This is a genomic window from Pseudonocardia hispaniensis (genome assembly GCF_042658695.1).
GTDB classification, from domain to species: Bacteria; Actinomycetota; Actinomycetes; order Mycobacteriales; family Pseudonocardiaceae; genus Pseudonocardia; species Pseudonocardia hispaniensis.
Genome location: NZ_JBHSQW010000009.1, coordinates 73,904 through 189,246 on the forward strand (window position 1 = coordinate 73,904; position 115,343 = coordinate 189,246).

Annotated in this window: 107 protein-coding genes and 1 pseudogene (1 of these 108 cut by a window edge); 28 read left to right on the forward strand and 80 right to left on the reverse strand. The window is 73.3% G+C overall.

Annotated features, from left to right (window positions below; genetic code table 11):
• Both ACFQE5_RS03555 and ACFQE5_RS03560 read right to left on the reverse strand, forming a co-directional pair.
• Positions 1–212, reverse strand: a pseudogene (locus tag ACFQE5_RS03555) (hypothetical protein); the annotation flags it as partial.
• Positions 213–351: 139 nt separating this feature from the next.
• Complete coding sequence (locus ACFQE5_RS03560) at positions 352–918, reverse strand: hypothetical protein (protein ID WP_379582701.1); 567 nt, start codon at positions 916–918, stop codon at positions 352–354.
• A gap of 142 nt (positions 919–1,060) precedes the next feature.
• On the opposite strand from ACFQE5_RS03560, the gene ACFQE5_RS03565 reads away from it, so the two are divergent.
• The 5 genes from ACFQE5_RS03565 (at position 1,061) to ACFQE5_RS03585 (ending at position 5,261) form a co-directional block, all read left to right on the forward strand.
• Positions 1,061–1,474 carry a hypothetical protein gene (locus ACFQE5_RS03565; RefSeq protein ID WP_379582703.1) on the forward strand — a complete coding sequence of 138 codons (414 nt, stop codon included), beginning with the start codon at positions 1,061–1,063 and terminating at the stop codon, positions 1,472–1,474.
• A gap of 67 nt (positions 1,475–1,541) precedes the next feature.
• A complete protein-coding gene (locus ACFQE5_RS03570; RefSeq protein ID WP_379583231.1) occupies positions 1,542–2,168 on the forward strand; it encodes a DUF305 domain-containing protein in 627 nt (208 codons plus the stop codon).
• 97 nt (positions 2,169–2,265) lie between these two features.
• Positions 2,266–3,144, forward strand: a complete 879-nt coding sequence (locus ACFQE5_RS03575; RefSeq protein WP_379582705.1) for a F510_1955 family glycosylhydrolase — start codon at positions 2,266–2,268, stop codon at positions 3,142–3,144.
• 262 nt (positions 3,145–3,406) lie between these two features.
• Positions 3,407–3,658 carry an SHOCT domain-containing protein gene (locus ACFQE5_RS03580; RefSeq protein WP_379582707.1) on the forward strand — a complete coding sequence of 84 codons (252 nt, stop codon included), beginning with the start codon at positions 3,407–3,409 and terminating at the stop codon, positions 3,656–3,658.
• A 154-nt stretch (positions 3,659–3,812) separates the two neighbouring features.
• Positions 3,813–5,261, forward strand: coding sequence for a multicopper oxidase family protein (locus ACFQE5_RS03585; RefSeq protein WP_379582709.1), 1,449 nt, complete (start codon positions 3,813–3,815; stop codon positions 5,259–5,261).
• A gap of 219 nt (positions 5,262–5,480) precedes the next feature.
• Here the strand turns inward: ACFQE5_RS03585 and ACFQE5_RS03590 are convergent, their stop codons facing one another.
• The 4 genes from ACFQE5_RS03590 to ACFQE5_RS03605 form a co-directional block, all read right to left on the reverse strand.
• Positions 5,481–6,761: a sensor domain-containing diguanylate cyclase gene (locus tag ACFQE5_RS03590; RefSeq protein WP_379582710.1), complete on the reverse strand. Its 1,281-nt coding sequence runs from the start codon at positions 6,759–6,761 to the stop codon at positions 5,481–5,483.
• 817 nt (positions 6,762–7,578) lie between these two features.
• A complete protein-coding gene (locus tag ACFQE5_RS03595) occupies positions 7,579–8,796 on the reverse strand; it encodes an MFS transporter (RefSeq protein ID WP_379582712.1) in 1,218 nt (405 codons plus the stop codon).
• A gap of 281 nt (positions 8,797–9,077) precedes the next feature.
• On the reverse strand, positions 9,078–9,704 hold the full coding sequence (locus ACFQE5_RS03600) for a histidine phosphatase family protein (RefSeq protein WP_379582714.1): 627 nt from the start codon (positions 9,702–9,704) through the stop codon (positions 9,078–9,080).
• A gap of 4 nt (positions 9,705–9,708) precedes the next feature.
• A complete protein-coding gene (locus ACFQE5_RS03605; RefSeq protein WP_379582716.1) occupies positions 9,709–10,152 on the reverse strand; it encodes an HIT family protein in 444 nt (147 codons plus the stop codon).
• A 57-nt stretch (positions 10,153–10,209) separates the two neighbouring features.
• Here ACFQE5_RS03605 and ACFQE5_RS03610 point away from each other — a divergent pair, with 57 nt between their 5' ends.
• Positions 10,210–10,710 (forward strand): DUF1648 domain-containing protein, encoded by a 501-nt coding sequence (locus ACFQE5_RS03610; RefSeq protein ID WP_379582718.1) that lies wholly within the window; start codon positions 10,210–10,212, stop codon positions 10,708–10,710.
• 7 nt (positions 10,711–10,717) lie between these two features.
• Here ACFQE5_RS03610 and ACFQE5_RS03615 read toward each other — a convergent pair whose 3' ends face one another.
• The gene (locus ACFQE5_RS03615; RefSeq protein WP_379582720.1) at positions 10,718–11,662 is read right to left on the reverse strand and encodes a hypothetical protein; all 945 of its coding nucleotides are present in this window, start codon (positions 11,660–11,662) and stop codon (positions 10,718–10,720) included.
• A gap of 163 nt (positions 11,663–11,825) precedes the next feature.
• Here ACFQE5_RS03615 and glgX point away from each other — a divergent pair, with 163 nt between their 5' ends.
• From glgX to treZ, 3 genes are all read left to right on the forward strand, one after another.
• The gene (glgX, locus tag ACFQE5_RS03620; RefSeq protein WP_379582722.1) at positions 11,826–13,988 is read left to right on the forward strand and encodes a glycogen debranching protein GlgX; all 2,163 of its coding nucleotides are present in this window, start codon (positions 11,826–11,828) and stop codon (positions 13,986–13,988) included.
• A gap of 229 nt (positions 13,989–14,217) precedes the next feature.
• Positions 14,218–16,587 (forward strand): malto-oligosyltrehalose synthase, encoded by a 2,370-nt coding sequence (treY, locus tag ACFQE5_RS03625; protein ID WP_379582724.1) that lies wholly within the window; start codon positions 14,218–14,220, stop codon positions 16,585–16,587.
• A 105-nt stretch (positions 16,588–16,692) separates the two neighbouring features.
• On the forward strand, positions 16,693–18,432 hold the full coding sequence (treZ, locus tag ACFQE5_RS03630) for a malto-oligosyltrehalose trehalohydrolase (RefSeq protein ID WP_379582726.1): 1,740 nt from the start codon (positions 16,693–16,695) through the stop codon (positions 18,430–18,432).
• 164 nt (positions 18,433–18,596) lie between these two features.
• Here treZ and ACFQE5_RS03635 read toward each other — a convergent pair whose 3' ends face one another.
• The gene (locus tag ACFQE5_RS03635) at positions 18,597–18,974 is read right to left on the reverse strand and encodes a carboxymuconolactone decarboxylase family protein (protein ID WP_379582728.1); all 378 of its coding nucleotides are present in this window, start codon (positions 18,972–18,974) and stop codon (positions 18,597–18,599) included.
• 246 nt (positions 18,975–19,220) lie between these two features.
• Here ACFQE5_RS03635 and ACFQE5_RS03640 point away from each other — a divergent pair, with 246 nt between their 5' ends.
• Positions 19,221–20,309: a methyltransferase domain-containing protein gene (locus tag ACFQE5_RS03640; protein WP_379582730.1), complete on the forward strand. Its 1,089-nt coding sequence runs from the start codon at positions 19,221–19,223 to the stop codon at positions 20,307–20,309.
• 72 nt (positions 20,310–20,381) lie between these two features.
• On the opposite strand, the gene ACFQE5_RS03645 is transcribed toward ACFQE5_RS03640, so the two are convergent.
• From ACFQE5_RS03645 to ACFQE5_RS03700, 12 genes are all read right to left on the reverse strand, one after another.
• A complete protein-coding gene (locus tag ACFQE5_RS03645; RefSeq protein WP_379582732.1) occupies positions 20,382–21,374 on the reverse strand; it encodes a malate dehydrogenase in 993 nt (330 codons plus the stop codon).
• Between the two features lie 62 nt (positions 21,375–21,436).
• On the reverse strand, positions 21,437–22,552 hold the full coding sequence (gene metX / locus ACFQE5_RS03650; RefSeq protein ID WP_379582734.1) for a homoserine O-acetyltransferase MetX: 1,116 nt from the start codon (positions 22,550–22,552) through the stop codon (positions 21,437–21,439).
• Entirely contained in the window at positions 22,549–23,034 is a 486-nt protein-coding gene (locus tag ACFQE5_RS03655) for a CoA-binding protein (RefSeq protein WP_379582736.1), read from the reverse strand. The genes metX and ACFQE5_RS03655 overlap by 4 nt, the downstream gene beginning before the upstream one ends.
• Positions 23,035–23,071: 37 nt before the next feature.
• On the reverse strand, positions 23,072–23,971 hold the full coding sequence (locus ACFQE5_RS03660; protein WP_379582738.1) for an acyl-CoA thioesterase: 900 nt from the start codon (positions 23,969–23,971) through the stop codon (positions 23,072–23,074).
• 26 nt (positions 23,972–23,997) lie between these two features.
• Entirely contained in the window at positions 23,998–25,419 is a 1,422-nt protein-coding gene (pyk, locus tag ACFQE5_RS03665) for a pyruvate kinase (protein ID WP_379582740.1), read from the reverse strand.
• Between the two features lie 60 nt (positions 25,420–25,479).
• Positions 25,480–26,127, reverse strand: coding sequence for a DUF2461 domain-containing protein (locus tag ACFQE5_RS03670; RefSeq protein ID WP_379582743.1), 648 nt, complete (start codon positions 26,125–26,127; stop codon positions 25,480–25,482).
• Positions 26,124–27,089: a prolipoprotein diacylglyceryl transferase gene (lgt, locus tag ACFQE5_RS03675; protein WP_379582745.1), complete on the reverse strand. Its 966-nt coding sequence runs from the start codon at positions 27,087–27,089 to the stop codon at positions 26,124–26,126. Before lgt ends, ACFQE5_RS03670 begins: the two co-directional genes overlap by 4 nt.
• A 143-nt stretch (positions 27,090–27,232) precedes the next feature.
• On the reverse strand, positions 27,233–28,039 hold the full coding sequence (gene trpA / locus ACFQE5_RS03680) for a tryptophan synthase subunit alpha (RefSeq protein ID WP_379582747.1): 807 nt from the start codon (positions 28,037–28,039) through the stop codon (positions 27,233–27,235).
• Positions 28,036–29,349, reverse strand: coding sequence for a tryptophan synthase subunit beta (trpB, locus tag ACFQE5_RS03685; RefSeq protein ID WP_379582749.1), 1,314 nt, complete (start codon positions 29,347–29,349; stop codon positions 28,036–28,038). Before trpB ends, trpA begins: the two co-directional genes overlap by 4 nt.
• The gene (trpC, locus tag ACFQE5_RS03690) at positions 29,328–30,155 is read right to left on the reverse strand and encodes an indole-3-glycerol phosphate synthase TrpC (protein ID WP_379583233.1); all 828 of its coding nucleotides are present in this window, start codon (positions 30,153–30,155) and stop codon (positions 29,328–29,330) included. Before trpC ends, trpB begins: the two co-directional genes overlap by 22 nt.
• Positions 30,156–30,217: 62 nt before the next feature.
• Entirely contained in the window at positions 30,218–30,895 is a 678-nt protein-coding gene (locus tag ACFQE5_RS03695; RefSeq protein WP_379582751.1) for a Trp biosynthesis-associated membrane protein, read from the reverse strand.
• A complete protein-coding gene (locus ACFQE5_RS03700; protein ID WP_379582753.1) occupies positions 30,892–32,511 on the reverse strand; it encodes an anthranilate synthase component I in 1,620 nt (539 codons plus the stop codon). Before ACFQE5_RS03700 ends, ACFQE5_RS03695 begins: the two co-directional genes overlap by 4 nt.
• 82 nt (positions 32,512–32,593) lie before the next feature.
• On the opposite strand from ACFQE5_RS03700, the gene ACFQE5_RS03705 reads away from it, so the two are divergent.
• On the forward strand, positions 32,594–33,232 hold the full coding sequence (locus ACFQE5_RS03705; RefSeq protein ID WP_379582755.1) for a TetR/AcrR family transcriptional regulator: 639 nt from the start codon (positions 32,594–32,596) through the stop codon (positions 33,230–33,232).
• Between the two features lie 69 nt (positions 33,233–33,301).
• On the opposite strand, the gene ACFQE5_RS03710 is transcribed toward ACFQE5_RS03705, so the two are convergent.
• The 9 genes from ACFQE5_RS03710 to ACFQE5_RS03750 form a co-directional block, all read right to left on the reverse strand.
• Positions 33,302–33,865 (reverse strand): DUF7676 family protein, encoded by a 564-nt coding sequence (locus ACFQE5_RS03710; protein ID WP_379582757.1) that lies wholly within the window; start codon positions 33,863–33,865, stop codon positions 33,302–33,304.
• A 32-nt stretch (positions 33,866–33,897) separates the two neighbouring features.
• Positions 33,898–35,718 carry an ATP-binding cassette domain-containing protein gene (locus ACFQE5_RS03715; protein WP_379582759.1) on the reverse strand — a complete coding sequence of 607 codons (1,821 nt, stop codon included), beginning with the start codon at positions 35,716–35,718 and terminating at the stop codon, positions 33,898–33,900.
• Entirely contained in the window at positions 35,715–36,815 is a 1,101-nt protein-coding gene (locus ACFQE5_RS03720) for a FecCD family ABC transporter permease (RefSeq protein WP_379582761.1), read from the reverse strand. Before ACFQE5_RS03720 ends, ACFQE5_RS03715 begins: the two co-directional genes overlap by 4 nt.
• Positions 36,815–38,014, reverse strand: coding sequence for an ABC transporter substrate-binding protein (locus tag ACFQE5_RS03725; protein ID WP_379582763.1), 1,200 nt, complete (start codon positions 38,012–38,014; stop codon positions 36,815–36,817). The genes ACFQE5_RS03720 and ACFQE5_RS03725 overlap by 1 nt, the downstream gene beginning before the upstream one ends.
• A gap of 88 nt (positions 38,015–38,102) precedes the next feature.
• The gene (locus ACFQE5_RS03730) at positions 38,103–39,059 is read right to left on the reverse strand and encodes a hypothetical protein (RefSeq protein ID WP_379582765.1); all 957 of its coding nucleotides are present in this window, start codon (positions 39,057–39,059) and stop codon (positions 38,103–38,105) included.
• Positions 39,056–39,949 carry an ATP-binding cassette domain-containing protein gene (locus tag ACFQE5_RS03735; RefSeq protein ID WP_379582767.1) on the reverse strand — a complete coding sequence of 298 codons (894 nt, stop codon included), beginning with the start codon at positions 39,947–39,949 and terminating at the stop codon, positions 39,056–39,058. Before ACFQE5_RS03735 ends, ACFQE5_RS03730 begins: the two co-directional genes overlap by 4 nt.
• Positions 39,946–40,338, reverse strand: coding sequence for a GntR family transcriptional regulator (locus ACFQE5_RS03740; protein WP_379583235.1), 393 nt, complete (start codon positions 40,336–40,338; stop codon positions 39,946–39,948). The genes ACFQE5_RS03735 and ACFQE5_RS03740 overlap by 4 nt, the downstream gene beginning before the upstream one ends.
• 75 nt (positions 40,339–40,413) lie before the next feature.
• Positions 40,414–41,082 carry a response regulator transcription factor gene (locus ACFQE5_RS03745; protein ID WP_379582769.1) on the reverse strand — a complete coding sequence of 223 codons (669 nt, stop codon included), beginning with the start codon at positions 41,080–41,082 and terminating at the stop codon, positions 40,414–40,416.
• Positions 41,083–41,092: 10 nt separating this feature from the next.
• Complete coding sequence (locus ACFQE5_RS03750; RefSeq protein ID WP_379582771.1) at positions 41,093–42,322, reverse strand: sensor histidine kinase; 1,230 nt, start codon at positions 42,320–42,322, stop codon at positions 41,093–41,095.
• Positions 42,323–42,430: 108 nt separating this feature from the next.
• Here ACFQE5_RS03750 and ACFQE5_RS03755 point away from each other — a divergent pair, with 108 nt between their 5' ends.
• Positions 42,431–43,366, forward strand: coding sequence for a hypothetical protein (locus ACFQE5_RS03755; RefSeq protein WP_379582773.1), 936 nt, complete (start codon positions 42,431–42,433; stop codon positions 43,364–43,366).
• Between the two features lie 9 nt (positions 43,367–43,375).
• Here ACFQE5_RS03755 and hisI read toward each other — a convergent pair whose 3' ends face one another.
• Genes hisI through hisH form a run of 4 tightly spaced genes read right to left on the reverse strand, consistent with a single transcriptional unit; the run spans position 43,376 to position 45,964 of the window.
• A complete protein-coding gene (hisI, locus tag ACFQE5_RS03760; protein ID WP_379582775.1) occupies positions 43,376–43,762 on the reverse strand; it encodes a phosphoribosyl-AMP cyclohydrolase in 387 nt (128 codons plus the stop codon).
• Positions 43,759–44,529, reverse strand: a complete 771-nt coding sequence (gene hisF, locus ACFQE5_RS03765) for an imidazole glycerol phosphate synthase subunit HisF (protein WP_379582777.1) — start codon at positions 44,527–44,529, stop codon at positions 43,759–43,761. Before hisF ends, hisI begins: the two co-directional genes overlap by 4 nt.
• A gap of 1 nt (position 44,530) precedes the next feature.
• Complete coding sequence (gene priA / locus ACFQE5_RS03770) at positions 44,531–45,298, reverse strand: bifunctional 1-(5-phosphoribosyl)-5-((5-phosphoribosylamino)methylideneamino)imidazole-4-carboxamide isomerase/phosphoribosylanthranilate isomerase PriA (RefSeq protein ID WP_379582779.1); 768 nt, start codon at positions 45,296–45,298, stop codon at positions 44,531–44,533.
• A 30-nt stretch (positions 45,299–45,328) separates the two neighbouring features.
• Positions 45,329–45,964 carry an imidazole glycerol phosphate synthase subunit HisH gene (gene hisH / locus ACFQE5_RS03775; protein ID WP_379582783.1) on the reverse strand — a complete coding sequence of 212 codons (636 nt, stop codon included), beginning with the start codon at positions 45,962–45,964 and terminating at the stop codon, positions 45,329–45,331.
• Between the two features lie 70 nt (positions 45,965–46,034).
• Here hisH and ACFQE5_RS03780 point away from each other — a divergent pair, with 70 nt between their 5' ends.
• Together ACFQE5_RS03780 and ACFQE5_RS03785 are read left to right on the forward strand one after the other, a co-directional pair.
• The gene (locus ACFQE5_RS03780) at positions 46,035–46,448 is read left to right on the forward strand and encodes a PE domain-containing protein (RefSeq protein ID WP_379582786.1); all 414 of its coding nucleotides are present in this window, start codon (positions 46,035–46,037) and stop codon (positions 46,446–46,448) included.
• Positions 46,445–47,032 (forward strand): DUF3558 domain-containing protein, encoded by a 588-nt coding sequence (locus ACFQE5_RS03785; RefSeq protein ID WP_379582788.1) that lies wholly within the window; start codon positions 46,445–46,447, stop codon positions 47,030–47,032. The genes ACFQE5_RS03780 and ACFQE5_RS03785 overlap by 4 nt, the downstream gene beginning before the upstream one ends.
• A gap of 89 nt (positions 47,033–47,121) precedes the next feature.
• On the opposite strand, the gene hisB is transcribed toward ACFQE5_RS03785, so the two are convergent.
• The 6 genes from hisB to nadA all read right to left on the reverse strand — a co-directional run bounded on the left by hisB (position 47,122) and on the right by nadA (position 53,756).
• Positions 47,122–47,721, reverse strand: a complete 600-nt coding sequence (hisB, locus tag ACFQE5_RS03790; RefSeq protein WP_379582790.1) for an imidazoleglycerol-phosphate dehydratase HisB — start codon at positions 47,719–47,721, stop codon at positions 47,122–47,124.
• On the reverse strand, positions 47,718–48,845 hold the full coding sequence (locus ACFQE5_RS03795; RefSeq protein WP_379582792.1) for a histidinol-phosphate transaminase: 1,128 nt from the start codon (positions 48,843–48,845) through the stop codon (positions 47,718–47,720). The genes hisB and ACFQE5_RS03795 overlap by 4 nt, the downstream gene beginning before the upstream one ends.
• A complete protein-coding gene (hisD, locus tag ACFQE5_RS03800) occupies positions 48,842–50,161 on the reverse strand; it encodes a histidinol dehydrogenase (protein WP_379582794.1) in 1,320 nt (439 codons plus the stop codon). Before hisD ends, ACFQE5_RS03795 begins: the two co-directional genes overlap by 4 nt.
• A gap of 102 nt (positions 50,162–50,263) precedes the next feature.
• Positions 50,264–51,121 carry a carboxylating nicotinate-nucleotide diphosphorylase gene (gene nadC, locus ACFQE5_RS03805; RefSeq protein ID WP_379582796.1) on the reverse strand — a complete coding sequence of 286 codons (858 nt, stop codon included), beginning with the start codon at positions 51,119–51,121 and terminating at the stop codon, positions 50,264–50,266.
• Positions 51,118–52,758 carry an L-aspartate oxidase gene (locus ACFQE5_RS03810; RefSeq protein WP_379582798.1) on the reverse strand — a complete coding sequence of 547 codons (1,641 nt, stop codon included), beginning with the start codon at positions 52,756–52,758 and terminating at the stop codon, positions 51,118–51,120. Before ACFQE5_RS03810 ends, nadC begins: the two co-directional genes overlap by 4 nt.
• The gene (nadA, locus tag ACFQE5_RS03815; RefSeq protein WP_379582800.1) at positions 52,755–53,756 is read right to left on the reverse strand and encodes a quinolinate synthase NadA; all 1,002 of its coding nucleotides are present in this window, start codon (positions 53,754–53,756) and stop codon (positions 52,755–52,757) included. Before nadA ends, ACFQE5_RS03810 begins: the two co-directional genes overlap by 4 nt.
• Positions 53,757–53,972: 216 nt before the next feature.
• Between nadA and ACFQE5_RS03820 the strand changes: the two genes are divergently transcribed.
• Positions 53,973–54,686 (forward strand): NUDIX hydrolase, encoded by a 714-nt coding sequence (locus ACFQE5_RS03820; RefSeq protein ID WP_379582802.1) that lies wholly within the window; start codon positions 53,973–53,975, stop codon positions 54,684–54,686.
• Positions 54,687–54,691: 5 nt separating this feature from the next.
• Positions 54,692–55,372, forward strand: coding sequence for an LON peptidase substrate-binding domain-containing protein (locus tag ACFQE5_RS03825; RefSeq protein WP_379582804.1), 681 nt, complete (start codon positions 54,692–54,694; stop codon positions 55,370–55,372).
• A 65-nt stretch (positions 55,373–55,437) separates the two neighbouring features.
• Here the strand turns inward: ACFQE5_RS03825 and ACFQE5_RS03830 are convergent, their stop codons facing one another.
• From ACFQE5_RS03830 to ACFQE5_RS03855, 6 genes are read right to left on the reverse strand one after another with little or no spacing between them, the layout of a single operon-like run.
• The gene (locus tag ACFQE5_RS03830; protein WP_379582806.1) at positions 55,438–55,974 is read right to left on the reverse strand and encodes a type II toxin-antitoxin system PemK/MazF family toxin; all 537 of its coding nucleotides are present in this window, start codon (positions 55,972–55,974) and stop codon (positions 55,438–55,440) included.
• 37 nt (positions 55,975–56,011) lie between these two features.
• Positions 56,012–56,224, reverse strand: coding sequence for a biotin synthase auxiliary protein BsaP (gene bsaP / locus ACFQE5_RS03835; RefSeq protein ID WP_379582808.1), 213 nt, complete (start codon positions 56,222–56,224; stop codon positions 56,012–56,014).
• On the reverse strand, positions 56,221–57,255 hold the full coding sequence (gene bioB / locus ACFQE5_RS03840; protein WP_379582810.1) for a biotin synthase BioB: 1,035 nt from the start codon (positions 57,253–57,255) through the stop codon (positions 56,221–56,223). The genes bsaP and bioB overlap by 4 nt, the downstream gene beginning before the upstream one ends.
• Positions 57,234–57,926, reverse strand: coding sequence for a dethiobiotin synthase (gene bioD / locus ACFQE5_RS03845; protein WP_379582812.1), 693 nt, complete (start codon positions 57,924–57,926; stop codon positions 57,234–57,236). The genes bioB and bioD overlap by 22 nt, the downstream gene beginning before the upstream one ends.
• Positions 57,923–59,035 (reverse strand): 8-amino-7-oxononanoate synthase, encoded by a 1,113-nt coding sequence (locus ACFQE5_RS03850; RefSeq protein ID WP_379583237.1) that lies wholly within the window; start codon positions 59,033–59,035, stop codon positions 57,923–57,925. Before ACFQE5_RS03850 ends, bioD begins: the two co-directional genes overlap by 4 nt.
• Positions 59,036–59,073: 38 nt before the next feature.
• The gene (locus ACFQE5_RS03855; protein WP_379582815.1) at positions 59,074–60,411 is read right to left on the reverse strand and encodes an adenosylmethionine--8-amino-7-oxononanoate transaminase; all 1,338 of its coding nucleotides are present in this window, start codon (positions 60,409–60,411) and stop codon (positions 59,074–59,076) included.
• A gap of 212 nt (positions 60,412–60,623) precedes the next feature.
• On the opposite strand from ACFQE5_RS03855, the gene ACFQE5_RS03860 reads away from it, so the two are divergent.
• Complete coding sequence (locus tag ACFQE5_RS03860) at positions 60,624–61,496, forward strand: PaaX family transcriptional regulator (protein ID WP_379582818.1); 873 nt, start codon at positions 60,624–60,626, stop codon at positions 61,494–61,496.
• Positions 61,497–61,589: 93 nt separating this feature from the next.
• On the opposite strand, the gene dnaE is transcribed toward ACFQE5_RS03860, so the two are convergent.
• The 9 genes from dnaE to ACFQE5_RS03905 form a co-directional block, all read right to left on the reverse strand.
• Entirely contained in the window at positions 61,590–65,141 is a 3,552-nt protein-coding gene (dnaE, locus tag ACFQE5_RS03865) for a DNA polymerase III subunit alpha (protein WP_379582819.1), read from the reverse strand.
• A 219-nt stretch (positions 65,142–65,360) separates the two neighbouring features.
• A complete protein-coding gene (locus ACFQE5_RS03870; RefSeq protein ID WP_379582820.1) occupies positions 65,361–66,533 on the reverse strand; it encodes a glycosyltransferase in 1,173 nt (390 codons plus the stop codon).
• Between the two features lie 10 nt (positions 66,534–66,543).
• Complete coding sequence (locus ACFQE5_RS03875) at positions 66,544–67,506, reverse strand: hypothetical protein (protein WP_379582822.1); 963 nt, start codon at positions 67,504–67,506, stop codon at positions 66,544–66,546.
• A complete protein-coding gene (locus tag ACFQE5_RS03880) occupies positions 67,499–68,155 on the reverse strand; it encodes a DUF998 domain-containing protein (RefSeq protein WP_379582824.1) in 657 nt (218 codons plus the stop codon). Before ACFQE5_RS03880 ends, ACFQE5_RS03875 begins: the two co-directional genes overlap by 8 nt.
• A gap of 96 nt (positions 68,156–68,251) precedes the next feature.
• Entirely contained in the window at positions 68,252–68,923 is a 672-nt protein-coding gene (locus tag ACFQE5_RS03885) for a hypothetical protein (protein ID WP_379582826.1), read from the reverse strand.
• A 33-nt stretch (positions 68,924–68,956) separates the two neighbouring features.
• Complete coding sequence (locus ACFQE5_RS03890) at positions 68,957–69,889, reverse strand: RluA family pseudouridine synthase (protein WP_379582828.1); 933 nt, start codon at positions 69,887–69,889, stop codon at positions 68,957–68,959.
• Entirely contained in the window at positions 69,882–70,436 is a 555-nt protein-coding gene (lspA, locus tag ACFQE5_RS03895; protein WP_379582830.1) for a signal peptidase II, read from the reverse strand. The genes ACFQE5_RS03890 and lspA overlap by 8 nt, the downstream gene beginning before the upstream one ends.
• A gap of 21 nt (positions 70,437–70,457) precedes the next feature.
• Positions 70,458–71,948, reverse strand: a complete 1,491-nt coding sequence (locus ACFQE5_RS03900; RefSeq protein ID WP_379582832.1) for a potassium/proton antiporter — start codon at positions 71,946–71,948, stop codon at positions 70,458–70,460.
• A gap of 67 nt (positions 71,949–72,015) precedes the next feature.
• On the reverse strand, positions 72,016–73,185 hold the full coding sequence (locus tag ACFQE5_RS03905) for an acyltransferase family protein (RefSeq protein WP_379582834.1): 1,170 nt from the start codon (positions 73,183–73,185) through the stop codon (positions 72,016–72,018).
• 51 nt (positions 73,186–73,236) lie between these two features.
• On the opposite strand from ACFQE5_RS03905, the gene ACFQE5_RS03910 reads away from it, so the two are divergent.
• The gene (locus tag ACFQE5_RS03910) at positions 73,237–73,971 is read left to right on the forward strand and encodes a CPBP family intramembrane glutamic endopeptidase (RefSeq protein WP_379582836.1); all 735 of its coding nucleotides are present in this window, start codon (positions 73,237–73,239) and stop codon (positions 73,969–73,971) included.
• A gap of 84 nt (positions 73,972–74,055) precedes the next feature.
• On the opposite strand, the gene ACFQE5_RS03915 is transcribed toward ACFQE5_RS03910, so the two are convergent.
• The 21 genes from ACFQE5_RS03915 to mraZ form a co-directional block, all read right to left on the reverse strand.
• On the reverse strand, positions 74,056–74,817 hold the full coding sequence (locus tag ACFQE5_RS03915) for a class I SAM-dependent methyltransferase (protein ID WP_379582838.1): 762 nt from the start codon (positions 74,815–74,817) through the stop codon (positions 74,056–74,058).
• Positions 74,818–74,924: 107 nt separating this feature from the next.
• Entirely contained in the window at positions 74,925–78,107 is a 3,183-nt protein-coding gene (ileS, locus tag ACFQE5_RS03920) for an isoleucine--tRNA ligase (protein ID WP_379582840.1), read from the reverse strand.
• A gap of 302 nt (positions 78,108–78,409) precedes the next feature.
• A complete protein-coding gene (locus tag ACFQE5_RS03925; RefSeq protein ID WP_379582842.1) occupies positions 78,410–79,630 on the reverse strand; it encodes a hypothetical protein in 1,221 nt (406 codons plus the stop codon).
• A 70-nt stretch (positions 79,631–79,700) separates the two neighbouring features.
• Positions 79,701–80,579 carry a DivIVA-like cell division protein Wag31 gene (wag31, locus tag ACFQE5_RS03930; protein WP_379582844.1) on the reverse strand — a complete coding sequence of 293 codons (879 nt, stop codon included), beginning with the start codon at positions 80,577–80,579 and terminating at the stop codon, positions 79,701–79,703.
• A 56-nt stretch (positions 80,580–80,635) separates the two neighbouring features.
• Positions 80,636–80,920, reverse strand: coding sequence for a YggT family protein (locus ACFQE5_RS03935; RefSeq protein WP_379582846.1), 285 nt, complete (start codon positions 80,918–80,920; stop codon positions 80,636–80,638).
• 4 nt (positions 80,921–80,924) lie between these two features.
• Positions 80,925–81,704, reverse strand: a complete 780-nt coding sequence (locus ACFQE5_RS03940) for a cell division protein SepF (RefSeq protein WP_379582848.1) — start codon at positions 81,702–81,704, stop codon at positions 80,925–80,927.
• A gap of 53 nt (positions 81,705–81,757) precedes the next feature.
• A complete protein-coding gene (locus tag ACFQE5_RS03945) occupies positions 81,758–82,498 on the reverse strand; it encodes a YggS family pyridoxal phosphate-dependent enzyme (RefSeq protein ID WP_379582850.1) in 741 nt (246 codons plus the stop codon).
• Positions 82,499–82,584: 86 nt separating this feature from the next.
• Positions 82,585–83,307, reverse strand: a complete 723-nt coding sequence (gene pgeF / locus ACFQE5_RS03950; protein ID WP_379582852.1) for a peptidoglycan editing factor PgeF — start codon at positions 83,305–83,307, stop codon at positions 82,585–82,587.
• A gap of 37 nt (positions 83,308–83,344) precedes the next feature.
• Positions 83,345–84,712 (reverse strand): cell division protein FtsZ, encoded by a 1,368-nt coding sequence (gene ftsZ, locus ACFQE5_RS03955; RefSeq protein ID WP_379582854.1) that lies wholly within the window; start codon positions 84,710–84,712, stop codon positions 83,345–83,347.
• Between the two features lie 189 nt (positions 84,713–84,901).
• Complete coding sequence (locus ACFQE5_RS03960) at positions 84,902–85,570, reverse strand: cell division protein FtsQ/DivIB (protein WP_379582856.1); 669 nt, start codon at positions 85,568–85,570, stop codon at positions 84,902–84,904.
• A gap of 215 nt (positions 85,571–85,785) precedes the next feature.
• The gene (gene murC / locus ACFQE5_RS03965; protein WP_379582858.1) at positions 85,786–87,210 is read right to left on the reverse strand and encodes a UDP-N-acetylmuramate--L-alanine ligase; all 1,425 of its coding nucleotides are present in this window, start codon (positions 87,208–87,210) and stop codon (positions 85,786–85,788) included.
• A gap of 79 nt (positions 87,211–87,289) precedes the next feature.
• Positions 87,290–88,375, reverse strand: coding sequence for an undecaprenyldiphospho-muramoylpentapeptide beta-N-acetylglucosaminyltransferase (gene murG, locus ACFQE5_RS03970; RefSeq protein ID WP_379582860.1), 1,086 nt, complete (start codon positions 88,373–88,375; stop codon positions 87,290–87,292).
• Positions 88,372–89,709, reverse strand: coding sequence for a putative lipid II flippase FtsW (gene ftsW / locus ACFQE5_RS03975; RefSeq protein WP_379582862.1), 1,338 nt, complete (start codon positions 89,707–89,709; stop codon positions 88,372–88,374). The genes murG and ftsW overlap by 4 nt, the downstream gene beginning before the upstream one ends.
• Positions 89,706–91,085: a UDP-N-acetylmuramoyl-L-alanine--D-glutamate ligase gene (gene murD / locus ACFQE5_RS03980; protein WP_379582864.1), complete on the reverse strand. Its 1,380-nt coding sequence runs from the start codon at positions 91,083–91,085 to the stop codon at positions 89,706–89,708. Before murD ends, ftsW begins: the two co-directional genes overlap by 4 nt.
• 65 nt (positions 91,086–91,150) lie before the next feature.
• Positions 91,151–92,221 carry a phospho-N-acetylmuramoyl-pentapeptide-transferase gene (gene mraY, locus ACFQE5_RS03985; RefSeq protein ID WP_379582866.1) on the reverse strand — a complete coding sequence of 357 codons (1,071 nt, stop codon included), beginning with the start codon at positions 92,219–92,221 and terminating at the stop codon, positions 91,151–91,153.
• A complete protein-coding gene (locus ACFQE5_RS03990) occupies positions 92,218–93,663 on the reverse strand; it encodes a UDP-N-acetylmuramoyl-tripeptide--D-alanyl-D-alanine ligase (protein ID WP_379582868.1) in 1,446 nt (481 codons plus the stop codon). The genes mraY and ACFQE5_RS03990 overlap by 4 nt, the downstream gene beginning before the upstream one ends.
• Positions 93,660–95,225, reverse strand: a complete 1,566-nt coding sequence (locus ACFQE5_RS03995; RefSeq protein ID WP_379582870.1) for a UDP-N-acetylmuramoyl-L-alanyl-D-glutamate--2,6-diaminopimelate ligase — start codon at positions 95,223–95,225, stop codon at positions 93,660–93,662. Before ACFQE5_RS03995 ends, ACFQE5_RS03990 begins: the two co-directional genes overlap by 4 nt.
• Positions 95,226–95,514: 289 nt before the next feature.
• Entirely contained in the window at positions 95,515–97,251 is a 1,737-nt protein-coding gene (locus ACFQE5_RS04000) for a peptidoglycan D,D-transpeptidase FtsI family protein (RefSeq protein WP_379582872.1), read from the reverse strand.
• Positions 97,252–97,364: 113 nt separating this feature from the next.
• Positions 97,365–98,123 carry a hypothetical protein gene (locus tag ACFQE5_RS04005; RefSeq protein WP_379582874.1) on the reverse strand — a complete coding sequence of 253 codons (759 nt, stop codon included), beginning with the start codon at positions 98,121–98,123 and terminating at the stop codon, positions 97,365–97,367.
• Positions 98,124–98,190: 67 nt separating this feature from the next.
• Positions 98,191–99,150 (reverse strand): 16S rRNA (cytosine(1402)-N(4))-methyltransferase RsmH, encoded by a 960-nt coding sequence (gene rsmH / locus ACFQE5_RS04010; RefSeq protein WP_379583239.1) that lies wholly within the window; start codon positions 99,148–99,150, stop codon positions 98,191–98,193.
• Positions 99,151–99,439: 289 nt separating this feature from the next.
• Complete coding sequence (gene mraZ / locus ACFQE5_RS04015) at positions 99,440–99,871, reverse strand: division/cell wall cluster transcriptional repressor MraZ (protein WP_379582876.1); 432 nt, start codon at positions 99,869–99,871, stop codon at positions 99,440–99,442.
• A gap of 339 nt (positions 99,872–100,210) precedes the next feature.
• Here mraZ and ACFQE5_RS04020 point away from each other — a divergent pair, with 339 nt between their 5' ends.
• From ACFQE5_RS04020 to ACFQE5_RS04030, 3 genes are read left to right on the forward strand one after another with little or no spacing between them, the layout of a single operon-like run.
• A complete protein-coding gene (locus tag ACFQE5_RS04020) occupies positions 100,211–101,218 on the forward strand; it encodes an AAA family ATPase (protein ID WP_379582878.1) in 1,008 nt (335 codons plus the stop codon).
• Positions 101,219–101,223: 5 nt separating this feature from the next.
• Complete coding sequence (locus ACFQE5_RS04025; RefSeq protein WP_379582880.1) at positions 101,224–102,447, forward strand: DUF58 domain-containing protein; 1,224 nt, start codon at positions 101,224–101,226, stop codon at positions 102,445–102,447.
• Complete coding sequence (locus tag ACFQE5_RS04030; RefSeq protein ID WP_379582882.1) at positions 102,444–104,696, forward strand: transglutaminase TgpA family protein; 2,253 nt, start codon at positions 102,444–102,446, stop codon at positions 104,694–104,696. Before ACFQE5_RS04025 ends, ACFQE5_RS04030 begins: the two co-directional genes overlap by 4 nt.
• A gap of 61 nt (positions 104,697–104,757) precedes the next feature.
• Here ACFQE5_RS04030 and ACFQE5_RS04035 read toward each other — a convergent pair whose 3' ends face one another.
• Positions 104,758–105,138, reverse strand: a complete 381-nt coding sequence (locus ACFQE5_RS04035) for a DUF3040 domain-containing protein (RefSeq protein WP_379582884.1) — start codon at positions 105,136–105,138, stop codon at positions 104,758–104,760.
• Positions 105,139–105,343: 205 nt separating this feature from the next.
• Complete coding sequence (locus ACFQE5_RS04040) at positions 105,344–106,102, reverse strand: class I SAM-dependent methyltransferase (protein ID WP_379582886.1); 759 nt, start codon at positions 106,100–106,102, stop codon at positions 105,344–105,346.
• Positions 106,103–106,145: 43 nt separating this feature from the next.
• Here ACFQE5_RS04040 and ACFQE5_RS04045 point away from each other — a divergent pair, with 43 nt between their 5' ends.
• Positions 106,146–107,033 (forward strand): ParA family protein, encoded by an 888-nt coding sequence (locus tag ACFQE5_RS04045; RefSeq protein ID WP_379582888.1) that lies wholly within the window; start codon positions 106,146–106,148, stop codon positions 107,031–107,033.
• A gap of 26 nt (positions 107,034–107,059) precedes the next feature.
• Here the strand turns inward: ACFQE5_RS04045 and ACFQE5_RS04050 are convergent, their stop codons facing one another.
• Both ACFQE5_RS04050 and ACFQE5_RS04055 read right to left on the reverse strand, forming a co-directional pair.
• Positions 107,060–107,548 (reverse strand): SAV_6107 family HEPN domain-containing protein, encoded by a 489-nt coding sequence (locus ACFQE5_RS04050; RefSeq protein ID WP_379582890.1) that lies wholly within the window; start codon positions 107,546–107,548, stop codon positions 107,060–107,062.
• Between the two features lie 22 nt (positions 107,549–107,570).
• On the reverse strand, positions 107,571–107,888 hold the full coding sequence (locus tag ACFQE5_RS04055) for a hypothetical protein (protein WP_379582892.1): 318 nt from the start codon (positions 107,886–107,888) through the stop codon (positions 107,571–107,573).
• Positions 107,889–108,258: 370 nt separating this feature from the next.
• Here ACFQE5_RS04055 and ACFQE5_RS04060 point away from each other — a divergent pair, with 370 nt between their 5' ends.
• Positions 108,259–108,846: a GNAT family N-acetyltransferase gene (locus tag ACFQE5_RS04060; protein ID WP_379583241.1), complete on the forward strand. Its 588-nt coding sequence runs from the start codon at positions 108,259–108,261 to the stop codon at positions 108,844–108,846.
• Positions 108,847–108,924: 78 nt separating this feature from the next.
• Entirely contained in the window at positions 108,925–109,641 is a 717-nt protein-coding gene (locus tag ACFQE5_RS04065; protein WP_379582894.1) for an LppM family (lipo)protein, read from the forward strand.
• On the opposite strand, the gene ACFQE5_RS04070 is transcribed toward ACFQE5_RS04065, so the two are convergent.
• Positions 109,642–110,571: a methylenetetrahydrofolate reductase gene (locus tag ACFQE5_RS04070; protein WP_379582896.1), complete on the reverse strand. Its 930-nt coding sequence runs from the start codon at positions 110,569–110,571 to the stop codon at positions 109,642–109,644.
• A gap of 97 nt (positions 110,572–110,668) precedes the next feature.
• Here ACFQE5_RS04070 and ACFQE5_RS04075 point away from each other — a divergent pair, with 97 nt between their 5' ends.
• The 4 genes in view from ACFQE5_RS04075 to ACFQE5_RS04090 are tightly spaced (at most 1 nt apart) and all read left to right on the forward strand, a layout consistent with a single transcriptional unit that may run on beyond the window.
• Positions 110,669–111,835 carry a polyprenyl synthetase family protein gene (locus ACFQE5_RS04075; RefSeq protein WP_379582898.1) on the forward strand — a complete coding sequence of 389 codons (1,167 nt, stop codon included), beginning with the start codon at positions 110,669–110,671 and terminating at the stop codon, positions 111,833–111,835.
• 1 nt (position 111,836) lies between these two features.
• Positions 111,837–113,429: a phytoene desaturase family protein gene (gene crtI / locus ACFQE5_RS04080; protein WP_379582900.1), complete on the forward strand. Its 1,593-nt coding sequence runs from the start codon at positions 111,837–111,839 to the stop codon at positions 113,427–113,429.
• Entirely contained in the window at positions 113,426–115,063 is a 1,638-nt protein-coding gene (gene mptB / locus ACFQE5_RS04085; protein ID WP_379582902.1) for a polyprenol phosphomannose-dependent alpha 1,6 mannosyltransferase MptB, read from the forward strand. Before crtI ends, mptB begins: the two co-directional genes overlap by 4 nt.
• A protein-coding gene (locus tag ACFQE5_RS04090) for a phytoene/squalene synthase family protein (RefSeq protein WP_379582904.1) crosses the window boundary here: on the forward strand, positions 115,008–115,343 show its beginning. The gene runs 678 nt beyond the window's last position; the window shows 336 of its 1,014 coding nt (coding positions 1–336); it begins with the start codon at positions 115,008–115,010; its stop codon lies beyond the right edge, outside the window. Before mptB ends, ACFQE5_RS04090 begins: the two co-directional genes overlap by 56 nt.

The window sequence follows — 115,343 nt, forward strand, 5'->3', positions numbered from 1 at the left end:
AGCTCGGCCCACAGATCGTTCCCGTCGAAGATGTCCGCATCGCGCCAGTGCGAATCGCCCTGCCAGAGGGCCTGCTCGGTGTCGTTCCAGTACCGCCGGGAGTCGGCGATGATCTTCTTCTCGGAGTGTCCGGCTCCCAGGGTGGCCAGCAGCCGGTGCACGGCGGCCTTCGCGTGCGTGCGCAGCCGGGTGGGCAGGGGATTCGACGTCATGGGGTGCTCCGCTGGTGAGGGCGCAGCCCGCTCGCCTGCAGGGGCGCGGTGCGGGTGCGGCAGGTGTGCTGGATGGGCATGAAGCCCTCGCCACCCGGCCCGCCTCGGCCCCGGGGGTCGGAGCGCGCGAAATCGGGGATCAGGCGGCGGGCGCCGGTCCGAGCGGCGGTCCGCGCCGTGCGGCGCGGATCGCCCAACCACACCGGCGCAGCATCGCGCCACGGTCAAGCGAGCCGACCGCCGCGAGGAGGCGGCACGGCGCCTCGGGGGGCGGGCCGGCGAGCAGCCGCAGCGGTCGGCGCAGGGCGCCGAGCGCGGTGGCCCCGACGCGCGCGCCGAGCGCGACCGCGAGCACGATGAGCGCGGGCGCGAGGACCTGCATCGCGGTGACGGGGCCGTCGCTCGTGATCACGTGCAGCAGGGCGCCGTGGTCGTGGGGGCCGGCCGGGACGGCCGGGCCGGCCAGTGCCGAGGTCGCGTGCAGCGCGGGCTGCGCGGCCAGGGCGCCGCTCACGGCGGGGAGGCGGCCCGCACCGCGGGCGGCGAGCCCGACCCGCAGTACGGCCACGACGACGGCGACCGTTCCGAGTGCGACGGTGTGCGAGGGGTGCTCGCCGGCGAACACGTCCATCGCCACCGCGGCGAGGACCGTGGCCACGGCGGCGAGCGAGAGCAGGCCCGGCGGGTGAGCCATGCGGTGTGCCACCGGCCTCCCCTCCACTCGGTCGACACTCGATGCAGCGCGCCACCATGACGGCCGGTTCACCATGACAGCGGGTCACTGTGGGCCCGCTGAGAGCCGGTGAACCGAGGGCGGCCGTGGTCGGCGGGGCGGCTATCGTGGCGGCGTGGACGATGCGGGCCGGTGGCGCCTCGAGCGGTTGCTCGTGGTGGCCGCGCTCGCCCTGGGGGTGCTGATCATGCACTCCACCCCGGCCCCGGTCGAGGATGCGGCCCCGCATGTGATGGCGGCGGCTGCACCCGGCGCGGGGTCCACCCCGACGCTGCCCGTCGCCGCCCCGGCCGATCATCCGGGACACTCGGGTCACGGGCCGGATCCGGCCACCCATCACGTGCTGGACGTGTGTCTGGCGGTGCTCGGCGCGGCCGTCGTGCTGGCGGCCGCGGCCGCGCTGGTACGGGCGCGGCGGCGAGCCGCCGCGGCCGGGGCGCCACCGCAGGCCACGGCGCTTCCGTATGCGCCGCGTCCACCTCCGCCCCTGGTCATCCGGCTGGTCCAGCTCTGTGTGCTGCGGCAGTGATCGGATTCGGCTCCCACCGATCCCGATCACCGTTTGCCATGCAGAGGACTACCCACACGTGAAGACCATGCGTTTCATCGGCCTGCTCGCGGCCGCGGCCGTCGTCGCCGGTTGCGGCGGTACCGCCGTCTCGGACCCCGCGAACACCGCGCCACCGCCCGGCGCGGCCGGCTCCACCGAGGTCTCGGCCTCGTACAACGACGCCGACGCCGCGTTCGTGCAGGGCATGATCCCGCATCACGCCCAGGCCGTTCAGATGTCCCGGCTGGCTGCCGACCACGCCTCGTCCCCCCAGGTCACCGAGCTCGCCTCGACGATCGAGGCGGCACAGGACCCGGAGATCGCGCAGCTGCAGGACCTGCTGCGCGCCTGGGGTCTGTCGGCCGTCCCGACCACCGCCGCGGGCGAGATGGCCGGGATGGACCACGGCGGCATGCCCGGCGGCGCCGGCCACGGCGGGATGTCGGGGATGATGACCCAGGACCAGATGCGGCAGCTCGGACAGGCCCGGGGCCCCGGGTTCGATCGAATGTTCCTGCAGATGATGATCGAACACCACGACGGCGCCGTCGCGATGGCCCGCACGGAGCTCGCCGACGGTCAGAACGCCGAGGCCAGAGCGCTGGCCCAGAAGATCATCGACGCGCAGCAGGCCGAGATCGCCACGATGCGCGACCTGCTCGCGGCGCCCTGACCGCGCCGGGCCCCGCGGCCCACCGCTGCTCGTTCCCGGCCGGGAGGAGCACCCTCCTCCCGGCCGGGGCTCACCCCGTCGTCAAGGAGCATCTCCCGTGCGCCAGCCGCTGCGGCTCGCGATCCTGACCGCCGTCCTGCTCACCGGCCTCCCAGCCACCGCCTGCGGCTCCGCCGCACCAGAACCACCGCCGTCCGCGACCGGAGCCGACCCGAGTCCGCGAGTGAGCCACGTCCACGCCGTGGATCTCAACCCGGCCGACGGCATGATCTACGTCGCCGCCCACGAGGGCCTCTACCGCGTCGGCGCCGCCGGTGGGCTCGAACGGGTCGGCGCGACAGGGCGGGATCTGATGGGGTTCGCCATCGCCGCCCCGGACACGTTCCTGTCCAGCGGTCACCCCGGACCCACCGAGAATGCGCCCGACCCGCTCGGGCTGGTGCGCAGCACCGATGCCGGCGCCACCTGGCAGCCGGTGAGCCTCGCCGGCGAGGTCGACTTCCACGCCCTGCAGCTCAGCTCCGGCACCCTCTACGGCCTGGATGCCGGGCGCCGGACGCTGCGGGTCAGCAGCGACGGCGGCACCACCTGGCAGCTTCGGGCCACCGTGGCCGCCCTGGACATCGCGGTCGACCCCACCGATCCCGCGACCGTGCTGGCCACCACCGCCGACGGCGTGGTGGCCAGCCGTGACGGCGGGGCCAGTTTCGGCGCGCCGACCGGCCCACAGCTGGCGTTCCTGTCCTGGGCGCCCGACGCCACGCTCTACGGGCTCGCCCCGGACGGGGCGCTCCACACCAGCGTCGACGCCGGTGCGAACTGGCGGCGGGTCGGTGTCGTTCCCGGCGGCCACGCGCAGGCCGTCACCGGCCTGGCCGACGGGCGGGTGCTCGCCGCCACCACGGGGGGCCTGTTCGACTCCCGCGACGGCGGGCGCACCTTCGTTCCGCTCGGCCGCCCCCCGCAGGGTTCGTGACGGACGTCGGTCCCGCCACGCCCGGGACCTACGGCGGGTCGGGAAATGCCCATCGGCCGCTGCCCCGGCCCCGGTGCCCCCGGGACGATCGGTGTGGTCGGGCGGAGAAACTCGTCCGAGGCCGCACCGCCGGCGCCGGTCGGCGTAGCGGCGCCGCTCCGCGAGCCGAGCCCCACGCCCGGGAGCATGTCCGCTCCCGGACGGCCCGGTGCGACGTTCTGACGAGGAGGTCTGGAACATGATGTGGTGGTACGGCCCCGGTATGAGCGGTTGGGGTTATGCGCTCATGACCGTCAGCATGGTGCTGTTCTGGGCGCTGATCATCCTCGGGGTGATCGCCCTGGTGCGCTACCTGGCCCGCGGCGACCGGAGCGGTGAGCAGGCGGCGGCCCCGCAGGCCACCCCGGAGCAGGTACTGGCCGAGCGGTTCGCCCGCGGTGAGATCGACGAGCAGGAGTACCACCGGCGCCTCGCGGTGCTGCACGACCGGTCCCGGCCGCTGCTGAAGCCATGACCTCGTCCGGTCGCGCCGAAGACCCCGGCCGCGGCGCCGCGCACCGTCGTCGTGCCGCCGCCGGCCCATGCCGACGACACGTGGGTCCGGACACGGGTAGCCGGTTCTGGGTCTGGCCCGAGCCGGGGTACCGCCGCCGCCGCGACGAGCTGCGATGAGCCCGAAGCCGATCAGCCGCCGCCGGGCGCTGGTCCTGGGCGGCCTCGGGGTGGCCGGCCTCGCGGCCGGGGCCGCCGGGTGGCTGAGCATCGCGCAGACCGGCGGCGGGTTCGCACCCGATGCCAGCGGGGCGCCGCTGCGGCAACCCTCGATCCTCGACAGCCACGGCGGACGCCTGCAGGTCGAGCTCACCGCCGCGTCCGGGGTGCGCCTGGCCGGGCGCGCCTCCGCCGCCCTGGGCTTCAACGGGACCTCGCCCGGGCCCACGCTGCGGGTGCGGCCCGGTGACGAGCTGGCCGTGCGGCTGACCAACCGGCTGGATCAGCCGACCAACCTGCACACCCACGGGCTGCGGGTCTCCCCGCAGGATGACGGCGACAATCCGTTCCGCCGCATCGACCCCGGCGCCTGGTTCGACTACCGCTACCGCATTCCGCCCGAGCATCCGGCCGGGACGTTCTGGTATCACCCGCACCATCACGGGACGGTGGCCGATCAGCTGTTCGGTGGGCTGGCCGGGGCACTGCTGGTGGACCACGGCCCCGACCTACCCGTCACCGACGATCGGGTGCTGCTGATCACCGACACCACCCTCGACGCCGACGGCCGGGTCGTTGCGCCCGGCCCGATGGAGCGGATGATGGGCCGCCAGGGCACGCTGGTGCTGGTCAACGGCCAGCACCAGCCCGTCATCCCGGCTACCCCCGGCGCCACGCAGCGCTGGCGGCTGATCAACGGTTGTGTCTCCCGGGTGCTGGCGATCCGGCTCGACGGCCATTCACTCACCCAGGTCGCCCTGGACGGTGCGTTCCTGCCCGCCCCCCTCCCCCGGGACCGGGTGCAGTTGGCCCCCGGCAACCGGGTCGACGTCATCGTGCGCCCCACCGGCCCCGGCGACTACCGGCTGCTCACGGACGCGGTCGACCGCGGCGGCCTGAGGGGACGCCGGGGCGGCGAGGCGATCAGCGAGCCGACCACCCTGGCCACGATGACCAGCGCCGGAACGCCGGTCAGCGCGCCGCCGCTGCCCGCCGCGCTGCCCGCGGACATCCCGCCCGCCGGGCCGGTGACCCGCAGCCGCCGGACCGGGTTTCAGATGGGCATGGGCGCGGGCGGCATGCGCTTCACCATCGACGGCCGCGGCTTCGACCCCGACCGCGACGACCAGATCGTGCGCCTCGGCGCCACCGAGGACTGGACCATCACCAATCCCGGCCCGCTGGACCATCCGTTCCACCTGCACATCTGGCCGTTCACCGTGCTGGCCAGCAGCGACGATGCCGCCCCCACCGGCACCACCCAGGACGTGGTGCCGGTCCCCGCGGGCGGCTGGGTGCGGATACGCATACCGTTCGACGCCCATCCCGGACGCACCGTCTACCACTGCCACAACCTCGACCACGAGGACCTCGGCATGATGGCCACGATCAACGTCCAGGAATAGCTCCGCGGCGTCGACCCGAGCATGTCGGCCGGTTTCGGCGCCGGTGCCGGGTGATGCCGGTCCGCGCGGTGCCGCTGGTGGGTTCTCGGGATGGTCGCGGCGCTGCTGGGCCACCACCCTGCCGGATGGCTGAGCGGGACCCCGCCGATCCTCGGCCCGGTGATCGACGCCCAGGACGCACGGCCGTCCCGACCGGTCGCCGTCGCGGTGCAGCCAGGCTCAGGGCACGCCGTTCGACGCCGCCGGGGGTTCGTCGGCATGGGCGCTCGGTCGATGCCGCGGGAGATGCAGACTCATCCGCACGACATTGCGGCCCGCGCGCTTGGCCGCGTAGAGCGCGGCGTCGGCGACCGAGAGCACCTGCCGCAGGTCGGCCCCGTCGTGCGGGTACGTGGCTCCGCCGATCGAGACGCTGAGGTCGCGCACCGTCAGCGGCCCGTCGGCGGTATCGATCATCACGGTGAGATCGGCGACGCGGCGGCGGATCCGCTCGGCGACCGCCCGCAGCTCCGAATGCTCACCGTCGCGGCCGTCGAGACCCGGCAGCAGGATGACGAACTCCTCACCACCGAACCGGCCGACCAGATCGTTGTCGCGGACCTCGCCGCGCAGCACCGAAGCCAGTTCCGTGAGCACCTCGTCGCCCGCGAGGTGGCCGTGGTGATCGTTGACCGCCTTGAAATGGTCGAGGTCCAGGATCAGCACCGCCGCGCTTCCGCCGGCCCGCCTCGCACGGCGCAGCTCCCGCTCGGCCGCCGAATGCCAGGCCGCCGCGTTGAGCAGGCCGGTCTTGCCGTCGGTGCTGGCCGCCTCCTCCAGGTGACGCACGAGCACCGCGCGGTGCAGGACGAGCAGCGCGGGCAGCGCCAGCACGATCAGCCACGGGTTGGTCGCGAGCGCGACGGCGGCGAGCCCCCCGAGGCACAGCGTCGCGATCTCGAGCATGTTCTCGTCCCAGTGGCCGAGCACCTGCGCGGTGGTGGCCTGCGGGGTACTGACCGCGATCGCGCCGGCGATCAGACCGCCGTTGACGGTGGTGTAGACCAGCAGCGCCACCCCGACCGCGACCAGCCCCATCGGCCCGTCCATGAGGGTCCCGCGGAGGTCGCCCGACCCGATGGCGCCGACGACGGTGGACGCCGCGATACAGGCGAGGACGACCGTCGCCGTGCTGAACAGCTGGCGGTAGGCCGGCACCCGCGGCCGCCAGGCCCGCCACCACAGGTGGCCGTGCACGACGATTGCCGTGAGTACGGCGTATCCGGTCGGCAGCAGCAGCGCACCGGCGAAGGTCCACACGGAGCTGAGGTCGACGTGCGGCGCCTCGGTGACCCGGCGCCGCATCCGTTCCACCCCGACAGCGATCTCGGTATGTGCCACGCCGAGCAGGCACAGCACCGCCAGCCCGAGGCTGCCCTCGGCCCACGACGGGGTCCGGGCAACGTGCAGCACGACCAACGCCAGGGCGGTGACCTCGACGAGCAGCACAGGGTTACGCACCCGCGGGGGAAGCGCCCAAACCGCCCAACGGGTGACAGGACACAGCCGAATCGGTGAACGTCTGGCTTCGCTGTGTTCACCTTGTTCCGAAGACATCCATACTCTCAGTCATTCGAGCGTCACCTGCTGTGAAGCCTAGTCGAACCGCCCCGCAGTGTCACCCACTCGGGACGAACTTCCGCAGACCGGGCCGCGCTCGATGAACCACGGATTGCAGAATTCACGTATGCCGGCACGAGTGCCACACAGGCCCGGAGCGAGGAGGTGAGATCCGTGCGCAACAAGAACTGGTGACCGCATGGCGGCCCACCGGCCACAATTGATCACCACGTCCGAAATGGGAGGCAGCATGCGCAACAAGAACTGGTGACCGCCGTCCGACCCCCCACGCAGATCACCTGAGAGGAGCAGCCATGCGCAACAAGAACTGGTGATCGACTCGTCCGCGACATGACACGAGAAGGAAGGAGCTTTCGTGCGCAACAAGAACTGGTGAGCACGAGACCGATCCCGACGGACAGGAAGGACATTCACGGTGCGCAACAAGAACTGGTGATCAACTCGTCCGCGACATGACGCGAGAAGGAAGGAGCTTCCGTGCGCAACAAGAACTGGTGAGCACGAGACCGATCCCGACGGACAGGAAGGACATTCACGGTGCACAACAAGAACTGGTGAGCAACTCGCCCGCGACGGGACACGAGAAGGAAGGAGCTTCCGTGCGCAACAAGAACTGGTGACCCGAGGTCGATCCCGACGGACAGGAAGGACATTCACGGTGCGTAACAAGAACTGGTGAGAAGGTGACTACGGAGAGTCAGCTCGCGTCGGCAGCGGGAGAATCCGCGGCGGCCCCGTCCCCCGAACGGCGGGCAGCCCGCCACGCGAGGCCGGAAGCGGTGGCGACCACCATGCCCGCGGCGCCGGCGATGGCGACCGCCATCGCCGGTCCGAGTCGGTCGGCGAGCAGACCGCCGAGGAACACGGCCGCCCCCTGGGTGGCCACGAGACCGGCCGCAGCGACGCCGACGACGCGGCCTCGCTGGGCGTCGGGGGTGAGGCGCACGAAAACGGCCTGCGCCTGAATCAGGTACGCCGTCGACAGCGCCCCCGACAGACCCCACAACAGAATCGATCCGACCAGGCCAGGTTCGACCAGACACAGCGCCAGCGGCAGCCCAGCGAGAACGGCGACCACCCCGATGAGCCGCGTGCGCTGCCCGGCGGGGACGAGGCGGTGGAACAGGAAGGCACCGACCACGCTTCCCGCCGGATCGGCCGCCATCAGCAGTCCGACCGCGAGCGAGCCCTGGCCGAGGTGGGCCGCGTAGGGGGCCGCCAGCGCCTCCGGCACGACATAGCAGCTGACCAGCCAGACCAGACACAACAGCGCTCGGCGCGGAGGGTCGGCGAGGATCTCCCGGATGGCCTCGACGCCGTCGTGCGCGACGGATCGCGATCGTTCCTCGCCACCCGGCACCGGACGGTGACCGACCCCGAGGCGCAGTACCACCGCCGACACCACGAACGTCGCCGCATCGAGCGCGAGGGCGACGTTCGGGGTGACGGCCACCAGCAGCAGGCCGCCGCCCGCGAAGGCCACCAGCTGGACGGCTTGGCTGGTGATCTGCCGGACGGCCAGCCCGCGCTCGAACAGGTCATCGGGCAGCACCGCCGGAAGCAGCGCCGCCTGCGCCGCGCTGTGCACGGCCGAGAGCAGCACCACCACGACGAGCAGCGCACACAGCAGCCAGAGCGAGAGCCCGGGCAGGGCCATCAGCGCGACGAGCACCGCGCGGACGAGGTCCGCGACGACCATGACCTCCCGCCTGCGATGCCGGTCGGCGAGGCCGCCGAGCAACACGCCGCCGAGCATCGCCGGGAGGAAGGTGAGCGCGTAGACCGCAGCCGCCCAGCCGGCCGAGCCGGTGCGCCCGTAGACGAGGACGGCCAGCGCGACGCGGGCGAGCTGGTCGCCCGCGAGCGAGATCAGCTCGGCACCCCAGAGCGCCCGGAACTCGCCCCTCCGGAACACCTCGGAAAGCCTGCTCGTCTGCCTCCACCGGCCACCCATGACCGTCGCGATCCCTCCGTTCGGCGGACCGATGCCGCCGTCGCCCCCCTGAGATCGGACACTGAGACCGAGCGTAGGCAGACGTGCGCGCCTGGTCACGAAGGGGGCCCGGATCTCCCCCGAACGACGGATCGGTGCAGCACGTGAGCAGGGACGCCGCTTCGGCGGGCAGGGCCACCGGGCCGCACCGGGCGCGCAGCGGCGCGTACTGCGCACCCGGGGACGAGTCACTCAGGGGTACATCACTCGGGGGCGAGCTCGGGGGCAAGAAGGTCGCAGACGTGCGCGGTCTCGTTCACGCTGCGCACCGTACGGCGACCGTCGCGACCGGCCAGCACCCGAGTGATCCCGGCATAGTCCAGCGGGAAGACCAGCGGTCGCGGGATGCCGAGCAGGTGGGCGAGGTAGACGTTGATCACTCCGGCGTGTGCCACGAGCACGGCCGTCTCCCGGCCGGCGTGCCTCACCACGATCGACTCGACCGCGCCGACAACGCGCGACCGGAAGGCCTCGGCGTCGATATGCGAGGGCAGCAGCCCCGACGTCAACCGCTGCCAGGCCTCCGGCGCCAAGCGCTCCATCTTGTGCACGGGGATGTAGTGCCGGTCGTTGACGTCGTACTCGGCCAACTCGGCGACCCGATGCAGCCGTTGGTCCAGCGCGGTGGCCAGCGGCGCGGCGGTGCCGACCGCGCGTGCCATCGTGCTGCTGTACAGCGCGGTGACCTCCTCCCCGGCCAGCGCGCCGACCAGGCGGGCCGCCTGGCGTTCCCCCAGCTCGGTCAGCCCCGGGTCGGCCGCCGCGGTCGCGGCGAGCTCGGCGGCACTCACTCGGTGCGGCAGCGCGTGCCGCACGAAGATGAGCTGCACGGCCTCAGGGACGGCCGGTCGCGCCCGCGGGTACGCGGTCCGCGTGCCCGGCCGCGCGCAGCGCGCCGCGCAGGGCCTCGGCGTGTGCCTCCTGCTCGTCCGCCTCGACGGACTTGGCCGCATTGGCGAAGTTGAAGGCTCTCAGGTCCCACGCCGGGAACACGTGGACATGCAGGTGCGGCACCTCGAACCCGGCCACCATCAGGCCGATCCGCGGCGGTTGCCAGACCGCGCGCACGGCCTGCCCGATGATGTGCGCGACCGAGGTCAAGTGGGCGAGGAGCCCGGCGTCCGCGTCGATCCAGTGGTCGATCTCGGCGCGCGGCACCACCAGCGTGTGCCCCGGGCCGAGCGGGTTGATCGACAGGAAGCCGACGGCGCGGTCGTCGGACCAGACGAAACGCCCGGGCAGCTCACCATCAATGATCTTCGTGAAGAGGGTGCTCATCGAGACCAGACCATACCGGGAGAATGGGACCGGGCATTGCGGACAGAGGAGGACTGGGTGCGGCGAGCCTGGCTGATGCTGGCCCTGTCCGGGCTGGTCTATGCGGCGACGCTGGTCTGGGCCGCGGCTGCGCTTCCCCCGGGCGAGATACCGGTGCACTTCGGCGCCGACGGCCGGGCCGACCGGCTCGGCTCCCGCGGCGAGCTGCTGGGGGTTTTCGGCGGGGTCGGCGCGCTGGTGCTCGCGCTGTTCGGGGGAACCCTTGCTGCGGGGGCTCACGGCCGGACGGAGTGGCTGAACATCCCGCACAAGGACTACTGGAGCGCCCCGGAGAACCGGGCGCGGCTGCGCCGGCTGCTCGCCGGCGACATCGCCGTCCTCGGGGGCGCCACGATGCTGCTGCTCACCGCGCTCGTCGTGATCACCGTGCGGGCGATCGGCACGCAGCCGGCGCGGCTGCCGCCGGCGCTCTGGGTCGTGCTCGGGGTCTATCTCGCGCTCGTCGTGGGCGCCACGCTGCTCGGCAGGCGACGCTACCGACCGCCCCCCCAGCGGTGACGCCGGCTCAGTCGCTGTTGTGGACGGCGATCACGTGGTCCCACACCGTGTCCGACCGCCGGGGCCGGTCGATCACGGCTCGCAGCAGGTACTCGACGACGTACCCCTCGGTATCCACCGAGGGCGATGCGTCGGCCGGGACCACGAGCGAGAACGCGAAGTCGCGCGGCTGTCGCGGCCGTAGCCCGAGAGCGTCGGACGCGGTCGCGGTGGCGATGACGTCCCAGGTCAGCACGTCGTCGGCGGGATCGGAACGGGCGACTCGGACCAGGTCGACCCGCACCCCGCGCGCGTCGATCTCCTGGTGGGCGACCAGCCGCAGGCGCCCGCCCACGCTCGAACCCACCCGCACGCTGCCCGCGGGCAGGCCGGAGAAGGTGATCGTGCAGGCGGGTTCGCCCTCGCCGCGATGCCGTGCGGGCGGTGGGGCCACCGCCAGGGGCGGCGCAAGCACGACGACCGGCTGCTCCTGCTGCTGGCGGTCCTTGCCTTCGCCCACCTCGCACCGCACGGCCCAGCGGACATGCACACCACGGCCGAGGCTGGTCGGCGGGCCCCACCGTTCCTGCGGCTCGATCCAGGCGTCGTAGCTGCCCTCGGCCGCGGCGTCCCCCGACGGCGGGTAGCGCTCGTCGGCGCAGTCGTCCGGCTCCGCGGGCGGGGTCGTGCGCCGGGGAACCGGCAGCTCGACGGTCCACTCCCGCTCGCCCGCGGCGAGGGTCTCACCGTCCAGCAGGTACCGCCCGGCGACCGCGGCGCGGTCGCACGCCCCGTTGCCCGGCACCTCGACGATGCGTTCCAGCGACAGCTCGACGACCGCGTCGTCCATGTCCTTCGACGATGTCACCCGCACCCGCGCGGACACCGTGTCGCCCGGCCGGTACGTCGGGCGGTCGGTGGTGACCTCGATCGTCACGGCGGGATCCCGCCGGCGGAACCAGCCGAAAACCATGTCGTCCCCCTCTCGCTGCGACGGTCATCCTGCCGGAGCCGGGAAACCGTCGTTATCCGGCGGCCCGCAGCGTCGCCCGGTAGCGTTGACTCCCGCGGCGAGGCACGCTGCCGCTGGCGAGAGAGCCGCTCGGGACGGCGCGGCCGGGAAGTGGGGATCTCTGATGCGGCCGTGGCCGGGAAACGCCTATCCCCTCGGAGCCACCTACGACGGCGCCGGCACCAACTTCGCGATCTTCTCCGAGGTCGCCGAGCGGGTGGACCTGTGCCTGTTCTCCGCCGACGACGAGGAGACGCGGATCCAGCTGACCGAGGTCGACGGCTTCGTCTGGCACTGCTACCTGCCCGGGATCGAGCCGGGCCAGCACTACGGATACCGCGTCCACGGCCCCTACGAGCCGGACAAGGGGCTGCGCTGCAACCCGAGCAAGCTGCTCATCGACCCCTATGCCAAGGCCGTCGACGGTCCCGTCCGATGGGACGAGGCGGTGTTCGGATACAACTTCGGCGACCCGGGCAGCCGCAACGACGCCGACTCGGCGCCGTTCGTGCCGAAGTCGGTGGTGATCAACCCCTACTTCGACTGGGGCGCCGACCGGCCGCCGCGAACCCCCTACCACGAGTCGGTCATCTACGAGGCCCACGTCAGGGGCCTGACGATCCGGCATCCGGGGATTCCTGAGCAGCTGCGTGGCAGCTACGCGGGGCTCGCGCACCCGGTGATGATCGAACACCTGCAGCGGCTCGGCGTCACCGCGGTCGAACTGATGCCGGTCCACGAGTTCATCACCGACCACCACCTGCACGAGCGGGGCCTTTCGAACTACTGGGGCTACAACACGGTCGCCTTCCTGGCCCCGCACCACGCGTACACCATGCGCGCCAGCCGTCCCGGCGGGCAGGTGCAGGAGTTCAAGGCGATGGTGCGTGACCTGCACGCGGCGGGGATCGAGGTCATCCTCGACGTCGTCTACAACCACACCGCCGAGGGCTCGGACATGGGCCCGACGCTGTCGATGCGCGGCATCGACAACCACGCCTACTACCGGCTGGTCGAGGGCGATCCCCGCTACTACATGGACTACACCGGGACCGGCAACTCGCTGAACGTGCGCAACCCGCACACCCTTCAGCTGATCATGGACTCCCTGCGCTACTGGGTGCTGGAGATGCGCGTCGACGGTTTCCGCTTCGACCTCGCATCCACCCTGGCCCGCGAGTTCTACGACGTCGACCGGCTGTCGGTGTTCTTCGACCTGGTCCAGCAGGACCCGGTGATCAGCCAGGTCAAGCTCATCGCCGAACCGTGGGACGTCGGCCCCGGCGGCTACCAGGTCGGCAACTTCCCGTCGCTGTGGACCGAGTGGAACGGCAAGTTCCGCGACACCGTGCGCGACTTCTGGCGCGGCGAGCCCGGCACCCTCGGCGAGCTGGCGTCCCGGCTGACCGGCAGCTCCGATCTCTACCAGGACGACGGTCGCAGGCCGTACGCGTCGATCAACTTCGTGACCGCGCACGACGGTTTCACCCTCGCCGACCTCGTCTCCTACAACGAGAAGCACAACGAGGACAACGGCGAGGACAACGCCGACGGCGAGAGCCACAACCGGTCGTGGAACTGCGGGGTGGAGGGGCCGACCGACGCCCCGGAGGTGCTCGCGCTGCGCGCCCGCCAGCAGCGCAACCTGATCGCCACACTTCTGCTGTCCCAGGGTGTGCCGATGTTGCTGCACGGCGACGAGCTCGGCCGGACCCAGGGGGGCAACAACAACGCCTACTGCCAGAACAACGAGATCGCGTGGGTGGACTGGTCGCTCGCCGAGCCGAACGCCGACCTGCTCGGCTTCACCGCGGCCATGACCGCCCTGCGCCGGGCGCATCCGGTGTTCCGCCGCCGCCGGTTCTTCGCCGGTCGCCCGATCAAGCCGCGGCGCCGGTCGGCGACCCGGGCGGCGCTACCGGACATCGCCTGGTTCACACCGTCGGGCGAGGAGATGACCGAACAGGACTGGGACTCGGGCTTCGGTAAATGCGTCACCGTGTTCTTCAACGGCGAGGGCATCACCGAGCCCGACCCGCGCGGTGATCGGGTCACCGACGACTCGTTCCTGGTGTGCTTCAACGCGCACTGGGAGGACATCGACGTGACCGTGCCCGCGGCCGAGTACGGCGCCGAGTGGGCGGTCGTCGCGGACACCGCGACGGGGACGGTGACCTCGTTGTCCGCCGCGCCCGGAGCGGTGGCGGCAGCGCCGCCGACGGTCCCGGCCGGTGCCCCCCATCGGGTGGCCGCCCGCTCGCTGGTGGTGCTGCAGCGGACGGGGTGATCAGCCGCGCCCCGGGCGAGCGTCATGATCGACGATTGGGAGCCCGGCGCCGCGGTGGTCGCGGCCGTCGCTGCCCGAACACCGATCACGACGACCGATGCCGCTGCACCGCAAGCGCCGCGTCCCCGCCGGGCGGGGACGGGTGCCGGGCAACCCGCGGCCTCCTCGGCTAGCGTTGGCCCGACCTGGGGCGACGCACCCGCAGAACAGGAGAGCTCCCACCGTGGCCGTGGACCCGACCAGTTCCGTTCCGAGCTCGACCTACCGGCTGCAGTTCTCCAAGGATCTGACGTTCGGCGACGCCGTCGAGCTGGTCGGCTATCTCGACGCACTCGGGGTCGGGGCGCTCTACGCCTCGCCGCTGCTGGAGTCCGGTAGCGGCTCCAACCACGGCTACGACGTGGTCGACCCGGCCCGGGTCTCGGCCGAACGCGGTGGCGAGGAAGGCCGCCGGGCCCTGACCGCGGCGCTGCGCTCGCACCGGCTGGGGATGCTGATCGACATCGTGCCCAACCATGTCGGCGTCGAGAACGCCAAGGTCAACCCGTGGTGGTGGGACGTTCTGGCCAACGGCCGCGCGTCGCGCTACGCCCGCTACTTCGACATCGACTGGGCCGCGGGCCCGCTGCTCGTTCCCGTGCTCGACGCCGACGAGCAGCAGGCGCTCGCCGAGCTGACGTTCTCGGCGGAGGGCACCGAGCTGCGCTACCACGAGCACGTGTATCCGGTCGCCGAGGGCACCGGTGGAGGCACGCCGCAGGAGGTGCACGAGCGCCAGCACTACCGCCTGGTGTCGTGGAAGCGCGGCGCTGCGGAGCTGACCTACCGGCGCTTCTTCGACGTCTCCACGCTCGCCGCGGTCCGGGTCGAGGATCCCGAGGTGTTCGAGGCGACACACCGCGAGGTGCTTCGCTGGGTCGACGAGGACGACGTCGTCATCGGCGTGCGCGTCGACCATCCCGACGGCCTCTCCGATCCCGGCGCCTACCTGCACCGGCTGCGTGCGGCCCTCGGGCCGCGCCGCTGGCTGCTGGTGGAGAAGATCCTCGGCGTCGGCGAGGAGCTGCCCGCCTCCTGGCCGGTCGACGGGACCACCGGCTACGACGCCCTGCGTCAGGTCGGCGGTGTGTTCATCGACCCCAACGGCGCCGGGCTGCTCACCCAGTTCGCCGCGGAGCTCACCGGGGTCAAGGAGTCGGCGTCGGCCGTCGGGCACCGCGCCCGGCGTGAGGTCGCCTCGACGATCCTCTCCTCCGAGGTGCTCCGCGCCGCCCGTGAGTGCGTAACAGTGTTAGAACACTGTTACGCACTCACGGTCCCCATTGACCAGGCTGTTTCGGCCGTCACCGAACTGCTCTGCGGGTTTCCGGTGTACCGCAGCTACCTGCCCGAGGGTCGCGACGCCCTGGACACCGCCGTCACTGTCGCCCGGGCGCATCGGCCCGACCTCGCGGAGATCCTCGCGGCCACGCGAGCCGCGCTGCTCGCCGACCCACACGGCGCGCTGGCCACCCGGCTGCAACAGACCTCGGGCATGGTCATGGCGAAGGGCGTCGAGGACACCGCGTTCTACCGCTGGAACCGGTTCGTCGCGCTGAACGAGGTCGGCGGCGACCCAACCCGGTTCGGGGTCCCCCCCGCCGAGTTCCATGTCACCGCGCTCGCCCGCGAGGCCGCCCGGCCCGCCACGATGACCACCCTGTCCACCCACGACACCAAGCGCTCCGAGGACGTGCGGGCGCGGCTGGCCGTGCTGTCGGAGGTTCCCGGCGAATGGGTCGACCGGATGCGTCGCTGGGCGGCACGCCACCCGCTGCCCGAACGGTCCCTCGAGCTGCTGGCCTGGCAGAACCTGGTCGGGGCCTGGCCGATCAGCGCCGAGCGAATGGCCGCCTACCTGACCAAGGCTTCGAAGGAAGCCAAGCTCGTGACCAGCCACGTCGAACCGGTCGCCGAGGTCGACAACGCGATCGCGGCGTGGCCGGGGCAGGTACTCGGCGACGCCGACCTCGTCGCCGAGATCAGCGCGTTCGTCGACCGAATCGCCGGGCCCGGCTGGTCGAACTCCCTCGGGCAGAAGATCCTGCAGCTCGCCGGGCCGGGAGTGCCGGACATCTATCAAGGAACCGAGCTGTTCGAGTACTCGCTGGTCGACCCGGACAACCGCCGGCCAGTCGACTTCGCCGCCCGGCGCACGCTGCTGCGCAGGCTCGACGAAGGATGGCTACCCCCGGTCGATGCCGAGGGCGCGGCCAAGCTGCTGGTCACCGCGAGCGTGGCCCGGCTGCGCCGCTACCGTCCCGAGCTGTTCGTCGGTTATCGCCCGGTGGTCGCCCAGGGTGTCGCCGCCCACCACGCGGTGGCCTTCGCGCGCGGGTCCGGATCGAGCGACCGGGTCTCGAAGCTGGTGGCCGTGGCCACCCGGTTGCCGGTCGGGCTCGCGGCGCGTGGCGGCTGGGGCGACACGGTCCTGGCACTGCCCGGCGCGGCGACCGACTGGCACGAGATCATCACCGACACCCCGGTCGAAGGTTCGACCCCGCAGCTGTCGCGGTTGCTGGCTCGCTATCCGGTGGCACTGCTCGTCCGCCCGGCCTGACCGCGCCGGACGCCGGTCGCGGAAATACCGCGACTCGCGCTCGGAAATACCGCGACTCGCGCTCGGAAATACCGCGACTCGCGGGGGCGGGGGAAGATCTCCGGCGTGAGTGAGTACGCGGTGTGGGCGCCGCTTCATGACCGGGTCCGGGTGCTGGCCGACGGCACCACCTTTCCCCTGACGCGAGCCACGGGAGGCTGGTGGCGTTCCGAGATCGACGACAACGGCCCGGGCACGGCGTATGCGTTCCTGCTCGGCGACGACGAGACGCCGCTTCCTGATCCGCGCTCACTGTGGCAGCCCAACGGGGTCCACGCGGCGTCGCGGCGCTACGACCACGACGCGTTCTGGTGGACCGACCAGGCCTGGACCGGCCGCCAGCTGCCCGGCAGCGTGCTCTACGAGCTGCACATCGGCACGTTCACCGAAGCGGGCACCTTCGACGCCGCGATCGACAAGCTCGACCATCTCGTCGCGCTCGGGGTCGACCTGGTCGAGGTGATGCCGGTCAACGCGGTCGACGGCCCCCACAACTGGGGCTACGACGGCGTCGGCTGGTACGCGGTCACGGAGAACTACGGCGGCCCGGACGGGTTCAAACGCTTCGTCGATGCCGCGCACGCGCGGGGGCTGGGCGTGGTGCTCGACGTCGTCTACAACCACATCGGCCCCTCGGGCGCCTACCTCGACCGGTTCGGTCCCTACTTCGCGGGCCGCAACATCTGGGGTCCGTCGCTCAACCTCGACGGGCCGTGGTCGGACGGAGTTCGCCGGTTCGTGATCGACAACGCGCTGATGTGGCTGCGCGACTTCCACGTCGACGGGCTGCGCCTCGACGCGGTGCACGCCCTGCCGGACAGCCGGGCCACCCCCCTGCTGGAGCAGCTGGCCGTCGAGGTGGAGGCGCTCTCGGCCCACGTGGGCCGGCCGCTCTCGCTCATCGCCGAGTCCGACCTCAACGACCCGCGGCTGATCACGGCCCGCGAGGGCGGCGGTTACGGCCTGCACGCCCAATGGGCCGACGACATCCACCACAGCCTGCACACCGTGCTCACCGGCGAATCGCAGGGCTACTACGCCGACTTCGCGGCCGCGGGCCTCACCGGGCTGGGCCACGTCCTGTGCCGGGCGTTCCTGCACGAGGGCACCTGGTCGAGCTTTCGCCGGCGTAACCACGGCGCCCCCGTGGACACCCGGCGCATCCCCGGCCACCGGTTCCTGGCCTACCTGCAGAACCACGACCAGATCGGCAACCGGGCGGCCGGTGACCGGCTCACCCAGACCCTCTCCCCCGGCCTGCTGGCCTGCGGCGCGGCGCTGCTGTTCACCTCGCCGTTCACCCCGATGCTGTTCATGGGCGAGGAGTGGGGGGCCCGCACACCGTGGCAGTTCTTCTCCAGCTTCCCCGACGAGGCGCTGCGCGACACGGTGCGGCAGGGACGACTCGCGGAGTTCGCCGACCACGGCTGGGGCGAGGCGGACGTCCCCGACCCCAACGCCGAGTCCACCTTCCTCGACTCCAAGCTGGACTGGGACGAGCTCGCCCAGGAACCGCACGCGACGCTGCTGGAGCTGCACCGGGAGTTGATCGCGTTGCGCAAGGCCTGGCCGCAGCTGTCGGCCCCGTGGCTGGAGGAGGTCGAGGTCGAGGTCGACGAACAGGCACGCACCGTGGTGGTGCACCGCGGATCGCTGCGGGTCGTGGTCAACCTCGGCGCCGATGAGACGACCTTCGCCCTGGACCGGACGGTGTCGCGGATCCTGCTCGCCTCGGAACCGGCGGCGGCCGAGCAGAACGCGCTCATCCTGCCGCCGGAGGCGTTCGCGGTCGCCGTCGTCGTCTGACCCGGCGCCGGCCCGCACTGCGCGATCCGCGTCCCGGGCGCGTGATAGAGCCATGATGCGCGGGTGGCCGCGCCCACGGCACGTCATGGCTCCATGACGCAGTGGTGGACGGCGATGCCCGGACGGTGATCGTGGCCGCGCAGGAGGAGGCCCGGGACGCCCGATCAGGGATGGTCGTGCCCCCCGTCCAGCGCGTCGAGGGCGAGCGCGGCGTGCGCGTACGCGCCCCCGGCCCGCATCTCGGCCGCGACCCAGATCGCCTCCATGATCTGCTCGTCCGTGGCGCCCTTCCGATGCGCCAGCCGGGTGTGCCCGCGGATGCAGTAGGGACACTGGGTGGTGTGCGCGACCGCCACGGCGATCAGCTGCTTGGTCACCTCCGGCAACGTCCCTTCGGCGAAGACCTTGCGGCTGAACTCGGTGAACGCGTCGTGGATGTCCGGCGCCAGCTCCTTGCGCCGGGCGCTCATCTGCGGGGTCGCCTTCGGGAAGATGCCGTGATCCATTCCGTCATGCTCGTCGCAGGTGGGCGGATTGTCCACCGGCGGGACTCCTCCTGACCCGCCACCGAGCACGTGCGTCGGCAGTGGTCGACCCGAGGGCTCCGGTTGCCCGACAAGTCCTCACCTGCCGGGCGCCGCTCGGGCATACTGCTGTGCCGGGTCCGCCGCGCGGCCGCGCGGCGCCGAAGGTCGGCCGTGAGCGACGAAGCGACACCCGACGACGTGCCGGAGCTGCTGCGGGCCGAGCGTCCGGAACGACCCGACAGTCGAGCGGAGGAGGCTCCCATGGACACCGCTGCGACGACCGCCACGACCGGCATCGACGAGCAGGAGGTCGGGCGGTTCGCCCAGAAGATCTTCAGCATCTACACCGACGGCTTCGTCGGCCTGATGCTCGACCTGGCCCATCGCACCGGGCTGCTGGAGACGCTGGCCGCGGGACCCGGCACCAGCCAGGAGCTCGCCGAGCGGGCCGGGCTGGTCGAGCGCTACGTCCGGGAGTGCCTCGGCGCCCTGGTCACCGCGGGGATCGTCGACTACGCCCCCGCCGGGCGCCGCTACATGCTCCCGCCCGAGCGTGCGGTCTGCCTCAGCGGGCCGGGCTCGCTGAACCTGGCGCCGTTCGCGCGGGCCGGCACCCTGCTGGCCGGGCACCTCGACGCCGTGGCCCGCGCGTTCCGGGAGGGCGGCGGGGTGCCCTACGACGCGTTCCGGCCCGAGTTCACCACCGTGATGGACGGGCTGTCCCGGGGTCTGCTGGACGGGCAGCTGATCGACGGGATCCTGCCGCTGACCGGCGAGCTGCCCACCCGGCTGGCCGAGGGGGTGCGGGTGGCCGACATCGGCTGCGGTACCGGGCACGCGATCAACCTGATGGCCCGCGAGTTCCCGCGCTCGACGTTCGTCGGCTACGACATCGCATCCGACGCGATCGAGGCCGCCCGCGCCGAGACCACGGCGTGGGGGCTGCGCAACGCCGCGTTCGAGGTCCTCGACGTCACCCGGCTGCCCGTCGAGCCGCCGTTCGCCGCCGTGTTCGCCTTCGACGCGATCCACGACCAGGTCGACCCGGCCGGGGTGCTGGCCCGGGTGCGCGCCGCGCTCGGCCCCGGCGGGGTGTTCGTGATGATGGACGTCAAGGCCGCGAGCGCGCTGGAGGACAACGTCGGCAACCCGCTCGCACCGATGCTCTACGGCGTGAGCACCCTGCACTGCATGACGGTCTCGCTCGCCCAGGGTGGCGCCGGGTTGGGCACGGTGTGGGGCGAACAGCTCGCGCTGCGGATGCTCGCCGACGCCGGGTTCGGCGACGTCGTGGTGCACGACGTGCCGGACGACCCGCTCGACGTGCTCTACGTCGCGCACCTCGGGTAGCCGGCCGGACGGCGGAACCGTCCGCGGCGATCTCGCCGGGACGAACGGTTCCGCCGGTCCGCGCTTCCCGAGCTAGCCCGCGAGCAGGCCCAGCGCCGTGACGGCCTCGCGCTCCTCGGCGAGCTCGGCGACCGAGGCGTCGATCCGCTCCCGGGAGAACGCGTCGATCTCCAGGCCCTGGACGATCTCCCACCGGCCGTTCACCGAGGTCACCGGGAACGAGGAGATGAGACCCTCGGGAACGCCGTAGGAACCGTCCGACGGAATGGCGGCCGAGGTCCAGTCCCCTTCGGGGGTGCCGTTGACCCAGTCGAAGACGTGGTCGATCGCCGCGTTGGCCGCCGACGCCGCCGAGGACGCACCGCGCGCCTCGATGATGGCCGCGCCCCGCTTGGCGACGGTCGGGATGAACTCCTCGCGCAGCCAGGCCTGCTCGACCTGTGCCGCGGCGAGCTTGCCCGACACCTCGGCGTGGTGGAGGTCCGGGTACTGGGTGGCCGAGTGGTTACCCCAGATCGTCATCTTCCTGACCTCGACCAGCGGCACCGACAGCTTCTTGGCCAGCTGAGCGACGGCCCGGTTGTGGTCGAGCCGGGTCATGGCGGTGAACCGCTCGGCCGGCACGTCCGGGGCCGCGGCCTGCGCGATGAGGGCGTTGGTGTTGGCCGGGTTGCCGACGACGAGGACGCGGATGTCGTCCGCCGCACCCGCGTTGATCGCGCGGCCCTGCGGCGCGAAGATGCCGCCGTTGGCCTCGAGCAGGTCACCCCGCTCCATGCCCTTGGTGCGCGGGCGGGCGCCGACCAGCAGCGCGACGTTGGCCCCGTCGAAGGCGGCGGTGGTGTCGTCGGTGATGTCGATGCCCGTCAGCAGCGGGAAGGCGCAGTCGTCGAGCTCCATCGCGGTGCCCTCGGCGGCCTTCACGGCCTGCGGAATCTCCAGCAGGCGGAGCCGGACCGGGGTGTCCGGCCCCAGCAGCTGCCCGGAGGCGATCCGGAAGAGCAGTGCGTAACCGATCTGGCCAGCGGCTCCGGTGACAGTGACGGTGACAGGTGGGGTAGACACGTCGGGAAGGCTAGCCCTCGCCGCCGCGCCGCGCCGCGACGGGGATCACCCGCCGCGGCCGGTCAGCCCAGTGCGCGGGACAGCACCGCGGCGACCTGGTCGGTCTCCACCAGGAACCCGTCGTGCCCACGCCGGGAGGTCACGATGTCCAGCTCGATCCCGAGCCGCGCGGCCAGCTCGACCTGCTGATGCAGGGGGTAGAGCCGGTCGGTGTCGACGCCCACCACCGTGGGGCGCGCGGTGATGGCGGTGAGCGCGGCGGCGACGCCGCCCCGGTCGCGGCCGATCTCGTGGCTGTTCATGGCCAGGTTCAGCGCGACGTAGCTGCCGGCGTCGAACCGAGCGCGCAGCCCCTCCGCCGCGTGGTCCAGATAGGACTCGACGGCGAACTGTCCGCCCCGCAGCGGATCGGTCCCGTGCTGGGCGGCCCGGCCGAAGCGGGTGTCCATCTCGCCCGCGGTGCGGTAGCTCAGGTGGGCGATGCGCCGGGCGATCCCGAGTCCGGTGTCGGGGCCGCGGAACTGGTCGTGGTAGTCGCCCTCGCACCAGTAGGGGTCGGCGCGGATGGCGTCGATCTGGATGCGGCACAGGCCCACCTGGTCGGCGCTGGCCGCCGCCGCGGCGGCGAGGACGACGACGTTGCGCACCCGATGCGGCTGCATGATCGCCCATTCCAGCGCCCGCATCCCACCCATCGACCCGCCGACGACTCCGTGCCACGCCTCGATGCCGAGCGCGTCGGCCAGCGGGATCTCGGCCGCGACCTGGTCCCGAATCGTGGTGCGGGGCCAGCGGCTGCCCCACGGCCGCCCGTCCGGCGCCACCGAGGACGGCCCCGTCGTGCCCTGGCAGCCGCCGATCACGTTGGCGCACACCACGAAGAACCGGTCGGTATCGATCCCGAGCCCGGGCCCGACCACGTCGTTCCACCAGCCCGCGGTGGGATGGCCCGGCCCGGCCTCGCCCACGACGTGGCTGTCCCCGGTCAGCGCGTGCAGGACCAGAACAGCGTTGTCGCGGGCCGGCGAGAGCCGCCCCCAGGTCTCGTAGGCCAGCCGGTAGCCCGGCAGCGTGCCCCCCAGCTCGAGCGCCAGCGGCCCGGGCACGTGCAGGAACCGCCGTTCCCCGGGCGGATCACCCTCGCGCCATGCCCCGCTGACCCGCAGGACCGCCGTCACCGGGCCGGTCCCCGGCTGCTGAGCACACCGTGGTCGACACCCGCGGGGGTCGGCCCACCGTGGAGGCGGGTGTGCTCGACCTTCAGGCAGTGGTCCATCACCACCTGCAGACCCGCGGTCTCGGCGCGCCGGGCCACCCCCTCGTCGAACAGTCCGACCTGCAACCAGAGCGTGCGCACCCGCGGCGGCAGGGCCAGGACCTCCTCCAGCAGCGCCGGCAGGTCCGCGGGGCGGCGGAACACATCGACGAGGTCCGGGACGACCGGAAGGTCGGCGAGGCTGCGGTGCACCGGCCTGCCGAGGATCTCCTCGGCGTTCGGGTTGATGAAGTAGACCTCGTAGTCGGTGTGCGACAGCAGGTAGGTCGCCACCGACAAGCTGGCCCGGTCCGGCTTTGCGGACGCACCGACGAGCGCGACGGTCCGCGTCGCGTGCAGGATCTGTCGCCGGCGCACCGGCGGCGGGTTGGCCCAACCCGTCATCGCGATCGTTTCGGCATCGCGACCGGCGCCCGCGCGCTCACGAGCTCGTCCTGGGCAACCGCACGAGGCCCTCCTGCATCGTGCTCGCGATCAGCCGCCCGTCGGCCGCGTAGAACCGGCCCTCGGCCAGGCCACGCCCGCCGGAGGCCGCGGGCGAGTAGCACTCGTAGAGGAACCACTCGTCGGCCCGGAACGGCTGGTGGAACCACATGGCGTGGTCGAGGCTGGCCATCTGCACCTGCGTGGAGTTCATGTCGTGGCGGGCCACGACCGCCCCGAGCAGGGTGAGATCGCTGGCGTAGGTGAGCAGGCAGACGTGCAGCAGCTGGTCGTCGGGCAGCCGGCCGTCGGCGCGCATCCACGCCCGCAGCGGCTCGTGCGACGCGACCCGTTCGGCCGCCCAGACCGGCTCGTCGACGAACCGCACGTCGAGCGGCCGCGGGAGGTTGACCAGCCAACCGCCGCCCTTACCGGCCACCGCGCGGCCGCCGAGGTCCGGCAACGACTCCGGATCGGGAATCCCGGGCGGCATCGGCTCGCTGTGCTCCAGCCCGTCCTGCGCGAGCTGGAACGACGCCGCCAACGAGAAGATCGCCTCGCCGTGCTGGATGGCGAGCACCCGCCGGGTGGTGAACGAACGGCCGTCACGGACCCGCTCGGTCTCGTAGATGATCGGCACTCGCGGATCGCCCGGCCGGATGAAGTACCCGTGCAGCGAATGCACCGGACGGTCCTCGGGCACGGTCCGGCCCGCGGCCACCAGCGCCTGGCCGGCGACCTGACCGCCGAACACCCGGGTCGGCGAGAGCGGCGGACTGATCCCGCGGAACAGGTTCACCTCGAGCTGTTCGAGTGTGAGCAGCTCAACCAGCTCGTCGAGGACGGCCTGTCCACGAGGGACGCCGTCGGCCGCGAACTCCGGATCGGTTGTCGTCACGCAGGGATACTGTCAGACGGCCGGGATCACGCGTGATCCTCCTCGCCGAGGCGGTGTACCCGGATCAGGTTCGTCGAGCCCACGGTCCCCGGCGGGGAGCCCGCGACGATCACCACGAGGTCGCCCGGCTGGAACCGTTCGATCGACAGCATCGCCTGGTCGACCTGGCGGACCATGGCATCGGTGCTGTCCACGGGGTCGACCAGGAAGGTCTCCACGCCCCACGTCATGGCGAGCTGGCTGCGGACCGCGGGGGTCGGGGTGAACGCCAGCAGCGGCAGCCGGGTGTGCAGCCGGGCGAGCCTGCGCACGGTCTCGCCGGACTGGGTGAACGCCACCAGCGCCCGGGCCGACAGCCGCTCCCCGATGTCGCGGGCCGCGTACGACAGCACACCGCGCTTGGTGCGGGGCACGTGGTTCAGCGGCGGCACGGTGGCCGGGCCCGCCTCCACCGCCTCGACGATCTGCGACATCGTGCGGACCGCCCGGATCGGGTAGCGGCCGACGCTGGTCTCACCCGAGAGCATCACCGCATCCGCCCCGTCGAGCACCGCGTTGGCCACGTCGGAGGCCTCGGCCCTGGTCGGACGCGAGTTGGTGATCATCGAGTCGAGCATCTGAGTCGCGACGATGACCGGCTTGGCGTTCTCCCGGGCGATCTGGATGGCCCGCTTCTGCACGAGCGGCACGTTCTCCAGGGGCAGCTCGACGCCGAGGTCGCCGCGGGCGACCATGATTCCGTCGAAGGCGAGCACGATGGCCTCGAGGTTGTCGACGGCCTCGGGCTTCTCCAACTTGGCGATCACGGGGAGCCGGGCGTGCTTCTCGTCCATGATCTTGTGCACATGGTCGATATCGGCCGGGCTGCGCACGAACGACAGGGCCACCACATCGACCCGCAGGTCGAGCGCGAACCGCAGGTCGGCGGCGTCCTTCTCGCTGACGGCAGGCACCGAGACGTTCATCCCGGGCAGCGACAGCCCCTTGTTGTCGCTCACCGGACCGCCCTCGGTGACCCGGCAGACGACGTCGAGACCCTCGACGGCGACGACGGTCAGCGCGACCTTGCCATCGTCGATGAGCAGCCGGTCGCCGGGGCGGGCGTCGTCGGCGAGACCGACGTAGGTGGTGGAGACCCGGTCGTGGGTGCCCGGCACGTCCTCAACCGTGATGCGCACCTCCTCGCCGGTGTGCCACTCGGTGGGACCACCGGCGAACCGGCCGAGGCGGATCTTGGGACCCTGCAGGTCGGCGAGGAGACCCACGGCGCGACCTTCGGCGTCGGCCGCCTCGCGCACCATCTCGTAGACGGCCTTGTGGTCGTCGCGGTTGCCGTGGCTGAAGTTCAGCCGCGCGACGTCCATTCCGGTCGCGACGAGTTCCCGGATTCGCTCCGGCGTCGCGGTCGCCGGTCCTATGGTGCATACGATCTTGGTGCGGCGGCTCACAACAGTAGGGTAGCGCCCCCGCTTGAACGATAAGGATCGACCGCGTGTCCGTCCGGAAGCTCACCGTTGCGGCTGTTCACCGGGGCCCACGTGGTCGGCCAGCCACTCCGCGACCGGGCGCCCCGCCCGCCACGTCGCCGCCACCCGGTCCAGGCAGCCGCGCTCGTGCAGCACATCGTCGGGCGGCCACCGCCGTGACACGTACAGGCTCTTGTGCCGCAACAGGTCCAGCCGTGGATGCGCCGGATCGACACCGCGAGGCCTGCGCTTGAGCAGCTCTCCCGCCACCGTCAGCCCGGCCGACTCGACGGCGGCCAGCCGGTTCGCGAGGTCCGCACCGCGGCGCTCGTCGGCGACGGCGGCGCGAAAACGCGCCAGCTGGTCGGACGTCATCCGGTAGTAGCCCGCCGCGGCGAGCAGCCCCTCGGCGGACACCTCGACGTAGTACGGCGCCGCGAACCCCCCGCACTGCGTCTTGTAGGGCGTCTTGTCGTGGGAGAACCGAACGTCCCGGTACGGGCGGAAGACCTTGCCCGCCCCGAACTCGTGCTCCAGCGCCGCGAGCAGGGCCAGCATCGGGTGGCGCACGTCGCGTTCGTAGACCTGTCTGTGGTCGGCCCAATAAGCCTTGGAGTTGTCCGCCAGAAGCCCGTCGTAGAACTCGACCGCGCCCTCCCCGAACCCGTCGAACACCGGGTCCGTCGTCACGGCGCGCGGTCTCTCGCGCCGCCCGAGACAGGCTGATCGTCGTCCGTCGTCCCGGCGTCGGCGCTCGCCTGCTCACCCGACGTTGCCGGGGCCGGCGCGGCGAGGATCTCGCGGGGCTTGCGCACGATCACCAGGTAGGCGAGAGCACCGACGAACACCGCGGCGGCGACGACCACATTGATCCGGATGTCGCCGAAGACCCTGGTGGCCGGGTCGGTGCGCATGAGCTCGATGAAGAAACGACCCAGTGTGTAGCCGGCGACGTAGAGCGCGAACGCCCGGCCGTGCCCGAGCCGGAACCGTCGGTCCGCCCACACGATGGTCGCCGCGACGAGCAGGTTCCAGATCAGCTCGTAGGCGAAGGTGGGGTGCACGATCGCGATCGGTGTGGGGTCGAGGGCGACCCCGCCCAGCGGATCGGGCGCCCCGGTGGCCGGATCGACCCGGTTGTAGATCTCCAGACCCCACGGCAGGGTGGTCGGCCCGCCGTAGAGCTCCTGGTTGAAGTAGTTGCCGAGCCTGCCGATCGCCTGCGCGACGACAATGCCGGGCGCAACGGCGTCGGCGAAGAACGGCAGCGGCACCCCGCGGCGGCGGCACCCGATCCAGGCCCCGACCGCCCCGAGCGCGATCGCCCCCCAGATCCCGAGGCCGCCCTGCCAGATCTTCACCGCGTCGACCGGGTTCCCGCCGGGACCGAAGTAGGTCGGCCAGTCGGTGGCCACGTGGTAGAGCCGCCCGCCCACCAGCCCGAACGGCACCGCGAACACGGCGATGTCGAGGACCGTGCCCGGCTCCCCGCCCCGGGCGACGAACCGCCGCTCGCCCCAGTACACCGCGACGATGATGCCCGCGATGATGCACAGGGCGTACGCCCGCAGCGGGATCGGGCCGAGGTACCAGACCCCGCGGTCGGGGCTCGGCAGATATGCCAGCAGGGTCGTGGAAACGCCGGTGCTCACGACGCCACGTTAGCGCCCGGTGCCGATGGCACGGCGGCCCGCCGCGTCCCCCATCGAGTCATGGCGCCGCACCGTCGCACCGCGGGGCCACCCGAGCGCGTCATGGACCCACAACGCGCTGGGCACGGCCCTTCCGAGGGCGTTTATGGAGCCAGGACGTCGGCGTGCCGCGAGCCGCGACCGACCCCGGCGGCCAGCTCGGCAGCCAGTGCCCGCACGCCGTCCGGGCCGTCCCGCTGGGCCTCGGCGACGAACGCCGACCCGACGATGACCCCGTCGGCGAACCCCGCCACCTCGGCGGCCTGCTCGCCCGACCGCACACCCAGCCCGACACAGATCGGCAACGAGGTGTGCGGCCGGGTCCGGGCGACGAGCTGTGGAGCGGCCGCGGCCACGCTGTCCCGCGCCCCGGTCACGCCCATGATCGAGGCCGCGTAGACGAACCCGCTGCTCGCCGCGACGGTGCTGGCGATGCGTTCCGGCGTGGACGAGGGCGCGACCAGGAAGATCCGGTCCAGCCCGTGCGCGGTGGACGCGGCCAGCCATTCGTCCGCCTCGTCGGGGATCAGGTCCGGGGTGATCACGCCGAGCCCGCCCGCGGCGGCCAGGTCCCGAGCGAAGGCTTCGACGCCGTAGCGCAGCATCGGGTTGTAGTAGGTCATGACGACCGCCGAGCCGCCCGCCGCCGAAACCCGCTCGACCACCGACAGCACATCGCGGATCCGGGTACCGCCGCGCAGTGCGGTCTCGGCGGCGGCCTGGATCGTCGGGCCGTCCAGCACGGGGTCGGAGTACGGGATACCGACCTCCAGCAGGTCGCAGCCGCCCTCGACCATGGCGTTCATCAGCTCCACCGACCCGTCGACGGTGGGGTACCCCGCGGGGAAGTAACCGATCAGCGCACCGCGGCCCGCGGCGGCGCAGCGGGCGAAGACGTCGGCGACGGTCACTGGGTGCCCTCCTCGGTGTCGATACCCGGACCCGCCGACGGCCCGTCGTGGAGCATGCCGAACCAGCGGGCCGCGGTGTCGACGTCCTTGTCCCCGCGACCGGACAGGTTGACCAGCACGATCGCGTCCGGCCCGAGCTCGCGGCCCAGTCGCAGCGCGCCGGCGACCGCGTGCGCCGACTCGATCGCCGGGATGATCCCCTCGGTGCGCGACAGCAACGCGAACGCCGCCATCGCCTCGGCGTCGGTCACCGGCTCGTACCGGGCGCGGCCGAGGTCCTTGAGCAGTGCGTGCTCCGGGCCGACACCCGGGTAGTCCAGCCCGGCCGAGATCGAATGCGACTCGCTGGTCTGACCGTCGTCGTCCTGCAACAGGTACGACATCGCCCCGTGCAGCGCGCCCGGCGCGCCCTCCGACAGGGTCGCCCCGTGCCGCCCGGTCTCGATGCCGTCGCCACCGGGTTCGAATCCGACCAGCCGCACGCCCGGGTCGTCGAGGAACGCGTGGAAGATGCCGATCGCGTTCGATCCGCCGCCGACGCAGGCGGCGACGGCGTCGGGCAGCCGCCCGGTGCGCTCGAGCACCTGTTCGCGCGCCTCCAGCCCGATCACCCGGTGGAAGTCGCGGACCATCACCGGAAACGGGTGCGGCCCGGCGACCGTGCCGAGCAGGTAATGCGTGGTCTCGACGTTGGTCACCCAGTCCCGCAACGCCTCGTTGATCGCATCCTTGAGCGTGCGGGAACCGAGCGTGACGGGCACGACCTCGGCGCCGAGCAGCCGCATCCGGGCGACGTTCAGGGCCTGCCGCCGGGTATCGACCTCGCCCATGTAGACGACGCAGTCCAGACCGAGCAGCGCGCAGGCGGTGGCCGTCGCGACGCCGTGCTGTCCCGCCCCGGTCTCGGCGATCACCCGGGACTTGCCCATCCGCTTGGTGAGCAGCGCCTGACCCAGCACATTATTGATCTTGTGCGAGCCGGTGTGGTTGAGGTCCTCGCGCTTGAGCAGGACCCGTGCCCCGCCCGCATGCTCGGCCAGCCTCGGCGCCTCGGTCAACGGGGAGGGGCGGCCGGTGTAGTCGCGGTGCAGCCGGTCGAGCTCGGCGAGGAACTCCGGATCGTGCCGGGCCTTGTCGTACGCCGCCGTCAGCTCGTCGAGCGCGGCGACCAGCGCCTCCGGGACGAACCGCCCACCGTAGCGGCCGAAATGGCCACGTTCGTCGGGCTCGTGCCCGGACGGCCGGGCGATCCCGTCGCTGGCCTGTGCTCTGGTCGTCACGGGGTTGGTCACCGCACCATCCTGGAGCATGACGGGTGGAAGCCCGCAGCCACCAGGTTACGCACCGCCGCCAGCGGGTCCCCGCTGGTCACGAGCCCCTCCCCGACCAGCACCGCGTCGGCGCCCCAGCCGGCGTAGGTGAGCAGATCCCCCGGGCCACGCACGCCGGACTCGGCCACCCGCAGCACGTCGTTGGGCAGCCCGGGCGCGATCTGCCCGAAGATCGACCGATTGACCTCGAGCGTGTGCAGGTTGCGGGCGTTCACCCCGATCAGGCTCGCACCCGCCTCCAGCGCCCGGTCGGCCTCCTCCTCGGTGTGCACCTCGACCAGCGCGGTCATCCCGAGGGACTCGACCCGGTCCAGCAGCGCGACCAACACGTTCTGCTCCAGTGCGGCCACGATCAGCAGCACCAGGTCCGCCCCGTGCGCCCGCGCCTCGTGTACCTGGTACGGGCTGACGATGAAGTCCTTGCGCAGGACCGGCACGTCCACGACGGCGCGCACCAGGTCCAGGTCGGCGAGCGAGCCGCCGAAGCGGCGCTGCTCGGTGAGGACGCTGATCACCCTGGCCCCACCCTCGGCGTACGTCGCCGCGAGCTCGGCCGGGTCGCTGATCGTGGCCAGCTTGCCCTTGGACGGGCTGCGGCGCTTGACCTCGGCGATCACGCCGATTCCGGGCCTGCGCAGCACGGCCATGACATCACGGGCCGGCGGGGCCTGGGCCGCCCGCCGCTTGATCTCGGCGAAGTCGATCGCGGCCTCGCGGACGGCGAGATCCTCCCGGACCCCGTCCACGATGGACTCGAGGACGCTCGGTCCGGCGGTCTGCTTCATGGTTTCGCCCACGGGGCTGGGTCCCCCTTCGGGTTCAGGCCTTTAAGGCGTTGTTCTCAATGCTAGACAGCGCGGGTCGGCGGCTCGTCGCCAGGCCCGGCCCGGCCCGGGGGACCGTCGGCCCCGGCCTCCTCGCCGGGATCCACCGTCGGGTCGCGGCCCGCGTCCAGCTCCTGCCACGCCGCCCGCTCCGGGGCGACCTCGGACCCGCGGGCGCCGGGCGCGGAGTACCGGCTCCCGAGCCGCGGAAGGCGTCCCGCCCGAAGGACCAGGACGACCCCCGCGACCAGCACCACGATCGCACCCAACAGCCCCAGCCACGGCGCCGCGGTCGCCTCGGCGGGCGGATGGGTCGCGGCCACCGGCACCGTCACCCCGGAGAGCGCGGCTAGTCGCTCGATCGACGGCGCCGCCGCGACGGTGGTGAGCACCGCGGCCCCCGCGGCCAGCCCGCCGAGCGCGACGACCAGCCCGAGCACCCGGCGCGCCGCGCCGGACACCGCCACCGCCGCGGCGACCGCCGCCAGCGCCAGCACGGCAACCCCGGTCAGCGCAGGCTGCAGCTGCTCGCCGGTCGCCGACACCGTGACGCCCGCGCGGGCCGGGACGAAGGCCACGCCGGTGAACCACGTCAGCTGCCCGGATCCCCACAGCGCGAGCGCGCCACCCGCGAGCTGAGCACACACCACGAGCAGCAGGCGGCGCCCCCGCGCCGTGGTGGTCGACCCCGGCGCGGTCACGGCTCCGCGAGCGTCGCCGCGGTACCGAGGCGCGGCTCCGCAAGCGTCGCCGCGGTACCGAGGCGCGGCTCCGCAAGCGTCGCCGCGGTCGCCACCGCCGACAGCACGGCGCGCGCCTTGTTCAGGCACTCGGTGTCCTCGGCGACCGGATCGGAGTCGGCGACGATCCCCCCACCCGCCTGCACATACGCGGTCCCGCCGCGGATCAGCGCGGTGCGGATCGCGATGGCGGTGTCGGCGTTGCCCGCGAAGTCCAGGTAACCCACGATGCCGCCGTAGAGCCCGCGCCGCGTCGGCTCCAGCTCGTCGATCAGCTGCATCGCCCGCACCTTCGGCGCCCCGGACAACGTCCCGGCCGGGAAGCACGCCAGCACCGCGTCGTAGGCGTTGCACTCGGCGCGCAGGGCGCCGGTCACCGTCGAGACCAGATGCATCACATGGCTGTACCGCTCGACGGAGAAGAAGTTGTGCACCCGCACCGTCCCCGGCTCGCAGACCCGGCCCAGGTCGTTGCGCCCCAGGTCGACGAGCATGACGTGCTCGGCGCGCTCCTTGGCGTCGGTGCGCAGGTCCTTCTCCAGCAGGACGTCCTCCTCCTCGGTCGCACCCCGCCAGCGGGTGCCGGCGATCGGGTGCGTCGTGGCCTGCCCGTCACGCACCGTGACCAGCGCCTCCGGGCTCGATCCGACGATCGCGAACGGCGGCCCGCCGCCGGCGTCCTCCAGATGCAGCAGGTACATGTACGGGCTGGGGTTCGTCGCCCGAAGCACCCGGTAGACATCGAGCGGGTCGGCCGCGCACTCCATCTCGAACCGCTGCGAGACGACGACCTGGAACGCCTCGCCGGCCCGAATCTGCTCCTTGGCCACCTCGACGGCCGCGTGGTGCTCGGCGTGGCTGCGCCTGCGCACGAACTGCGGCTCCGCGGGTCGGTAGACCGCCACCGTCGACGAGGCGGGTGCGGCCAGCTCGGCCGTCATCCGGTCCAGCCGCGCCACCGCGTCGTCGTAGGCCTCCTCGACCCGCTCGTCCGAGGCGTCCCAGTTGATCGCGTTGGCGATGAGCGTGACCGTGCCCTCGTGATGGTCGAGCGCGGCCAGGTCCGTCGCCAGCAACATGACCAGCTCGGGCAGCCCCAGGTCGTCGGCCGCGCGTTCGCCGATCCGTTCCAGCCTGCGCACCACGTCGTAGCCGAGGTAGCCGACCATCCCCCCGGTCAGCGGCGGCAGCCCGGGCAGCGGTTCGCTGCGCAACTCCTCCACGACGACCCGCAACGCCGACAGCGGATCACCCTCGGTCGGCATGCCGACCGGCACCTCGCCGGTCCAGCGCAGCACACCGTCCACCGCGGTGAGCGCCGCGGCGCTGCGGGCACCGATGAACGACCATCGCGACCAGGACCGCCCGTTCTCCGCCGACTCGAACAGGAAGGTGCCGGGGCGCGAGCCCGCGAGCTTGCGGTACACCCCCACCGGAGTCTCGTCGTCGGCGAGCAACCTGCGCGCGACCGGGATCACCCGGTGCGCGGCGGCGAGCTCACGGAACTCCTCACGGCTCGGGGTGACCGAACCGAGCGCCCCGGCCGCGGGGCCGGGCGCAGTCGTGCGGACGGACATCGGCCCATTCTCGCAGGCGGCCGGGAGACCGTGCGTCGCACCGCGACCACCCGGCTGCCGCCCGAACGGGGATGATGGCCGGGTGGCTGAACCCGGAACCGAAACCGCCGCCCGCCGCCGCGGCCGTCGTCGAGCGGGCGAGGACACCCGGGCGGCGCTGCTCGCCGCCGCCCGCGTGGAGTTCGTCGAGCGCGGCTTCGACGGCGCCACGGTCCGCCGGATCGCCGAACGCGCCGGGGTGGACCCCGCCATGGTCAACCACTGGTTCGGCGGTAAGGAGCAGCTGTTCGTCTCCTCGCTGGAGATCCCGGTCGACGTGGAGACGATCCAGCGCGAGCTGCTGTCCGGTGACCGCGACGAGCTCGGCACCCGGATCGTGACGATGTTCCTGCGGATCTGGGACCGCACCGGTGGCGGCCCGCTCGCCGCGCTGATCCGCAGCGTCGCCGGGCACGAGGCGGCGGCGCGGATGATGCGGGAGTTCGTCGGCAAGCTGATCATCGGCCGGATCGTGGCCAGGGTCGCCCCCGACCAGGTGGAGCTGCGCGCGGCGCTCGTGGGCAGTCAGGTGATCGGACTCGGCATGGTCCGCTACGTCCTGGAGCTGGAACCCCTCGCCTCCGCCGACCACCCGACCGTCATCGCGGCGGTCGCCCCCAACCTGCAGCGCTACCTCACCGGCCCCCTGGACGCCGCCGGCCCGCGCGTCATGGAGCCATGACGCGATCCGGAGCCCGCCCTTGCGCGCGTCATGGAGCCATGACGCGGGAGAGTCGGCGGCGGGTCGCGGTCAGCCGTGGGCGAAGCCCGTGCCGGTGCGGTCCAGCGGGTCGGGCCCGATCCCGAGGAACTTCTGGCGCAGCGCGTCCCAGGCCGCGAGCCTGCCGAAGTCGGGTTCGGGCAGGATCTGCTGCAGGTCGTCAAGGAACGGGTTGGGCAGCATGACGGTCATCTGCTGGTCGCCGACGCCGTTGAACAGCCGGATCCCCCAGGACGTCGGCGCCTGCCCCGAGATCCGGCGGTAGAACTCGGCGCGCGCACAGCGGCGCTGCCTACCCAGCTCGGGTCCGCTCGCGGTGTGCTCACCGATGCACAGATGGAAGTGCCAGCGTCCGAAGTCGACGGTCACGTAGCCGTCGTACATGCTGATCCGCTTCGGCGCGTTGGGGGCGGCCACCTCCAACGCCGAGCCCGGGATCAGGACCCCGAAGAAGATGTGTGCCCAGTGCTCGGTGAACACGTCGGTGAGCAGCGCGAGCAGGGTCTTCTCGTCGGTGGGCAGCGGCCAGACGTGCAGCAGGCCGTTTCCCGGTTCGTCGACGATCTGCGGTTCCGTGATGGGCGAGGCGGTCATGGTTCCTCCGTTTCTCCGGTTCCGGTCGGGGACTACGGGCGTGGCTCGGTGACCCGGGACGGGCGCGGCGCCTCGGGGTGCCGGGCCTCGGGGTGCCGGGCCTCGGGACGAAGGGCACAGTCGGCGCAGTGTCCACCGGCGGCGGTGCGGTAGTACAGGCAGCAGGACCGGCGCCGGAACGCCGGGCTCGCCCCGGGACCGGCGAGAGTTCCGGCGCCGGCCAGGGGTGGCCGGTCCAGCAGCTGCTCGACCACGGTGCGCACCCGCCGCGCGGCGGTCGCACCGAGGTGGGTTTCGAGCATCCGCAGCGCCCCGGCCAGCGCTGAGGCCGCGTTGCCCCACAGCAGCCGCGGCGCGACCGGGCTGATCCGGCGCAGCGCCGCGACCATCGGCGCGAGGTGGGCATCGACCAGCCGCGCGGCGAGCAGGTCGGCCTGCTCCGGACCCGACTGCCCATCGGTTCCGGCCCAGCCGCCGGGCCGTCCGCAGCGCAGCCCGGGCGCCTCGCCGAACCGGCTCTGGACCGCGACGTCGGCCGGGTCGAGATCGAGCACGATCCCGCGGGCCAACCCGGCCAGCAGCGGGGAGGCCAACCGGGCCGCGAGGCCCAGCTGGAGCACTGACACCGCGACCCGCGGCTCATCGGTGCCCAGCCGCCGTCGGACGGTCTCGACCAGCTCGGCCAGCGCCTCGTCACCGTCGCGGTAGAGCTGGGCCAGCGGCCACCAGTCGGCCGGATCGGCGTCGACCCAGCCGCTCTCCACCGCGAAATAGGCCCCGATCGACGCCGCGGCGCGCAGACAGTCCGCCAGCTGCGCAGGCGTGGCCCGGCGAAGCGCCCACCCCTGCGGCGGGCGCCGGTCGTGCTGGTCGCGGGCCCAGCCCGCCAGCTCGGCCCAGCCCGGCAGGCGGATGGAACGACCGTCGGCGCGAGCCAGGAACCCGGTTTCGGTCGCGGTGACGGCGATGTCGGCGGGCTCGTCGGCCACGACCGTCCAGCCCTGGCGGCTCAGGGCCCGCGTCAGCAGCGGGACGTGCTGCGCCGGTCCGTGCACATGGGCGGTGCCGGTCGTGGGCCCGGTGAGGATGAAGCCACCGGAGTGGGGGTCGAACGTCAGCTCGGGGGTGTCGAACACCGCCGCCACCATCCCCTCGGCGACGAGCTGTTCGGGCGTACCGGCGCGCAGTCGCCGGTCCCGGTCGACCAGCCAGACGTGGTCGGCCAGGCGCAGCGCGAGCTCCAGGTCGTGCGTGGAGACCAGCACGCACAGGTTCTGCTCCCGGGCCAGCCGGCGCAGCAGTCCGAGCAGCTCCACCCGCGAGGTGGCATCGAGGAACGCACCGGGCTCGTCGAGCAGCAGCGCCGAGGGCTGCTGGGCCAGCGCGCGAGCGGTGAGCACCCGCTGGCGTTCGCCGTCGGACAGCTCGGCGACCCGCCGCCCGGCCAGATGCCCGGCTCCCACCGCAACGATCGCCGCGTCCACCGCGGCATGGTCGCCACGGCGCAGTGTCCCGCCCGAGCCGGTGTGCGGGTGCCGTCCGAACTCGACCAGCTCCCGCGCCGAGAGCAGCCCGGCGTCGATCCGATCGGTGAGCACCACCGCGAGCCGCCGCGCGCGGTACGTCGCGGACATTCGCGGCAGGTCCGCCCCGTCGAGGGTGACGGTTCCGGCCAGCGGGGGCTGCAACCCGGCGGCCGTGCGCAGCAGGGTGGACTTGCCCGCGCCGTTCGGCCCGAGCAGCACGGTCAGCTCGCCGCGGGCCGCGCCCGCCGTGAGCCCGCCGAGGACCGGCGTGACGCGGCGGCCGGTACGGTACCCGGCCGTCAGCTCGTGCAGGCGCAACCCGCTCACGTCACCACCCCCGCCGCCAGCCGCCGGGCCCGCAGCAACACCGCGATCACGACCGGCGCCCCGACCAGCGAGGTCACCACGTTGAGCGGGATCACCGTCTCGGTCCCCACCGGGTGGCTCACGATCGTGCAGGCCAACGCGGTCACCGCGCCGACGAGCAGGGTGGCGGGCAGCAGGACGCGGTGGTCCGAGGTGCCCAGCAGAATCCGGGCCAGGTGCGGGATCGCGATACCGATGAACCCGATCGGGCCGCAGAACGCGGTGACCGCTCCGGCCAGCGCCGCCGCGCTCACCATGATCAGCATTCGAACCCGCCGCACGTTCACGCCCATGCTGCGCGCGTAGCCGTCGCCGAGCAGCATCGCGTTGAGCGACTTGACCAGCGTCACCGCCACCGCCAGCCCCGCCGCTACGCACGGGGCGAAAATCGTCAGGTCGGCCCAGCTGGTCGCGTCGAAGCTGCCAAGGCCCCAGATGAGGAACTGCTGGGCGATCCGCGGATCGGTCCACACCAGCACCAGGCTGACCACCGCGGTGGTCACCGAACCGACCATCACCCCGACGATCAGCAGGGTCACCGCGGAGCGCACCCACCGCGACAGCACCAGCACCAGCACCAGTACCCCGGCGGCGCCGGCCGCCGCCGCACCCACCGCGCCGACCCGCCCGAGGCCCACCAGACCCGCGCCGAACGAGCCGCCGAACGCCGCCGCGGTGGTGGCCGCGACGAAGATCGCCACGCCGAGGCTGGCCCCCGAGCTCACGCCCAGCACGTAGGGATCGGCCAGCGGGTTGCGGAACAGGGTCTGCATCATCAGTCCGGCGACACCGAGCGCGGCCCCGGCCAGCGCCGCGGTCAGCGCCCGCGGGAACCGGACGGTGCCGATGACCACCTCCCAGCGGGGATCGGTCGGTTCGACGCCCGCCATGACCCGCACGGTGTCGGCCAGTGGCACGGTGACCGGCCCGAGCGCCACCGCGAGGACCAGCCCGGCCAGGCCGGCCGCGATCAGCACCGGCCACAGCAGCCGGCCGCGTCCGCGGTCCGGCTCCGCGGTCCGCGGCGCGGCGGGGTCGCGATCGGCCAGCAGCGTCATCAGGAACCGAGCTGCTGGAAGTAGACGAACTCGTGGCCGGGCACCAGGTCGGGATGCAGGATCGCGATCAGATCGGCCAGCACCTCGTCGGGGTGCGTCGTGCCGCGCTCCCAGAAGTCGTTGCCGCCGGTCGGGCCGATGCGCTTGTTGGCGTTCCAGACCTGCCCGGTCTTCACCGCGGGCAGCTCGGCGTAGCGCTGGTCGGCCGCGGTCGCGTCGGCCATGGTCTGCCACTGCTGGGTCACCAGCCAGATCGCCGCGGCACCGTCGGTCGCGTAGACCGACTCGAAGTCGCGCTGCACGCTGCCGGTCGCCGGGTTGTCGGCCTCGGAGTAGATGCCACCGGCGTCCCGGACCAGGGTGCCCGTGGTGCTTCCGCCCGCCGGAACCGACCAGGTGCCCTGGTAGAGGTTGCCGACCACGACCGGCACCGCCGGCGCGGCCGCAGCCTTGGCGGCGATCTCCCGGTAGCGGCTCTCGATCTCGCCGAACACCTGGGCGGCCCGTTCCTCCTGCCCGGTCAGCGCGCCCATCGCCTTGATCCACTCGGCCTTGGCGAGCGGGCCGCTGTCCAGGTACTCGGCCCAGCCGATCACCGGGATCCCGGCGTTGCGCAGGGTCGGGAAGGCCGGGTTCTCGGTGCCCTGGCTGAGCAGCACGTCGGGCTGTTCGGTGATCACCTGTTCGGTGTTGAGCTGCTGGTTCTGCGCGAACCCGACCACGCTGCCGGCCTCGATCCTGGCCCGGACCTCGGCCCCGGAGACGTAGTCCGGGTTACCGACACCGGTCAGCACGTCGAGCACGCCGAGATCCACGATCAGCGGCAGCTGGGTGGTGGACTCCGAGTACAGGCTGCGCACCGGCGTCTCGATCACCGGCGCCCCGGCCAGCCCTGGCGGCAGCTGCGGTGCCGGAGCCCCGCACTTGAGCAGCACATACGACTCCGACGCGCCGCCCGGGTAGGGCTGGTTCACCGTCAGCACCTGGTAGCTGCGCTCGTAGCGCAGCGAGAAGTTCGTCGCGTGCTCGATGCGGGACTTGACCGGGAAGTAGTCCGCCGCCGGATCGAAGTCACTGATACATCCGGCCGCCGCGGCGCCTGCCCGTTCGGCCACCGGCGCGGCCGCCGAGCAGGCCGGCACCGCCAGCACCGCGACGAACCCGATCGCCGCCGCGGCACGCCGCCACCACCGCTTCACCAGCACTCCTCCACACTCGATCGGAACTCGAACGGGAGAGTACATATGAAGAACTGTTCAATTGTATGAATGTGAAGTTCATCTCGGGTCACTGCGCCCGGCGGCGCAGCCCGACGAGCCCCAGCGCGAGCGCGCCGGCCGACAGCACCACGAGGATGGCGACCTCGATGAGCTGGAACGGCCAGAAGCGGCTGGCGGGCTGGAACTCCTGCTCGACGGTTGCGACCCCACCCCGGGACAGGCAGGTCTCCTGAGCCGTGTCGGCCATGCAGAAGCGGTAGGCCGAGGCGGGCGGGACGGTCTCGCCGCGCGCGTCGAGGAAACGGAGCTCCATCGGCCAGGCGCCGTCCGGCAGCGAGTATGCCGCCGCCCCGGCTTCGATCGAGATCCGGGCGACCTCGGGCGGCAGGTAGTGCGCCCGCGCCGACCTGGACAGCCCGATCAGCACGCCGACCTGCACGACGAGGGCGACCACGAGCGCGGCCGGGATGCCGCGCAGCAGCAGGCCCGCCGAGGCGGCGACGATGAAGGCCAGCAGGAGGTAGCCGATCGGCGCGAGACCGGCGATCTCGAAGGCCGGGGGGCTCAGCGGGGTGGGGCTGCGCAGCCGGGCGAACGGGTCCAGCGCCCACGCGGCCACCGCGGTCAGCGCCGCGACCGCGGCGACGGCGGGCAGGCCCGCGGCCAGTAGTCCGACCGCCCACCAGCGCACCCGGCCGACCGCCTGGGTGAGCGCGAAGACGTGCGTGCCCCGGTCCAGCTCGCGGCCGAACAGCCCGGCTCCGGCGAGCATCCCGAGCAACAGCGGCACCGCGATCAACCCGAGGTGGACCAGCCCCAGATACCACCGGTAGCCCTCCACGAGCGTCCACCACGCCGGCTCGGCGCAGCGCGGCTCGGGACGCAGGCAATGCTCGAGGCCGAGCGCCTGCGCGTCGGCCACGAACAGCAGCCGCCCGGAGACGAGCACGACGGCGGCGCCGACGACCAGCGCCAGCCCCACCAGCAACGCCGCGCGCTGCCGGCGCCACACCAGCCAGATCACGCGCCCACCTCCGCGACGGCGGCATCCGCGGCGGCCGGCGCCTGCAGGTAGCCGAGCACCAGGTCCTCCAGCGTCGGCGCGACGGCGGCGCAACCCGGGGGCTCCGCCTCACCCCGCAGCAGGGCGTTGACCCCTCGCCCCGTCCCGGATCGGTGGACGACCGCGGCGGGGTCGAGCCCGGCCCGGTCGAACTCGGCGGCCGGACCGGTGACCAGCCGATGGCCGGCCAGCAGCGGTTCGATATCACCGGCCAGCCAGGCCCGGCCGTCCCGGATCAGGACGAGGTGGTCGCACACGTCCTCCAGGTCGGAGACGACGTGTGAGGACAACAGGACCGTCAGCCCGGTCTCGGCCACCTCGGCCAGCAGCGCCTGCATCACCTGGCGGCGGGCCAGCGGGTCGAGGTCGGCCAGCGGCTCGTCGAGCAGCAGCAGGTCGGGACGCCGCCCCAGGGCCAGTGCCAGCGCCACCCGCGACCACTGGCCTCCCGACAGCGTCCCGATCCGCGCGGTCATCGCGATGCCCGCCTCGTCGATCAGTCGGCGCACGTAGCCGGCGTCCCACCGGCCGCCGGAGTTGAGCGCAGCGCCGGCCCGCACCATCTCCGCGACCCGGAACGTGCGGTACAGGGGCTTGTCCTGGGCCAGGAAGCTCAGCCCGTCCGGGGTCCCGGAGGAGCTCGGACGGACACCGAGCACCTCCAGACGGCCCTCGGTGGGGGCCAGCAGGCCGGTGGCCAGCTTGAGCAGGGTGGTCTTCCCGGCGCCGTTGGGGCCGACGAGCGCGGCGATCCGGCCGGGCGGCAGAGCGACGTCGCAGTCGCGCAGCCCCCATGTCCCCCGGCCGAACCGCTTCCCGAGCCCGTCGGCCCTCAGCACGTACTGGGTCATGCCGTCCTTCCTGTGTAGCGGCGGTCGCGCACGTCGGCGAACAACGCGTCGACGTGTTCGGGATCCAGCCCGGCGGCGTGCGCGCGATCCATCCACGCCTCCAGCTCGCTGCGCAGCTCTGCGTCCGATTCGGTGTCCGGGTGGGCCAGCGAGCGCAGCACGAACGTGCCCAGGCCCGGGCGCGGCTCCACCAGCCCCTCCCGCTCCAGCTCGCGATAGGCCTTGAGCACGGTGTTGGGGTTGACGGCCGTCTGCGCGACGACCTCCTTGGCCGTCGGCAACCGATCGCCCGGCTGCAGCACGCCCAGCCGCAGCGCGTGCTTGGTCTGCTGGACGATCTGCTGGTAGGTCGCGACGCCGCAGCGGCGCTCGATGCGGTACTCCAGAATCCCCGCCACCTGCTTTCACTAACTGATTAGTGGAATAATGATCGACCGCGTCGCCCGGGTCAACCTCCGAAACGATCAGGCCGGGCGACGCGGGTCGATGAACCCGGACTCGTAGGCCCGGACCACGGCCTGCGTGCGGTCCCGCACGCCCAGCTTGGCCAGCACGTTCCCGACGTGGGTCTTCACCGTCTCTACCCCGACGACCAGTCCGGCGGCGATCTCCGCGTTCGACAGCCCGCGGGCCATGTACCGCAGCACCTCGGCCTCGCGGTCGGTGAGCCCCGCGTCGCGCAGCGCGTCCCCACCCGCCGGGCCGCGGGTCGCCACCAGCTCGCGCACCGCGGCCGGGAACAGCAGCGACTCCCCCGCCGCGACCGTCCGCACCGCCTGCACGATCTCCGCCGGCCGGGCCCGTTTCAGCAGAAAGCCGGCCGCTCCGGCGCGCAGCGCCTCGTAGACGTAGCCGTCGTTGCCGAACGTGGTGAGGATGAGCACCCGCGGCGGGTTCCCGCCGCGCAGCAGCGCCCGCGTCGCCGCGATGCCGTCGACCGCGGGCATCCGCACGTCCATCAGCACGACGTCCGGGCGCAGCCTGCGCACCAGGCCGGGCACCTCCGCGCCGTCGGCGGCCTCGCCGAGCACGTCGAGATCCGGTTCGGCGTCCAGGATCGCCCGCAGCCCGGCGCGGACGAGGGCCTCGTCGTCGACGAGCAACAGACCGATCGGCGGGTCCCCGGAGGTCACGGCTCGATCATCACCCCACCGAGAGCGGCAGCCGCGCGGTGACACGCCAGCAGCCGTTGTCGGGCCCGGCCGACAGCTCGCCGCGCAGCACCCGCACCCGCTCGGCCATGCCGCGCAGCCCCCGTCCCCCACCGGTGGTGGATCCGTTGCGCCGCACGGGATTGCTCACGGTGAGCGTCAGGACGTCGGCGGCGGCGTGGATCCGCACCGCGACCGGGACCGGGCCCGCGTGGCGCAGCGCGTTGGTCAGGCCCTCCTGGACGATCCGGTAGGCCTCCCGGGACACGACCGCGGGGATCGCGGCCAGGTCCCCCTCCGTCGCGACGTCGAGGTCCACACCCGCCGAGCGGGTCCCGTCGAGCAGGCGGGTGAGATCGGTGAGATCGGGCTGCGGGCCCGGCGCGCCGGCCGCGTCGCCGCCCTCCCGCAGCAGCCCGAGGACGTGGTCGAGATCGTCCAGGGCCGCGCGCCCGGCGTCGGCGATGGCCTCCAGCGCGCGCCGGACGAACTCGGGATCGGAGTCGAGCAGCCGGGCCGCCGCCCCGGCCTGCAGGGTGGTGACGGTGAGCGCGTGCCCCACCGAGTCGTGCAGCTCGCGGGCCAGCCGGTTGCGCTGCGCCAGCGCGTCCGCGGTGCGCAGGGCGTCGGCGAGCTCGGCCGCGAGCCGCTCGGCGGTCGTCGGGCCGAGCAGCCCGGGCGCGAGCCGGGCCAGCACCTCCCCCGCCCCCGCGACGGCGTAGAGCAGCGCCGGGACGAAGAGCAGCCCGACGACCGGGGTCCACGCCGCGGCGAGGCCCGTGGGCAGCGTGGGGAAGTCCCGCCACGGCGCCAGCAGAAAGCCCACGACGCTCGGCGCCACGATCAGGGTGAGCACCGCGATCGCCACGCCGAGCAGCATGTTCAGCAGCAGCCAGGCCACCGCACGGCGCCGCCCCGACCACGAGGCGATCGACCGGGGATCCGGGTCGGGCAGTTCGACGTCCAGCAGCGCGCGGGCCGCGGTCACCTCCAGCGCCCGGACCCCGGGCACCAGCACCACCGCCACCGCGGCCGCCGCGGCCAACGCCAGCAGCGGCCCGAGCGCCGCCGCGTCCAGCCCACCCGAGCTGGCCGAGGTGACGAACAGCCAGGTCAGCGCGGCGTAGGGCACAGCGAGGACCGCGCCCAGCAGCAGGTGCACATAGCGCCGGTAGGTCCGCCCGCTGACCAGCGGGGCGGCGAGGCGACGCGGGACGGGCACGTCCCCGATCGTGACAGAGCCGGGACGGGGGTCGCTCCCCCGCGGGAGGGAGCCGACTCCTTCCGCGGCGGGAGTCGCCCGGGCGCGGCGCGCAGGAGGGTTGCGGGCATGACGGCTTCCGAAACGACATCCGGCACGACGGCCGGCCAGGCGGACACGGCGCCCGACGGGGTGCGGCGGGTGCTCGGCTGGGCCGCGATCGCGGGCACCGTCCCCTATCTGGCGTTGAAGGCGCTGTGGCTGAGCGGCAGCACCGTCGGCGTCCGCGACCCGGCGCTCCTGCACGACCCGTCGATGGTGGTGCTCAACGTCGTCACCGTCGCGATGGACCTTGCGGTGATCGCGCTGGCGCTGGCGCTGGCGATGCGGTGGGGACGCCGGTTGCCGGCCGTCGCGATCCTGCTCCCGGCCTGGGTCGGGACGGGGTTCCTGCTGCCGATGGTCGTGGCGATTCTCCCGGCCACCCTGCTGTCGGCACTGACCTCACCGCCCGCCGCGACCCAGGACGCCCTGCTGGAGGGCTGGGTGCGGCCCATGGTCTACGGGGGCTTCGCCTGGCAGGGCGTGTTCCTGTTGATCGCGTTCGTGCGCTACGCGCGGGACCGCTGGTCGCCCGGGGTTGAGCACGGCGAGGTGGCCGCGGCGCAGGCTCCGCTGGCGCGCAGCCTGGCCGGGGGCGGAGCGGTGCTCGCGGGGCTCGGCGCGAGCCTGCACCTGCTGAACGGGGCACGCTCCGGCGAGGTGATCGGCATGGGCGTGGAAACGATCTTCGCCGGGCTCGCCGTGGCCGGCGCCGTCGGCGTGCTGGCGCTGGTGCGCGGTCCGGCGCGACGGCGCCGGCTCGCGACGCTGGCCGCGTGGACCGGCAGCGCGGCGATGTTCTCCTGGGAGCTGTGGACCGCGGTGACGACGATGGGGGCGACCGCGCTGTCCGCGGCCGGGGCCCCGCTGATGGGCATGGCCCAGCTCGCCGGGCTGCTCGGCGGGTTCGCCCTGGCCGTGGCGGGTCTCCTGGCGCTGGCGCGCCCCGTGAGCGGCGAGTAGCGCTGGACGTTACTCGCCGCTCAGGAGCGGCGCGGCCGTACGGAAGCAGGAACGGGCGCCGGTGTGGCAGGCGGGGCCGGTCTGGTCGACGAGGACGAGCAGCGCGTCGCCGTCGCAGTCCAGCCGCACCTCGTGCACGTGCTGAACATGCCCGGAGGTCGCCCCCTTGACCCAGTACTCGCCCCGGCTGCGCGACCAGTACGTGGCGCGGCCGGTGGTCAGCGTGCGATGCAGCGCCTCGTCGTCCATCCAGGCGACCATCAGCACCTCGCCGGTGTCCCGGTCCTGCGCGACCGCGCAGACCAGCCCCTCGGCAGTGCGTTTGAGCCGCGCGGCGATCGCCGGGTCCAGTCCCGAGCGCTCGACCCTGGCGCTGGGCGCCGTCGGCTCGCTCACCGGACCTCCACGCCACCGGCCCGCAGCGCGTCCTTGACCTCGCCGATGCGCAGCACCCCGAAGTGGAACACGCTGGCCGCCAGCACGGCGTCGGCCCCGGCCCGCACGGCCGGCACGAAGTCGCCGACCGTCCCGGCGCCGCCGCTCGCGATCACCGGGACGTCCACGACCGTGCGCACCCGTTCGATCATCTCCAGGTCGAACCCGGCCCGGGTGCCGTCGGCGTCCATCGAGTTGAGCAGGATCTCCCCGACCCCGAGCTCCTGGCCGCGGGCGGCCCATTCGACGGCGTCGATCCCGGTGCCGCGCCGCCCGCCGTGGGTGGTCACCTCGAAACCCGACGGGGTGGGCGGGCCGTCGCAGATCCGGCGGGCGTCCACCGACAGCACGATGCACTGCGAGCCGAACCGGCGGGCGGCCTCCCCCAGCAGCTCGGGACGGGCGATCGCGGCGGTGTTGATGCTGACCTTGTCGGCGCCGGACCGCAGCAGAGTGTCGATGTCGTCGCAGGAGCGGACGCCACCGCCGACCGTGAGCGGGATGAACACCTGCTCGGCGGTGCGCCGGACGACGTCGTACATCGTCTCCCGCTCCCCCGAGGACGCGGTGACGTCGAGGAAGGTCAGCTCGTCCGCTCCTTCCGCGTCGTACACCGCGGCCATCTCGACCGGGTCACCGGCGTCGCGCAGCTCCCGGAAGTTGACGCCCTTGACCACCCGGCCTGCGTCCACGTCCAGGCAGGGGATGACGCGGACCGCGACGCCCATCTCAGCCCGCCGCCCGTGACGCGCCGCCGACCGCCCGCACCGCGGCCAGCGCCTCGGGCAGCGTGAACCGGCCCGCGTAGAGCGCCTTGCCGACGATCGAACCCTCGATGTTGGCCCCGGCCGCGGCCGCCTCGGCCAGCGCCACCAGGTCGGACACCTCGGCGACGCCACCGGAGGCGATGATCGGCGCGGGGGTTGCGGCGGCGACGTCGCGCAGCAGCTCGACGTTCGGGCCGCGCAGCGTGCCGTCCTTGCTGACGTCGGTGACGACGTAGCGGGCGCAGCCGTCGCGGTCGAGGCGGGCGAGGACCTCCCAGAGGTCGCCGCCGTCGGCGGTCCAGCCGCGGGCGGCCAGCCGGTGGCCGCGTTCGGTGATCCGCACATCGAGACCGACGGCGATGCGCTCCCCGTGCGCGGCGATCGCCCGGGCGCACCAGTCGGGGTTCTCCAGCGCGGCGGTGCCGAGGTTCACCCTGGCGCAGCCGGTGGCAAGGGCGCGCTCCAGCGACTCGTCGTCGCGAATGCCGCCGGACAGCTCGACGGCCACGTCGAGCTTGCCGACCACGCCCGCCAGCAGTTCGGCGTTGGAACCGCGGCCGAACGCAGCGTCGAGGTCGACGAGGTGGATCCATTCGGCGCCGTCGCGCTGCCAGGTCAGGGCCGCCTCGAGCGGGTCGCCATAGCCGGTCTCGGTGCCGGCCTCGCCCTGCACCAGGCGAACGGCCTGGCCGTCGGCGACATCGACCGCGGGAAGCAACGTGAAGCTCACGCCGGCAGCCTACCGACGGCGCGGCCGCAGCTAGCCGACGACGTCGCGCAGCCAGTTCCGCAGCACCGCCGCGCCCGCGTCGCCGGACTTCTCGGGGTGGAACTGGGTGGCCGCCAGCGCGCCGTTCTCCACGGCGGCGACGAAGTCCTCGCCGTGGTGGGCCCAGGTGACCAGTGGCGGACGGAGCACCCTCGACTCGGCAAGCTCCCAGCGCCGCACCCCGAAGGAGTGCACGAAGTAGAAGCGGGTGTCCGCGTCCAGGCCGGCGAACAGGACGGAGCCGCTCGGCGCCCGCACGGTGTTCCAGCCCATGTGTGGCAGCACGTCGGCCTTGAGTCGCTCGACGGTTCCGGGCCACTGCCCGCAGCCGTCGGTGTGCTCGCCCCATTCGACGCCGTGGTCGAACAGCACCTGCATGCCCACGCAGATCCCGAGCACGGGACGGCCCCCGGCGAGCCTGCGCTCGATGATCCGTGGTCCGTCCACGCGCGCCAGACCCGCCATGCAGGCGGCGAACGCGCCGACCCCCGGCACGACCAGCCCGTCGGCCGCGAGCGCGGCGTCGGCGTCGGCGGTCACCGTCACCTCGGCGCCCACCCGGCGCAGGGCTCGTTCCGCGGAGCGCAGGTTGCCCGATCCGTAGTCCAGCACGACGATCCGCGTCACCGGACAAGAATACGGGTGGCTGTTCGCGAAACGGCCCGGGATCCGGATCGGCCCTGCCAGGATGTCGGCCATGACGGAGCCGCGGGGTGTCGCGATCGACCGGGTGTTCGGGCCGGGGCGGGCGGCGGGCCGGGAGGTCGCGCGCGCGATCTGGCTCGCCTCGGCCGCGTCGGTCCCCGACGGGGTGCCCGCGGGGGCGTTCGTGGTGGATCCCGAACGGGCGCAGCGGTGCATCGACGATCTGGGGACGATCGTCGAGGACCTGCAGCTGGGGCTGCTACCGCTGCAACGGTTGATGCACGTCGCGCCCAGCGAGGACGGGGTGAGCCGGAACGTCGCCCGCAACGCCGCGCTCATGGCCCGGCGCGCGGAGACCTACGTGGCGGCCTGGGCGGCGCAGCTGGAACAGACCCGCGACGCGCTGTCCCGGCAGCTGGCGGCCTACCGGGACGCGGACGAGGCGAACGCCGGACGGCGCGGGTGAGGCGCGCCCGCAGCGCCGCGCTGATGGCGTTGCTCGCGGCGCTGGCCGGCTGTGCGGCTCCGGAGCCCGCCGCTCAGGGCGCCCCAGCCGTGGCCGCCCCGGTCCCGGCCTCCGCGACCGCCCAGCCCGCCGGTGCGGCCCCGCGGGTGGCGCATCCCCGGGACGCGCGCGGCATCGCGGTCTGCGACCTGCTCACCCCGGCGCAGCTCACCGCCCTGGGCCTGCGGCCCGAGACCGCGGAGCCGAAGGTGCTCGGCACCGGGCGGCTCTGCGGCTGGAGGTCCACGACCGTGGGTGAGCCCGCCGGGCTCACGATCGCCACCGAGATCGACGTCCGCGGCCTGGACTACCTCTACGGGATCCGGGACACGTTCGCGGTGTTCGAACCCCTCGAGGTGGCCGGCCATCCCGCGGTGCGGGCCGACGGCAACGCCGACGGCCGGTGCTCGCTCTACGTCGCGATCGCCGAGTACCAGCTGCTCTCCGCCGACGGCAACCTCGCCGGCCGTCCGCTGCCCGATCCCTGCGCGCGGTCCCGCCGGATGATCGAGGCCGTGCTGTCCAACCTGCCCCCGCTGCGGTGAGTGCGAGTCCGCACAGCCGAGACGATCGCCGAACGGCCCGCGGTACTCACTCACCCACCCCGTGGATACGCGCGCGACACCTGCTCAGCTCAGAGCGTGCCCTTGGTCGAGGCGATTCCGGTGATCTTCTCATCGGGCGCGACCGCCGCCCGAAGGGCGCGCGCCAGGGCCTTGAACTCGGCCTCGGTGATGTGGTGCGGATCGCGCCCGTCCACCACCCGCACGTGCAGCGCGAGATGGCCGTGAAAGGCCAGCGACTCGAACACGTGCCGGTTGAGCACCGTCGGGTAGTGCCCACCGACGACGAAGGCCTGCATGAACTCCGGCTCGCCGGTGTGCACCGTGTAGGGCCGCCCCGAGACGTCGACGACGGCCTGGACCAGCGCCTCGTCCATCGGGATCCAGGCGTCACCGAAGCGGCGGATCCCCTTCTTGTCGCCGAGCGCCTGGCGCAGCGCCTGGCCGAGCACGATCGCGACGTCCTCCACGGTGTGGTGCGCGTCGAGCTCGACGTCGCCCGACGCGCGCACCGTCAGGTCGAACGCCCCGTGTTTGCCCAGCGCGTCGAGCATGTGGTCGAAGAACGGGACACCCGTGGAGATCTCGGTGGTGCCGGTGCCGTCGAGATCGATCTCGACGAGGACCTTCGACTCCTTGGTGACCCGCTCGACCCGACCGATCCGACTCACGACAACTCCTCCGTAGCCACGTCCCGTGCGATCCGCAGGAACGCGTCGTTCTCCGCGGGTGTTCCGATCGTGACCCGCAGTCGCCCGGCGATGCCCACGTCCCGGATCAGCACGCCGCGCTCCAGGAAGGCCCGCCAGGCCGACGGGGCGTCGGCGAACCGACCGAAGAGCACGAAGTTGGCGTCACTGGGCACGACGTCGTAGCCGGCCGCGGCCAGCGCGGCCACCACCCGCTCGCGTTCGGCGCGCAGCGCCGCCACCGACCCCAGGGTCGCCTGCGCGTGCCGCAGTGCCGCCCGCGCCGCGGCCTGCGTCAGCGCCGAGAGGTGGTAGGGCAGCCGGACCAGCAACAGGGCGTCGATGACCGCGGGCGCCGCGGCCAGATAACCCAGCCGCCCCCCGGCGAACGCGAACGCCTTGCTCATCGTCCGGGACACGATCAGCTTGTGGCCGTGCGAGGCGAGCAGGGTGATCGCGCTGGGCCGGTCGGAGAACTCGGCGTAGGCCTCGTCGACGACGACGAGGCCGGGCGCCGCGTCGATCAAGGCGGCCAGCTCCGCCGGTTCCAGCGACTGCCCGGTGGGGTTGTTGGGGCTGGTCAGGAACGTGACGTCCGGCGCCCGGTCACGCAGCAGCGCCGCGGCGGCGTCGACGTCGATCGAGAAGTCGGCCCGCCGCGGGGCGGGCAGCCACTCGGTGCGGGTTCCCGCGGCGATGATCGGGTGCATCGAGTACGACGGCTCGAAACCGAGCGCCGTGCGGCCCGGTCCCCCGAAGGCTTGCAGGATCTGCTGGAGGATCTCGTTGGAGCCGTTGGCCGCCCAGAGGTTCGCGGCGCTCAGCGGCACGCCGGTGGCGGTGCTGAGGTAGGCCGCCAGGTCGGTTCGCAAGGCGACGGCGTCCCGGTCCGGATAGCGGTTCAGCTGGGCCGCTGCCTCTGCGGCGGCGGCCGTGATGTCGGCGACCAGTTCCGGGGGTGGCGGATAGGGGTTCTCGTTGGTGTTCAGCCGCACGGCGACGTCGAGCTGTGGGGCGCCGTAGGGGCTCTTGCCGCGCAGGTCCGCGCGCAGCGGGAGCTGCTCGAGCGTGACCTCTGCGCCCACCGCGGGCGTGGTGGCCGTCACCGGGCGAACCGGGCGGTCACCGCGGCACCGTGGGCCGGCAGGTCCTCCGCGGCCGCGAGGGTGACGACCCGATCGGCCACCGCGCGCAGCGCGTCCTCGGAGTACTCGACGAGCTGCACCCCGCGCAGGAACGTCTGCACCGACAGCCCGGCGGAATGCCGCGCGCAGCCGCCGGTGGGAAGCACGTGGTTGGAGCCCGCGCAGTAGTCGCCCAGCGAGACCGGCGCGAACGGCCCGATGAAGATCGCCCCCGCATTACGGACCCGCAGCGCGACCGCGCGGGCGTCCGCGGTCTGGATCTCCAGGTGCTCCGCCGCGTAGGCGTCGACGACCGCGACGCCGTCGTCGAGGTCGCGGACCAGGATCGTGCCCGACTGCGGGCCGCCGAGCGCGGTGCGGATCCGCTCGACGTGTTTGGTCGCCCGCAGCTGACGCTCCAGCTCGGCGTCGACGGCGTCGGCCAGCACATCGCTCGTGGTGACGAGCACCGAGGCCGCCGACGGGTCGTGCTCGGCCTGGGAGATGAGGTCGGCGGCGACGTGCGCCGCGTCGGCGCCGCCGTCGGCCAGCACCGCGATCTCGGTGGGCCCGGCCTCGGCGTCGATGCCGACCAGCCCGCGCAGCAGCCGCTTGGCGGCGGTGAGGTAGATGTTGCCGGGACCGGTGATCATGTCGACCGGCTCCAGCTCGGCGCCGTCCGTGTCGGTGCCGCCGTGCGCCAGCAGCGCGACGGCCTGCGCACCGCCGACCGCCCAGACCTCCTCGACGCCCAGCAGCGCGGCGGCGGCCAGGATCGTCGGATGCGGCAGCCCGCCGTGCTCGGCCTGCGGCGGCGACACCACCACCAGCGACTCGACGCCCGCCTCCTGGGCGGGAACGACGTTCATCACGACGCTGGACGGGTAGACCGCCAGCCCACCCGGGGCGTAGAGCCCGACGCGGCGGACCGGGATGAACCGCTCGGTGACCGTGCCGCCCGGCACCACGTCCGTCACGATGTCGGGGCGGCGCTGGTCGGCGTGCACCCGGCGGGCCCGCTCGATCGAGGTCTCCAGCGCGGCGCGCACGCCCGCGTCGAGCCGGTCGAGCGCGCTGTGCAGCGTCTGTCGCGGAACCCGCACCGCGGCGGGCCGGACCTGGTCGAAACGTTCGGTGTACTCCAGCGCGGCCGCCACGCCGCGCTCGCGGACGGCGTCGACGATCGGCCGGACCTGCTCGAGCACCGCATCGACGTCCACGTCCGCACGCGGCAGCACGGTGCGGAGCGCGGCGGGACCGGGCAGGGGCGTCGAACGCAGGTCGATGCGGCGCAGCATGGCACTCAGCGTAATGGGTGGTTCGCAGAGACCTTTTCGCCGCAGGTCACGTCCGGTCGTGAGTGCGGCACAGTGTTCGAACACTGTGCCGCACTCACAGCCTCACCGGAGGTCGAGGCCGATGTCGAGCGCGGTGACCGAATGGGTCAGCGCACCGACGGCGAGGTAGTCGACGCCCGTCTCGGCGTAGGCGCGGGCGTTGTCCAGGGCGAGCCCGCCGCTGGACTCCAGCCGCGTCGTCCGCTCCCCGCGGCGGCGGACCGCCTCCGCGGTGTCGTCCACCGAGAAGTTGTCCAGCAGCACGAGTTCGGCGTCCAGCGCCAGCACCTCGTCGAGCTGCGCCAGCGAGTCGACCTCCACCTCGCAGGGCAGCCCGGGCACCTGCGCGCGCACCGCGGCCAGCGCCGCGCCCACCGAACCCGCCGCGGCCACGTGGTTGTCCTTGATCAGGACGGCGTCGCCGAGACCGAGCCGGTGGTTGACCCCGCCGCCGCACCGCACCGCGTACTTCTCCAGCAGCCGAAGCCCCGGCAGGGTCTTGCGGGTGTCGCGGATCGCCGCGCCGGTGCCGGCCACGGCGTCGACCCAGAGCCGGGTCGCGGAGGCGACCCCGGACAGATGGCACAGCAGGTTGAGCGCGGTCCGCTCCGCGGTGAGCAGGCCACGCACCGGCGCCCGGAGGACGAGCGCGGGCTCGCCCGCGACCAGCCGGTCGCCGTCGGTCAGCTCGGCGAGCACCTCGTATCCGCCGGGGCCCAGCACGGTGTCGAGCACCGCGCGAGCGGCGGGCAGCCCGGCCAGCACGCCCCCGCGGCGGGGGGTGAACTCCGCCACCGCGACCGCGTCGGCCGCGACGGTGGCCGCGGTCGTCGCGTCGGGGCCGTAGCGCAGGTCCTCGGCCAGCGCGGTGTCCACGACGCGACGCAGATCCTGCAGGTCGGGTCCGGCGGTGACGGTCATGCCGCACCCCTCGTCGCCAGCTCGGTGCGCACCACCGGGGCCCCGGCCGGGTCCAGGCCGAGGACCAGGCTCGCGCGCTGCCACCGGTCGTCCCGCTCCGGGAAGTCGGTACGAACGTGACAGCCGCGGGTCTCGGTCCGGGTACCCGCGGCGACGAGAACCGCCTGGGCCAGCAGGGTCAGCGCCGCGTCCTCCACACCGGACCGGTCGGTCGGAGCCCGCAGCAGGGTCGCGGCCTCCACCGAGTCCGAGGCCGCGGCCAACCCGGCGGCGTCGCGTCCGATGGCCGCGCTCGCGCTCATCGCCCGCTGCACTCTCGCGCGGTCGGCGATCCCGATCGCGGGCGTCCGGACGGCGCCGGCACCGGCCACACCGCGCGGGCCGGCCAGGTCCGCGGCCACCGCGCGGGCCGCCCGCCCACCGAGGACCAGCCCTTCGAGCAGGCTGTTCGAGGCCAGCCGATTGGCCCCGTGCAACCCGGTCCGGGCGATCTCGCCCGCTGCGTACAGGCCCGGCACCGCGGTGCGTCCGGCCACGTCGGTGACGACACCGCCGCAGGCGTAGTGCGCCGCCGGGGCGACCGGGATCGGTTCCCGCACCGGATCGACTCCCGCCGCGCGGCATGCCGCGGACACCGTCGGGAACCGGGTGGTGAAGTCCTCGATCCCGGTCGCGTCGAGCCAGACGCAGTCGGCGCCGGTCTCGGCGAGCCGACGGGTGATCGCGGCGGCGACGACGTCGCGCGGCGCGAGCTCGGCCAGCGGGTGCACCTCGGTCATGAACCGGCGGCCGGCCCGGTCGAGCAGCGGTGCGCCCTCGCCCCGCACGGCCTCGGTGACCAGGGGGCGCCTGCCGTTGGCCCCCGGAGTCCACAGCACGGTCGGGTGGAACTGCACGAACTCCACGTCGGCCACGGTGGCGCCGGCCCGCAGCGCGAGCGCGATCCCGTCCCCGGTGGCCGTCTCCGGGTTGGTCGTGCTCGCGTACAGATGCCCGTACCCGCCACTGGCCAGCAGTACCGCGGGGGCGTGCAGCACCCCGGGAACGCCCCGGTCGTCCAGGACCACGAGCCCGACGACGCGGCCCGCGTCGTCGAGCAGCGCGTCGAGGGCCACGTGCCCGGCAAGCATCGGCAGCCCGTTCGCCGAGGCGACCAGCGCTCGTTCGATCTCGGCCCCGGTCGCGTCCCCACCCGCGTGCACGACGCGGAAGGCCGAATGCCCGCCCTCGCGGGCGCGCGCCAGCCCGCCGTCCGGGCGCCGGTCGAAGACCGCGCCGCGGGCCTGCAGCGCGCGGACGGCGGCCGGGCCCGCGCCGATGATCGACTCGACGGCGGCGGGATCGCAGAGTCCGGCGCCCGCAGCGACCGTGTCGGCGACGTGCGCCGCGACGGTGTCTGCCGGCACGTCACCGACGACGACGGCCACCCCGCCCTGGGCCCAGCGGGTGCATCCGGCGTCCGGCGCGTCCTTGGTGACGACGACGACGCGCAGACCCGCCTCGACCGCATCGAGTGCGGCGGTCAAGCCGGCCACGCCGCTCCCGACGACGACGACGTCGGCGCTCGCCGCCCAGGTGGCCGCGACGCCGCCCGCGGCCTCGCCCCGGCGGGCGGGCGCGCCCTTCGGCCCGCTCACTCACCGCCCCCCGGGCGGCCGATCTCGATCATCCGCTGCACCGCGGCGCGGGCCCGGGCCCCCAGCTCGGGGTCGACATGCACCTCGTCGACACCGTCGCGCAGCGCACGCAGCAGCTTCTCCGGGGTGATCATCTTCATGAACCGGCAGGAGGCGCGGTCGTTCACCGCCCGGAAGTCGACCTCGGGGGCGGCCCTGCGCAGCTGGTACAGCATCCCGACCTCCGTCGCGACCAGCACCGAGCGGGCGCCGACGGCGCGGGCGGCGTCGAGCATCCCGCCGGTCGAGAGGATCTTCACCCGGTCCTGCGGCACCACGCCGGTGCCCGCGAGGTAGAGCGCCGAGGTGGCACAGCCGCACTCCGGGTGCACGAACAGCTCGGCCTCGGGATCCGCCTGCACCTGCGCGGCGAGCTCCGCGCCGTTGATTCCCGCATGCACATGGCACTCGCCCGCCCAGACGTGCATGTTCTCCCGGCCCGTGATCCGCTGGACGTGCGCGCCGAGGAACTGGTCGGGCAGGAACAGCACCTCACGGTCGGCGGGGATCGACTCCACGACCTCGACCGCGTTCGACGAGGTGCAGCAGATATCGGTCTCGGCCTTCACCGCCGCGGTGGTGTTGACATAGGAGACGACGACCGCGCCGGGATGCTCGGCCTTCCAGGCGCGCAGGTCGTCGGCGGTGATCGAGTCGGCGAGTGAACAGCCCGCGCGCGCATCGGGGATGAGCACCCTCTTGTCCGGGGCGAGGATCTTGGCCGTTTCGGCCATGAAATGCACGCCGCAGAAGACGATCGTGTCCTGCTGCGCCTCGGCAGCGATCCGCGACAGCGCCAGCGAGTCGCCGACGTGGTGTGCCACGTCCTGGATCTCGGGCAGCTGGTAGTTGTGGGCCAGCACGACGGCGTTGCGTTGCTCGGCCAGAGCGCGGACCTGGTCTGCCCACGCGGTGTCGACGACCGGCGACACCGGGGGGAGCACCTCGGACAGGCTCATCGGATACCTCCATCCCTGTTTTCGACTATCAATCGAAAACGGGGCTGATCGTAGCAGCAGGCCACGCCGCCGGACATCGCCCCCGTGACCCTCCCCTCATCAGCGGGCCACCTTTCCGACACCGGCGGTTGGGGCACCGGCCATCCCCCGGCGACGACCCACGTGATCAACGAGGCCGGGTCCGGGACACCGGCCCACGGGCCTAGGCTTGCTGGTATGCCCGCCGTTCGCGCCCTCCGTCCGACGGGCCACGAGGTGCTCGCCGCCGTGCTGCGGGTCCGCGACGGCGCGCTCCAGGTCCTGGCCTGGCAGCGGGCCTTCGAGCCGGACGCGGGGCGCTGGGCGCTGCCGGGCGGGCGGCTGCAGGACGACGAGGACGTCGAGGCGTCGGTGCGCCGCCAGCTCGCCGAGAAGGTCGACGTCCGCGAGGTCACCCACGTCGAACAGCTCGGGGTCTTCAGCGCTCCGGACCGGGTGCCGGGTGAGCGCCTGGTGGCCACGGCGTTCCTGGGGCTGGTGCCCTCCGACGCCGACCCGGCCGTCCCCGCCGACACCGCCTGGCACCGGGTGTCCGCGCTGCCGCCGACGGCGTTCGACCACACCGACATCATCGCGGCCGCCCGGGACCGGCTGCGGGCCAAGCTGTCCTACACGAACCTCGGGTTCGCGCTGGCCCCGGCAACGTTCACGATCTCCGCACTGCGCGAGCTCTATGCCGCCGCCCTCGGGCATCCCGTGTCGGCGACCAACCTGCAGCGGGTTCTCACCCGGCGCGGGCAGCTCGAGCCGACCGGCGAGGTGGCGCCCCCGGGACCGGCCGGCGGGCGGCCCGCGGCCCTGTTCCGGTTCGCGGGCCGGTCGCTGCGGGTCACCGACGCCTTCGCCGTGCTACGGCCGCCGGGCGACCCGGGACGCAGCGTCGTACCGTAGTCGCCGTGGCCGCGTCGCTTCCGTTGTTCCCGCTGGATACGGTCCTGCTGCCCGGCGCCACGCTGCCGCTGCACGTCTTCGAGCCGCGCTATCGCCAGCTCACCCTCGACCTGGTCACCGGGGTCGTGCCGGACAGGCGGTTCGGCATCGTCGCGATGCGCGAGGGATGGGCCCCGGACCAGCACGGCATGGCCGGGCTGCACGAGGTCGGCTGCGCCGCCGAGCTGCTCGATGCCCGGCGGCTGCCCGACGGCCGGTTCGACATCGTCACCCGGGGCGGGCGCCGGTTCCGGTTGCTGGATCTCGACGCCGAGTCGAAGCCCTATCTCGTGGGCACGGTCGAGTACCTGCCCGACGATCCTGCGGCCCCGGAGCACGACGACCCGGCGCCGGCCCTGGCCGCCGCCGCCCGCGCCGCCTACCGGCGCTACTGCGCGACGGCGTGGCGCGGCGACGTCCGGACCGAGCCCGGGCCGGACGTCGCGCTGGACACGCTGGCGCATGTGCTCGCCGCCGACTGCCTGTTGTCGATCGAGGACCGGCAGCAGTTGCTCGAACAGACCTGTCCGGCCGAGCGCCTGCGGATGGTGCGCGCGATCCTGGTGCGGGAAACGGAACTGCTGACTCAGCTGCACGCGGTCCCGGCCTCGATCAGGTCCTTCGCCGTCGAGCACAGCCCCAACTGACCCGCGAGTCGCGGGATTTCCGTGCGCGAGTCGCGGGATTTCCGCGACCGAGTCGGGGTCCGCCGTCAGATCCAGCCGTACCGGCTGCGCAGCTCGTTGGCGACGTGGTCGAACCGGATCCGATCGAGCACCGCGCCCTCCCGGCGGATGTCGTGCTCGCCGACCTCGAGCACCCGATCCAGCCGAACGTAGGATGCGCGGCCCTGCCGGTCCCACATCCCGGACCCGATCCCGACCCAGTCCGGGTCGCCGGCGCGGTCGGCCTGGCTGGACAGCATCAGCCCGAGGAGTTCCGCGCCGCTGCGGCCGACAACCAGCAGTGGACGATCCTTGCCCTGCGCCGGGTCGTCCTCGAAGGGCACCCACGCCCACACGATCTCGCCGGGGTCGGCGGCGCCGTCGAGATCGGGGGCATAGCTGATCCGACGGGCCCGCTCCTCGGCCGGGACGGTCTTCGCACCGCGCCGCTCGGCCGGGCCGGCGGGCGCGCCGCCGGTCCGCTCGATCGTGGCCACCGTGCTCGACGTCGTTGTCGGCTCTGTGGACAGCCGGTCCTGCTCGGCCGTCACTGTGCGGCGAAACAACCGCCTCCAGTTCACCATGCGCCACAGGATGCCGGAGTCATGCCGCGGTGCGGCCTCAGCACACCCGATCGGGTGAAAGGAGCTCGCCGTGCCGGCTGCAGCGGGCGGTCCAGCCCATCGGGGTCACCTGCACCACCATCCGCCGCGCGCACTGCGGGCAGTACCGCGGGGGCTCCAACTCCCGCCGGGACGCGCAACGCGGATGCTCACCCGCCTCCGCCGCCCGCCCGCACTGCGCGCAGAACCGGGCGCTCACCGGGGCGCTCACAGCGTGTCGTTGAGGGCCTTGAGCGGCATCGCCAGCTCCCCGAGCAGATCGATATCGGCCTCGGCGGGCCGACCCAGGGTGGTCAGGTAGTTCCCCACGATCACCGCGTTGATCCCACCCAACAGCCCCTGCCGCGCCCCCAGATCCCCCAGGGTGATCTCCCGCCCGCCGGCGAACCGCAAAATCGTGCGCGGCAACGCCAACCGGAACGCCGCCACCGCCCGCAGCGCATCGGTCCCCGACATCGGCTCCAACTCCCCGAACGGGGTCCCCGGCCGCGGATTCAGAAAGTTCAACGGCACCTCGTCCGGCGCCAACGCCGCCAACTGCCCGGCGAACTCGGCCCGCTGCGCCAACGACTCACCCATCCCGATGATCCCGCCGCAGCACACCTCCATCCCGGCCTCGCGCACCAACCGCAGCGTCTCCCAGCGCTCCTGCCAGGTATGCGTGGTGACCACGGTGTCGAAATGCGACCGCGCGGTCTCCAGATTGTGGTTGTAGCGGTGCACCCCCATCGCGGCCAGCGCCTGCGCCTGCTCGGCGGTGAGCATCCCCAGCGAACACGCGATATTGATGTCCAACTCGTCCTTGATCGCCGCGATCCCGGCCGCCACCTGGGCCATCAACCGCTCATCGGGCCCACGCACCGCCGCCACGATGCAGAACTCGGTCGCCCCGGTCTTCGCGGTCTGCTTGGCCGCCTCCACCAACATCGGGATATCCAGCCACGCCGACCGCACCGGCGAGTCGAACAACCCCGACTGCGAACAGAAATGGCAGTCCTCCGGACAGCCACCGGTCTTCAGCGAGATGATCCCCTCGACCTCGACCTCCGGCCCGCACCAGCGCATCCGCACCTCATGCGCCAGCGACAACAACGCATCCAACGCCGAATCCGGCAGCCGCAGCACCTCAAGCACCTGGGCCTCGGACAACCCCTCACCCCGCTCCAGCACCTGGGCCCGGGCCAGCGCGAGGATGTCCGACTGCTCTGTGGTCACGGTGGTCACGCCTGGGGAGTGTGCCATCCGCCCCCCAGCGCCGGGGCCAGGGTGTGACGGGCAACCTCCGCGAACTCGTCCGGCGGCAGCGCGGCGGCGCCGTCCGGCAGCGCGCCGAGCAGCGGGACCGCGGTGACGAGCGGCAGGTCGGTGAGGTTGTGCCGGGAGGCGAGGTCCGGCTCGGCGGGCCACGCCCCGACGACGACGCCGGCGCAGGTCAACCCCCGAGTCCGCAGCACCTCGACGGTCAACGCGCTGTGGTTGAGCGTGCCGAGTCCCGCGGCGGCGACGACCAGCACGGGCGCGTCGAGCAGCGCGGCGACCTCGGCGAGGGTGCCGTCGCCGGTGAACCGCACGAGCAGCCCGCCCGCGCCCTCCACCAGCACCAGGTCGTGATCGGTGGCCAGCTCGGCGGCGGCCTCGGCGGCCTCGGCGGGGGTGAGGGGGGCGGCCCCGATGCGGCCGGCCGCGGTGAACGGCGCGAGCGGGTCGGGGTAACGCGCCAGCTCCCGGGTGGTCACGCCCGGCACCAACCGCTGGACCTCGGCGAGATCACCCGCCTCGGCGGGCCCGACCCCGGTCTGCGCGGGCTTGAGCACGGCCACCCGCTCGCCGCGGCCGACGGCGTTCGCCGCCACGGCCGCGGTGACGATCGTCTTGCCCACGCCGGTCCCGGTGCCGGTGACGACGAGGATCACGGCCGCACCTGTGCCAGGACCGCCGCGAGCACCTCCCGTGCGCGGTCCAGGTCGGCGTCGGTGAGGTCGGCCCGTGCGGTGAGCCGCAGCCTGCTGGTCCCCTCGGGAACCGACGGCGGACGGAAACACCCGACCCGCAGCCCCAGCTCGGCGCACCGCCCGGCCGCCGCGAACGCGACCTCGGGCTCGCCCAGCACCACCGACACCACCGCGGACGGCGGTGCGGGGACCCCGGCCGCCTCCGCCAGGGCCGCCGCGGCCGCCAGCACCGCCGCCGGCAGCCCGGGGTCCTCGCGCAGGATCTGCAGCGCCGCCAGCGCCGCCCCGGCGCAGGCGGGCGCCAACCCGGTATCGAAGATCATCGTTCGGGCGGTGTCGACCAGGTGGTCGACCACCCGCCGCGGGCCCAGTACCGCCCCGCCCTGGCTCCCCAGGGACTTGGACAAGGTCATGGTCACCACGACGTCGTCCGCCCCGGCGAGGCCCTCGGCGGCCACCAGCCCACGCCCGCCCGGCCCGCACACCCCGAGCCCGTGCGCCTCGTCGACGACCAGCACCGCCCGGCGGTCCCGGCACACCGCGTGCAGGTCACGCAGCGGGGCCAGGTCGCCCTCCGCCGAGTTCACGCTGTCGGTGACGACGATCGCGCGCTCCTCCGCGCGCCGGGCGAGTGCGTCGTCGACGGCGGCGAGGTCGTTGTGCGGGGTGACCGCGACCCGGGCGCGCGAAAGCCGGCAGGCGTCGACGAGCGAGGCGTGGTTGGCCGCGTCGGAGACGATCAGCGACCCGGGCCCGGACAGCGCCGTGACCGCGCCGAGGTTGGCCGTGTAGCCGCTGGAGAACACCAGCGCCGCCTCGGCGCCGGTGAACGCGGCGAGGGTGTCCTCGAGCTGGGCGTGCAGCTCGGTGCTGCCGGTGACCAGTCGCGATCCCGTCGAGCCCGCGCCCCAGGTGCGCAGCGCGGCCGCCGCACCGTCGATCACCCGCTTGTCCCGGGACAACCCCAGGTAGTCGTTGCCCGCGAGATCGAGCAGCGGTTCGTCGGCGGGGCGGGGCCGCAGCGCGCGGCGCAGCCCGGCGGCGCGGCGGCGCTCGGCGTTGCGGTCCATCCAGGCCAGCGGGTGCTCGGGGTCCACGACCAGCGACCCTATGCGCCGGGGTCCGGCGCCGGTACGTGATGTCGCCCGGATCGTCCGCCGGGGACGTCCGATCGGGTCGAGCTCGCGGCCGCGGCCGCCCGGACCCCGGCGGTGATCATCGCGAGTTCCTCGGCGGTGCAGACATAGGGCGGCATCGTGTAGACGAGGTCCCGGAACGGCCGCAGCCACACCCCCGCATCGGTCGCGGCCGCCGTCGCCGCGGCCAGGTCCACCTCGTGGTCGAGCTGCACCACCCCGATCGCGCCGAGCACCCGAACGTCGACGACGCCCGGCAGGTCCCGGGCCGGTGCGAGCCCGTCGCGCAGCGCCGCCTCGATCCCCGCGACCCGCCCGCGCCAGTCCTCGGACAGCAGCAGGTCCACCGACGCGTTCGCGACCGCCGCGGCCAGCGGGTTGCCCATGAACGTCGGGCCGTGCATGAGGACGCCCGCCTCGCCCTCGCAGATCCCGTGGGCGACCTGTGCGGTGCACAGCGCCGCCGCCATCGTCAGGTAGCCGCCGGTGAGGGCCTTGCCGACGCACATGACGTCCGGGCTGATGCCGGCATGCTCCGCGGCGAACAGCTCACCGGTGCGTCCGAAGCCGGTCGCGATCTCGTCGAAGACCAGCAGGACGTCGTGGGCCAGACACAGCTCGCGCAGCACCTGCAGGTAGCGCGGGTCGTGGAAGCGCATGCCGCCCGCGCCCTGCACGACCGGTTCGACGATGACCGCGGCCAGCTCGTCGGCGTGCCGCTCGAGCAGCCCGGCGAGCTCGTCCACATAGGCCGGCGTGAACTCCCGGGGCGGGGCGCTCGCGAAGACCTGTCGCGGCAGCACGTCGGTCCACAGCGAGTGCATCCCCCCGTCGGGGTCGCAGACGCTCATCGCGCCGAACGTGTCGCCGTGGTAGCCGCCCCGCCAGGTCATCAGCCGATGCTTGCCGGGCCGGCCCCGCGACCGCCAGTACTGCAGGCACATCTTGATCGCGACCTCGACCGACACCGAGCCGGAGTCGGCGAGGAACACGTGCTGCACGGGCTCCGGGGTGATCTCGACCAGCCTGCGGGCGAGCTCGACGGCCGGGCCGTGGGTCAGCCCACCGAACATGACGTGGCTCATCGCGCCGAGCTGGTCGCGGACCGCGGCGTCCAGCACCGGATGCCGGTAGCCGTGGATCGCCGCCCACCACGACGACATCCCGTCGACCAGTTCGCGGCCGTCGGCCAGCCGCAGCCGCACGCCCGAAGCCTCCGCGACGAGCAGCGAGGGCTGCCGCGCGGGGAGCGGAGCGTAGGGGTGCCACACGTGCCGCCGGTCGATGGCCAGCAGGTCGTCCTCGGTCACGACACCCGAGCCTAACCGCGACCGGACGCTGTCCCCCATCGTCCTACCAGGACGTCCCCGGCCGATGACGACGTCCTGCGCCCGGTCCGCGACCGACGCGACCGGCCTCGTTCGGTGTCGGGTGGACCCGGCCGATCGGCGACGACGACCGGTTCCGGCTCGTGGCGGGCGGGCGCGTCCCCGGCGAGCTCATCTCGATAGGCTGGCGGATCATGTCCGCCGCCACCTCCGATGCCGCCGTCGGGACCACCCACCCCGCGCGGTCCCGGCGCCGCGAGCTCGGGCAGACGAGTGCCCGCTCGCTGCTGCTCACCGTGCTCGGCGAGTTCGTGCTGCCCCGCGACGAGCCGGTGTGGACCCAGGTGCTCCTCGACGTGCTCGGCGGACTCGGCGTCGAGCAGAAGTCGGCCCGCCAGGCGCTCGCCCGCACCGCCGCGGAGGGCCTGCTGGTCTCCGGCCGGTCCGGGCGCCGGGTGCGGTGGTCGCTCACCGAGCCCGGTCGACGGCTGCTCGCCGACGGAGCCGCGCGCATCTACGGCTTCGGCGCCGCGTCCGGGCCGTGGGACGGCCGGTGGCTGGTCCTGCTGGTCAGCGTGCCGGAGTCGCGGCGTCAGCTCCGGCACCGGCTGCGCACCCGGCTGGCCTGGGCCGGGCTCGGATCGCCCTCGCCCGGGGTGTGGCTCTCCCCCGACCCGGGCAAACAGACCGAGGTGGCCGCGGTCGTGGAGGATCTCGGCCTGACGGCGGTGACCAGCTCGTTCGTCGGGTCGTTCGGCGCCATCGGACAGGAGAGCCAGATCGTCGCGCAGGCGTGGGACCTCGCCGAGGTCGAGGCCGCCTACGAGCAGTTCATCGACGAGTTCGGCCGGGCCGCCCCGCAGACCTCGGCCGATGTCCTCGCCCACCAGATCCAGCTGGTCCACGCCTGGCGGCGCTTCCCGTTCCTCGACCCGAAGCTGCCCGACGAGCTCCTGCCGCCGGGCTGGGCGGGCGCGCGGGCGGCGGAGCTGTTCGACACGCTGCACCGCGGGTGGGGCCGGCCGGCACAGCAGCACTGGCGGGAGCTGATGGCCGAGGCGAGCTGACCGCCCGCAACCGCCGCGGGCCGCGGTTCGGCCGAGAAGGCCGGTGTTGCCGTCCTCGGGGCACCCGCCTCCGCGGCCGCCGGGTACTGGCACCTACCCCAGGCAGCCCGGCCCGAGCAGCGCCTTGAGGTCGCCCATCAGGGCGGAACTGGCCGTGACCCGCAGACCGTCGTCGAGCCGCAGCACGGTGGTCCGGGTTCCGTTGATCAGGCTCAGATGCACCGGGCGCGGACCGGGATGGCTGGTGAGGACGTCCTTGAGCTTCGCGACCACCGGCGGGGTGCACCGGGTCGCGGCGAGGCTCACCGCCAGCGGGGTGCTGTTCTCCTCCCCCGCAGCCGACAGATCGGGCACCGCGAGGTCGTTGGCGATCAGCGAGACCCGGTCCTCCCGCTTGCTCACCCGCGCCTTGACCAGCACGATCGCGTCCTCGGCGACATCGACCCCGACCACCTGGTAGCAGCGCGGGAAGAACAGCACTTCGATACCACCGGCCAGGTCCTCGATCTGGGCCGACGCCCACGGCTCGCCGTTCCTGTTCACCCGCCGGTTGACGCCCGCGAGGATCCCGCCCACGGTGACCTGTGCACCGTCGCCGACCGTGCCGTCGAGGATGTTCTGGATCGGGGTGTCGGACTTCGCCGCGAGCACCTGCTCCACACCGTGCAGCGGATGCCCCGACACGTACAGGCCCAGCATCTCCCGCTCGACGGCGAGCCGGTGCTTGGCGTCCCATTCCTCGTCCGGCACCTTGACGTCGAAGATCCCGCCGAGGTCGGCCTCCTGCCCCCCGGTGCCGTCCATCGACCCGAACAGGTCGAACTGGCCCATCGAGGCGGCCCGCTTCGTGCTCATCACCGCGTCGATCGCGTCGGAGTGCACGAGCAACAGTCCCTTGCGGGAATGGCCGAGCGAGTCGAACGCCCCCGCCTTGATCAGCGATTCGACGACCTTCTTGTTGCAGACCACCGCGTCGACCTTGCGCAGGAAGTCGGAGAAGTCGGTGAAGGCCCCCTTCTCCTTGCGCGCCGCCACGATCGCGTCGACGACGTTCGCGCCGACATTGCGGATACCGCCGAGCCCGAACCGGATGCTGTCCCCGACCGGCGCGAAGTTGCGCACCGAGTCGTTGACGTCCGGCGGCAGCACGACGATGCCCATCCGCCGGCATTCCGCGAGGTAGACCGCGGCCTTGTCCTTGTCGTCGCGGACCGAGGTGAGCACCGCGGCCATGTACTCGGCCGGGTAGTTGGCCTTGAGGTAGGCGGTCCAGTACGACACGACCCCGTAGGCCGCCGAGTGCGCGCGGTTGAACGCGTAGTCGGAGAACGGAAGCAGAATGTCCCAGAGCGTGGTGACCGCATCAGTCGAGTAGCCGTGGTCGCGCATGCCCTGGGCGAAGGCGTCGTACTCCTTGTCGAGGATCTCCTTCTTCTTCTTGCCCATCGCGCGGCGGAGCAGATCGGCCTTGCCGAGGGTGTAGCCGGCGAGCTTCTGGGCGATCGCCATGACCTGTTCCTGGTAGACGATCAGGCCGTAGGTCTCGCCGAGAATGTCCTTGAGCGGCTCAGCCAGCTCCGGGTGGATCGGCTTCACCTCCTGCCGACCGTTCTTGCGGTCGGCGTAGTCGTTGTGCGCGTTGGCGCCCATCGGTCCCGGGCGGTACAGCGCGCCGACCGCGGAGATGTCGTCGAACTCGGTGGGCGCCATCCGGCGCAGCAGGTCGCGCATCGGGCCGCCATCGAGCTGGAACACCCCGAGCGTGTCGCCGCGGGCGAGCAGCTCGTAGGTCTTCTCGTCGTCGAGCCCGACCTTCTCGATCTCGAGCGCGGGCTTGCCGTTGAGCTCGATGTTCTCCAGGGCGTCGTCGATGATCGTGAGGTTGCGCAGCCCGAGGAAGTCCATCTTGAGCAGCCCGAGGGTCTCGCAGGCGCCCATGTCGAACTGCGTGATGATCGCGCCGTCGGCCTCCCGGCGCTGAATCGGGATGACGTCGAGCAGCGGCTTCGACGACATGATCACACCGGCCGCGTGCACACCCCACTGCCGCTTCAGGCCCTCCAGCCCGCGCGCCGTGTCGATGATCTCCTTGACCTGCGGGTCGGTCTCGTAGAGGGCGCGGACCTCGGCGGCCTCGGAGTGGCGCTTGTGGGAGGGATCGAAGATGCCCGCCAGTGGGATGTCCTTGCCCATGACCGCGGGCGGCATGGCCTTGGAGATGCGGTCGGCCACCGCGTAGCCGGGCTGGCCGTAGAGCACCCGCGCCGAGTCCTTGATCGCCGCCTTCGCCTTGATCGTGGAGTAGGTGATGATCTGCGCGATGCGGTCCTCACCGTATTTCTCGGTCGTGTAGCGGATCATCTCGCCGCGCCGGCGTTCGTCGAAGTCCATGTCGATGTCGGGCATCGAGACGCGCTCGGGGTTGAGGAACCGCTCGAAGATCAGCTTGTGCTCGATCGGATCGAGGTCGGTGATCCCCAGGGCGTAGGCCACGAGCGAGCCGGCCGCCGACCCGCGGCCGGGGCCGCAGCGGATGCCGACGGACTTCGCATACTGGATGAGGTCGGCCACCACGAGGAAGTAGCCGGGGAACCCCATCTGGATGATGATCGAGACCTCGTAGTCGGCCTGCTTGCGGTAGCGATCGGTGACGCCGTTCGGGAACCGCCGGTGCAGCCCCCGCTCGACCTCCTTGATCAGCCAGCTCTCCTCCGTCTCGCCGTCGGGCACGGGTGCGCGCGGCATGAGGTTCTGGCCCTCGGTGAACTCGACGTTCACCCGCTCGGCGATCAGCAGGGTGTTGTCGCAGGCCTCGGGGTGGACCGGGTCCCACAGCGCGCGCATCTCGGCCGGGGATTTGAGGTAGAAGTCCTGCGCGTCGAACTTGAACCGATTCGGGTCGGCCAGCGTCTTGCCGGTCTGCACGCACAGCAGGACCTCGTGCGACTTGGCGTCACCCGGGTACGTGTAGTGCAGGTCGTTTGTGGCCAGCCCGGGCAGGTCGAGCCGCTTCTTCAGCGCGAACAGGTCCTCCTGAACCCGCTTCTCGATGGCGATCCCGTGGTCCATCAACTCGCAGAAGAAGTTGTCCTTGCCGAAGATGTCCCGGTAGTCCGACGCGGCCTGGCAGGCGGCCTCGAAGTCACCCTGCTGCAGCAGCCGGGCCACCTCGCCCGAGGGGCAGCCGGTGGTGGCGATGATCCCCGAGCCGTAGGCCTCCAGCAGCTCACGGTCCATCCGCGGCTTGTAGTAGTAGCCTTCCAGCGAGGCCAGCGACGAGAGCCGGAAGAGGTTGTGCATCCCCTCCGTGGTCTCGGCGAGCAGCGTCATGTGGGTGTACATCAGGTCGGGGTTGTCCTCGCCGACAACCTGCCCGCCGAGCGTGGCCTTGCGGCGCTCGTGCCGCGAGCCCGGGGCCAGATAGCCCTCCATCCCGATGATCGGCTTGATGCCCGCGGCCCGCGCCTTGCGCCAGAACTCGTAGGCGCCGTACACGTTCCCGTGGTCGGTCATCGCCAGCGCCGGCATCCCCATCGCGGCCGCCTCGGCGAACAGGTCGTCCAGCCGCGCCGCACCGTCGAGCATCGAGAACTCGGTGTGCGTGTGCAGATGCACGAAGCTGTCGGTGCCCCCTGAGGACGTCACCGCGGTTCCTGCCGCTACCGATCTGGTCATCGAGACGTGCGCACACCCTTCCACGAGCAGCCGGGGCGGACGCGGAGGCTCGAGAAACCCACCCGCGCCTCGTCCGCTGGAGACGAGCCACCCTAACCCCGGTGACCGACGGTTCCGCTCACCCGCACTGCGGCATCGCCGAACGCGCTGCTCACCTGGCCGACCGGCGTGTCAGGCCCGGCCGGTCCCTCAGGCGGCCGCGGCGATCGGGCCGGTCGTGTGCCCGAGCACGCCCCGGTAGAGCTCCTCGAACCGGTCGAGGGTCGCGCCCAGCGCGTGCCGGGACGCGATCTGCCGGCTCGCCGTCCCCATCCGCCGGCGCAGCGCGGCGTCCGCAAGGAGTGTCGCGAGCCTCGCGGCCAGCGACCCGACATCCCCCGGGTCGTACAACCAACCGTTGCGGCCCGGCCGGACCAGATGCGGCAGCGCCATCGCGTCGGCGGCCACCACGGGCTTGCCCGCCGACATGGCCTCCAGCGTCGCCAGGCTCTGCAGCTCCGCGATCCCGGGCATGCAGAACACCGCGCAGCGCCGGTAGGCGCCGAGCAACTCGTCCTCGCTCACGAAGCCGCGCCAGCACACCCGCCCGCTCAGCCCGAGCTCGCCGGCGAGCGCGGCCCAGGCCCCGCGCCGGGCCCCGTCGCCCACGATCTCCAGCCGGGCCGGCAGATCGGCCGGTAGGCGGGCGAACGCCCGCAGCAACTCGTCGACCCGCTTCTCCTGGTCGAGCCTGCCCACGAACAGCACGGTCGGAACGTCGGCCTCGACCCCACCCGCGTACCGGTCGGCGTCGATGCCGCAGGACACCGGCAGGGCTCCGGCGAGACCGGCCGAGTCGGCGAGCAGCTGCACCGCGCGCGGGGTCGGTGCGGTGACGACGGCGGCGCGACCGAACACCCGTGCGAGGTCCCGCCACGCCCAGCGCGCCGCGACCTGCCGCAGCGACCCGGGTATCCGGGCGTGGGCGAACAGGTTCTCGGGCATGAAGTGGTTGGTCGCGACCAGCGGGCGGCGCGCCCGGGAGGCGGCCACCGCGAGCCCGCGCCCCACCACGAAATGCGCCTGCACGTGGACGACGTCCGGGTCGACCGCATCGAGCAGCGCCGCCGTCGCGGGCCCGGCCTGCCACGGCAGACAGATCCGGAAGTTCTCGTGCAGCGGGTAGCGGTGAGAGCGGATCCGGTGCACGGTGACGCGATCCTCCCGGTGCCGGCCCGCGCGCCCGTCCGGCGACGGCGCGACGACGTGGACGTCGTGCCCGCGCCCGGCGAGCCCGTCGGCCAGCCGCGCGGCGAACCGAGCGGCCCCGTTCACGTCGGGGGGGTAGGTGTCGGCCCCGATCACGATCCTCAGCGGTGGCACGGTCGTCCTCTCATGTCTCGTCGGAGGTCAGGGCCGCTGTTCGCACGGCCGGTGAGTTGCGGCCGGGGCCGCGCGGTGCGCGGCGCGCCGCGTCCGGGTGATAACGGGCAAGGGCGAGCACGCCGAGGGCCGCCGCGACGGCGCAGCCGGTCATCCCGACGGCGGTGAGCACCCCGATGGCGGCGCCCTCGCCGAGCGCCAGCACGCCCAGCCCGACGGCCACCAACGGGTCGATCACGGTCAGGCAGCTGATCACCAGCTCCGGGGGACCGGCGGCGAACGCCTGCTGGACGAGCCAGCCACCGACGGCCAGCAGGACCGCGATCCCGGCGAGGACACCGGCCACATCGAGGGCGCCGACCCCGGCGATGATCTGTTGCGCCAGGGCTCGCAGCAGCGCCGAGACGAGCCCGAACGCGACAGCCCCCGCTGTCGCGCAGGCGATGCATCGGACCGGCCCCGCGGCCAGCGCGCCGAACCCGGCCAGGGCGAGTCCGATGCCGCCGATCACCGCGCTCGCCACCGGCAGCGCTGCGGGGTCGGCGAGCGCGCTCGCCGCGCTTCCCGCGGCGAGCGCGACGAACCCACCCACCCCGGCGAGACTCAGCGCGACACCGCCGACCACGCCGGGGGCGGGTCGCACGCCGCCGGCGCGGGCCGCCAGCAGCACCGCGAACGGGACGGCGAGCACTCCGATCGGCTGCACGACCGACACCGGGGCCAGTACCAGCGCGGCGGCGTGCAGTCCGGCGCCCGTGGCGCCCAGCGCAAGGCCGGCGAGCCAGCCCGGCCTGCGCACCAGCCCGCCGACGGCACGCAGACCGAGCCCGGCCGACGTGGCGGACCCGGCGTCCATCGCGGTCGCGACGGCCCGGTGCTGCAGGCCTGCGGCCAGCGCGAACGATGCGGCACCCAGCGCTGCGAGCACGACGGCGAGAACGGCCGGCGGGCCGGGACCGAGCACCTCACTCACCGGTGCCTCCCGCGCTCGCCACCGCCGGGACCGACCCGGCGGCGACCCTCGCCTGTGCGCAGGCGTTGGCCGTCGCGAGCAGCAGCACGATCACCACGCCGTACAGAACACGCTCGACCAGCCCCAGCAGCGGAAATCCGGGTGAACCGAAGACGACGATCGGGACATGACTCAGCAGAAACGCCGTGCTGAGCAGTCCGGTGGTCAGCGCCAGCCGGGCCAGCCCGGGTGCGCCACGCAGGCCGTGCCGCGCGATCAGCCAGGTGACCATCGGCAACCCGGCGAAGACCCAGGCCCCCGCACAGCGATGCACCGCGGCGGCGATATCGGGGGGTGCGCCGGGAGCGTTCGTCGGGAACACCGCCACCAGCACGAGCGCGACACTCCAGCTCACCAGGAGGCCGGCGAGCGGCACGGCACCCGGCAGCCGCCGCTGCAGCAGCCCGGCGGCGAGCAGACCTCCCGCCGCGGCCAGCGCCAGCGCGCTGATCCCCAGCAGCTCGTACCCGCCCGGAACCACGATGTAGTCGCTGATCGTCCGGGCCAGCGGGTCCACCGCGGCGGAACCCGCATGGTGCAGGAAACCGACCGGAAACAGGGCGATGATCACGCAGCCGAGGACCCCCGACTCCCTCCCCCGCACGGTCATGGATCAACCGTGGCAGCGGGGGCGGCGGAACATCATCAGGAACTCCCCCCAAGTCCGTTCGGGGGTGTCCCGGAGCACCGGGTGCGGGTTCCCGGGTCAGCGGGCCGTCGGGACCGGCCCGTCGTCGGGCAGCGGGTCGGCCCGATCGGTCTGCTCGGGAAGCAGCGGCGCCAGCGCCAGCTCCACCGGTGTCGTGCCGGCCGGTGCGGCGTGCACCGCCCGCACCCCGGGCCGTCCGGCCAGGGTCTCCAGCGCCGCCCGCTCGCCCTCGACCACGAACGCGACGACACAGGCGCAGCCGGGGTCGGCGAGCGCGGCCTGCTCCGCGGCGGCGACGGCGCCTGGTCGCCCGGTGAGCCTCCCGGCCTCGGCCGCCGCGGCGTGCGCGGCGCGCTGCCGGGCGGTGTCGAGCGCCCGCGGCAGCTCGATCCGTGGGTCGAGCGCCTCGAAGTACAGCGCGGTCTGCACCCGCGCCAGCGGCACCCGCAGCACCACCGAGTCGACCCGCATCACCCCGGCAAGCAGCGCCGCGTCGGCCGTCGGCACCTCGGCGGCGAGCTGCACGAGCGCGGGTGCGCTCGTCCCGGGGACGGGCAGCAGGGCGGGCAGCCGCGCGAGGTAACCGGCGACCGGTTCACCGGGGTCGGGACCGAGCCGCACCGACCCGGCGGGCGGCCGCGGCTGCGCGGGCGCGAACTGGCCGCCTGCGTACCAGGCGACGAGCAGTGCGACGACGACGCAGCCGGCCCAGGCCACGAGCCGCCGCATCCGCTGTCCTTCCCGTCGGGCCGGCATCGGCGATCAGTCCCGCAGCAGCTCCAGCGCCCGCGCCAGATCGGCCGGATAGGAGCTGACGAACTCCACCGGGCGGCCGTCGGCGGGGTGCGCGAACCCGAGCGCGCGCGCGTGCAGCCACTGCCGGTCCAGCGTCAGCCGTCGCGCCAGCGTGGGATCGGCGCCGTAGGTCAGGTCCCCGACACAGGGGTGACGCAGCGCGGCGAAATGCACCCGGATCTGATGGGTCCGCCCGGTCTCCAGGATGATGTCCAGCAGGGACGCCGCCCGGAACGCCTCGATCGTGTCGTAGTGCGTCACGCTCGGCTTACCGCCCGCGACGACCGCGAACTTGTAGTCGTGGCGGGGGTGCCGGTCGATGGGTGCATCGACCGTGCCGCGGCTGGGATCCGGATGGCCCTGCACGACGGCGTGATACCGCTTGGTGACCGAACGCTCCCGGAACGCCCGCTTCAACGCCGAGTACGCCCGCTCGGACTTCGCGACGACCATCAGTCCGGTGGTGCCGACGTCGAGCCGGTGCACGATGCCCTGCCGTTCGGCGGCTCCGGAGGTGCTCACCCGCACGCCCAGCGCGGCGAGCCCGCCGAGCACGGTCGGACCGGTCCAGCCCGGGCTGGGATGCGCCGCGACCCCGACCGGCTTGTCCACGACGACGATGTCCTCGTCGGAGTGCAGGATCGCCAGCCCGGCCACGATCTCGGGCGGCCCGCTGATCCCGGCCGAACCGTTGTCCGGCTCGGGCAGCTCCACCTCCAGCCAGCTTCCCGCCGTCAGCCGGTCGGACTTGCCCGCGGCGCGGCCGTCCACGACCACCCGGTCGTCCTCGGCGAGCGCCGCGACGACGGTGCGGGAGAGCCCGAGCAACCGGGACAGCCCGGCGTCGACCCGCATCCCGTCGAGCCCGTCCGGGACCGGGAGCCTGCGCAGCTCACCCATCCGAGCGCCCCGGACGGCTGCCGTCGAGCTCCCGGCCCGTCACCGCCAGCAGCACCAGCAGCACCCCACCGCAGACGATCGCGGAGTCGGCCGCGTTGAACACCGGCCACACGCTGCCGTCCGGGGCGAACAGCGACACCATGTCGACGACGTGGCCGGTCAGCGGGCCGGGCGAGCGCGCCAGCCGATCCGTGAGATTGCCCAGCGCGCCGCCGAGCACCAGGCCCAGCGCCACCGCCCAGCCGGGCGAGCGCAGCCGGCGAGAGACCCGCACGATCATCACCACGACGCCGATCGCGACCAGGGTGAGCACCCAGGTGTAGCCGGTGGCCAGCGAGAACGCCGCGCCCGAGTTGCGGACGAGCACCAGATACACCGCACCGCCGAGCAGCCGGACCGGCGGGTGCCCCTCGAGCAGCGCGACGCTGACGACCTTGGTCACCACATCGATCGCGAGGACCAGGGCGGCGATCACCCCGAGCAGCAGCACCCGCCGGGGCGGGGCAGCGGTGGACAGGCTGCGCGGCGGGTCCTCGGCCTGGGTCACGCCCCCATTATCACTGCCCGCTCAGCGGGTACGGCCGCTGCCGTCCTCGCCGCGCCACCGCGCGAGCCGCCCGGCCCGGTCGACCGCGCGGATCCGGGCCTCGGTGGCCTCTCGCGCCTCGGCGGTGGTGACGACCAGGAACTGGTCGCGTTCGCGCAGCCGGGTCTCCCCGTCCGGGGTGAACGCGACCTCGTCGCGCACCACGAGGCTGACCGTCGCACCCCTCGGAAGGCGCAGCTCCCGCAGGTAGACCCCGCGCAGCCGGGAACCGAGGGGCACCGTGACCTGCAGCAGGTCGGCACCGAGCTCACCGAGCGGGGCGGCGTCGACCTCGAGCTCCACCGGCTCCGCGGGGCGGGCCACGCGCAGCAGTTTCGCCACCCACGGCAGCGTCGTGCCCTGCAGCAGGGTGAGCAGAACGACCAGCACGAACACGACGTCGACCAGACGGTTTCCGTCCGGGGCACCCTCGGTGACCGCGACGAGCGCGAGCACGATCGGCACCGCACCCCGCAGCCCCGACCAGGACAGGAACATCTGCTCCCGCCACGGCATGCGAAACGGCGTCGCCGCCGCGACGACCGAAGCCGGCCGGGCCGCGAACAGCAGCACGGCGCCCGCGAGGAGCGCAGGCAGCAACGCCTGCCCGAGATTGGCCGGCGAGACGTACAGCCCGAGCATGACGAACAACCCGATCTGGGCAAGCCAACCCAGGCCCTCGGCGAAGGACAGCACCCCGGCGCGGTGCGGCAGCTTGGCGTTTCCCAGCACGAGCGCGGCGACGAACGTCGCGAGCAGCCCGGAGGCGTGGGCGGCCTGCCCCGTGGCGTAGGCCAGCACGCAGACCGCGACCGCCGCCAGCGGGTACAGGCCGGTGGCGGGCAGCGCCGCCCGGCGCAGCGCCCACGCCCCGCCCAGCCCCAGCGCCAGCCCGATGACCCCGCCCGCCACCAGCTCGAACAGGACGATCACCGGCGTCCACGGGGTGATCGGGCCACCGGAGGCGAGCAGGACCACGGCGAGTACCACCGGCGCGTCGTTCACCCCGGACTCCAACTCCAGCGCTCCGGCGAGCCGACGCGACACCCCGGCCCCCCGCAGCACGCTGAACACCGCCGCGGCGTCGGTGGACGAGAGCACCGCGCCCCAGAGGAACGCGGCCCGCCAGTCCAGGTCCAGCAGGACGTGCAGCAGCGTCCCGACCACGGCGATGCTCACCGCCACCGACACCGTCGAGAGCGCGATGCCCACCCCCAGCGAGGGCCGCACGGCTTCCCACCGGGTGGTCAGCCCGCCCTCGACGAGGATGAGCACCAGCGCGGCGAGACCGAGGCTCTCGGTGAACGCCGCATCGAAGATCGCCCGGTCCAGCACGAACTCCCCGAGCAGCACCCCGATGCCCAGGTAGAGCAGCAGCGAGGGCAGCCCGAGGTGGACCGAGACGCGCACCGCCACGACGCCGAGCAGTACGACGGCGGCAATGGCGCCGAGCAGGATCTCCAGGCTCGCCATGGCCACCTCCGCGCCGGTCACACTATCGACGCAGGTACAGCCCGGCGGGACCGGACGGTATCGGGGTTCAGGTGGCCGTGACGCGCGGGGCGGCGGAGGTGGGGCGGCGGTGCCCGAACCGTCCGAAAAGCCAGATCACCGGCAACGTGCAGGCCAGCGAGACGGCGATGTACAGCGGGCGTTGCAGCCACCAGGCCAGGTCGGGTATCTGCTTCTCGGCGAGCTCACCGTTCCAGGCGTAGATCAGCCCGCGCCCGATCGCCATGCCGGTGGTGTGGAACAGAAACACCGGCATCGCCATGCGGTTGATCACCTCGACGAACCGCCGCGGACGGGGCCGCTCCAGCCAGCGCTCGACTCGCGGCCGGGCCATCCCCGCCGCCCCGACCTGGAACGCCAGCAACGCGGCGATGCACAGGGTCGGCGGCGCCATGTTCGAGGTCTCCCCCGGCACTCCGACCATCGAGCCCGGGTACAGCCCGGAGAACACGAGCCCGACCAGCCCGAACAGACCCGCCCACATCAGCGCCGCGTCGATCTGGCGATGCGCCCGCACGAGCGCCTCGTAGTAGAAGCCCGCCTGGAACGCCACGCCCCAGACCAGCACCATGTTGACGTAGGCGATCCCCTCGTACCCGCCGCGGAAGCGCACGATGTCGACGATCACGACGAGCCCGACCATCCACACGAACACGACGGTGCCGAACCGGCGTTGCAGCGCGAACCACACCGGGATCAGGGCGATCAGCACCAGGTAGATGCCGATGAACCACAGCGGGCTGATCACCAGCAGCACCGCGCGGCCGATCCACCGCACATCGAAGACGGCGCTCAGGCCCACCCCGAACCCGGTCCACACCGCCGCCAGCACCAGCGCAGGCAGCGACAGCTTGCGGACGTTGCGCCAGACGAACTGGCCGAGGCTCTCGCCGCGAACCTGGGCGCGCTGCCAGGCCGTGAGATGCACGTAGCCGCCGACGAAGAAGAACAGCGGGAGCACCTGGAACAGCCAGGTCAGCACCCACAGCCCCGAGGTGAAGCCCAGCGGGCTGGTCGCCCTCGGCCCGGTCGGCCCCCAGATCAGGATCGTGAACGCCCAGTGCCACAGGACCACCACCAGGATGGAGAAGGCGCGCAGGAAGTCGATGTAGCGCTCACGCTGCACCGCGGTCCTGCCCCGCCTCGTCGCCGGGTCGGCCGGTGGCACCGGCAGACCGGTGGTCCCCGGCTCGTTCATTGCGCCGCCCCCTCGCCGCACGCTCCGGTAGCGTCCCGCAGGATGGTCGGTATGACGGCGGTCCTGGAGGCTCGCCCGGGGACGCCGACAGGCCCCCGGCGCGCGCTCCGGCGACGGCTGGGGCTGTTCTCAGCGATCACCATCCTGGCCGCCTCCAACGTGGTGAGCAATCGGATCTGGCCCGAGGCCTATGTCCCATGGAACCTCGCGATCGCGGCCATCCTACTGATCTTGGCTCGACGCAGCGGCCTGAGCTGGGACGATCTCGGGCTCGCCAGCGCCAGGCTGCGGCGGGGGCTGACCATCGGCGGTCTCGCGGCCGGGCTCGTCGGGGTGCTCTATCTCCTCGCGCTCGCGGTCCCGGCCACCCGGTCGGCGTTCGTCGACTCCCGGGCCGCTGGGCCGCTGGGCGCCGCGCTGTTCGCGGCGCTCGTGCGGATCCCGTTGGGCACCGTCGTCCTGGAGGAGACGGCGTTTCGCGGGGTGTTGCCGGCGCTGGTCGCCGGGGGCTGGTGGCGCAGCGCGCTGGTGTCCTCGGGACTGTTCGGGCTCTGGCACGTGCTCCCCTCGCTCGGCGTGGCCCAGGCCAACGCCGCGGTCGGGGCAGCCGTCGGCGGCTGGGGCGCAGTGGCTCAGGTCGGGCTCGCGGTGCTGTTCACCTTCGCGGCCGGGCTGCTGATGTGCGCATGGCAGCGCTGGAGCGGACATCTGGTCACCCCCATGCTCGCCCATGTGGCGACCAACTCGCTGGGCGTGCTCCTGGCCTGGTGGCTCGTCACCTCCTGATCCCACTCCGCGAGTCGCGGTATTTCCGTGCGCGAGTCGGGGTATTTCCGTGCGCGAGTCGGGGTATTTCCGCGATTCGGGTCCTCAGGTACGCCAGATGAGCGTCGCCGCTGACCGCGACCGGGGCGGCACCTGCGCGAGAGCCGCGGCCACCTCGGGCTCCCGGTCGGTAGGCAGGCACAACCGCCGGGTCACCCACGCCGGATCGTGCGGCGGCGTGCGCTCGCGCTCCCAGTGCCGGACCTCGGGCGTCACCCCGAGCTCACGCAGCACCGCGACCGCGTCGTCATCGGTGGCGGACGGCGGGCGGTGCAGGTCGTGGAAGCGCACCCACAGCGGATCGAGCCAGGCCATCGGATGCCTCGTGAGCATCTCGACGACGACACCGCGCCGCGCCGCCGCGGTGAGCGCCCTGAGGAACGGCGGCAGGTCCACGACGTTGTGCAGGACGTGGTGGCAGACCACCACGTCGGCGGTGCCCGCCTCCGGCGCGACGTCCGGCCAGCCGCCGAGCACCGTGCGGACCGCCACCCCGCGGGCGGCGGCGTCGGTGGCGTAGCGCTCGAGCATGTCCCGCTGGCGGTCCACCCCGGTTGCGTGCCGGACGCGGTCGGCGACCGCGAAGGTGGCATCACCGCCGCCGCAGCCGACGTCGATCAGGGTGCCGCCCTCGCCGAGCAGTGCCAACGCCGCGTCCCGCGACGGCGTGTCGGCGGGAACGACGGGTGCCGCGAAGTCGACCGGGTTGTGGACCCAGGGGTCGGCCGGGGCCTGCGCGAGGATCTCGGGCGGGACGCCGCGGCCGGATTGAAGTTCGGCCCAGCGCCGGGCGGCGGTACCGGTCATAGGACGATCATGCCAGCACCGCCGCTCACGGCAACGCGGAAATCCCCCGACTCGCGCACGGAAATACCGCGACTCGCGCACGGAAATACCGCGACTCGCGGAGGTCGCTACGGGGCGGGGTCGGCCTGGGCCTTCACCGCGACCCGGATCTCGTGGCCGTCGGAGACCTTCCCGACGAGGGTGGGTTCGGCCATCGGCGCGTAGGCCACGCTCATCGCCAGCACCTCCCCCGCCAGGAACTCCTCGTGCGCGCGAACCGCGTCCAGCACGGGCTCGGGAGCGTCGACCGTGAGCGCGATCCGGTCCGAGACAGCCAGCCCCGCATCGCGGCGGGCCTGCTGGACGACCCGAACGGCGTCCCGCGCCAGGCCCTCCCGCGCGAGCTCCGGCGTCACCGCCGTGTCGAGCACCACGAGGCCGGTGTTGCCGGGCAGCGCGGCGGTTTCCTCCGGATCCCTGGCGACCAACCGCTCGGTGAACTCGCCGGGCAGCAGGGTGATCCCACCGGCCTCCACGGTGCCGTCCGGGTTGGACCGCCATTGCCCGGCCTTGACCGCGCGGATGACCTTCTGGGTGTCCCCGCCCAGGCGGGGTCCGCAGGCTCGGGCGTTGACCGCCACCTCGAACCGCCCGTGCGCGGCGACGTCGGTGGTCAGCACGACCTCCTTGACGTTCACCTCGTCACGCAGGATGTCGGTGAAGGGCTCCAGCGACGCCGCGTCGGCCGCGGCGACCGTCAGCGCTGCCAGCGGCAACCGCACCCGCAGGCCCCGGGCCTTGCGCAGCGACAGCGCCGCCGAGGCCACCTGTCGGACCCGATCCATCGCGGCGACCAGCTCGGGGTCACGCGGAAGGTCCTCGCGCGACGGCCAGTCGGTCAGGTGCACCGAGCGGCCGCCGGTCAGCCCCTGCCAGATCTTCTCCATGGTCAGCGGCAGCAGCGGGGCCGCGACCCTGCTGGTCACCTCGAGCACCGTGTGCAGCGTGTCGATCGCGTCGGCATCGCCGTCCCAGAACCGGTCCCGCGACCGCCGCACGTACCAGTTGGTCAGGACCTCGGCGTGGTCCCGGATCCGCTCGCAGGCGCCGGCGATGTCGTAGACGTCCAGCGCCGAGCTCACCTGGTCGACCAACTCCCCGGTCTTGGCCAGCACGTACCGATCGAGCACATGCGCGCTGTCGGTGCGCACCGTCCCGGCGCGGCCCGCCGCGTTCGCGTACAGCGACAGGAAGTACCAGGTGTTCCACAGCGGCAGGATCGCCTGGCGCACGCCCTCCCGGATGCCCTGCTCGGTGACGATCAGGTTCCCGCCGCGCAGGATCGGCGATGCCATGAGAAACCAGCGCATGGCATCGGAGCCGTCCCGGGAGAAGACCTCGTTGACGTCGGGATAGTTGCGCCGCGACTTGGACATCTTCTGCCCGTCGTCGCCCAGCACGATCCCGTGCGCCACGCACGCGGCGAACGACGGCCGGTCGAACAACGCCGTCGCCAGCACGTGCAGCGTGTAGAACCAGCCGCGGGTCTGCCCGTTGTACTCGACGATGAAGTCGCCCGGATAGTGATGCTCGAACCACTCGGTGTTCTCGAACGGGTAGTGCACCTGGGCGAACGGCATCGAGCCCGACTCGAACCAGCAGTCGAGCACCTCGGGCACCCGCCGCATCGTGGAGCGCCCGGTCGGGTCGTCCGGGTTCGGGCGGGTCAGCTCGTCGACATGGGGACGGTGCAGGTCGGTGGGCCGCACCCCGAAGTCGCGCTCCAGTTCGTCCAGCGAGCCGTACACGTCGACGCGAGGGAAGCGCGGGTCGTCGGAGACCCACACCGGGATCGGCGAACCCCAGTACCGGTTGCGCGAGATCGACCAGTCCCGCGCACCCTCCAGCCACTTGCCGAACTGCCCGTCGCGCACGTGCTCGGGCACCCAGGTGATCTGCTTGTTCAGCTCGACCATCCGGTCACGGAACTCGGTGACCTTGACGAACCACGAGTCGACGGCGCGCTGGATCAACGGGCTTCCGCACCGCCAGCAGTGCGGGTAAGGGTGGTCGTAGGTCTCGTGGCGCAGCAGCACACCCTGCGCGTGCGGGGCCCGGTCCTTGAGATCCCGGATGATCTGCGGGTTGGCCTCGAACACCTGCATGCCGGTGTACGGAGGCACCTCGGTGGTGAACTCGCCGCGGGCGTCCACCGGCACGACGGCCTCGATGCCGGCCGCGTCGGTCACGGCCTTGTCCTCCTCACCGAAGGCCGGCGCGATGTGCACCAGCCCGGTTCCGTCCTCGGTGGTGACGTAGTCCGCGGCCAGCACCCGGTGGGCGTTCTCCCGGCCCACGAAGAAGTCGAACGGCGGCACGTACGCCGTACCGAGCAGGTCGGCACCGGTGAGCCGGCGCCGGATGACCGGCTCCTCGCCCAGCTCGCGGGCGTAGGCGCCCAGCCGGGCGGCCGCCAGCACGTAGCGCTCCGCGGCCTGGCCGTGCGTCGAGGCGGTCTCCGCCACGACGTACTCGACCTCGGGATGCACCGCGACGGCGAGGTTCGACGGCAGCGTCCACGGTGTGGTCGTCCACACCAGGGCCAACGCGCCGTCGAGTTCGGGGTCCTCGCTGACGAGCCGCAACCCGACGGTGACGGCGGGGTCCTGCCGGTCGAGGTAGACGTCGTCCATCTTGGTCTCGGTGGCCGACAGCGGGGTCTCGCAGCGCCAGCAGTACCAGAGCACCCGGAACCCGGAGTAGACCAGACCCTTGTCCCACAGGGTCTTGAAGGCCCACATGACCGATTCCATGTAGTCCAGGTCGAGCGTCTTGTAGTCGTTGTCGAAGTCGACCCAGCGGGCCTGCCGGGTGACATACGCGCGCCATTCGTCCGTGTAGCGCAGCACCGAGGTGCGGCAGGCCTCGTTGAAGGCTCCGACGCCCATCTCCTCGATCTCGGACTTGTGCTTGATCCCGAGCTGGCGTTCGGCCTCGACCTCGGCGGGCAGCCCGTGTGTGTCCCAGCCGAAACGGCGCTCGACCCGTCGCCCGAGCATGGTGCGGTGGCGCGGGACGACGTCCTTCACATAGCCGGTCAGCAGGTGGCCGTAGTGCGGCAGGCCGTTGGCGAACGGCGGGCCGTCGTAGAAGACGAACTCGTTGCTGCCGTTCTCACCGGCCGGTCGCGCCTCGACGGACTCGACGAAGGTCTGGTCGGCCGCCCAGAAGTCGAGCACCTCCCGTTCCAGCACGGGGAACGACGGGTGCGCGGGGACGTTCGGGTAGGACGGGGGCTGTGGCTCGGCCATTGCGGCGGTACTCCTCGTGCGGCGATGTCGATCTGCCTGCACGGGGACGACACCCGTTCCCGAATGCCGCGGTACCACCCCGCTTGCCGCCCGCCTGCGTGGACGGCCTCTCGTTCGACGGCTGTGACGGGCCGCTCCCGTCCGGTTCTACTCCCGATACCCAGACCCTCTGGGCACCCGTTTCTTCCGGAGGCTCCCCGGTGATGGCCGGATCGATGCCTGTGTCGTGCTCTGTCGACAAGGGTAGCGCGCGGGCGCCACCCGGTATTCCGCGGCCGAGCCGGCGCCGAGGTTCGCTCCGCTCAGCGCACCCTCGCCGGATGCCTGCCGCTCAGCACGCGGTCGGGGGTGCACCAGCCGCACGGGGTGAAACCGAGCTCCACCGCCTCGCGGACCGGCAGCGGGATGATCGGCATGCCGGGCAGCGAGCGGCAGCCCGCCAGGTGATACCGCGGGAGCTCGTCGACAACGACGACCTCGTCCTCCAGTTCGGCCATCAGCGCCGCGGCGTCGGCGTTGCGCGGCTCCTCGGGAGGCTCCCCACCGGGCCCGAGCGGGGGCAGGGAGCCACCACGCACGTCCACGGCGGCGCCACGGGGAAGATCGAGCGGCGGCGGACCGGCCTGGGCACCGCGCCACCGCTCCGGCTGGGCCGCCGAGGGTTCGCGCGCGCCGGCGGGGGTGAACACGGTCGCGGCTCCGGCGCCGTCCGTCGGGGCCGCCCCGGCCGCGGACTCGGCCTGGCCCGAGTCCGACGGGTCGGACGGCTGCTGCCCCACCGAACCCGCGGTGCCTGCCGACGCCACCGCCAGGGTCGGTCCGTCGATCTCGTCGGCGCTCAGCTCGGCCTGCGGCACGCCATTCACGGCGGCTGAGGCCGGTGCCCCGTGCTCGGCACGGCCGTCGGCGGCCTCGCCGGAACTCTCGGCAGCGGCGGGCGCCGGTCCCCGTGGTTCATCGGCCGCGCCGGCCGGGTCACCGTCCTGCGCGTCGACCGGTCCGCCGGCGGGGTCCGGTTCGGCGATCCGATCCACACCCGGTCGCTGATCATCCACAGCAGATTCGGTCACGCTAGGTGAGGAAAAAACGCCCGATGGAGTGGAGCTCTCACCAGCGCCCGACGGTCCATCCGCTGAGCCGGACGGTTGAACCACCGGAAGCACCGTGGTGGCGTCGGAGGCCGACGGCTCGATCTCCGGGCCGTCACCACCGCCCACGCCGCCGACGCCGGCTCCATCCGGCACCCCGGGCGCCGACCCGACCGCAGGGACGATCGGGATGATCTCCGTGGCCGGCTCGGAGTCGACGGGGGGGACGGCGGGAAGCGGCGGTGGGATGGGCCTGCCGATCTCGGCACCGGCCTTGACCGCCGCGCGGCGCTGCATCCAGTCGACGAGCAGCACCCCGGCGGCCCCCACACTCACCGCGACGGACACCCATGCCCACAGCACGCTGCCCGAAAGCAGAGCAACGACCAGCAGGCCGAAGGCGATCATGACAAGGATCAGGACCAGCAGAAGCACGATTCACTCCCTGGGCGGCGGCGCAGCGTCGGGCCGCCGGCCCGTCGGTCAGTCGATCGGACGGGAACCGTCAGCTGCCGGCGTCGGCGCGTTGACCGTACCCGCTCGCGGCATAGCCACTGTTCGGGTTGGCCCGGCCGTCCGACGGCGCCGCGGATCCACGGCCCTCCAGGTCTCGCAGCTGGGACTCCAGGTAGGTCTTCAGACGAGTCCGATACTCGCGCTCGAACGTCCGCAGCTCGTCGATCTTCTTCTCCAGCACGGACTTGTCGCGCTGGATCGTGCCGATGATCTCGGTCTGCTTCCGCTCCGCCTCGCTGACCAGGGACGCAGCCTTGTCCCGGGACTGCCGTTCGAGGGTCTCCGCCCGGGTGCGGGCGTCGTTGAGCATCGTCTCCGCGCGCGAGCGCGCATCGTTGACCAGCCCGTCGGACTTGGTCCGAGCCTCGGAGAGCAGCTGCTCGGACTTGGTCCGGGCATCGGCCAGCATGGTGTCGGCCTCGTTCTTGGCCTCGGCGGTGAGCCGGTCGGCCATCTCCTGCGCCAGGCCCAGCACCTTCGCGGCCTGAACGTGGTGGTCGCCGCCTGTGAGGTCACCGCCGTCGGCCATCTGCGGCGGCGGGGCGGAGAGCGAGCGCTGCGGCTCCATGGGCCGCTGCATCGGCTCGACGGTGCGTTGCATCTGCTGGGTCGGCGGCGCCTGCGGCACCCCCATCCCGGCACCCTGCGGACGCGAGCGCGCCTCCTCCAGGTCGGCCTGGGCGTTGCCGAGCCGCTGCTCGAGCTGCGCGACCTGCTCCTGGAGGTCCTCGTTCTCCTCGATCAGCCGGGCCAACTCGGCCTCGACCAGGTCGAGGAACGCATCGACCTCGTCCTCGTTGTATCCCCTCTTGCCGATCGGCGGTTTGCTGAACGCGACGTTGTGCACGTCGGCGGGTGTCAGCGGCATCGGATCACCTCATGCAGTCCTCGGCGGCGAAGCCGGGTGACTGGGGCTCACGCCGGCTACGGCTGGGCAACGCTCATCAGTATGAACACGACCAGCAGCAGAACCATAATCGACAGGTCCAGCCCCACGCCCCCAATCCGGACGACAGGGATCACTCTCCGCAACAACTTCACCGGTGGATCGGTTACCGTGAAGATCACTTCGAGCGCGACCGCGCTGTGCCCGCTGGGCACCCACTGATGCGCGAAGGAACGCACCAGCTCGACCACGATCCTGGCCATGAGCAGCAGCCAGAAGAAGAACAGCAGGTAGTAGATGATGAACTGAACGACGAGCGGCACGCCCTCAATCCTGGCGGAACAACCCGCGTTCGGCGAGTTTCCGCGCGTCGTCCGCCGAGACCTCCACATCGGCCGGTGTGAGGAGGAAGACACGGTTGGTGACCTTGTCGATCGATCCGCGAAGCGCGAACGCCAGGCCCGCCGCGAAGTCGACGAGGCGCTTGGCATCGGCCGCGTCGAGCTCGGTGAGGTTCATGATGACGGGCTGGCCATCGCGGTAATGCTCGCCGATCGTCCGCGCCTCCTTGTAGCTGCGCGGCTGCAGCGTGGTGATCCGGGCCAGTGCGGCGGCACCGCGGTCGCGCTGCTCGGGCACCGGCGACCCGCCCAACGCCCGTTCGCCGGGTCGGATCGGGTCGCGACGTGTCGATTCTCTCATCGAAGCGTCGCGCAAAGTCACCTCCCGCAGCGTCGGCTCCCGCATCGGATCGCGCAGCGCAGCGTCCGGGTCGACCGCGAGTGCGCCGCGCACCGCTCCCGCCCCGAGCCCGCTCACTCCACCCGACCCACGCACCGGCTCGCGGTCGACCCGGAGATCGCCGTGGACGTCGCGCGGGGTTCGCTCCATCCCACCGGGACGCCCCGGTCGGCGGTCCCACTCGTCGGCACGACCACCGTAGGACTCGTCGGCCCGGTCGTCGTAGTCGTACCGGCCGGAGGCGTAACGCTCGTCGGGGCCCCGGCGAGCGGCACCGTATCCAGGTGCCTGCTCGTCGATGTACTCCCCCATCTCCTCGGCGGGCACCATTCCGAAGTAGGCCTTGAGCCGGTACAACGCGCTCATTCGCGCTCCCATCATCGACGCCCCCGGTCGTCGTTCGCCCCCGCGATCGACGGTCACTGCGAGGCTATCCGCCGTTCCCCCACAAGAGCCGTTCCGACACGCACCCCCGTCGAACCGTGACGGATGGCCGCGTCGAGATCACCGCTCATCCCCGCCGACACCTCGGTCGCCCCGGGATGCTCGGCGCGCAGCCGGGCCGCGGCCCTGGCGACCTCGGCGAACGCGGCGTCCGGGTCGGCGTCCAGCGGCGCGACGGCCATCAGCCCGTCCAACTGCAGCTCGGTCCGGTCCGCGACGTGCGCGGCGAGCGCCAGCAGCCCGCCGGGTCCGTCCAGCTGCACCCCGCCGCGTGCCGGGTCACCGTCCACACTGTACTGCAGCAACACCCGCAGGGGATCGGATCGGACGCCCTCGTCGCGAGCCCGGCGCACCGCGCCGGCCAGCGTATCGGCCAGCCGGACCGAGTCGACCGACTCGACCCGCCACACCCACGGGACCACGGTCCGTGCCTTGTTCCGCTGCAGGGCGCCGACGAAGTGCCATGCGGGGGCGGCCAGCGGACGCAGGCGGCCGACGTCGTCGACCTTGGCCGCGGCCTCCTGGGCGCGGTTCTCCCCGAACGCGGTGAGCCCGAGATCGAGCAGGATCGCGACGTCCGCGGCCGGAACCGTCTTCGTGACCGCCAGCAACGTGACCTCCCGTGGGTCCCGGCCGGCCGCGGCACAGGCCGCCTCGATCCGCCCGCGCACCGCCGCCAGCCGTCGCTGAAGCTCCGCGCGTCGTTGCTCGCTCACCTGCACCATGCTCCCGTCTCAGTCCTGCCTGTCCTCGATCGAGCCGCGGCCGCTACCAGGGGCCGGCGCTCGGCGGCCGGATGGGCTCAGCCGGGGGTCGGGTCCAGCCAGGTCACAGCCGCCTGCCGACCCGTCGGTGCACCGCGGCGATGGCTGTAGAGGTCCGGATCCTCCAGCGTGCAGCGCGGATCGACCCCGATCCGGGCCACCCCGAGCGCGGCGAGCTGGCGATACAGGCCCGCCCGGATGTCGAGCCCGGGCGTCCCGCGGCGGGTGCGCGAGGCGCTGCCGGGCAACGCCTGTTCCACCTCGTCGCGCATCGCCGCGGGAACCTCGTAGCAAGCGCCGCAGACCGCCGGACCCAGCAGCACCTCGAGCGCCGCAGGCCGGGCACCCAGCGCCGTCATCGCGGCCACGGTCGCGGGCAGCACCCCGGCGGCGGCCCCGACCCGCCCCGCGTGTGCCGCGCCCACCACGCGGGCCCCCGGGTCGGCCAGGAGCACCGGCACGCAGTCCGCGGTCAGCACGGCCAGCCCCACTCCCGGGGTAGCCGTCACGACCGCGTCGGTCTCCGGAAGATCCGGGTCAGCCGGGTCGACCGGTCCCCGCACGGTCGCCACCCCGGTGCCGTGGACCTGCTGCAGGAACACCACGCCGCCGCGGGCGAGTCCGAGCTCGCCGACCAGCCGCCGCCGGTTCACAGCCACGGCCTCCGGTTCGTCACCGACCCCGAGGGACAGGTTGAAGCTGGTGAACGCACCCCGGGACCGGCCGCCGGCCCGGGTGGTCACCACCCGCCGGATACGCACCGCGGGTCAGCCCTCCTGTCCGCTCCGCACCCTGCGCTCAGCGCCGCATGAACGGTGGCACGTCGACGTCGTCATCGGCGTCCGGCGACGCCGACGCGGCGCCCGGCGACGAGGCGAGCCCCGAACCCAACGACCCCGAGGTCGTCGGCGGCGCCGGCGGCTCGGTCGCCGGGCGGCTCGGCTCCGCCATCGGCGTGTCGCGGCGTGGTTCCTCGGGCTGACGCGGGACCGGCGGCGTGTACGGCGCCGCGGGCGGCAGCGTCCCGGTCTGGTTCGGGCCCCCGGTGAACGTGTTCTGCGGGACCGGAGGGGCCGGCGGGGCCGGCGGGGCACCCAGGCCGTTGTGCGCCGCCCCGAAGCCGGTCTGCGGGGCGCCCCCGGCGGACGCGGGCGGGCTGGACGGCGCAGCGGACTCGCCGGAGCGGAAGGCGGAGGGATCGAGCTTCTTGGGCGCGGGGGTGCCGCCCTCGAAACCGGCCGCGATCACGGTGACCCGCACCTCATCGCCGAGCGAATCGTCGATCACGGTGCCGAAGATGATGTTGGCCTCGGGGTGCGCGGCCTCCTGGACCAGCGACGCAGCCTCGTTGATCTCGAACAGGCCCAGGTCCGATCCGCCGGCGATCGAGAGCAGGACGCCCTGCGCGCCGTCCATCGAGGCCTCGAGCAGCGGCGAGTTGATCGCCTTGCCCGCCGCCTGCACGGCCCTTCCCTCGCCGCGCGAGGAGCCGATGCCCATGAGCGCGCTACCCGCGCCGGACATCACGCTCTTGACGTCGGCGAAGTCCAGGTTGATCAGGCCCGGGGTGGTGATCAGGTTCGTGATGCCCTGGACGCCGGACAGCAGCACCTCGTCGGCCGAGCGGAAGGCATCCATCAACGAGACGCCCACGTCGCCCAACTGCAGCAGCCGGTCGTTGGGGATGACTATCAACGTGTCGCACTCGTTGCGCAGCGCCTGGATGCCGTCCTCGGCCTGCCCGGCGCGGCGCTTGCCCTCGAAGGTGAACGGGCGGGTGACCACGCCGATGGTCAGTGCGCCGAGCTTGCGGGCGATACTGGCCACGACGGGGGCGCCACCGGTGCCGGTGCCGCCGCCCTCGCCCGCGGTGACGAAGACCATGTCGGCCCCCTTGAGGACCTCCTCGATCTCCTCCCGGTGGTCCTCGGCCGCCTTGCGCCCGACCTCGGGGTTGGCACCCGCACCGAGGCCGCGGGTCAGCTCGCGCCCGATATCGAGCTTGACATCCGCGTCGGACATCAGCAGGGCCTGGGCGTCGGTGTTCACCGCGATGAACTCGACCCCCTTCAGGCCGACCTCGATCATGCGGTTGACGGCGTTCACGCCGCCGCCACCGATGCCGACGACCTTGATCACGGCCAGGTAGTTGTGCGGGGGCGTCATGCGCGGCACCTTCCAGTCCAGCCCATTCACGTCGAGCAGTGTCGGTCCAGCTCCGGATCGGCCCGGGCCTTCCCGCGGGAACGCTAGGTGCGGTTCCAGCGGCGGTCCACTAGGCGCGCCGCACGTGGCCAACCCCCGGCCGGGCAGCAGCCCTGCCTTCGGGTCGCCTTGCTCACTGAACGTGAGTGATCAGCGACGCACGGTGGGCAACTCTGGACTGGTTACATCGTAGACGGTGCCCTTCTGGGTCAACAGTGGGACGAGCACGGCCGCCTTGTAGACCGACCGATCGGGCGGCCCCCAGCGCACCAGCCGGTCGTGGCTCAGGCCGAGCAGCACCGACGGCGCCACGCTCGTCACGGTCGGGGCGGCCACGTCGATCGTCCGGGTCTCGACCCGCACGGACTCGGGCAGCGCGTCGAGGACCTGCAGCGCCGCCCGCGTCACCGGGTCGTCGGGGCCGACGGCGCCGAACACCAGCCGCGGTAGGGCGGGTGGCACCTCGGGCGCGGGCCGGAACGGCACTCCGGTGTCGTCGACGAGCGTGAGACCCTCCGGGGTCTCGGCCAGCGCGACCGCCACCCGCTCGGTGACGGTGATCGTCACGGTGTGGATCCAGTCGCGGGTGATCTCGACCTTGGCCACCTCCGGAATCGCCGCGACGCGTTCGGCCACGGCGCGGGTGTCGACCGCGGCCAGCGGCGTGCCGCGTTCGACGGCCGCCGCGGCCAGCACGGTGGCCGGATCGAGGGTGAGCGTCCCGACCACCTCGACCTGCTCGACGTCGGCGAGCCCGCTGTCATAGATCAGCGCCCGCACGCCGACCACCAGCCCGGCGAGCAGCACCAGCGCAAACACGGCCAGCGCCACCCTGCGGCGGCGCAGATGGTGGGGGGCGGGCCGTGGGCGGGCCCGGCGCGGGAGGCCACGCGAGCGGGCACCGCGTGGGACACCGCGCGAGCGGGCACCGCGTGGGACACCGCGCGAGCGGGCCCCGCCGGACCCGGCCGGGCGCCCGCTCCCCGCCCGCGGCGCCGTGCGGGGGGCCGCGGACCGCGCGGGCTGCGGATCGGTCATCCCGCTCTCCCCGCCCGACGTTCCACCTCCAGCAGAACCTCGGGCCCCAGCAGCGTGACGTCGCCGGCGCCCATGGTGATCACGAGGTCGCCGGCGCGGACCATCCCGGCGAGCACCACGGGCACCCGCGACCAACTGGGCTCGAAATGCACCTGCCCGGCGGGCAGCCGGACCGCATCAGCGACCAGCGCGCCGGTGACGCCGGGCTCGGGTTCCTCCCTGGCCCCATACACCTCCAGGACGACGACCTCGTCGGCCAGCGCGAGCGCGGCGCCGAACTCGGCGGCGAACGCGCGGGTACGCGAGTACAGATGCGGCTGGAACGCCACCACGACCCGTCCACCCGCCGGGCCCGCCACCTCGCGCGCCGCCCGCAGCGTCGCCACGACCTCGGTGGGGTGATGGGCGTAGTCGTCGTACACCGCAACCCCCGCCGCCCGCCCCTTGTACTCGAAGCGGCGGCGGACGCCGTCGAACGCGGCGAGGCCGGCCAGCAGGCAGTCGACGGGTGCGCCGAGCTCGACACCGGCGAGGAACGCACCGAACGCGTTGAACGCCATGTGCTCGCCGGGCACGGCGAGGTGCACCGCAAGCTCGACGTCGCGATGCCGGGCCCTCACCAGGGCACCGGCCCCCTCGGGCCGATAATCGAGCAGCACCGCGTCGTCGGCCCCGGCGGCGCCGCGGCCGTAACGGCGGACCCGCAGGCCCCGCTGCTCGGCGTACCGGCACAGCGCTTCGGCGCCGGGGTCGTCGGCGCAGCCGATCAGCGACCCACCCGGGGTGATCCGGTCGACGAACGCCTCGAACACGCGCCGGTAGGTGGCCTCGTCGCCGTGCTGGTCGAGGTGGTCGAGCTCGACGTTCGTGACGACCGCGACCTGCGGGGCGAACGCGGTGAACGAGCCGTCGCTTTCGTCGGCCTCGACCACGAACACGTCGCCCGCCCCGTGGTGGGCCCCGGCCCCCGAGGCCGTCAGGTCACCGCCGATCGCGAACGACGGGTCCCTGCCGCAGTGCTGCAGCGCGACCGTGAGCATCGAGCTCGTCGAGGTCTTGCCGTGGGTGCCGGTCACCGCGGCGACCCGGTATCCCACGGTCAGCGCGGCCAGCGCCTGGGCCCGGTGGACCACGGTGAGCCCTCGCTCGCGGGCCGCCGCCAGCTCGGGGTTGGCCGGGCGGATCGCCGTGGAGACGACGACCGTGGGCGGGCCACCCAGCAGGTCGAGGTGCGCAGCGTCGTGCCCGACCTCCACCCGGGCGCCCAGCGCGCGCAACGCCAGGACGGTGCGCGAGTCGCGGGCGTCGGAGCCGGACACCGCGACACCGCGGGCCAGCAGGATCCGCGCGATCCCGCTCATTCCGGCGCCCCCGATCCCGATCAGGTGCACTCGTTCACCGAGGCTCGTCACCGCTGCCACCACCCACCACGCCCGGTGCCAACCGGCCAGGCTACGCCCCGGCGCCGGGCCCGCACGTCGCCGCCGGGATCCGCGCGCCTCATCGCTCGACGACCTCGAGGACGAGGCCGGCCAGCCGCTCATCGGCGTCGCCGTGCCCGCAGGCGCGGGCCGCGGCCCCCATCGCGGCCAGCCGCCGGCGGTCGGCCAGCAGCGGGAGCAGTTCGGCGAGCACCCGCTCGCCGGTCAGCTCGGCATCGGGCACCAGGGTGCCACCCCCCGCGTCGACGACCGGCTGCGCGTTGAGCGCCTGTTCCCCGTTGCCGTGCGGCAGCGGCACGTAGACCGCGGGCAGCCCGACGGCGGTGACCTCGGCGACCGTGGTCATCCCACAGCGGCTGAGCACGGCATCGGCCGCGGCGTAGGCGAGGTCCATCCGGTCGATGTACGGCAACGGCACGTAACCGGGTGCGGAGGGCGCCGGGGTCCCGTCGCGGCCGTGGGCGTGCAACACGCCGATCTCGGCATGGAGCAGGCCGGGCAGCGCCGCGGCGAGAGCCGTGTTGAGCGTCCGGGCCCCTTGCGAGCCGCCGAACACGAGCAACACGGGCCCGGTGGCGGGCAGCCCGAAGTGGGCGCGGGCCCGCGTGCGCAGCGCGGCCCGGTCCAGGCCGGTGATCGCGCGGCGCAGCGGCATACCGACGACCCGCTCGCCGGGCAGCCCACTGCCCGCCACCGCCGTCGCGACGACGGCCGCGAACCGGGAACCGACCCGGTTGGCCAGCCCGGCCCGCGCGTTGGCCTCGTGCACCACGATCGGGACCCGGCCGCGGGCGCCGAGGTAGGCGGGCAGGGCGACGTATCCGCCGAACCCGACGACCACGTCGGCGTCGACCTCGGCCAGTACCTCGCGGACCCGGCCGATCGCGGTGCGCACCCGCCCGGGCAGCCGCAGGAGATCCCCACTGGGCTTGCGTGGCAGCGGTACCGGCGGAATCAGCTCCAGCCGGTATCCCCGGGCCGGGATGAGCTGGGTGTCCAACCCGCGCTCGGTACCCAGCGCGGTCACCTCGGCGCTGGGCCGCAGCCGGCGGAGGGCATCGGCGAAGGCCAGCGCGGGCTCGATGTGGCCGGCGCTGCCGCCACCCGCGATGACGACCGAGAGCGGGGAGCGCGGCTGGGTCACCGGCGCACCCGCTGCGGCTGCGGGCGGGCGGTGGGAGCCAGGTAGGGCTCCGGCAGGCGCAACCCGAGCAGCCGGGCGATGCGCCCCTGACCGTCCGCCCGCAGCGTCGCGACGGCCTCCGGCTCGTGCCGGGCGGCGTTCGCGAGAATCCCGAACACGAACATCGTGACCAAGATCGAGGTTCCTCCGGATGAGATCAGGGGCAGCTGCTGCCCGGTCACGGGCAGCAGTCCCACGACGTACGAGATGTTGATCGAGGCCTGCGAGACCAGCCAGACCGTCGCGGTCGCGCAGACCAGCCGTAGCCACGGGTCGGTGTTACGGGCGGCGATGCGCAGCCCCGTGTAGGCGAGCGTCGCGAACAGCGCGAGCACCGCGAACGCCCCGACCAGCCCCAGCTCCTCGCCGATGATCGCGAAGATGAAGTCGTTGTGCGCGTTCGGCAGGTAGCTCCACTTCGCCCGGCCCTGCCCGAGCCCGACCCCGAACAGCCCGCCGTCGGCCAGCGAGTACAGCGCCTGGGTGGACTGGTAGGCCGAGCCGAGCGGGTCGGCGTCGCTGCCGGCGAACAGCACGGCGATCCGGTTCTGCCGGTAGCTGGCCGTGAGCCCGAGGATGAGGGCGCCGATCGCACCGCCGATCGTGAGCACCGCGAGCAGCCGGATCGGGGCTCCCGCGAAGAACAGCAGCGCCACCAGCACGATGCCCAGTGCGATCGTCGTGCTCAGGGCGGGCTGCAGCACCACGAGCGTGCAGACGACCAGGGCGACGGGCACGACGGGCAGCAACGCGTGCTTCCACCGGTGGACCACCGCCCGCTTGAGGACGAGGACGTGCGCGCCCCACATCACCAGGGCCACCTTGGCCAGCTCGGCGGGCTGGACGGTGAACGCGCCGAAGTCGATCCACCGGCGGGCGCCGCCGCGGACCTCACCGATCCCGGGAACCAGCACCGCGATGAGCAACCCGACGCACACCACCAGGGCCGCCGGACTCAGCGCCCGCAGCCGTTTCGGGGAGATCCGCAGCCCCGCCCAGAACAGCACGAGGCCGATCACGCAGAACATGAGCTGGCGGACGAACACCGAGTACGACGACTCGCCCGCGGCGATCGCCTCGACCGACGACGCCGACAGGACCATGACCAGACCGAACAGCGTCAGCAGCCCGAAGACGCCGAGGACGAGGTGCAACGAGGTCAGCGGGCGACGCAGCCACTGCGCCAGTGCGGCCGCGGCACGGCCCACCACGGCGCGCCAGCGGGCCGCCGGCGGCCGGGCTCGGCGCCCCACCGGCACCGTTCGGCGCGCCGTCTCGGCGCCACGCCCGCTCATCGGCCGCTCCCGGCCGGACCCGGCGCCTCAAGTGCGGCCGCCGCGGCCCGGAACTCGTCCCCGCGATGGGCGTAGTCACGGAACTGGTCCATCGACGCCGCGGCGGGGGCGAGAAGCACGACGTCCCCCGGCCGGGCGAGCGCCGAGGCGTGGCGCACAGCGGTCGTCATGGGCTCATCGTCACCCGTGACGACCTCGACGACGGGGACATGCGGGGCGTGTCGCGCCAGGGCACCGACGATCTCCGCTCGCTCGGTCCCGATCACCACGACCCCGGCCAGCACGGGTGCCCGCCGCGCGATCAGCTCCGCCACCGAGGCGCCCTTGAGCAGCCCGCCGACGATCCACACGACCCGGGAGCCCTCCTGGGCGGCCAGCGAGGCGTCGGCGGCGTGCGGGTTGGTGGCCTTCGAGTCGTCGACATAGCGCACGCCGGCCACCGTCGCGACCGTCTCGGCGCGGTGCGGGCCGGGCCGGAACCCGGCCAGGCCCGCCGCCACGGCCTCGGGCTCGACGCCGTATGCGCGGGCCATCGCGGCCGCGGCGAGGGCGTCGGTGAGCCCCGGCACTCCACCGGGGGTCACCCTGTCCGCGTCGACGAGCGGGACGGGCACCTCGTCGAATGCGCGGTCCAGCAGCGTGCCGTCGGCGATACCGACCTGACCCGGTCCCGGCTCGCCGATCGTGACCTCGACCCGGCGGCGGGCGGGCGCCGCGGCGAGCAGGCCGGCGGCGACGGCGTCGTCGACCACCGCGACGGCGATCTCACCGGTGAGCGCCGCGGCTTTGGCCGCGGCGTAGGCAGGCATTCCGCCGTGCCAGTCGAGGTGGTCCTCGGCGACGTTGAGCACGCAGCCCGCGACCGGGCGCACCGACGGCGACCAGTGCAGCTGGAAGCTCGACAGCTCGACAGCGAGCACCCGGTGTCCCTTGGCCACCGCGCTCACCACGGGATCACCGATGTTGCCGCAGGCCACGGCGTCGTGTCCGGCGGCCTGCAGGATGGCCGCGAGCATTCCGGTAGTCGTGGTCTTGCCGTTGGTACCGGTGACGACCAGCCACGCGGGCGGCGCGGCGGCGGCCGCGCCGATCCGCCAGGCCAGCTCCGGCTCACCGATCAGCTCGACGCCCCGCTCCGCGGCCTGCGCCACCAGCGGATGGTCCGGTCGTCGGCCCGGGCTGGTGACGATCAGCGCGGTGCCCGGGGGGATGCCGCCGGTCCCGGCCTCGGCACCGGCGGGCAGCCCGGTGAGCCGGCTCGGGTCGTCATCGGTCACGGTGACCAGCGCCCCGTGCGCGAGCAGCACCTCGGCTGCGGCGCGTCCCGAGATCCCGGCGCCCGCGACCAGCACCCTGCGGCCGGTGAACGCGCTCACGCCCCGCCTCCCGGGCGTGTCCCGGTTTCCGGACGCTCACCGGCGGGGGGGTTTCTGCCACTCATCTAGAAGCCCGCCGAGGCCGTCAGCCACTCGCTGTAGAACAAGCCGAGCCCCAGCGCCGCACAGATCGCCGCCAGCAGCCAGAACCGGATGATCACGGTGGTCTCGGCCCAGCCGGCCAGTTCGAAATGGTGGTGGAACGGCGCCATCCGGAACAGCCGCCGCCGCGTGGTCCGGAAGACCACGATCTGCAGCGCCACCGACAGCGCCTCGACCACGAACACCCCGCCGATGACGACGAGCAGCAGCTCGGTGTGCGTCACCATCGACAGGCCCGCGATCAGCCCGCCCAGGGCCAGCGAGCCGGTGTCGCCCATGAAGATCCGCGCCGGTGCGGCGTTCCACCACAGGAACCCGACACAGCCGCCCATCGCGGCGGCGGCGACCACCGCGACGTCCAGCGGGTCGCGGACCTCGTAGCATCCGGCGGCCGCGGCGATCGCGCAGCTGTTACGAAACTGCCAGAAGCCGATGATCACGTAGGTGGCGAGCACCATCGCCGAGGTGCCCGCGGCAAGCCCGTCGAGGCCATCGGTGAGGTTCACCGCGTTCGACCACGCCGAGACCAGCAGGTAGCAGAACAGGACGAAGCCGAGCGCGCCGAAGCTCAGCACCGCGATCTCCCGGACGAACGAGAGCTTGTCCGATGCCGGGGTGAGGTTGCGGGCGTTGGCGAAACGCAGCGCGAGCACCGCGAACACCACCGCGGTGACCAGCTGGCCGACCAGTTTGGAGGTCTTGTTGAGGCCGAGGTTGCGGTGCCGGCGGATCTTGATGAAGTCGTCGACGAAGCCGACGATCCCCAACCCGGTGGTCAGGAACAGCACCAGCAGGGCCGAGGCCGTGATCGGCTCGCTCGTGAACAGATGCGCGACGAGATAGCCCAGCCAGATGGCGATCAGGATCGCCACGCCACCCATCGTCGGGGTACCGCGCTTGCTCTGGTGGCTGGCCGGGCCGTCGGCGCGGATCTCCTGACCGAACCCCTGCCTGGCGAAGAAGCGGATCAGATAGGGCGTCAGCAGGATGGACACCGCCAATGCGACGCCGGCGGCGACGAAGACACCTCTCACCGGGACACCAGCTCGTTCTCCTGTTCCTCATCGGGCCCAAGCAACGTGGCGGCCACCCGATCGAGGCCGACCGCCCTGGACGCCTTCACCAGCACCACGTCACCGGGCCGCAGCTCGGCGCGCAGCACGGACACCGCCGCCGCCGGATCGGCCACCCGCCGGGCACCCTCGCCGTACTCCGCCCCGCCGACGGCGACCAGCCGGTCGATGCCCAGCTCGGCGGCCACGGCGGCGATCTCGGCGTGCGCGGCGGCGCTTCGCTCACCGAGCTCGCCCATCCGGCCCAGCACCGCCCAGGTGCGTCGGCGGCCCGCCGCGATCGCGGCCAGCGCGCGCAGCGCGGCCCGCATCGACTCCGGGTTGGCGTTGTACGCGTCGTTGACGACGGTCACCCCGTCGGGCCGATCGACGACCTCCATCCGCCAACGCGACACCGCCTCGCTGGCGGACAGCGCCGCCGCCACCGCCGCCGGCGACGCGCCGCACTCGAGCGCGACGGCCGCGGCGGCCAGCGCGTTGCCGACATGGTGCTCGCCGACCAGCCGCAACGCGACGTCGGCGGTACCCGACGGGGCCGTCAGCCGGAACCGGGCACGGCCCGCGTCGAGGCGCACGTCCTGCGCGCGCACGGTCGCCGTCGGTGAGCGACCCACGGTGACGACCCGCGCCGCGGTGCGGGCGGCCATCGCGGCGACGACCGGATCGTCGGCGTTGAGGACCGCCACCCCGTCCGTGGGAAGCGCCTCGACGAGCTCGCCCTTGGCCCGGGCGATCGCCTCGGCCGAACCGAACTCCCCGAGGTGCGCGCGACCGACGTTGAGGACCACACCGATCCGCGGCGAGGCGACCGCGCACAGCGCGGCGATATGCCCCGGCCCGCGGGCGGAGAACTCCAGCACCAGGTGGCGGGTCGTCGGCGACGCCGCCAGCGCCGTGTAGGGCAGGCCCAACTCGTTGTTGAACGATCCGGGCGGGGCGACCGTCGGGCCGAGCGGCGCCAGCACCGCGGCGAGCAGGTCCTTGGTCGAGGTCTTCCCGGAGCTGCCCGTCACCCCGACGATCGTCAGCCCGGGCAGCGCCGCCACCACGTGCCGGGCCAGCCGGGCCAGCGCCGCCAGCACCGCGGCGCCGGAGCCGTCGGGGTCGGCGGCGGCGAGGTAGCTGCCGGCCAGCGGGGTCGACGCCGAGGGCGGGGCGGCCGGGACGACCACCGCCGGTGCGTCGACCTCGCGGGCCGCCAGCACCCCGGCAGCCCCGGCGGCGACCGCGGCGGCGGCGAAGTCGTGCCCGTCGACGCGTTCGCCGGGAAGCGCGAGGAACAGCCCGCCGGGACGGATCGCGCGCGAGTCGAACTCGACGGCCGTGACCCGTTCGGCGCCGGTGGCGCGGTGCAACCTGCCCCCGGTCACGGCGGCGACCTCGGCCAGGCTCATCTCGATCATCGCTCGGACCCTGCCCCGGCGCCGATCGCGCGGCGCAGTTCGTCGGCGTCGTCGAAGGGGTGCACGACCCCCTCGATCTCCTGACCCTTCTCGTGGCCCTTGCCCGCGACGACGACCGCGTCGCCGGGCCGGGCCCTGGCCACGGCGGCGGCGATCGCGGCGCGCCGGTCGCCGATCTCGAGCACCTCACCGCGGGCCGGCTCGGCCCGCGCCCCCTCCAGGATGGCGCGGCGGATCTCGGCGGGGTCCTCGGAGCGGGGGTTGTCGTCACTGACGATCAGCAGCTCGGCCCGGCCCGCGGCGATCGCACCCATCAGCGGGCGTTTGCCGCGGTCACGGTCGCCGCCGCAGCCGAGAACGACCAGCAGCCGTCCACCCGAGCTGTGCACCTGGCCGCGCAGCGCGTCCAGCAAGGCGGCGACGGCGGCGGGTTTGTGGGCGTAGTCGACGACGGCGAGGAACGGCTGGCCTGCCTCGATGCGCTGCATGCGACCGGGCACGGTCAGCCGCTCGAACCGTTCGGCGGCCATCGCGGCCGGCACCCCGACGGCGTCCAGGCAGGCGAGCGCGACCAGCGCGTTGGCGACGTTGAAGGCGCCGGGGAGCCGCAACCGCACCGGCAGCCGGGCGCCGTCGGGCGCGCCGGCGACGAAGCGCTGGGTGCCGTCGGGGGCCGCGGTGATGTCGCCCGCCTGCCAGTCGGCCACCTGGCCTGTGGCCGACACCGTCACCACGCCGGGGGTGGCCGCGGCCAGCCTGCGGCCCCATTCGTCGTCGACGCAGACGACATGCCGCTGGGCCCGGCCGTCGAACAGCCGGGCCTTGGCCGCGTAGTAGTCCGTCATGTCGCGGTGGAAGTCGAGGTGGTCCTGCGACAGGTTGGTGAACGCGCCGACGGCGAAGCGGGTTCCCGCGACGCGCCCGAACGCCAGGGCGTGGCTGGAGACCTCCATGGCCACGTCGGTCACCCCGCGTTCGGCCATGAGCGCGAACACCGCCTGCAGGTCGGGGGCCTCGGGGGTGGTGAACGTGCTGGGCAGGCTCGCCTCGCCGATGCGGGTCTGCACGGTGCCGAGCAGTCCGCTGGCGCGTCCCGCGGCGGACAGCCCGGCCTCGATCAGGTGGGCGACGGTGGTCTTGCCGCTGGTCCCGGTCACACCGATGACCTGCAGCAGCGTCGTCGGATCGCCGTAGATCCGGGCGGCGAGCTCCCCGAGCACCCCGCGCGGATCGGGGTGCACGAGCACCGCGACCGCATCGGAGTCGAGCCGAAGGCGGGCGGCCCCGGCCGGGTCCGTCAGCACCGCGGCCGCGCCCGCGGCCAGCGCCGCGGCGGCGAAGTCGGCACCGTGCGCGCGGGCGCCTGCGACCGCGGCGAACAGGTCGCCGGGACGGACCTCGGCGGCGCGCAGGGTGACCCCGGTGACGGGCCGGGCCGCCGCCGGATGGCGCAGCTCGGCCGCCACGGCGGCCGCCAGCTCGGCCGGCGCCACCGGCCGCACCCGGGTCGGCCGCGGCGGCTGGGAGGTCACCGAGGTCGCGGCAGAGCTGGCAGTCGGCACGTCGCGGAAGGCTACCGGCGTCACCGGGCCGGGTTGCCATGCACCGGCCTCGACGCCCCTCGCGTCGCTCCGTCCGGCGCGGCCGACCCGCCCGTCACCGCGCTCGGCGGCGGAGGTGACCGGTGAGACAACCGCTGGTCGACCGGCTGCGGTCGGTGATCGGGCGACTGCTCTGGGGCACCGCTGCAGCCTCGGCGCCGGGCGGCGCCGCACGGCCGCGCCCAGGCGGAACGCCGATCGGCGCGGCCGGCGGACCGGTCGTCGGCAGGCCCGGCGACGTCCCGCCGGTTCAGGGCACCACGAGGGTCTGGACCGGGGCCGGCTCGCCACTGACCGGCAGGTGGTCGCGCGAAGCGAGGTAACTGGCGATGTCGTGGAACAGCGGCGCCGAGCTGGCACCGCCCCGGGGCGCGTCGAGCATGATCCCGATCACGAATCGGGGCTCCTGGGCGGGCAGCATCCCGGCGAAGGTGATCCAGTACGTCGAGTTGGAGTAGCAGCCACATGCCGGATCGACCTGCTGCGCGGTGCCGGTCTTGCCCGCAACCTGGTAACCCGGCACCGCGGCGGCAGGCCCGGTGCCGCGCTGACCGCGGGCGTCCTGGGTGACGGCGGTGAGCATGGTCCGCAACTGCTGCGCCGTCTGCGGCGAGACGACCCTGACCGCGTCGGGTGCCGGGGTCGGAGTGCGTGTCCCGTCCGGGCCGATCGTGGCGGCGACGATGCGCGGCGGTATCCGCAGCCCGTCGTTGGCCACCGCCTGGTACATCGCGGCCATCTGCAGCACGGTCATCGACAGACCCTGGCCGATGGGCAGGTTGCCGAAGGTGGAGCCCGACCACGACTCGCGCGCCGGCACCCGGCCCGCGCTCTCCCCGGGCAGTCCTACCCCGGTCTTGCTGCCGAGGCCGAACCGGGCGAGCATGTCGGCGAAGCGGTCCTCCCCGACCTGCTGGGCGGTCATGATCGTGCCGACGTTGGAGGACTTGGCGAGCACGCCGGTGAGGGTGTACTGCTCCGTGCCGTGTATCCACGCGTCGCTGACGGTCCGGTCGGCGACCTTGATCCGGCCCGGTACCGACAGCACGGTGTCCGGGGTGGCCACCCCGTACTCGAGCGCCGCGGCCATCGTCACGATCTTGTTGACCGAGCCGGGTTCGAAGGGTGTGGTCACCGCGGCATCACCGAGGGTCTTCGGGTCGGCCGAAGCCAGATCGCGCGGATCGAAGGTTCGGCCGTTGGCCAGGGCGAGCACCTCAGCGGTCCTGGCGTCCAGTACCACCGCCGAGCCGCCCCGCGCTCCGGTCTTGGCCACGTAGTCGCCGAGCTGACGCTGGACGGTGTACTGCAGGTCGGAGTCCAGGGTGAGCTGGATGTCCGAACCGGGGACGGCCGCCTGCTCCGCGCGGGTACTGCCCGGAATGATCGTGTCACTGCCCTCGGCGGTGTCGACGATCTGGAATCCGTCGGCCCCGGCCAGCAGGTTGTCCTGTGAGTTCTCCAGCCCGACGAGGCCGGTGAGCTTGCGCTCGGCACTGTTCCATGACGCGGCGCCCACCACGTTCGCGGCGAGCGTCCCGCCGGGATAGTGGCGGGCCTCGCGCCGTTCCACGGTGATCTCCGGGAACTGCGTGCGCAGGGCCCGTGCCACGTCGGGATCGGCCAGCCGGTCCAGCACGACGTAGCCGCGGTCGCTGTCCAACAGCTCGCGCAGCGCGTGCGGGTCGGCGCCGGTCAGCTGGGCGATCGCCGCGGCCATCCGCTGTTTGTACTCGGGCGCGGCGTCACCCTTGGCCGCGTCGATCTGGCGCGGGTTGGTGATGAGGGCGCGGGCCTCGGTGCTGAACGCGAGCTGGTTGCCCGCCCGGTCCAGGATCGCGCCCCGTTCCGCAGTGAGCGTGATCTTGGTCATGCTCTGCTTCGCCGAACTCTCCTTGAGCGCTCCGGCCTGGATGGTCTGCACCGAGACGAGCTTGAGCCCGGCCAGCGCAAGCACGACCACGAGCGCGACCCGGGCGATCTTCATCCGGCGTGCGTGGTCACCCGCCTTCGCCGCGGGCCGGCGCGGGGGCGCGGGCCGGCGCGCAGAGAAGGAGCGGGTCGCCACTGCGGGACGGGATCGGGGTGGGGCCGCGGGCATCAGCCGGCTCCAGCGGCGGGCACGCCCGCCGGCGGCGGCCCACCACCGGCCGCGGGGGGCGGCTGCTCGCCACCGGCCGCGGCGGGTGGTGGCTCGCCGGTCGTATGCGGGCCGGTGGCCGGACCGACCGGGTCCGCCTGCGTGGCAGCCTCGGAGGTGAGGACCTCCTCCGGCCCGGGAGCCGGTTCGGGGGCGGGCACGGGCTCCGGCGCCGCCGGCGGCGGTGGCGGTGCCGGAGCCACCGCCGCCTTCGGTGTCCCCACGACCTCCACCGCCCCGTCGGGCCCGACGACGAGCCGGGCCGGGTCCTGCACCGGCACGAGCCCGAGCTCACCGGCCCGCTGGGCGAGCGCGGGGGCCGCCGACATCGTGGCGACCTCGCGGCGCAACCGTTCGCTCTGCTCGGTCAGCGCGCGAGCCTGTGTTCGCGCCTCCTGCAGCCGGTAGGAGTCCCCGGCGGCGGCCGTCGACAGCCACAGCGTCGCGACCAGGCCGACGCCGAGCAGCACCATGACCAGCAGGATGAACTGGGGGCGCCCCGCGGGAGCGGATGTTCTCGCCTGCCGCCCGCCGAGGATCCGGCGGATCCGCTCGTCACGGCGGGCGTAGGCCCGCTGCGCCACCGTCGGGCGCCCCGCGCCGCGCTGGGCCGGGATGACCGGTGTGGTGCGGCTCCCGGCAGTGCGGCGTTGGACCGGGACGGCCGCCGTTCGACTGCGAGCGGTGGAGCGCTGCCGGTCCGCGACGGGTGCGCTCACCAGCCACCCCCGAACACCCGTGGGCTGACGATGCGGTGCGTCCCGGGCAGGCGACGGACGGGAGTCCTCACGCCGCGACCTCCCGGAGGCGTTCGGCCGCCCGCAGCCGCACCGAGGCGGCCCGCGGGTTGTCGGTGATCTCCTCCTCGGGTGCGCCTTCGGCCCCGCGGGTCAGCAGCCGCAGCTGCGGGCCGTGCCCGGGCAGCTCGACCGGGAGCCCCGCGGGCGTCCGCGAGGACGAGCGGGCCACCAGCTCTCGCTTGACGATGCGGTCCTCCAGCGAGTGATAGGACAGCACCACGATCCGGCCACCGACGGCGAGGGCGTCGATCGCCGCGGGCAGCGCCGCACGCAGCGCGTCCAGCTCTCCGTTCACCTCGATCCGCAGTGCCTGGAACGTCCGCTTGGCCGGATGTCCACCGGTTCGCCGGGCCGCCGCGGGCACCGCCTCGTAGAGCAGCTCGACGAGCTCGGCGCTGCGGGTGAAGGGACGCCGGGACCGCCGTCGCCCGACGGCCGCCGAGATCCGGCTCGCGAACCGTTCCTCGCCGTACTCCCGCAGGATCCGGGTCAGCTCCGGGAGCGGGTAGGTGTTGAGCACATCGGCCGCGGTCGGCCCCTTCGAGGGATCCATCCGCATGTCCAGGTCGGCGTCGCGGGCGTAGGAGAAGCCGCGTTCGGCCGCATCGAGCTGGAGCGAGGACACGCCGAGGTCGAACAGCACCCCGTCGACCCTCGGCACCCCCAGCTCGTCGAGCACCTCGGCGAGGCGGTCGTAGACCGCGTGCACGAGGCGGCTGCGGCCGGCGTACGCGACGAGCCTCCGCCCGGCCAGTTCCAGCGCCTGCGGGTCCCGGTCCAGGCCGACCAGGGTGAGCTGCGGGTGGGCGGCCAGCATCGCGGCGGAATGCCCGCCGAGGCCGAGGGTTGCATCCACCAGCACCGCCGGCCGCCCCGACAGGGCGGGTTCGAGTAGCTCGGTGACCCGCGACAGCAGCACCGGGACATGCCTGGCCCCAGCCGACATGTCCTCGCTCTCCAAGCGCTGCTCCACGGCTCACCCCCCAACGTCGTACCCGCGCGCCGTGCCTCACATCCGCAGCGGCAGGGCCGCCGAGCCCCTTCCGCCACGAGTCCGGCTCGTGCTCCCCAGCCGAGCCGTATCGGCGGTGCCCCACCCGGACGCCGTGTCCCGCCTCGTACCGACGAACCTGGCGCCGGGGAAGGTGCGCCAGGGCCATCGGAACGAACAGGACTGCCGACTCCGGGTGGGGACGCCGCCAGGTCTCTTGCTCACCCGCCGTCCACCGGGTTCGTCAGATCAGTCCGGGAAGGACCTCCTCCCGCGCCTTCGCGTAGTCGTCCTCGTGATCCTCCTGGTACCGCTGCCAGGTCTGCGCGTCCCAGATCTCGACCCGGGTGAACGCGCCGATCACGGTGCAGTCCTTGCTCAGGCCCGCATAGCGACGCAGCTCGGGGGTGATCGTGATCCGGCCCTGGGCGTCCGGGTTCTGTTCATCGGTGCCGGAGAAGAGGTTGCGCTGGAAGGCCCGGGCCGCCTCGTTGGTCAGCGGCGCCGCCGCGATCGTGCGCGCCATCTCGACGAAGGCCTCGCGGGTGAACACGTACAGGCAGTGATCCTGTCCTTTCGTGATCATCAACCCGCCTCGCAGCTCATCGCGGAACTTCGCGGGCAGCGTGAGCCGCCCCTTGTCGTCCAGCCTGGGGGAGTAGGTGCCGAGGAACATCGGCCCCACCTCCACCTGCGGCCCCGTTCGCCCCAGTGGTCCCCACACTACCCCACTTTCCACCACCGTCAAACCGCGACGAGCCCGTTCTCGGGCCCCGACGCGAGGGTCACTGCAGGTCAGGAGGGGTGGGTCACAGTGGGGGCTCGGACAGCGCCACCCGGCCGCGCGACGCCCGGACATCCACCGAACGGGCGGGCAACCGGCCCCTCCGCCCGCTCCGGGGGCCTGCGGTGGGGCGGTGTGGGGAACGCGCGCGAGGGGCCGCCCACGAACGTTTGACACACTGGTCGACGGTCCCGACGCACGTCCCGGGCACCAGATGAACGAGGAGGTCGGGTGACGACGACGAGCAGCCGGTCCGGGCATCCGGGCGCGGACCCCGAGACCGGTCTGGTCGCCGTCGCAGACCTGACCGCCGGCATCGCCGCCAACATGCAGCGCATCATCGTCGGCAAGCCCGAGGTAGTGCGGATCGCGCTCGTCACGATGCTGGCGCAGGGCCATCTGCTCGTCGAGGACGTTCCGGGCGTCGGCAAGACGTCGCTGGCCAAGGCGCTCGCACGCTCGATCGACTGCTCGGTCAGCCGCGTGCAGTTCACGCCCGACCTGCTGCCCGGCGACATCACCGGAACGTCGATCTTCAACCGGCAGACCGGCGAGTTCGAGTTCCGGCCCGGCCCGGTGTTCGCCAACATCGTCATCGCCGACGAGATCAACCGCGCCTCCCCGAAGACCCAGTCGGCGCTGCTGGAGTGCATGGCCGAGCACCAGGTGACCGTCGACGGCCGCACCTACCAGCTCGCCAGCCCGTTCCTCGTGGTCGCAACGCAGAACCCGATCGAGATGGACGGCACCTATCCGCTGCCGGAGGCCCAGCGCGACCGGTTCACCATGCGGGTCTCCGTCGGCTACCCCGACCCGAGCGCCGAGCTCGCCATGGTCGATGAACACGCCGCCGCCGAGCCCCTCGACACCCTGCGCCCGGTCGCCGACGCCCGCGCCGTGCGCTCGGTGATCGAGGCCGTCCGGCGGATCCACGTCGGGCCCGAGGTGAAGCAGTACTGCGTCGACCTGGTCTCGAGCACCCGTCGTCAACCGGACCTGCGGCTCGGCGCCTCGCCGCGGGCGACCCTGCATCTCGTGCGCGCCGCGCGGGCCCAGGCCGCGCTGGCCGGGCGCGGCTTCGTCATCCCCGATGACGTGCAGGCCGTCGCGGTTCCGGTGCTCGCCCATCGGCTGCTGCTCACCCCGGAGGCGCACGCGGCCCGGCGCTCGACCGCCGATCTGGTCCACGGGCTGGTCGGCAGCCTGCCGGTACCCGCGCCCTCCCGCTTCGGCGGCTGAGGACCGTGGCCGTCGGCCGATCCTGCGGTCTCACCACCACCGGCCGCTCGACGCTCGCCGCCGGGGTGGCCACCGCGGTCTGCGCCGTCGTCCTCGACGAACGGGACCTGCTGACCATCGGGATCTTCGTCACCGCCCTTCCGCTGCTGTCGCTGTTGCTCACGACCCGGGTTCGGCGGTCGGTGCGCAGCGAGCGCGGCATCACCCCGGACCGGGTCGCGGTGGGCGGGTCGGTGGAGGTGGCGGTCCGGCTGACCGGCGGGCCGCTGCTGTGCACCCTCCGCGTGACCGATGCGGTGCCCGACGCCGCGGGGCCGCAGCCCGAGTCGCCGCCCCGGTTCGCGGTGCACCGGCTGCCCGCCCGCGCCGGCGTGCGGCTGAGCTACCCGCTGCGGCCGGTGCTGCGCGGGTCGCACCGGATCGGCCCGCTGGTCGGCCGGGCCAGCGACCCGCTCGGACTGGCCGAGTTCCCCCGGGAGCTGTGCCCCGCCGAACGGCTGCTCGTGTTGCCCGCGATCGTCGGGCTGCGCGGCATGCCCCCCGCCCTCGGCGGCCGCGAGAACCTCCCGGGCGTCACCGTGGCCCCGCGCCAGGGCGGCGGCGCACCAGAGGCGATGATCCGGCCCTACCGCCCCGGCGACGAGCTGCGCCGAGTGCACTGGCGCAGCACCGCGCGCCACGACGAGCTCATGGTCCGGCTCGAGGAACCACCTCGGCGCGGGTACCTCACGGTCCTGCTCGACCGCCGCGACGCCGCGCATCGTGGCCGGGGCCCCGAGTCGAGCCTCGAGTTCGCCGTCAGCCTGACCGCAAGCATCTGCGCACACCTCAGCTCCCGCGGTGAGCCGGTCCTCCTGGTGACCGAGGACGGAACGCCGCTGATCGGCGCCGGGGCCGGGCTCGATTCGATGCTCGACGCCCTGGCCGCGCTTCGCCCGTCGGCCACGGCGCGCCTCACCGGCCCACCGCCAGCCGCGGCAGGCGACGTCGTCGCCGTGCTCGGGGCGATCGAGCCCGATGAACTCGACGGGCTGCTCGCGCGCGGGTCGAGCGGCGGGCACGCGGTGCTGCTCGACGTCCGTAGCTGGGATCCGGCGGGCCGCGCCGCGGCCCCGGCCCCTGACCGGCCCGCCGCCGCGCTGCGCCGCGCGGGCTGGCAGGTCGTCGTCGCCACCGCCGGGAGCACGCCCGACCAGGCGTGGGCCGGACTGACCGGGGGCGCCCCGTGAGCATCCCGGTCCTGGAGCCGCCCACCCGGCCGTCGAACCGGCCGCAACGGCCCCGCCGCCGGGCCGGCTGGGTGGTCGCGCCGGTCACCGGCACGGCGGTTCTGCTGGCCAGCGCGCCCGTCGCGTCGATCGTGCAGGGGGCGAGCTGGTTCGGGCATGCCGCGGGAATCGTGGGGCTCGTGCTCGCGGTCGGGCTGGTGCTGCACCGGGCCCATCCCGTCCTGGTCGCGACGGCCCAGCTCGCCGCCGTGTTCGAGCTGCTCGTCCTGGCGTTCACCGGGCAGCCGCTGCCCGGCCCGGCCGCCGCCGCTGAGCTGGGCGACCTACTGGTCGGCGCGGCGGGCCAGATCGAGACCGGCCTGCCGCCCGTACCGGCTACACCGGAGATCCTGCTGCTGATCACCGGGGCGTTCGGGCTGGTCACCATCGCCGGACACGCCATCGCGGTCTCGGCGGCGGCGCCCGCGATCGCGGGGATCCCGCTGCTGGCCGTCTTCACCGTGCCCACCGCGCTGGCCGGTTCGGCGCTGCCCTGGTGGGCGATCACCGCTGCCGCAGCCGGATTCGGGCTGCTGCTGCTGACCCGCGACGGGGTGAGCACCCAGCTGCCCGCGGGCATCGCGGTGACGACCGTCGCCATTGTGGCCGCGCTGCTGCTGGGGTCGGCCGCGACGATGGTCGGCACCGGCGGGCGGTTCACGGGTGGCTCCGGCGCGGGCGGTTCGGGCGGATCGATCGGGCTCAACCCCTTCACCTCGCTGCGCGGCCAGCTCATCCAGGACCACCCGACCGAGTTGTTCCGGGTCAGTGGGCTACCCCGGCCGCAGTACCTTCGCGCGCTCACGCTGCGCGACTTCGTTCCGCAGACCGGCTTTCAGGCGGGCGCGCCCGCACCGGGCGTCCCGCTCACCGGGCCGCTGCCGACCGGCGCCGCCCAGAACGCCGAGCGGGCCGTGATCACCGTGGAGAACCGCGGCTTCCGGGACTACTGGTTGCCGCTCTACAGCGACCCGCAGGCCGTGACGGGGCTGTCCGACCACGACTGGCGGTTCGATCCGGCCAGCGGGATCGCCTACCACCGGCGAGCCCGTGAGGAGGACGGCTGGCAGGAACAGGCCACGCTGCCGGCGCCGACCGCCGCCCAGCTGCGCGCGGCCGCCGGACCGCTGGACGTGGACCGCGGCTACCTTTCCACCGAGGGTGTCGATCCGCGCGTCACGGCGCTGGCCGCCGAGGCGACCCGCGGCGCCCGGACCGGCTTCGACAAGGCCGTCGCCCTCGTCGACTACTTCACCGGACCCGGTTCGCGGTTCAGCTACAGCCTGCAGACCGCACCGGGCGCGGGCGACAACGCGCTGGTCGAGTTCCTCACCGTCGGACGGACCGGGTACTGCGAGCAGTTCGCCTCGGCGATGACGATCATGCTGCGTACCGTCGGGGTGCCCGCGCGGGTCGCGGTCGGGTTCACCGCAGGCACCGCGGCGACCGGCTACCGCGCGGTGACGACGGCCGATGCGCACGCCTGGGTGGAGGCCTACTTCCCCGGCCACGGCTGGATGACGTTCGACCCGACCCCGCTCACCGACGGCCGAGCGCTCGTCCCGCCCTACGTGCAGGAGGTCCACGACCAGGAGCGCGGTCCCGACTCCCCCGGCCAGAACACCGACCCCGCACCGAAACCGGACACCGGCATCGACGAGGCCCCGCCGCCGGAGCCGGCTGCGGCACCCCCGGTCGAGTCGGGCGACCCGGCATCGACCGGCCCGGGGTTCTTCTGGGTGCTGCCCGTCGCCGGGCTGGTCGTGCTGCTGTCCGGACTGGCCCCGGCCGGACTGCGCATCCTGGTTCGGCGGCGCCGCCTCGCGGCCGTCGCCGCGGGCGGGCCGGGCGCTGCCGTCGCGGGATGGGAGGAGTTGCTGGCCGAGTCGACCGATCGGGGGGTCCTGGTCCGGCCGAACGAGACGGTACGGGCGACGGCCCGGCGGCTCGTCCGCGAACATCGGCTCGAGGAGAACGCCCAGCGGGCCTTGCGCGCCGTGGTCCGGGCCGTCGAAGCGAGCTGGTACGGAGACCGGGGACCGGATGAGATTCCGGTGGGCGCCGGGCAGCTCGAGGTGGCGGTCCGCACGGTCGCGACCGGCATCGCGGCGGGACGCGGGCTGAGCCTGCGGGAACGGCTGCTGCCCCGCTCGCTGCTGTCCCGGACCGGTAGACCCGCACCGGCAGGAGTACCGACGGACGGCGGGTGAACGCTCGCCTGCGCGGCCGCAACGCACCAGCGGCGGCCCGGTCAGGGCTCGCCGCTGGGCCTTACTCCTGTTCGAACCGCCGCCGGAAGCGTTCTTCCATCCGGCCGGTGAACCGGCTCTTGTCCGGCTCGGTCTCCTTGGCCGGGCCACCGTGGGCGGATGATCCGATGGAGGTCACCGCGAGAACTGCGCCGGCGAGCATCATCAGGAACCCCACCACGCTGAGCACGGGGACACTGGCCAGCCAGAGCGCCGGTACGGCCACCCCGACGACGAGCAGGACAAGGCCCAGGATGAACACCGCGAGGCCCTGGGCTCGTCGGCGCCGCGTGGGTTTGCGCAGCCGACCGCCACGGACGGTCGATGCGAACTTCGGGTCCTCAGCGTAGAGAGCACGCTCAATCTGTTCGAGCAGCCGCTGCTCGTGCTCGGAGAGGGGCATGGCTTCGCCTCCGGCACACGGTATTCCGGTCGGGTCATCTTCCATGGTGCCGGAACGACACGACGAGCGCCCGGGTTGGACGTTCATCCGAGAGGATACGAGCCTGAGGCTGGCTCCTCTACCCGGCGTCGATGACCGGCCCCTCGATCCACCTCGTCGATCTTCGATCGGTCAGCCGGACCGACCGGCGGCCCGTCCGGCCCGGCTAGTCACGCCGCGCCAGCGCGTGCAACCGGACGGCGATCTCCCGCAACGCCGGCACCTCCGCGGCCAGCGCTTCCAGCTCGGCGACCGCGCGCACGGCGGCCGGCCCACCGTCGCGAACCGCTCGGGGCACCCAGGTGTCGAGTACCCCGTCGCCCTGGAGCACCTCGACCTGAAGGCCCACGGCCTCCAGCAGCGCCCGCAGGGCCGGGGCGTCGAGCCGCCTGCGCAGCTTGTCGGCGGGACCGAAACGGCCCTCGGGATCGGCGAGCACCATCCGCGCCTCGGCCAGCCTCCCCGCCAGCACCCGGCCCAACATCGCCGCGTGTCGCCCGGTGACCAGCACCGAGACCGCACCGCCGGGAACCGCGGCCATCGACATCGCCGCGACCGCGCCGGGAGCGTCGTCGACCACCTCGAGGAGCTCGTGGCCGAGCACCAGGTCGGCGGACTCGGCCGGAACGACGTCGGTCAACGCGTCGACGTCCCCCTGCACGGCTGTGACCAGCTCGCCGACCCCCGCCTCACGCGCCCGCCGCTGCAGCGCGGCCAGCGCATTCGGGCTCGTGTCGACCACCGTCACCGCGCAACCGCCGGCCGCGAGCGGAACCGCCCACGCCCCGCTGCCACCGCCGACATCGAGAATCCGCGGCCGACGGTCGGGGTGACGCGTGCGAACCGTGGCCAGCTCCGCTTCGAGAACCCGCTGTACCTGACCGCCGCCCGTCGCTCCCAGGAGATCTCCCACCGCCGTACTCACGTATCGCAGCGTAGTGCTCCGATGAAGCGAGTAAGTTGATCCCGTGCAGGTCGTCGCCACGCTGAGCCTCAAGGGCGGAGTCGGGAAGACCACCGTGGCCCTTGGTCTGGCCGGGGCCGCCCTTCACCATGGGGTGCGCACGCTGCTGGTGGACCTCGACCCGCAGGCCAACGCGACGATCGCGGCCGATGCCCCCGCCACGTCGGCCACCGTCGCCGACGTCCTCGACGACCCTCGCCGGTCGGTCCTGCGCCGCGCGATCGCCCCGAGCGGATGGGGCGAAGGTCTGGACGTCCTGGTGGGCGCCGAGCAGACCGAGCGGCACAACCACCCCGAACCGGGGAGCAAGCAGCTGACCAGGCTCGCGCGGGCGCTGAGCCGGTTGCGAACGGGCAGCGACGACGGCACGACCGGCAAAGAGCCGGACACCCCCGCTCATGGGCCCACCGACGAGCTGGACCCCTACCAGCTTGTGATCATCGACTGCCCTCCCTCACTGGGTCAGCTGACCCGCAGCGCACTCACCGCAGCGCACCGGGCTGTCCTGGTCACCGATCCCACGATGTTCGCCGTATCCGGCGTGCAGCGCGCATTCGATGCCGTCCAGTCCGAACGTCAACGCAGCAACCCCGATCTTCAGCCACTCGGTGTCCTGATCAACCGCGTACGCCCGCGCAACTCCGAGCACGAGTTCCGCATCGAGGAACTGCGGGAGATCTTCGGCCCGCTCGTCTTCACCGGAGTGCTGCCCGACCGCTCGGCCATCCAGCAGGCGCAGGGAGCGTGCATGCCCATCCAGACCTGGGACACTCCCGGGGCCCGGGAGGTCTCCGCGGTGTTCACCGCCCTGCTCGGGCGGGTGTTACGCAGTGGCAGCCAGCCCAGACCCCGGGTCCGCGTGGGGTGCGCGGCGCCGCCGCCGATCGTCTGAACGGCTGCCCGCACGGTGCGCGCCGGTCACGTCCGCGGCACCATCCCACGGACGATGCCGACGAACTGCTCGGCCTGGCGCAGGAGATCGTCGGCCTCCCGGCGGCTCACCAGACGCGCGATGCCGGCCTCGGCCGCCGCCCGGGTGCCGGAGCAGGAGGCGAAGAACGCCCCCCACTCCCCCAGCTCTGGCGCCACCTCGGCGAGCAGGTCCCACACATTGCGCGAGGCTCCGCGCCGCGGACGCGGCCGGGCCCGCACGGCGAGCAGCGCAGCGCCGGCCCGGAGGGCGGCAAGATAGGCGGCCGGATAGCGCTCCAGCGGCTCGTCGTTGCGGTACCCCTCGGCGATACCCTCCTCAGCCTGCCGGAGCAGCCCGAGAGCATGCCGCGAGGGCGGTACCGCGCCCGCAGGCTCCCGTGCTGCGCGAGGCGAACGGGGGGCCCGTGGCACCGGCATCATCGGAAGCGTCATCGCCACGGCCTTCGACCCGGCCATCGAGGACGTCGCAGTCATCCCGGCTCCACTCGGTGTCCCATCACTCCACCACCCGTACGAGATCCCACACCCCGGGGCCAGCGCGCATGCGCAGCACGAACTCCCGGGCCGGAGCGTGCGGCTCCTCGGCCGACAGCGCCACCACATGCCAGCAGCGCAGCCGATCGCCCCCAACGGGCTGGGGCGACGGAAACGGCCACGGCGACTCCTCGATCCAGCGCTCGCGCACGTCGGTGATGAGATATCGCGCCCCCCGCCGCACCGGGCGTCGCTGGAACTCGACAGGTTCGCCGTCCTGCCAACGCACCTGAACCGGCACCGGCTGCCGCGATCCGAAGACCTTCGTGAACGTGCTCATGAGTTCTCCTCGCGGATGTTCCGGCGATCACGCTGTCAGCGCGGTCATGTCGGATGGCGAACTCGCGAGTTCGCTCACGTGACCACACTCCTCACGGCCGCGGGTCCGGTGGCCCGGGGCGGGGTGCTTCCCCCACCCCACCCCGGGCCGACCGCAGTCGAACGTCTGTTCGACACACTCAGTAGAGCGTATGCCGGGCGGCGCGTCAAGTCCCCGGGCCCACCGCCCGCCCCGCTCCTGGGACGCCTCCGGGCCGGGCGGAGCACCCCCTGTGACCGATGGCCTCGACGTGGTGAGATGGCCCGATGACGAACACCCGTCGGCGACCCCCGACCGGCGGACCCGCCCGGCGGAGCGGATCGGTCCGCCCGTGACGGCCGCTCCGCCACGCAACCGGCTGATCGCGTTGACCGCAGGCGAGCTGGCCGACCGGCTTGCCGAGGCCCTCGACGTCTACATCGCCGCGATGGGCTATCCACCCGGAACCGGCCGCCAGCGACGCTCCCTGTGGCTCGAGCACAGCCGCCGCCCCGGCTGGCGCGCGATGGGCTGGATCGACCCGGCGGGCTCGCTGCTCGGCATCGCCTACGGCTACACCGGTAGCCCCGGCCAGTGGTGGTACGAGGAGGTCCACCGCGGCCTGCGCCGCGCCGGCCTGACCGAGCACCCCTGGCTCGACGACTACTTCGAGCTCACCGAGCTACACGTGCGGCCCGACGCTCAGGGCGGCGGGCTCGGCGAGGGCCTGCTGCGTGCGTTGCTGGCCGGCACCGGCTCATCCAGGGTGCTGCTGTCGACGCCCGAGTACGGATCCCGGCCACCCGGCCGCGCCTGGCGACTCTACCGGCGCACCGGCTTTCATGACGTCCTGCGCGAGCACCGGTTCGCCGGCGACACGAGGCCCTTCGCCGTGCTCGGGCGCGAGCTGCCGCTCGACCCCGCCCGCCCGTCCCGGTGACGCGCTGAGCCACGGACGCCGATGCGGGAGACCCTGATCGCATCAGATCGCCAGGGACGCAGTGGCACGATGTCGACCATGCCGTCCCCGGTCCTGCGCCCTCCCCACCGGCGACCTCCGCACGAGCGAACCCGCAGCGCCGCGCGCCGCGTGCTCCCTGTGCTGCTGCTCGCGACGCTGACCATCACCCTGCTCAGCGGTTGCGCGCGGGTGCGGACCGCGCTCGCCATCCAACCGAACGACACCGTCAACGGCGAGATCGTGCTGGCCACCCCGGCGAAGAGCCCCGACGACACCGGCCCGGCGGTGACCCTGCCCCGCGAGCTCAAGAACGACGTCGACATCTCGTCCTACCGCCAGGACGGCTACACCGGCTCGGTGCTGCGGTTCTCCAAGCTGACGTTCGACGAGGTCGCGCTCCTGAGCCAGAGCGCGAGCGCGGCCGGCGAACGGGCCGTGCTGAACCTGCGCCGGGCCGGCAACCGGGTGCTGGTGACCGGCACGGTCGACCTCACGACGGTGCCGGTCGACCGGGCCGACTTCCAGCTCAAGATCGGCTTTCCCGGCCAGGTCATCGACACCAACGGAGACACCGAGTCCGGCACCGTGAGCTGGAAGTTCACCCCCGGCACGGTCGGCGACATCCGCGCCACCGTGGCCTATGACGATCCCAACGCCCCCTCGGTGACCGGCTGGACCTTCGTCCTGATGATCCTGGTCGCCGGGGCGTCAGCTGCCGTGGTGGTACTCGCCCGTCGTACCCGCAACCCCCCGCTGGACACCTCGGCGCGGTAGTCAGACCCGGCCGGCGCTTCGCGTGGCCCCATCCAGCCCGAGCCGGTGCACGAGTTCCACCGTCGCCGACGACCGGTTCAGGGTGTAGAAGTGCAGCCCGCTCACGCCCTCGGCCAGCAGTTTCCCGCACAGCTCGGCGGTGATGTCGAGCCCGGCGGCGCGGAACGCGGCCGGGTCGTCGGCATACCGCTCCAGCCGTTCGACCAGTTCCGGCGGCAGCGGCGCCCCCGACAGCTCCGGTCCGCGGCGCAACGTGCGCAACGTCGTCAGCGGCATGATCCCGGGCAACAGCGGCACGTCGGCGATATCGCCGCCCGCGGCGGCGAGCCGGTCACGCAGCCGCAGGAAACCCTCGGGCTCGAGGAACAGCTGGCTGATCGCGAAGTCGGCGCCGGCGCGGATCTTCCCCACGAGATGCCGCAGATCGGACTCCGCGTCCGGAGAGCGCGGGTGGCCGTACGGGAAGGCCGCGACGCCGACGCAGAAGTCACCGAGACTGCGCACGAGATCCACCAGCTCCTCGGCGTACCGGAGGCCCTCGGGGTGCGGGATCCATTCCCCGAGCGGGTCCCCCGGCGGGTCGCCGCGCACCGCCAGGACGTTACGGATGCCCGCGCCCGCGTAGGCGCCGACGACGTGCCGCAGCTGCGCACGCGAATGCGCCACGGCGGTGAGATGCGCCATCGGGACGAGCGTCGTGTCGGTGGCGATCCGCGCCGTCGTCCGGATCGTGCGCTCCCGGCTGGATCCGCCCGCGCCATAGGTGACCGACACGAACGCCGGATCGAGCGGTTCCAGCCTGCGGATCGCCCGCCACAGCTCGGCCTCGCCGATCTCGTCCTTCGGCGGGAAGAACTCGACGGAGAAAATCGGCCGGTCCTGGCTGATCCGCTCGATCACCGTCTCGCGCCGTGCAGTGGTCCCTCTCATCCGGGCCAGCCTACGGGGCCCGGCCGCCGCGCCGTCCTGCAGTTAGGCTCGCACGCGTGCCTGTTGCTTCCACTCCCGCCTACGGAGGGCCCGTCTGATGGCCGACACCGGCACCGGCGCCGACACGGGTGTGACGCAGGCTGCCGACCCCGGCCCCCCCGCCGCCGAGCCACCCGACATCCACGAGATCGACCTGGACCTGCTGCGCCACATCGAGGCCGAGCTCAGCTCCCAGCTCGACCGGCGGCACGGCGAAGCCGCCGAGATCGACCCGGCGTTCGCCGCGGCGACCGAGGCGCTGCGCGGCTTCGTGCTCGGCGGTGGCAAGCGGATCCGCCCGACATTCGCGTGGTGGGGCTGGCGCGGCGCGGGCGGCGACCCGGCCGACGCGACCACCCCGGCCGTGCTGCGCGCGCTGAGCGCGCTCGAGCTCATCCAGGCCTGCGCGCTGATCCATGACGATCTCATCGACGCCTCGACCACCCGTCGCGGCCGGCCCACGGTGCACGTCGCGTTCGCCGACCGGCACACCCAGGCGGGCTGGGCCGGACGCCCGGCCCGATTCGGGGCCGCTGCCGCGATCCTGCTCGGTGACCTGGCACTGGCCTGGGCCGACGACATGCTCCGCGACGCCGGGCTTCCCGCCGCGGCGCTGCTTCGCGCGGCCGAGCCGTGGCGGGCGATGCGCACCGAACTGCTCGGCGGCCAGTACCTCGACGTGCTGGGGCAGGCCAGCGCCGACACCTCCATCCACGGCGCGCTGCAGATCGATCGGTTCAAGACCGCTGCCTACACCGTCGAGCGACCGCTGCACCTGGGCGCCGCGATCGCCGATGCCCCGCCCGCACTCGTGCGCTCCTACCGCCGGTTCGGCGCCGACATCGGGATCGCCTTCCAGCTGCGGGACGACCTGTTGGACGTCTTCGGGGACCCCACGGTGACCGGCAAGGCCGCCGGTGACGACCTGCGTGAAGGCAAGCGCACGCTGCTGATCGCACTGGCCCTGGAGCGGGCCGAGGAACGCGGAGCCACGGCGGCCCGCACGGTGCTCACCGAGGCGCTGGGCGACCGCGACCTCGACTCCGCGGCGGTCGACCGGGTCCGGACCGTGCTGTGCGAGCTGGGCGCCCCGCAGGCCGTCGAGCAGCGCATCGCCGCGCTCACCGGATCCGCCCTCGACGCGCTCACCGTGGCCGGTGCCGCCGAGCCCGCGGCGAGCAAGCTCGCCGAGCTGGCCATTGCCGCGACCCGCCGCCGGAGCTGACGTGCGGCCCCAGACGGTGCCCGGTCGCACCGACCACGTCGTGGTCGTGGGTGCCGGGTTCGCCGGGTTGTCGGCGGCGTTGCATCTGCTCGGCGCGGGCCGCCGGGTCACGATCGTCGAGCGGGCCGCGCATCCGGGCGGCCGGGCCGGGCAGCTCGACCTGCACGGCCCGTCGGGCACCTTCCGCATCGACACCGGCCCGACCGTGCTGACCATGCCCGAGCTGCTCGACGAGACCCTGAACGCGGTCGGCGAGCGGCTCGCCGATCGGCTCGACCTGGTCGAACTCGACCCGGCCTACCGGGCGCGGTTCGCGGACGGATCCACGATCGACGTGCACGCCGATCCCGCCGTCATGGAGGAGGAGGTGCGCCGCACGTGCGGCCCGCGCGCCGCCGCGGGCTACCGCGGACTGCGCGACTGGCTCACCCGGCTCTACCACGCCGAGATCGAGACGTTCATCGGCGCGAACTTCGACTCACCACTGGACCTGCTCAACCGCGAGCTGGTCCGGCTGGCCGTGCTCGGTGGCTTCGGCAGGCTCGGCGCACAGGTGGCCCGGCGGATCCCCGACGAACGGCTGCGGCGCGTCTTCACCTTCCAGTCGCTCTACGCCGGGGTGCCCCCCAGGCGCGCGCTCGCGGCCTACGGGGTGATCGCCTACATGGACACCGTGGCGGGGGTGTTCTTCCCCAGGGGCGGGATGCGAGCGGTGGGCCGGGCCCTTGCCGACGCCGCCGTGCGCGCCGGCGCGACGATCCACTACGGGCGTGCGGTGACCGGGTTGGAACAGCGCTTCGGCCGGGTCACGGCGGTGCGACACGCGGACGGACCCGGATCCGATACCGAGCGACTGACCTGTGACGCCGTCGTCCTCACCCCCGACCTGCCGGTCGTGCACCGGCTGCTGGGGCGGCGTCCGCGCCGGATCATCCCCCCGCGCTACTCCCCCAGCGCGATCGTGCTGCACGCGGGCCTGACCCGGACCCGGCCGGAGCTCGTGCACCACACGGTCTGTTTCGGTGCCGCCTGGGACCGGACCTTCGACGAGATCATCCGCGACGGACTGCTGATGAGCGACCCATCGCTGCTGATCACCCGGCCCACCGCCACCGATCCGAGCCTGGCACCGGAGGGACACGACATCCTCTACGTGCTGGCGCCGTGCCCGAACACCGAGCGTGCCCGGCTGGACTGGCCCCGCATCGGGCCCGCCTACCGCGACGAACTGCTCGCCGTGCTGGCGGACCGTGGGCTGCCGGGTCTGCGCACCGACATCGAGGTGTCTCGGCTGGTGACCCCCGCGGACTGGACCGCGGCCGGGATGGCCGCCGGTACCCCGTTCTCGCTCGCGCACACGTTCACCCAGACCGGTCCGTTTCGCCCGCGCAACCTGCTGCGCGGACTCGACAACGCCGTGCTCGCCGGCTGCGGGACCACCCCTGGCGTCGGAATCCCTCCGGTGCTGATCTCCGGCAGGCTGGCCGCCCAGCGAATCACCGCAGCTCGCAGCCCCCGATCCGGCCGCCCGGACACACCTCAGGGTCCCGGCGCCACCGGCGCCCCAGCCGTGCGAGCATGGTCGCCGTCATGACCGCGCAGCCTTCACCCCCCGTCCCTCGGCCCACGTCGCCCGAGCGGACCTCGGACTCTGCGCCCTGCGCGGACGACGGCCCGGACCGGGCCACAGCGACGACCGCCCAGCGGGCCCCCGCAGGCCCCGCGGCCGGGACCCGGCGGGGGTGGCTGGGCAGCCCCCCGCGCGGTCCCCTGCTGCTCGGCCTCGGCGCCTCGCTGCTCATGATGATCGGGGCCTTCGGGGCGGGCGGCGTCCTCGTCCGCGATCCCCTGCTGACCAACAGCCCCGTCGGCTTCTGGCGCTACGGACACGGCCGGGAGCTGGCCACCGCACTGATCTACCTCGGGGTCGCGCTGCTCGGCTGGGCGTGGGTGCGGCTCGGCCGCGATGTGCTGGCCGGCCGGGTCGGCGGCCGCGCGGTGCTGGCCACCGCGGTCGTCTGGATCATCCCGATGCTGGCCGGGCCGCCGCTGTTCACCCGCGATGTGTTCAGCTACCTGGCCCAGGGCGCGCTCCCCCTCGCCGGGTTCGACCCGTACGCCTTCGGCCCGGAGGTCATGCCGGGCATCCTGTCCGACAACGTTCACTACTTCTGGCAGGACACTCCCGCCCCCTACGGCCCGCTGTTCATCCTGCTGGCCAAGGGCATGGCGGCGGTCATCGGCGACAACATCATCCTGGGCGTCGTCGGGATGCGGCTGCTGATGCTGCCGGGTCTGGTTCTGCTCGTCTGGGCGCTACCGGAGCTCACCCGCAGGCTCGGTGGCCGGGTCCCCGTCGCGCTGTGGGTCGCCGTGGCCAACCCGGTGATGATCATCCACATGGTCGGTGGCGGCCACAACGACCTGCTCGTCATGGGCCTGCTCGCCAGCGGCGCGGTCGCCGCGCTGCGCGGCCGCCACGTCGCCGGGGTCGCCCTGGTCACCGCGGCGATGGCGGTCAAGGCCAGCGCGGGTATCGCGCTGCCGTTCCTGGTGCTCGTCTGGGCGCAGGACCTCAGCGGCTCCCGACCGGTGCGGATCCTCAAGGCCGGCGTGGCCGGGGTCGGCGTGTTCGCGGCCGTGTTCGGCGTGATCACCCTGGCCGCGCAGGTGGGATTCGGCTGGCTCCCCGCGCTCAGCGCGCCATCGATGATCGTCAACTGGCTGTCGCTGCCCACCGGGGCGGGCGAGCTCGCCCACGCCATGGTGAACGTCATCGTCAACGTTCCCAAGCAGCCGTTCATCAACGTCGGCCGGATCATCGGCGCCGCGGCGCTGCTCTACATCGCGGTGCGCCAATGGTGGGCGGCGCGCGACGGAGGCCCGGACGCGATCCGCCGGGCGGGCATCGTCCTGTTCGCGGTGGCCGTGCTCTCCCCCGCCACGCTGCCCTGGTACGTCAGTTGGGGTATGGCGCTGCTGGCGATGGCCGCCTGGACCCCGCGGGCGCTGACCTGGCTGGTGTTCGGCTCGCTGTGGCTGGTGATCGTCTACTACCCGAACGGTGAGGCTGCGCTCTACAACTGGGCGTACCTGGCGGTCTGTGCCGTGCTGTGCGGGCTCGCCGCATACTCGCTGCACCACCCCGACCCGCTGCGGCTGGGCAACCGGCATGCCACCGTCACCTCCGTCGTCTCCGACCGCGGTGCCCAGCAACAACCGGGCTGAACTCGACGCCGCGGGCATCACCGACCCGGTGCTGCGGGCCGGGTACGCGGCCTGCCGCGAGCTGAATGCCGTCCACGGGCGCACCTTCTTCCTCGCCACCCGGTTGCTGCCGGCCGAGCGCCGGCCTTCCGTCCACGCGTTGTACGGGTTCGCCCGGCACGCCGACGAGATCGTCGACGACCTCCGCGACGGGCGCTGCACCGCCGACCGCGCCGCGCAGCTCGACGCGCTGGCCGTCTCGCTCGGCACCGCGCTCGACGGTGGGCCCGCCGCCCATCCC

Excerpts from the sequence above, each read along its gene's own strand:
- ACFQE5_RS03570 (WP_379583231.1), top strand. The coding sequence starts at position 1,542 with ATGCGTTTCATCGGCCTGCTCGCGGCCGCGGCCGTCGTCGCCGGTTGC.
- ACFQE5_RS03580 (WP_379582707.1), top strand. The coding sequence starts at position 3,407 with ATGAGCGGTTGGGGTTATGCGCTCATGACCGTCAGCATGGTGCTGTTC.
- ACFQE5_RS03585 (WP_379582709.1), top strand. The coding sequence starts at position 3,813 with ATGAGCCCGAAGCCGATCAGCCGCCGCCGGGCGCTGGTCCTGGGCGGC.
- ACFQE5_RS03605 (WP_379582716.1), bottom strand. The coding sequence starts at position 10,152 with ATGAGCACCCTCTTCACGAAGATCATTGATGGTGAGCTGCCCGGGCGT.
- ACFQE5_RS03615 (WP_379582720.1), bottom strand. The coding sequence starts at position 11,662 with ATGGTTTTCGGCTGGTTCCGCCGGCGGGATCCCGCCGTGACGATCGAG.
- glgX (WP_379582722.1), top strand. The coding sequence starts at position 11,826 with ATGCGGCCGTGGCCGGGAAACGCCTATCCCCTCGGAGCCACCTACGAC.
- ACFQE5_RS03640 (WP_379582730.1), top strand. The coding sequence starts at position 19,221 with ATGGACACCGCTGCGACGACCGCCACGACCGGCATCGACGAGCAGGAG.
- ACFQE5_RS03655 (WP_379582736.1), bottom strand. The coding sequence starts at position 23,034 with ATGACGGGTTGGGCCAACCCGCCGCCGGTGCGCCGGCGACAGATCCTG.
- trpB (WP_379582749.1), bottom strand. The coding sequence starts at position 29,349 with ATGCTCCAGGATGGTGCGGTGACCAACCCCGTGACGACCAGAGCACAG.
- trpC (WP_379583233.1), bottom strand. The coding sequence starts at position 30,155 with ATGAAGCAGACCGCCGGACCGAGCGTCCTCGAGTCCATCGTGGACGGG.
- ACFQE5_RS03700 (WP_379582753.1), bottom strand. The coding sequence starts at position 32,511 with ATGTCCGTCCGCACGACTGCGCCCGGCCCCGCGGCCGGGGCGCTCGGT.
- ACFQE5_RS03710 (WP_379582757.1), bottom strand. The coding sequence starts at position 33,865 with ATGACCGCCTCGCCCATCACGGAACCGCAGATCGTCGACGAACCGGGA.
- ACFQE5_RS03720 (WP_379582761.1), bottom strand. The coding sequence starts at position 36,815 with ATGACGCTGCTGGCCGATCGCGACCCCGCCGCGCCGCGGACCGCGGAG.
- ACFQE5_RS03735 (WP_379582767.1), bottom strand. The coding sequence starts at position 39,949 with ATGACCCAGTACGTGCTGAGGGCCGACGGGCTCGGGAAGCGGTTCGGC.
- ACFQE5_RS03755 (WP_379582773.1), top strand. The coding sequence starts at position 42,431 with ATGACGGCTTCCGAAACGACATCCGGCACGACGGCCGGCCAGGCGGAC.
- hisF (WP_379582777.1), bottom strand. The coding sequence starts at position 44,529 with ATGGGCGTCGCGGTCCGCGTCATCCCCTGCCTGGACGTGGACGCAGGC.
- ACFQE5_RS03780 (WP_379582786.1), top strand. The coding sequence starts at position 46,035 with ATGACGGAGCCGCGGGGTGTCGCGATCGACCGGGTGTTCGGGCCGGGG.
- hisD (WP_379582794.1), bottom strand. The coding sequence starts at position 50,161 with ATGCTGCGCCGCATCGACCTGCGTTCGACGCCCCTGCCCGGTCCCGCC.
- nadC (WP_379582796.1), bottom strand. The coding sequence starts at position 51,121 with ATGACCGTCACCGCCGGACCCGACCTGCAGGATCTGCGTCGCGTCGTG.
- nadA (WP_379582800.1), bottom strand. The coding sequence starts at position 53,756 with ATGAGCCTGTCCGAGGTGCTCCCCCCGGTGTCGCCGGTCGTCGACACC.
- ACFQE5_RS03820 (WP_379582802.1), top strand. The coding sequence starts at position 53,973 with ATGCCCGCCGTTCGCGCCCTCCGTCCGACGGGCCACGAGGTGCTCGCC.
- ACFQE5_RS03830 (WP_379582806.1), bottom strand. The coding sequence starts at position 55,974 with ATGGTGAACTGGAGGCGGTTGTTTCGCCGCACAGTGACGGCCGAGCAG.
- bioB (WP_379582810.1), bottom strand. The coding sequence starts at position 57,255 with ATGGCACACTCCCCAGGCGTGACCACCGTGACCACAGAGCAGTCGGAC.
- ACFQE5_RS03850 (WP_379583237.1), bottom strand. The coding sequence starts at position 59,035 with ATGGACCGCAACGCCGAGCGCCGCCGCGCCGCCGGGCTGCGCCGCGCG.
- ACFQE5_RS03860 (WP_379582818.1), top strand. The coding sequence starts at position 60,624 with ATGTCCGCCGCCACCTCCGATGCCGCCGTCGGGACCACCCACCCCGCG.
- ACFQE5_RS03880 (WP_379582824.1), bottom strand. The coding sequence starts at position 68,155 with ATGACCGTGCGGGGGAGGGAGTCGGGGGTCCTCGGCTGCGTGATCATC.
- ACFQE5_RS03885 (WP_379582826.1), bottom strand. The coding sequence starts at position 68,923 with ATGCGGCGGCTCGTGGCCTGGGCCGGCTGCGTCGTCGTCGCACTGCTC.
- ACFQE5_RS03890 (WP_379582828.1), bottom strand. The coding sequence starts at position 69,889 with ATGGGTGAGCTGCGCAGGCTCCCGGTCCCGGACGGGCTCGACGGGATG.
- ACFQE5_RS03900 (WP_379582832.1), bottom strand. The coding sequence starts at position 71,948 with ATGGCGAGCCTGGAGATCCTGCTCGGCGCCATTGCCGCCGTCGTACTG.
- ACFQE5_RS03905 (WP_379582834.1), bottom strand. The coding sequence starts at position 73,185 with ATGAACGAGCCGGGGACCACCGGTCTGCCGGTGCCACCGGCCGACCCG.
- ACFQE5_RS03910 (WP_379582836.1), top strand. The coding sequence starts at position 73,237 with ATGACGGCGGTCCTGGAGGCTCGCCCGGGGACGCCGACAGGCCCCCGG.
- ACFQE5_RS03915 (WP_379582838.1), bottom strand. The coding sequence starts at position 74,817 with ATGACCGGTACCGCCGCCCGGCGCTGGGCCGAACTTCAATCCGGCCGC.
- ileS (WP_379582840.1), bottom strand. The coding sequence starts at position 78,107 with ATGGCCGAGCCACAGCCCCCGTCCTACCCGAACGTCCCCGCGCACCCG.
- wag31 (WP_379582844.1), bottom strand. The coding sequence starts at position 80,579 with ATGCCGCTGACACCCGCCGACGTGCACAACGTCGCGTTCAGCAAACCG.
- ACFQE5_RS03940 (WP_379582848.1), bottom strand. The coding sequence starts at position 81,704 with ATGAGCGCGTTGTACCGGCTCAAGGCCTACTTCGGAATGGTGCCCGCC.
- ftsZ (WP_379582854.1), bottom strand. The coding sequence starts at position 84,712 with ATGACGCCCCCGCACAACTACCTGGCCGTGATCAAGGTCGTCGGCATC.
- ftsW (WP_379582862.1), bottom strand. The coding sequence starts at position 89,709 with ATGAGCGGGCGTGGCGCCGAGACGGCGCGCCGAACGGTGCCGGTGGGG.
- ACFQE5_RS03990 (WP_379582868.1), bottom strand. The coding sequence starts at position 93,663 with ATGATCGAGATGAGCCTGGCCGAGGTCGCCGCCGTGACCGGGGGCAGG.
- ACFQE5_RS04000 (WP_379582872.1), bottom strand. The coding sequence starts at position 97,251 with ATGAAGATCGCCCGGGTCGCGCTCGTGGTCGTGCTTGCGCTGGCCGGG.
- rsmH (WP_379583239.1), bottom strand. The coding sequence starts at position 99,150 with ATGTCGGCTGGGGCCAGGCATGTCCCGGTGCTGCTGTCGCGGGTCACC.
- mraZ (WP_379582876.1), bottom strand. The coding sequence starts at position 99,871 with ATGTTCCTCGGCACCTACTCCCCCAGGCTGGACGACAAGGGGCGGCTC.
- ACFQE5_RS04035 (WP_379582884.1), bottom strand. The coding sequence starts at position 105,138 with ATGCCCCTCTCCGAGCACGAGCAGCGGCTGCTCGAACAGATTGAGCGT.
- ACFQE5_RS04050 (WP_379582890.1), bottom strand. The coding sequence starts at position 107,548 with ATGACTGCGACGTCCTCGATGGCCGGGTCGAAGGCCGTGGCGATGACG.
- ACFQE5_RS04055 (WP_379582892.1), bottom strand. The coding sequence starts at position 107,888 with ATGAGCACGTTCACGAAGGTCTTCGGATCGCGGCAGCCGGTGCCGGTT.
- ACFQE5_RS04065 (WP_379582894.1), top strand. The coding sequence starts at position 108,925 with ATGCCGTCCCCGGTCCTGCGCCCTCCCCACCGGCGACCTCCGCACGAG.
- ACFQE5_RS04070 (WP_379582896.1), bottom strand. The coding sequence starts at position 110,571 with ATGAGAGGGACCACTGCACGGCGCGAGACGGTGATCGAGCGGATCAGC.
- ACFQE5_RS04075 (WP_379582898.1), top strand. The coding sequence starts at position 110,669 with ATGGCCGACACCGGCACCGGCGCCGACACGGGTGTGACGCAGGCTGCC.
- mptB (WP_379582902.1), top strand. The coding sequence starts at position 113,426 with ATGACCGCGCAGCCTTCACCCCCCGTCCCTCGGCCCACGTCGCCCGAG.